This window comes from Cupriavidus sp. GW822-FHT03E04 (assembly GCF_058801495.1).
In genome coordinates, this window is sequence record NZ_JBXANI010000024.1 from 54884 (window position 1) to 148582 (window position 93699).

74 protein-coding genes and 3 tRNA genes (1 of these 77 running past the window's edge) are annotated in these 93699 nt (G+C 65.4%); 39 read left to right on the top strand and 38 right to left on the bottom strand.

The features are described 5' to 3' along the window. The 11 genes from AC1RQC_RS30040 to AC1RQC_RS30090 all read right to left on the bottom strand — a co-directional run. Positions 1 to 218, bottom strand: the 5' portion of a protein-coding gene (locus tag AC1RQC_RS30040; RefSeq protein ID WP_492828575.1) for a type II toxin-antitoxin system RelE/ParE family toxin. It extends 46 nt beyond the left edge of the window; only the first 218 of its 264 coding nucleotides appear in the window; it begins with the start codon at positions 216 to 218; the stop codon falls past the left edge of the window. Continuing rightward, on the bottom strand, positions 218 to 487 hold the full coding sequence (locus AC1RQC_RS30045; protein WP_492885521.1) for a CopG family ribbon-helix-helix protein: 270 nt from the start codon (positions 485 to 487) through the stop codon (positions 218 to 220). Before AC1RQC_RS30045 ends, AC1RQC_RS30040 begins: the two co-directional genes overlap by 1 nt. A 248-nt stretch (positions 488 to 735) precedes the next feature. Further along, positions 736 to 4782 (bottom strand): phosphoribosylformylglycinamidine synthase, encoded by a 4047-nt coding sequence (purL, locus tag AC1RQC_RS30050; protein WP_492807524.1) that lies wholly within the window; start codon positions 4780 to 4782, stop codon positions 736 to 738. A 344-nt stretch (positions 4783 to 5126) separates the two neighbouring features. Beyond that, a complete protein-coding gene (locus AC1RQC_RS30055) occupies positions 5127 to 7103 on the bottom strand; it encodes an alkyl/aryl-sulfatase (RefSeq protein WP_492885523.1) in 1977 nt (658 codons plus the stop codon). Positions 7104 to 7368: 265 nt separating this feature from the next. Next, the gene (locus AC1RQC_RS30060) at positions 7369 to 7827 is read right to left on the bottom strand and encodes a (2Fe-2S)-binding protein (protein ID WP_492885525.1); all 459 of its coding nucleotides are present in this window, start codon (positions 7825 to 7827) and stop codon (positions 7369 to 7371) included. 16 nt (positions 7828 to 7843) lie between these two features. Then, positions 7844 to 10120, bottom strand: a complete 2277-nt coding sequence (locus AC1RQC_RS30065) for a xanthine dehydrogenase family protein molybdopterin-binding subunit (RefSeq protein ID WP_492885526.1) — start codon at positions 10118 to 10120, stop codon at positions 7844 to 7846. Beyond that, on the bottom strand, positions 10120 to 10551 hold the full coding sequence (locus AC1RQC_RS30070) for a hypothetical protein (RefSeq protein WP_492370645.1): 432 nt from the start codon (positions 10549 to 10551) through the stop codon (positions 10120 to 10122). Before AC1RQC_RS30070 ends, AC1RQC_RS30065 begins: the two co-directional genes overlap by 1 nt. Before the next feature lie 26 nt (positions 10552 to 10577). Beyond that, on the bottom strand, positions 10578 to 12455 hold the full coding sequence (locus tag AC1RQC_RS30075) for a GMC family oxidoreductase (RefSeq protein ID WP_492885528.1): 1878 nt from the start codon (positions 12453 to 12455) through the stop codon (positions 10578 to 10580). 21 nt (positions 12456 to 12476) lie between these two features. Further along, positions 12477 to 14978, bottom strand: coding sequence for a hypothetical protein (locus AC1RQC_RS30080; protein ID WP_492885530.1), 2502 nt, complete (start codon positions 14976 to 14978; stop codon positions 12477 to 12479). A gap of 342 nt (positions 14979 to 15320) precedes the next feature. Continuing rightward, positions 15321 to 18971, bottom strand: coding sequence for a hydantoinase B/oxoprolinase family protein (locus AC1RQC_RS30085; protein ID WP_492370648.1), 3651 nt, complete (start codon positions 18969 to 18971; stop codon positions 15321 to 15323). 104 nt (positions 18972 to 19075) lie between these two features. Continuing rightward, positions 19076 to 19696, bottom strand: a complete 621-nt coding sequence (locus AC1RQC_RS30090) for a winged helix DNA-binding protein (protein WP_492370649.1) — start codon at positions 19694 to 19696, stop codon at positions 19076 to 19078. 306 nt (positions 19697 to 20002) lie between these two features. On the opposite strand from AC1RQC_RS30090, the gene AC1RQC_RS30095 reads away from it, so the two are divergent. The 8 genes from AC1RQC_RS30095 (at position 20003) to pgi (ending at position 30252) form a co-directional block, all read left to right on the top strand. Beyond that, complete coding sequence (locus AC1RQC_RS30095) at positions 20003 to 21346, top strand: amidase (RefSeq protein WP_492370650.1); 1344 nt, start codon at positions 20003 to 20005, stop codon at positions 21344 to 21346. Positions 21347 to 21492: 146 nt separating this feature from the next. Then, positions 21493 to 22455 (top strand): TRAP transporter substrate-binding protein, encoded by a 963-nt coding sequence (locus tag AC1RQC_RS30100; RefSeq protein ID WP_174424553.1) that lies wholly within the window; start codon positions 21493 to 21495, stop codon positions 22453 to 22455. A gap of 169 nt (positions 22456 to 22624) precedes the next feature. Next, positions 22625 to 23176, top strand: a complete 552-nt coding sequence (locus tag AC1RQC_RS30105; protein ID WP_309405805.1) for a TRAP transporter small permease subunit — start codon at positions 22625 to 22627, stop codon at positions 23174 to 23176. Next, positions 23176 to 24486, top strand: a complete 1311-nt coding sequence (locus tag AC1RQC_RS30110) for a TRAP transporter large permease (RefSeq protein ID WP_253927291.1) — start codon at positions 23176 to 23178, stop codon at positions 24484 to 24486. Before AC1RQC_RS30105 ends, AC1RQC_RS30110 begins: the two co-directional genes overlap by 1 nt. A 22-nt stretch (positions 24487 to 24508) precedes the next feature. Further along, a complete protein-coding gene (locus AC1RQC_RS30115) occupies positions 24509 to 25798 on the top strand; it encodes a D-amino acid dehydrogenase (RefSeq protein WP_492807540.1) in 1290 nt (429 codons plus the stop codon). A gap of 2 nt (positions 25799 to 25800) precedes the next feature. After that, positions 25801 to 27420, top strand: a complete 1620-nt coding sequence (locus AC1RQC_RS30120; RefSeq protein WP_492885531.1) for an NAD(P)H-hydrate dehydratase — start codon at positions 25801 to 25803, stop codon at positions 27418 to 27420. Then, entirely contained in the window at positions 27417 to 28379 is a 963-nt protein-coding gene (locus AC1RQC_RS30125; RefSeq protein WP_492885532.1) for a DMT family transporter, read from the top strand. The genes AC1RQC_RS30120 and AC1RQC_RS30125 overlap by 4 nt, the downstream gene beginning before the upstream one ends. A gap of 238 nt (positions 28380 to 28617) precedes the next feature. After that, positions 28618 to 30252: a glucose-6-phosphate isomerase gene (gene pgi / locus AC1RQC_RS30130; RefSeq protein ID WP_492885533.1), complete on the top strand. Its 1635-nt coding sequence runs from the start codon at positions 28618 to 28620 to the stop codon at positions 30250 to 30252. A gap of 12 nt (positions 30253 to 30264) precedes the next feature. On the opposite strand, the gene AC1RQC_RS30135 is transcribed toward pgi, so the two are convergent. Then, on the bottom strand, positions 30265 to 30963 hold the full coding sequence (locus tag AC1RQC_RS30135) for an ABC transporter ATP-binding protein (RefSeq protein WP_492370655.1): 699 nt from the start codon (positions 30961 to 30963) through the stop codon (positions 30265 to 30267). Between AC1RQC_RS30135 and AC1RQC_RS30140 the strand changes: the two genes are divergently transcribed. Continuing rightward, positions 30962 to 31645: an arylesterase gene (locus AC1RQC_RS30140; RefSeq protein WP_492885534.1), complete on the top strand. Its 684-nt coding sequence runs from the start codon at positions 30962 to 30964 to the stop codon at positions 31643 to 31645. The two genes, AC1RQC_RS30135 and AC1RQC_RS30140, sit on opposite strands and share 2 nt — an antisense overlap. A 72-nt stretch (positions 31646 to 31717) precedes the next feature. Here AC1RQC_RS30140 and AC1RQC_RS30145 read toward each other — a convergent pair whose 3' ends face one another. From AC1RQC_RS30145 to mnmC, 8 genes are all read right to left on the bottom strand, one after another. Continuing rightward, positions 31718 to 33667: a SurA N-terminal domain-containing protein gene (locus AC1RQC_RS30145; protein WP_492885535.1), complete on the bottom strand. Its 1950-nt coding sequence runs from the start codon at positions 33665 to 33667 to the stop codon at positions 31718 to 31720. A 247-nt stretch (positions 33668 to 33914) separates the two neighbouring features. Continuing rightward, a tRNA-Asp gene (locus AC1RQC_RS30150) sits at positions 33915 to 33991 on the bottom strand. 56 nt (positions 33992 to 34047) lie between these two features. Next, positions 34048 to 34123: transfer RNA gene (locus tag AC1RQC_RS30155), tRNA-Val, on the bottom strand. 282 nt (positions 34124 to 34405) lie between these two features. Then, a complete protein-coding gene (gene lon, locus AC1RQC_RS30160) occupies positions 34406 to 36817 on the bottom strand; it encodes an endopeptidase La (protein WP_043351692.1) in 2412 nt (803 codons plus the stop codon). 249 nt (positions 36818 to 37066) lie between these two features. Further along, positions 37067 to 38341, bottom strand: a complete 1275-nt coding sequence (gene clpX / locus AC1RQC_RS30165) for an ATP-dependent Clp protease ATP-binding subunit ClpX (RefSeq protein ID WP_043345921.1) — start codon at positions 38339 to 38341, stop codon at positions 37067 to 37069. 246 nt (positions 38342 to 38587) lie between these two features. After that, positions 38588 to 39238 (bottom strand): ATP-dependent Clp endopeptidase proteolytic subunit ClpP, encoded by a 651-nt coding sequence (gene clpP / locus AC1RQC_RS30170; RefSeq protein WP_043345919.1) that lies wholly within the window; start codon positions 39236 to 39238, stop codon positions 38588 to 38590. A gap of 73 nt (positions 39239 to 39311) precedes the next feature. Next, a complete protein-coding gene (tig, locus tag AC1RQC_RS30175; protein WP_441630808.1) occupies positions 39312 to 40673 on the bottom strand; it encodes a trigger factor in 1362 nt (453 codons plus the stop codon). A 223-nt stretch (positions 40674 to 40896) separates the two neighbouring features. Beyond that, complete coding sequence (gene mnmC, locus AC1RQC_RS30180; protein WP_492885536.1) at positions 40897 to 42921, bottom strand: bifunctional tRNA (5-methylaminomethyl-2-thiouridine)(34)-methyltransferase MnmC2/FAD-dependent 5-carboxymethylaminomethyl-2-thiouridine(34) oxidoreductase MnmC1; 2025 nt, start codon at positions 42919 to 42921, stop codon at positions 40897 to 40899. Positions 42922 to 43187: 266 nt separating this feature from the next. Here mnmC and AC1RQC_RS30185 point away from each other — a divergent pair, with 266 nt between their 5' ends. Both AC1RQC_RS30185 and AC1RQC_RS30190 read left to right on the top strand, forming a co-directional pair. After that, positions 43188 to 44045, top strand: a complete 858-nt coding sequence (locus AC1RQC_RS30185; RefSeq protein WP_043345913.1) for a 23S rRNA (adenine(2030)-N(6))-methyltransferase RlmJ — start codon at positions 43188 to 43190, stop codon at positions 44043 to 44045. Positions 44046 to 44202: 157 nt separating this feature from the next. Beyond that, positions 44203 to 44859: an SOS response-associated peptidase gene (locus AC1RQC_RS30190; RefSeq protein WP_492885537.1), complete on the top strand. Its 657-nt coding sequence runs from the start codon at positions 44203 to 44205 to the stop codon at positions 44857 to 44859. A 47-nt stretch (positions 44860 to 44906) separates the two neighbouring features. Here the strand turns inward: AC1RQC_RS30190 and AC1RQC_RS30195 are convergent, their stop codons facing one another. Continuing rightward, positions 44907 to 45158 carry a DUF1488 family protein gene (locus AC1RQC_RS30195; protein WP_043345911.1) on the bottom strand — a complete coding sequence of 84 codons (252 nt, stop codon included), beginning with the start codon at positions 45156 to 45158 and terminating at the stop codon, positions 44907 to 44909. 333 nt (positions 45159 to 45491) lie between these two features. Between AC1RQC_RS30195 and AC1RQC_RS30200 the strand changes: the two genes are divergently transcribed. The 10 genes from AC1RQC_RS30200 (at position 45492) to AC1RQC_RS30245 (ending at position 55895) form a co-directional block, all read left to right on the top strand. Further along, positions 45492 to 45983, top strand: coding sequence for a hypothetical protein (locus AC1RQC_RS30200; protein ID WP_492370660.1), 492 nt, complete (start codon positions 45492 to 45494; stop codon positions 45981 to 45983). Between the two features lie 253 nt (positions 45984 to 46236). After that, on the top strand, positions 46237 to 46740 hold the full coding sequence (locus AC1RQC_RS30205) for a sigma-70 family RNA polymerase sigma factor (protein WP_492807556.1): 504 nt from the start codon (positions 46237 to 46239) through the stop codon (positions 46738 to 46740). Positions 46741 to 46818: 78 nt separating this feature from the next. Continuing rightward, positions 46819 to 47829, top strand: coding sequence for a FecR family protein (locus AC1RQC_RS30210; protein ID WP_492885538.1), 1011 nt, complete (start codon positions 46819 to 46821; stop codon positions 47827 to 47829). A gap of 171 nt (positions 47830 to 48000) precedes the next feature. Continuing rightward, entirely contained in the window at positions 48001 to 50466 is a 2466-nt protein-coding gene (locus AC1RQC_RS30215; protein ID WP_492885554.1) for a TonB-dependent receptor, read from the top strand. A 73-nt stretch (positions 50467 to 50539) separates the two neighbouring features. Next, positions 50540 to 51703: a DNA polymerase IV gene (gene dinB, locus AC1RQC_RS30220; protein ID WP_492885539.1), complete on the top strand. Its 1164-nt coding sequence runs from the start codon at positions 50540 to 50542 to the stop codon at positions 51701 to 51703. A gap of 115 nt (positions 51704 to 51818) precedes the next feature. After that, positions 51819 to 53510 carry a sensor domain-containing diguanylate cyclase gene (locus tag AC1RQC_RS30225; protein WP_492885541.1) on the top strand — a complete coding sequence of 564 codons (1692 nt, stop codon included), beginning with the start codon at positions 51819 to 51821 and terminating at the stop codon, positions 53508 to 53510. A 212-nt stretch (positions 53511 to 53722) separates the two neighbouring features. Further along, positions 53723 to 54244: a hypothetical protein gene (locus AC1RQC_RS30230; protein WP_492807564.1), complete on the top strand. Its 522-nt coding sequence runs from the start codon at positions 53723 to 53725 to the stop codon at positions 54242 to 54244. Between the two features lie 112 nt (positions 54245 to 54356). Beyond that, positions 54357 to 54920: a hypothetical protein gene (locus AC1RQC_RS30235; protein ID WP_492370666.1), complete on the top strand. Its 564-nt coding sequence runs from the start codon at positions 54357 to 54359 to the stop codon at positions 54918 to 54920. A 259-nt stretch (positions 54921 to 55179) separates the two neighbouring features. Then, a complete protein-coding gene (locus AC1RQC_RS30240) occupies positions 55180 to 55560 on the top strand; it encodes a helix-turn-helix domain-containing protein (RefSeq protein ID WP_492370667.1) in 381 nt (126 codons plus the stop codon). Between the two features lie 101 nt (positions 55561 to 55661). Continuing rightward, a complete protein-coding gene (locus tag AC1RQC_RS30245) occupies positions 55662 to 55895 on the top strand; it encodes a DUF2188 domain-containing protein (protein ID WP_492370668.1) in 234 nt (77 codons plus the stop codon). Positions 55896 to 55956: 61 nt separating this feature from the next. Here AC1RQC_RS30245 and AC1RQC_RS30250 read toward each other — a convergent pair whose 3' ends face one another. Next, positions 55957 to 56397, bottom strand: a complete 441-nt coding sequence (locus AC1RQC_RS30250; RefSeq protein WP_492370669.1) for a GNAT family N-acetyltransferase — start codon at positions 56395 to 56397, stop codon at positions 55957 to 55959. A 333-nt stretch (positions 56398 to 56730) separates the two neighbouring features. Between AC1RQC_RS30250 and AC1RQC_RS30255 the strand changes: the two genes are divergently transcribed. Together AC1RQC_RS30255 and AC1RQC_RS30260 are read left to right on the top strand one after the other, a co-directional pair. Then, on the top strand, positions 56731 to 57066 hold the full coding sequence (locus AC1RQC_RS30255) for a hypothetical protein (protein ID WP_492370670.1): 336 nt from the start codon (positions 56731 to 56733) through the stop codon (positions 57064 to 57066). A gap of 406 nt (positions 57067 to 57472) precedes the next feature. Beyond that, positions 57473 to 58225: a carbonic anhydrase family protein gene (locus AC1RQC_RS30260; protein ID WP_492370807.1), complete on the top strand. Its 753-nt coding sequence runs from the start codon at positions 57473 to 57475 to the stop codon at positions 58223 to 58225. Positions 58226 to 58375: 150 nt separating this feature from the next. Here the strand turns inward: AC1RQC_RS30260 and AC1RQC_RS30265 are convergent, their stop codons facing one another. From AC1RQC_RS30265 to AC1RQC_RS30285, 5 genes are all read right to left on the bottom strand, one after another. Continuing rightward, positions 58376 to 58843, bottom strand: a complete 468-nt coding sequence (locus tag AC1RQC_RS30265) for a MarR family winged helix-turn-helix transcriptional regulator (RefSeq protein ID WP_492370671.1) — start codon at positions 58841 to 58843, stop codon at positions 58376 to 58378. Positions 58844 to 58857: 14 nt separating this feature from the next. Further along, the gene (locus AC1RQC_RS30270) at positions 58858 to 59631 is read right to left on the bottom strand and encodes an alpha/beta fold hydrolase (RefSeq protein WP_492370672.1); all 774 of its coding nucleotides are present in this window, start codon (positions 59629 to 59631) and stop codon (positions 58858 to 58860) included. Positions 59632 to 60402: 771 nt separating this feature from the next. After that, positions 60403 to 60822 carry a hypothetical protein gene (locus tag AC1RQC_RS30275; protein WP_492370673.1) on the bottom strand — a complete coding sequence of 140 codons (420 nt, stop codon included), beginning with the start codon at positions 60820 to 60822 and terminating at the stop codon, positions 60403 to 60405. A 445-nt stretch (positions 60823 to 61267) separates the two neighbouring features. Beyond that, positions 61268 to 61507 carry a hypothetical protein gene (locus AC1RQC_RS30280; RefSeq protein WP_416048280.1) on the bottom strand — a complete coding sequence of 80 codons (240 nt, stop codon included), beginning with the start codon at positions 61505 to 61507 and terminating at the stop codon, positions 61268 to 61270. Positions 61508 to 62607: 1100 nt separating this feature from the next. Then, on the bottom strand, positions 62608 to 63075 hold the full coding sequence (locus tag AC1RQC_RS30285; protein ID WP_492370674.1) for an RcnB family protein: 468 nt from the start codon (positions 63073 to 63075) through the stop codon (positions 62608 to 62610). A 1351-nt stretch (positions 63076 to 64426) separates the two neighbouring features. Here AC1RQC_RS30285 and AC1RQC_RS30290 point away from each other — a divergent pair. Further along, positions 64427 to 64783: a hypothetical protein gene (locus AC1RQC_RS30290; protein WP_492370675.1), complete on the top strand. Its 357-nt coding sequence runs from the start codon at positions 64427 to 64429 to the stop codon at positions 64781 to 64783. Positions 64784 to 64831: 48 nt separating this feature from the next. Here AC1RQC_RS30290 and AC1RQC_RS30295 read toward each other — a convergent pair whose 3' ends face one another. Further along, positions 64832 to 65089: a hypothetical protein gene (locus AC1RQC_RS30295; protein WP_492370676.1), complete on the bottom strand. Its 258-nt coding sequence runs from the start codon at positions 65087 to 65089 to the stop codon at positions 64832 to 64834. A gap of 218 nt (positions 65090 to 65307) precedes the next feature. On the opposite strand from AC1RQC_RS30295, the gene AC1RQC_RS30300 reads away from it, so the two are divergent. After that, a complete protein-coding gene (locus tag AC1RQC_RS30300) occupies positions 65308 to 65511 on the top strand; it encodes a hypothetical protein (protein WP_416048276.1) in 204 nt (67 codons plus the stop codon). A gap of 104 nt (positions 65512 to 65615) precedes the next feature. Here the strand turns inward: AC1RQC_RS30300 and AC1RQC_RS30305 are convergent, their stop codons facing one another. Then, positions 65616 to 66092 carry a hypothetical protein gene (locus AC1RQC_RS30305; RefSeq protein ID WP_492370677.1) on the bottom strand — a complete coding sequence of 159 codons (477 nt, stop codon included), beginning with the start codon at positions 66090 to 66092 and terminating at the stop codon, positions 65616 to 65618. 477 nt (positions 66093 to 66569) lie between these two features. On the opposite strand from AC1RQC_RS30305, the gene AC1RQC_RS30310 reads away from it, so the two are divergent. Continuing rightward, positions 66570 to 66980, top strand: coding sequence for a hypothetical protein (locus AC1RQC_RS30310; protein ID WP_492370678.1), 411 nt, complete (start codon positions 66570 to 66572; stop codon positions 66978 to 66980). Between the two features lie 919 nt (positions 66981 to 67899). Here the strand turns inward: AC1RQC_RS30310 and AC1RQC_RS30315 are convergent. From AC1RQC_RS30315 to AC1RQC_RS30335, 5 genes are all read right to left on the bottom strand, one after another. Beyond that, positions 67900 to 67986 (bottom strand) — tRNA-Leu (locus AC1RQC_RS30315). Between the two features lie 240 nt (positions 67987 to 68226). After that, a complete protein-coding gene (locus AC1RQC_RS30320; protein ID WP_492370786.1) occupies positions 68227 to 69558 on the bottom strand; it encodes an MFS transporter in 1332 nt (443 codons plus the stop codon). 81 nt (positions 69559 to 69639) lie between these two features. Further along, on the bottom strand, positions 69640 to 70974 hold the full coding sequence (locus AC1RQC_RS30325) for an amidase (protein WP_492370787.1): 1335 nt from the start codon (positions 70972 to 70974) through the stop codon (positions 69640 to 69642). Further along, complete coding sequence (locus AC1RQC_RS30330) at positions 70971 to 71648, bottom strand: DUF2848 domain-containing protein (protein WP_492807581.1); 678 nt, start codon at positions 71646 to 71648, stop codon at positions 70971 to 70973. Before AC1RQC_RS30330 ends, AC1RQC_RS30325 begins: the two co-directional genes overlap by 4 nt. 38 nt (positions 71649 to 71686) lie before the next feature. After that, a complete protein-coding gene (locus tag AC1RQC_RS30335; RefSeq protein WP_150990592.1) occupies positions 71687 to 72385 on the bottom strand; it encodes a GntR family transcriptional regulator in 699 nt (232 codons plus the stop codon). Between the two features lie 398 nt (positions 72386 to 72783). Between AC1RQC_RS30335 and AC1RQC_RS30340 the strand changes: the two genes are divergently transcribed. After that, the gene (locus tag AC1RQC_RS30340; RefSeq protein WP_492370789.1) at positions 72784 to 73623 is read left to right on the top strand and encodes an IclR family transcriptional regulator; all 840 of its coding nucleotides are present in this window, start codon (positions 72784 to 72786) and stop codon (positions 73621 to 73623) included. A gap of 22 nt (positions 73624 to 73645) precedes the next feature. Here AC1RQC_RS30340 and AC1RQC_RS30345 read toward each other — a convergent pair whose 3' ends face one another. Next, the gene (locus AC1RQC_RS30345) at positions 73646 to 74893 is read right to left on the bottom strand and encodes a Zn-dependent hydrolase (protein WP_492885543.1); all 1248 of its coding nucleotides are present in this window, start codon (positions 74891 to 74893) and stop codon (positions 73646 to 73648) included. 277 nt (positions 74894 to 75170) lie between these two features. Between AC1RQC_RS30345 and AC1RQC_RS30350 the strand changes: the two genes are divergently transcribed. The 7 genes from AC1RQC_RS30350 (at position 75171) to AC1RQC_RS30380 (ending at position 82719) form a co-directional block, all read left to right on the top strand. Then, positions 75171 to 76748 carry an ABC transporter substrate-binding protein gene (locus tag AC1RQC_RS30350; RefSeq protein WP_492885556.1) on the top strand — a complete coding sequence of 526 codons (1578 nt, stop codon included), beginning with the start codon at positions 75171 to 75173 and terminating at the stop codon, positions 76746 to 76748. A 171-nt stretch (positions 76749 to 76919) separates the two neighbouring features. After that, positions 76920 to 77870 (top strand): ABC transporter permease, encoded by a 951-nt coding sequence (locus tag AC1RQC_RS30355; protein ID WP_492370791.1) that lies wholly within the window; start codon positions 76920 to 76922, stop codon positions 77868 to 77870. 27 nt (positions 77871 to 77897) lie between these two features. After that, complete coding sequence (locus tag AC1RQC_RS30360) at positions 77898 to 78785, top strand: ABC transporter permease (RefSeq protein ID WP_150990600.1); 888 nt, start codon at positions 77898 to 77900, stop codon at positions 78783 to 78785. Positions 78786 to 78792: 7 nt separating this feature from the next. Then, entirely contained in the window at positions 78793 to 79875 is a 1083-nt protein-coding gene (locus AC1RQC_RS30365) for an ABC transporter ATP-binding protein (protein ID WP_492370810.1), read from the top strand. Between the two features lie 58 nt (positions 79876 to 79933). Then, entirely contained in the window at positions 79934 to 80962 is a 1029-nt protein-coding gene (locus AC1RQC_RS30370; protein WP_492370792.1) for an ABC transporter ATP-binding protein, read from the top strand. A 123-nt stretch (positions 80963 to 81085) separates the two neighbouring features. Beyond that, entirely contained in the window at positions 81086 to 82276 is a 1191-nt protein-coding gene (locus AC1RQC_RS30375; RefSeq protein WP_492807589.1) for an amidase, read from the top strand. Positions 82277 to 82308: 32 nt separating this feature from the next. After that, entirely contained in the window at positions 82309 to 82719 is a 411-nt protein-coding gene (locus tag AC1RQC_RS30380) for a DUF3830 family protein (RefSeq protein WP_416048258.1), read from the top strand. Between the two features lie 52 nt (positions 82720 to 82771). On the opposite strand, the gene AC1RQC_RS30385 is transcribed toward AC1RQC_RS30380, so the two are convergent. Further along, complete coding sequence (locus tag AC1RQC_RS30385; protein WP_492885545.1) at positions 82772 to 85885, bottom strand: efflux RND transporter permease subunit; 3114 nt, start codon at positions 85883 to 85885, stop codon at positions 82772 to 82774. A 9-nt stretch (positions 85886 to 85894) separates the two neighbouring features. Further along, positions 85895 to 87091: an efflux RND transporter periplasmic adaptor subunit gene (locus AC1RQC_RS30390; RefSeq protein WP_492370796.1), complete on the bottom strand. Its 1197-nt coding sequence runs from the start codon at positions 87089 to 87091 to the stop codon at positions 85895 to 85897. Between the two features lie 501 nt (positions 87092 to 87592). Between AC1RQC_RS30390 and hpnD the strand changes: the two genes are divergently transcribed. The 3 genes from hpnD to AC1RQC_RS30405 all read left to right on the top strand — a co-directional run bounded on the left by hpnD (position 87593) and on the right by AC1RQC_RS30405 (position 90764). After that, positions 87593 to 88429: a presqualene diphosphate synthase HpnD gene (hpnD, locus tag AC1RQC_RS30395; protein WP_492370797.1), complete on the top strand. Its 837-nt coding sequence runs from the start codon at positions 87593 to 87595 to the stop codon at positions 88427 to 88429. Positions 88430 to 88499: 70 nt separating this feature from the next. Further along, a complete protein-coding gene (locus AC1RQC_RS30400) occupies positions 88500 to 89774 on the top strand; it encodes a Zn-dependent hydrolase (protein ID WP_492370798.1) in 1275 nt (424 codons plus the stop codon). A gap of 93 nt (positions 89775 to 89867) precedes the next feature. Continuing rightward, on the top strand, positions 89868 to 90764 hold the full coding sequence (locus AC1RQC_RS30405; protein WP_492807593.1) for an SMP-30/gluconolactonase/LRE family protein: 897 nt from the start codon (positions 89868 to 89870) through the stop codon (positions 90762 to 90764). A gap of 109 nt (positions 90765 to 90873) precedes the next feature. Here AC1RQC_RS30405 and AC1RQC_RS30410 read toward each other — a convergent pair whose 3' ends face one another. Continuing rightward, the gene (locus AC1RQC_RS30410; RefSeq protein ID WP_492807594.1) at positions 90874 to 91215 is read right to left on the bottom strand and encodes a KH domain-containing protein; all 342 of its coding nucleotides are present in this window, start codon (positions 91213 to 91215) and stop codon (positions 90874 to 90876) included. A 255-nt stretch (positions 91216 to 91470) separates the two neighbouring features. Here AC1RQC_RS30410 and ompR point away from each other — a divergent pair, with 255 nt between their 5' ends. Together ompR and AC1RQC_RS30420 are read left to right on the top strand one after the other, a co-directional pair. Then, the gene (gene ompR / locus AC1RQC_RS30415) at positions 91471 to 92193 is read left to right on the top strand and encodes an osmolarity response regulator transcription factor OmpR (RefSeq protein WP_006576352.1); all 723 of its coding nucleotides are present in this window, start codon (positions 91471 to 91473) and stop codon (positions 92191 to 92193) included. 13 nt (positions 92194 to 92206) lie between these two features. After that, complete coding sequence (locus AC1RQC_RS30420) at positions 92207 to 93556, top strand: sensor histidine kinase (RefSeq protein WP_150990620.1); 1350 nt, start codon at positions 92207 to 92209, stop codon at positions 93554 to 93556. The last annotated feature ends 143 nt before the right edge of the window (positions 93557 to 93699 follow it).

Consider the following 93699-nt stretch of genomic DNA (forward strand, 5'->3'; position numbering starts at 1 on the left):
GAATCCCGAATCTCATAGCGCATCTCATAATGCCCCACAAGAATCCGCCGCACCTCGCGGGGCTCGAATTCATCAAGCTGCTCACCGATGCGTGGGTTAGCCAGGAAATTTGCAGGTGCCGCCGCGAGCGCCTGGACGGTTCGCGCAGCTGCCAGCTTATTCACGGGGGCCAAAAACTTGGCGAGCGCCTTGCTGGTCCACTTCAGGTCCATCAACATCAGCGCGAGACCGGCGGGGGTGTGTCCGTGCTAAGACCGTCGGCCCAAGCCTGAACGGCCTGATGATCGATAACGCGACCTGCATCCACGTCGGCCAAGGCCTCACGTGTCAGACGGCTGCGCTCTTCCTCCTGATCGATCCAGGCAGATAGGGCCTGCTTCATGATCCAGCCGCGCGAGCGCTCCAGGCGGGCCGCCAACTGATCGACCTTCCCGGCCAGTGGCAACGGCACATGCACGGTCAGCACCCTGGTTTCGGTCTGTGCCATATGTAGTCCTTTTCGATACGGGTTGAATCACAGTGAATCATAGCGATTCATGATAGCGCGTCCAAACCGAAGGTCTTGTTTGGGCATTTTTCAGCACTTATCTGTATCACCCGCTGAGCGCGCACGGAAATGCAGCCTGCCTGAGGCAGCCAACCCGCTCAGTGAATCCCGCATCGACAAAAGGAAAAGCCCGCGCGAAGCGGGCTTTTCCTTTCTACAGCGCGAAAGCGCGAAAAACAGCAGGCCGTTCAACCCACCCACTTGCGCGCGTTGCGGAACATGCGCATCCACGGGCTGCCGCCGTCTTCCACCTGCTTCCAGGCGTCCGGCGCCCAGCTCATGGTGGCGGTGCGGAACACGCGCTCCGGGTGCGGCATCAGCACGGTGAAGCGGCCATCGGTGGTGGTCACCGAGGTAATGCCGTCGGGCGAGCCGTTCGGGTTCAGCGGGTAGGTTTGCGTCGGCGCGCCGTGGTTGTCCACGAAACGCAGCGCCACCTGGGCCTGGCTCTTGTCGCCTTGCTGCGAGAAGTCGGCGAAGCCTTCGCCGTGCGCCACCACGATGGGGATGCGGCTGCCTTCCATGCCGGCGAAGAAGATCGACGGCGAGGATTGCACTTGCACGGTGACGTAGCGCGCTTCGTACTGCTCCGACTGGTTGCGGGTGAACTTGGGCCATGCGCCCGCGCCGGGGATGATCGGGGCGAGGTTGCTCATCATCTGGCAGCCGTTGCACACGCCCAGCGCGAAGGTGTCCTGGCGGTTGAAGAAGGCCGCGAACTGCTCGGCCATCTGCGCGTTGAACAGGATGGTCTTGGCCCAGCCTTCGCCGGCACCCAGCACGTCGCCGTAGCTGAAGCCGCCGCAAGCGACAAAGCCGGAGAAGTCGGCCAGGTTGGCACGCCCGGCAATCAGGTCGCTCATGTGCACGTCGTGCGTGTCGAAGCCGGCGCGGTCCATGCTGTACGCCATTTCGATCTGCGAGTTGACGCCCTGCTCGCGCAGGATCGCCACGCGCGGACGCGCGCCGGTGGCCACGAACGGTGCGGCGATGTCTTGTGCCGGATCGAAGGTCAGCACCGGCGAGATGCCCGGGTCCGCCGCGTCGAGCACGCGATCGTATTCGCTGTCGGCGCAAGCCGGGTTGTCGCGCAGGCGCGCGATGCGCCAGCTGACTTCGCTCCAGGTGCGCTGCAGCTCGCTGCGCGCGGCGCCGAAGACCTTCTTGGCGTCGCGGTAGATCTCGATCTGGTCGGTGGCATTGGGCTTGCCCACCACGTGGCTGCAGGCCGACAGGCCGACTTCGCGCAGCACGGCGAACACGGCATCGCGCTCTTCCTGGCGTACCTGGATCACCGCGCCGAGCTCTTCCGAGAACAGCGCGCGCAGGGTCTGCTCGTCGCGGCGGCCGGAGATTTGCTGCGCCCAGTTCTTGGCGTCGCCGAAGTCCTGCTCCTGGACCGGGTCCAGCGCCAGCATATCGACGTTGAGCGACAGGCCGCAATGGCCGGCAAAGGCCATTTCCGCCAGGGCAGCCATGAAGCCGCCGTCGGAACGGTCGTGATAGGCCAGCAGCTTGCCCTCGCGGTTCAGGCGCTGGATCACGTTGAAGAAGTTCTTCAGGTCTTCGGCGCTGTCCACGTCCGGCGCGGTGTCGCCTACCTGCTGCGTCACCTGGGCCAGGATGCTGCCGCCCAGGCGGTTCTTGCCGCGGCCGAGGTCGATGGCGATCAGCACGCTGTCGCCCGCATCGGTGCGCAGTTGCGGGGTCAGGGTGCGGTCGGTGTCATCCACGGCGGCAAACGCCGAGATGATCAGCGAGACCGGTGCGACCACTTCCTTGTCGACGCCGTCGTCCTGCCACTTGGTGCGCATGGACAGCGAATCCTTGCCCACCGGGATGCTGATGCCCAGCGCCGGGCACAGTTCCATGCCAACCGCATGCACGGTGTCGTACAGCTTGGCGTCTTCGCCGTCCACGCCGCAGGCGGCCATCCAGTTAGCGGACAGCTTGACCTTGGCCAGGTCCTTGACCGGCGCGGCGGCCAGGTTGGTCAGCGCCTCGCCGATGGCCATGCGGCCCGAGGCGGGGGCGTTGATCACGGCTAGCGGAGTGCGCTCGCCCATGGTCATGGCTTCGCCGGCCCGGCCCTTGTAGTCGAGCGTGGTCACCGCCACGTCGGCCACCGGCACCTGCCAGGGGCCGACCATCTGGTCGCGCGCATTCATGCCGCCAACCGTGCGGTCGCCGATGGTGATCAGGAACGACTTGCTGGCCACGGTCGGGTGGCGCAGCACGTCGCGCACGGCCTTGTCCAGCGCGATGCCGGTCACGTCCACCGGGGGCAGGCTTTGCGCCACGTGCTTGACGTCGCGGTGCATGCGCGGCGGCTTGCCCAGCAGCACGTCCATCGGCATGTTCACGGCATAGTGTTCCTTGAGCGCCGCGTCGACATGCGCATCGACCAGTTGCAGCTGCTGCTCTTCGGTGGCGATGCCCACCACGGCAAACGGCGAACGCTCGCGCTGGCACATGGTCTGGAACAGCGGGAAGGACTCCGGCGCCACCGCCATCACATAGCGTTCCTGCGACTCGTTGCACCAGATCTCGGCCGGGCTCATGCCCGACTCTTCCAGGTGCACCTGGCGCAGGTCGAAGCGCGCACCGCGGCCCGCGCCGTCCACCAGCTCGGGGAAGGCATTGGAGATGCCGCCCGCGCCCACGTCGTGGATCGACAGGATGGGGTTGTCGTCGCCGAGCTGCCAGCAGGCGTTGATGACTTCCTGCGCGCGCCGCTCCATTTCCGGGTTGCCGCGCTGGACCGAATCGAAGTCCAGGTCGGCGGTATTGGTGCCGGTCGCCATCGAGCTGGCGGCGCTGCCGCCCATGCCGATGCGCATGCCCGGGCCGCCGAGCTGGATCAGCAGCGAGCCGGCCGGCAGCGCCTTCTTGTGCGTGTGGCCGGCGTCGATGTTACCGATGCCGCCGGCGATCATGATCGGCTTGTGATAGCCGCGCACGGTGCCGCCCACGTTTTGCTCGTAGACGCGGAAGTAACCGCCCAGGATGGCGCGGCCGAATTCATTGTTGAACGCGGCGCCGCCGAGCGGGCCTTCGGTCATGATTTGCAGCGGCGAGGCGATGCGGTCCGGCTTGCCGGTCACGCTCACCTTGTCGTCCGGGTTGCGGTGCGCCACCGGCTGGGCGGCGTCACGCGCGTTTTCCCAGCCTTCCACGGCGTCCGGCAGCATCAGGTTGGAGACCGTGAAGCCGGTCAGGCCAGCCTTGGGCTTGCCGCCACGGCCGGTGGCGCCTTCGTCGCGGATTTCACCGCCGGCGCCGGTGGAGGCCCCGGGGAACGGCGAGATGGCGGTCGGGTGGTTGTGCGTCTCCACCTTCATCAGCGTGTGGGTCAGCGCCTCATGGCGGCCATACTTCTGCTCGGTGCCGCGCGGGAACCAGCGCTCAGCCACATCGCCTTCCATCACCGCGGAGTTGTCCGAGTACGCCACGATCGACCCTTGCGGGTTGAGCTGGTGGGTATTGCGGATCATGGCGAACAGGGATTTGTCCTGCTGCACGCCGTCGATGGTCCAGGTGGCGTTGAAGATCTTGTGGCGGCAGTGCTCGCTGTTGGCCTGCGCGAACATCATCAGCTCGACGTCGGTCGGGTTGCGCTCCAGCTTGGCGTAGGCGTCGACCAGGTAGTCGATCTCGTCTTCCGACAGGGCCAGGCCCATTTCGGTATTGGCTTGCGCCAGCGCGGCGCGGCCACCGGAGATGTCGATGAAGCGCAGCGGCTTGGCCGGCAGTTCCTGGAACAGGCCGGCGGCGTCTTCACGCGAAGCCACCACGCTTTCGGTCATGCGGTCGAACAGGTGGGCAGCCACCGCGGCGCGCGTGCCGGCATCCAGCGTCTTGCGCCCACGCAGCAGGCCCTTCTTGCAGATCACGGTGATCTCGATGCCGCGCTCGATGCGGTGCACGTGCTCGAAGCCGCAGTTGTGCGCGATGTCGGTCGCCTTGCTGGCCCACGGCGAGATGGTGCCGAAGCGCGGAATCACCACAAAGCGATCACCGTCGGTTTGTGCCTCGAAAGGCGCGCCATAGGTCAACAGCGCGGCGATGCGGGCGCTGTCGTCTTGCGATAGCGGCACGTCGGTGTCGACAAAATGCAGGAACTGGCCGTGCACCGACTCGATGTCGGCGTCGATCTGCTTGAGGGCGGTGAGCAGGCGTTGCTGGCGAAAGGCGGAAAGCGCCAATGCACCGGGGAAGCACGAGAAATGCGCCATGGTCTGAGCGGTCGGGAGGGCAGGAGGTAGGGGCTGCTACCGGCCGGCGCCGCTGGTTGGGGCGCCGTGCTGGCGGGAAACCGGGATTATACCTTGTCGAGAGGGGGTTCCCGCGTTGCAGCAGAGGTGGCTTGACGGACAAAAGGTGGTGGTGGCCCGGACAAGCTCCGCAGCCATCACGCGGGCCGGGTGGCATCCGGGCTAATTGCGCCTCATAAACCACTTAAGCAGGCCGAACCCAATCCGCCCCAATCCGCCCACGCCACGGCCTTGCCCTCCAGCGCCACCGTCACCTTGCACAGCCAGAACGGCTGCGATTCGCCGACGACGGGCCGGTGGCCGGCTCAGCGCTCCGGCCAGGGCGCCGCGTCCACCACCGGGAAGCTGCCGCTGAACTGGTCCAGCAGGCCCATGAAGCGCGGCAGCAGCGACACATCGCCGCGCAGCGTGAGCCGGCCTTGCGCCACAGCCTCGGCCGCCGTCAAGCGCCGGGTCAGGACGGCGTCGAGCGTGTCGCGGCTGGTCTCGATGACCACGTCCGCCGTGTTCGCCACATCAGCCGCCACATCAGCCGCCACATCAGCCGCCACATCGGCCACCACATCGGCCGCCTCCACCAGCAGGCTGCTCAGCGCGCAGTTGGACAGCGTGCTCATCCAATGCTCGCCGCTGTCGGTGAACAGCCAGCCGATCTGGCACGCCATGCCCTGCGCGCGCTGCCCGTGGATGCGCACCGCCAGCGCGTCGAACAGCAGCTCGTTGCTCATCGCGCCCATCAGCGCGTTGGCCGGCGGCCCCTGCGGATTGGCCTGCGGCGGCCCTTCGCGATACTCGCGCGCGGCCAGCAGGTAGGCATTGCGCCACGTCGCCGACTCGGCCTGGAAGCCCATCTGCTCCAGCGCGCGGGCCGCCAGCTCGCGCGCCTCGGCATGCGCCGGATGCGCGTAGACCGCGTGCTTGAGCACCTCGGCCACCCAGCGGAACTCGCCGCGCTCGTAGTCGGCGCGGGCCTTGGCCATCACGGCGTCGATGCCGCCCATGTATTCCAGGTGCTTGCGCGCGGCGGCCACCGGCGGCAGCGCATGCAGGTTGGCCGGATGCGCGTCGTACCAGCTCAGGTAGTGCTGCACGATCGCCTTGACGTTGTGCGACACGGTGCCGTAGTAGCCGCGCGTGTGCCAGCGCCTGGCCAGCGACTCCGGCAGTTGCAGCCCTTCGGCGATCTCGCCGGCCTTCAGGCCATGGCTCATCAGCCGCACGGTCTGGTCGTGCAGCACGCGGTACAGGTCGCGCTGCTCGGACAGGAAGCGCCGGGCGCGCTCCGCGCCCCAGGTCGGCCAGTGGTGCTGGGCCAGCACCACCACGGTACGCGGGCCATAGCGGTGCAGCGCGCGGTGCAGGTACTTGGACCATGCCAGTGCGTCGCGCACCTTGGCGCCGCGCAATGGGCAAAGATTGTGCAGGTTGTGGGTGGCGTTTTCGGCCAGGTTGAGCGCGCCCTCGGACGGGATGAAGAGGTGCATCTCGGAGGGCGCCTCGGTCTCTGGCGTGAGCTGGAACTCGATCTCCAGCCCGTCGATCACGTGGATCTCGTGCTCGGCCTCGATCGACCGCGTTGGCGCGATCAGCGTCGAGCGGCCCATCGGCAGCGTCTTGCCCAGGCCGGCATCCACCTGCGCTGCCGGCCCTTTGGCCAACGTGTGGCCAAACTGGAACTGCGCGCGGCGCGCCATGGCCACGCCGCCGATCACGTTCTCAGCGATGGCGTGGTGCATGAAGCCGGAGGGCGCAATCACCTGGACCCGCCCGGCGCGCACGTCGGCCTCGTCAACCAGCCCCGCCACGCCGCCAAAGTGGTCGGCATGGCTGTGGCTGTAGATCACGGTGTGCAACGTGCGGTTGCCGCGATGCGCCCGGTACAGCGCGAGCGCGGCTGCGGCGGTCTCCGGGCAGGTCAGCGCGTCCAGCGCGATCACGCCGGTGTCGCCTTCGATAAAGGTGATATTGGCGATATCGAACCCGCGCACCTGGAAGATGCGCGGCGTGACCTGGAACAGGCCGTGGATGCGGTTAAGGCGCGCCTGCCGCCACAGGCTGGGGTTGACGGTATCCGGCGCCTCGGCGGCATCCAGGAAGCCATAGGCTTCCATGTTCCACACGCCGTGCCCGTTGGCGCGTGCCACCTTGGCATTGGGGATGGTGCCGACGAAGCCGCGCTGCGCGTCTTCCCAGTCCTGCTCGTCGTGCTCCGGCAGCTCGCGCGCCAGCAGGCGATGAAAATCAGCCGTGGCCGCGTGGGCACAGCTTGCGTTGTCCGGCATGGGGTCTCCTTGGTGGCGCGTTGACGATGCTCAGGTAAGCCAACCGCGCCGCCAATAGCGGCATCAACAGCGCCGGGATCGGTCAGCACAGCGTGAATCGGCACGCCATGCCATGGATGATCGAACGCAACCCGCTTGTGAGCGCAAAGGGCGGTTTCGCCGCGATGGGCATGGCGCGAATAACCTGAACAGGAATTGGGGTTTCATTCTTTGTCGCCCCCTGCGTTCACGTTATCGGTAAAAACCCTCGCCGGGCGGGGCTGCCTCAGGTGCGTGGCTGCCCGGCGGCCTGGTGGATAGCAGCGCGGATCCGCGGGTAGGTGCCGCAGCGGCAGACAATGTGCTCCATCGCCTTATCGATGTCGGCATCACTGGGCTTTGGGTTGCTTCTCAGGAGCGCGCTGGCGGTCATGAGCTGCGCGCTCTGGCAGTAGCCGCACTGCACCACGTCCAGATCGAGCCAGGCGGCCCTCAAGGCTTGCGCCTGCGGGCCGCGCAAGCCCTCGATGGTCACGATCCGGATATTGGCCAGCGCGGAGACCGGGCTCATGCAGGCGACCTGCGGCGCGCCGTTCAACTGCACCGTACAGGCCCGGCAAACGCCGATGCCGCAACCATACTTGGTGCCGGTCAACCCCAGCTCGCACCGAAGCACCCACAGCAGAGGGGTGTCCGGATCGGACTGCACGGACACTGTCTTACCGTTGATGTTCAGGGGCAGCATGGCTTTCTCCCGGGACTCAGGCCAGTTTCAAAGGCAACGCGCGCAGGCGCTGTCCCGTCAGCGCAAACAGGGCATTGGCCACCGCCGGCGCAATGGGGGGCGTGCCCGGTTCACCTACACCCTGGGGATGGTCCTGGCTTGGCATGATGTGGGTTTCGATGGCCGGGCAGTTGTTCATGAAGATGACGGGGAAGTCACCAAACGTTTTCTGGTGCACCTGGCCGTCGACGATCGTGATCTCCTCGAACAGCGCGGCCGACAAGCCAAAGATGATCGCGCTCTCCATCTGCTGGCGAATCAGGTTCGGGTTCACCGGCAGCCCGCAATCGATCGCGCAGACCACCCGGTGCACGCGCACGGTCTTGTCCGGCGCCACGGATACTTCCGCCACCTGCGCGACGATGCTGCCGTATGCCTCGTGCAGCGCCACCCCGCGTGCGCGTGCGGCGCCGTCGGCTGTCTTCCCTAACGGCGTTCCCCAGCCGGCCTTGTCCGCGGCCATGTGCAACACGGCCAGATGACGCGGATGCCTGACCAGCAGGCTGGCACGAAAGGCAACGGGATCCTTGCCGGCGGCCGCCGCCAGTTCGTCGATAAAGCTCTCGGTAAAAAATGCCTGGTGCGAGTGGCCCACCGAGCGCCAGAAACCCACCGGCACCGGCAGGTCGACAATCGCGTGCCCGACGCGCGCGTTCGGCCATTCGTAGGGCCGGTCGAACGCGCCTTCCGTCGTGGTCTTGTCGATGCCCAGGCCCGGCAGGCCAAGCAAGCGCGCCAGCATGGCCGGCACGATCGCCTGGCTGGCCGACGTGTTGTGCCAGGCCACCAGGTTGCCCGCGCCGTCGAGCCCGGCCTTGAAGCGCGAGAGGCAGGCAGGCCGGTAGAAGTCGTGCGTGGTGTCCTGGACGCGCGACCAGATCGTCTGCACCGGCCGCCCACCGCCCGCGCGCGCGATTGCCGCGGCCTGGGAGATAAAATCCACCTCCAGCCGCCGCCCGAACGCGCCACCGATCAGTTGCGGCTGCACATCGACCTTGTCGGCATCGATGCCGAGGACCTTCGACACCGCCCGGCGCGCCAGGCCAGGCAACTGCGTCGAGACCCAGACCCTGGCCGCGCCGTCGCGCACCTGCGCCGTGCAGTTGATGGGCTCCACCGCGCCATGCGCGAGGTAGGGCGCGCTGTACTCGGCGCTGACGGGCTTGGCGGCTGACTTCAATGCCGCTTCGACATCGCCGTGCCGGTAATAGGCGTGGCCGTCGGAGGCATCCAGCGCCTGCGCGAGACGCCGGCTCACCTCCGGGCTGGACAGCGAGGCGGCGGGGCCAGGGTTCCACACGATCTTGACCGCATCCAGCGCCTTCATGGCCCGGTACGCGTTGTCGGCGATCACCGCCACCCCGCCGGTGCCGCCGTTGTAGGCATCCACCGCGAGCACCTTGACGATGCCCGGCATCGCGGCGGCAACCGCGCCGTCGAAGCTCGCCACCGTGCCGCCCAGCGTCGGGCACATCGTCACGCTGGCGTACAGCAGGCCCTCGGGCAGCACGTCGATGCCAAAGCGCGCCGTGCCATCGATCTTGGATGCGGCCTCCAGGCGGCGTATGTCCTTGCCGATCAGCTTGAATTCGGATGGCGTCTTCAGCGCCACCTTTGCCGGCAGCGGGAGCTTCCCGGCCTGGGCCGCCAGTTCACCGAAGGTGGCTGTTTTCCCGGACGGATGCAGTACCTTGCCGTCCTGCGCGCGGCACTCGCCCGCTGGCACGTTCCACCGCGCGGCTGCCGCGCCGATCAACATCGCGCGGGCGGATGCGCCGGCCTCGCGCATCGGGTCCCACAAGTCATTGAGGCTCGACGAGCCGCCTGTCACCATCTCGCCGATCTCGCGCATGAGCTTGGCGGTCAGCCAGGCGGCCAGATGCCTGGCCACGCTGTCGTCGTCCGCGCGGAACGGGAGATCCTCGACGACGACTTCCAGGTTGTTGTAGATCTTGTCCACGGGCGCGTGCTCAACCTTCACGTGCGCCCAGCTGGCATCCAGCTCGTCGGCCAGCACCATGGCCAGGCCGGTGTGCACGCCCTGCCCCATCTCGGAGCGGCACATCATGATGGTGACGGTGTTGTCCGCTGCGATCTTGACCCAGCCATTGAGCCCCACCTGCGTGCCAACCGCCGGCAACGGCTGCGACGTGGCCAGCCGCTGCCGAGGCGGCAGCACCGACCAGCCGATCAGCAACGCACCGACTGCCCCGATGCCGCCGATGCCACCGACCAGGAACGCTCTGCGCTTCATCAGAACTCGAGGCAGAAATCGATCAGGCGATGCTTGTCCCAGTACACCTTGCCAAGATACACGCCAGGCGCGATGCAGCGAATCTCGTCGCGGATCCAATGCGCGACCAGCGATGTGGCGGAATAGTCCAGGACAATGCACTCCTTCTGGTCAAGCCAGCTCTCGCCCTTGTACACCTTCGCCAGGATCGCCTCGAGCCCGAAGATGGAGACGCGGTTCTTGAGAACGCCGCGCTTGGCGTCGAAGACCTTTCCCTGCCAGGCAAAGAGGTTGATCATCTTGGCGATGCTCTCGGTGAATACCGTGCCGGGCGAGATGATCGCGGTGCCGGCGGCCTCGCCATCCGGAATATCGCCGGCCGGGCTGTTGCGAAACAGATCGTCAAGCTGGTCCTGGCTCATTTCCAGCAGCATGCGTACGTCGTATGCCATGTTTGCACCTCCAATGTCGCGCCTGCCTACACCGTCGCCGCCGCCGTCGCCTTCGCCTTCGCCGCGGCGTTCGCTTCGTGCAAGAGCACGTCGGCAGCCTTCTCGGCGATCATGTAGACCGCGCTGGCCAGGAAGAAGCCGGGAATCCTCGGGAAGACGGACGCGTCGACAACCCGCAGCCCGCGCGTGCCATGCACGGAAAAATCGCTGCCCAGCACGCCGCCCGCCGCACGCGCGCCGATGGCGCAACTGCACGAGGCGTGATGCCCCCAGGCGTTGTCGCGCACATAGCCGCCCAGTTCATCGTCGCTGCGCAGGTGCGCGCCAGGAAGCTGCTCCTGCGCGATCACGCCGCGCTCTGCCAGCGGCGCTGCCAGCTTGCGCACAAAGCGGATGGCGTCGATCACCGCGCGCAGATCCTCGTCCGCCCCCGCCCCGCCTTCTTCGAAATAATGGAAATTGATCAAGGGCGGCTCGAGCGGATTCGCGGAGCGCAACCGCACCGTGCCCGCGCGGTTGCGCGTGTGTGCCTTGAGAATGGCCCAGGTAAGCGCATCGTCGCTCTGGGCGAATAGCTTGGAGTAACCCGGGAAGTAGCCGGTGAAATGCTCAACCAGCGCCATGCAGAACACATCCGGTGCGGGCGCGGATTTGCGCGAGCGCCGTGCGACCCCGATCGCCACGCCGTTGGAGGTGTAGACCCCATGCCGGCGGTCGCGCCAGCTGCAATAGGCCGGATCATCCTTCTGGAAGCGGGCGCCATCGAGGATGCGCCACGGCTGCGCCATCCGGCTTACCACGCCCACCTCATAGCGATCCTGGAGATTGCGCCCGACGCCCGGCAAATCCACCTTCACGGCAATGCCGTGCGCCCGAAGGTGCTCGGCAGGGCCGATGCCTGACAGCATCAGCAGTTGCGGCGTATTGAACGCCCCGCCCGCCAGGATCACCTCACGGCGCGCGTGCACTTCATGGCGTACGCCCGGCGCCGTGCTTGGCGAGACGTGGGCCTGGTAGAGGCGCTTGCCCTTCAGGTATTCGACACCGGTCGCCGTGCCGTGCGCGTCCAGCAGCACGCGCGTGGCCAGCGCGTCCATCTCGATATGCAAGCACGACGGCAGGCGGGTCGCCACATCCAGCACCCGTTCGCGCGCGCCGTGGCGCGCATGCCCGCGCGTGGAAAGCGGCGTATAGCAAACGCCTTTGAAACATCGCCTTGCCCAGATCCTGGCGTTCGGATCGCCCTGCCAGCGCAAGAAGCTCAGGACCGCATGCAGGCGCCGCGGCACGCTGCGCGCCGCCAGTTCCATGGAGCCCAGGATCAGGCGCGTGAGCGCATTGTCGGCCAGCGCTTCGAGCGGGAACGCGCGCTCGGTGCTGAGCCATCCGTCCCAGCCGTGCGCCGTGGGATCGAAGCCAAGGCGGCGCGCGAGCGCCCACAGCGGACGGTGCCGGCATTGCTCCAGCGTCTTGGCATACCGGCGCATGCGAGCGGCTTTCCACGAGTGGTCGCCGGTCAGCTCGGCAATGCCGTCCCAGTCCGAGTCGTGCGGGTAGAGGAAGATCATCGCGTTGTGCGCGGTGCAGCCGCCGAGCGTCGCCGCCCGGGGATAGAGCACGCCTTCGCTGCCGTACTTCGGGTCCCTGCGCTGCTGCGCATCGTCCGCGTAGTGGCGCACGAAAAAATTCCAGCTCATGGCCGGATTCTCAGAGGCGCAGGCATGAAACGCCGGCACCTCGTAATCCTCCGGCATGCAAGCCGTGCCAGGCTCGCGCGCATCGTTGCCGGCCTCGAGCAGGAATACGCGCATGCCGGCCTCCGCCAGCCGCGCGGCGAGCGTGCCGCCCCCCGCGCCGGAACCGACGATCACGTAATCCCATGCTTGTTCGCCTGGAGCAGACATATCCCCGCCGCGCCGCCTACGTCAAAACGTCTTGAGAAAGGCAATCAAGGCCCGTTTTTCGTCATCGCTCAATACCGGCTCCTGCCCGAACGATTGCTCATCGGCGCTCAGGCCGGCCTGGTTGTTGAACTCCGCCGTGCCGAAGTAATGGCCGCGGTTCACGACAAAATCCGGGCACTTGCTGAGTGCCAGCATCGGCTTGACCAGATCGGCGTAGGTCTTGCCCAGATCCGCGTCGGTCGCACCCTCCGGCACGGAGGCCAGGTCCGATCTCAGCTTGAGCGCAAGGCCCACCACCTTGGCCGCATGCTCGGCCTTGGCCCCGACGTCGGTGGTCTCCGATAGCGGCTGGATATTGGCCAGCAGGTTGACCGGCATCTGCCTGGGCGCCGGCCCGATCGTCACATCGCCGCTCGCCCCCACCAGCCACGGCGCATAGCGGTGCATGAAGCCCTGCAATGGCTGGAGCGCGTCCGGCACGAAGCCCTCCGGCACCGTAATCTGGCTGCGCTCGGTAGTGCGATCGATGGTGCCCGGCACCTTGGCGCCCAGGATGTCGTCATGCACGCGCTTCTCGGGCCAGAGCAGCTGCTCGATGGACGCATCGAAGACCTGGATACGGCTGGCGACCGACGGATCCTCGCTGAAGGGTCCAAGCGCGTTGTTAAGCAGGAACGGCGCCGTCGACCAAATGCTGATCAGCGAGGGCACGCGGGTATAGCCACGGCCGCCCGCCGGCATCCGGTATTGCCAGCGCTCGCCGGTGAAGGGGTCGTTGAGGGTAACGCTACCCACCGAGGGCAGCGTCTTGTACGACTCCGACGAGAAGTTGTCCCAGATATTTCCGCGCAGTGCATTGGTCGCGAGCGGGCTGCACACGTTGGTCCGCAGCAGCGTGGCGGGAATGCGCGCATCGGACGACAGATAGTTGCCCGCCAGGAAGTCCGGCGCCTTGACCACGTCGCGCATCTGCGTTTTGAATTCGTCCGTCTGCGTCCATTTCCAGTACCGCATGAAGCAGGCGAGATAGTTCGGGCCCGCGCAGTTCTGCAGGTTCAGGCTGGCCGGCGGCGGCGGCGCCTTGCTGGAATGACAACGCGCGCAAGTGTCGGCGAACACGACCTTGCCCCGGTCGAGCATCTGCGCGCCGGCCGGCGTGGAAGTATCCGCCAGGAAGCCAGCGCCGCCCGGGGCATCGCTCAAGTGGTCCGGCGGGGTCGCCTTCAGCAGGAACAGCGCCATATTGATCGTGCCGGCTTCCGTCGCCTTCCAGTAGCTCGAGTTCTTCTGCGCCACGGCGAGCTCGATGGGCGAGATCGCCTTGCCGCCGAGGATGGGATTGAAGTGCAGCAGCCATTCCTCGCTGAACAGGCCGATATTCAGGTACACCCGGTTCAATGCGCCCAGCACGCCGACCGAATCGGCGCCGTCCTTGAGGACATGCGGCGTCCATACCGTGTCGGGCGGCGTGTAGAACTGCGTCAACGCGCCGGTCTTGACGAAGTCGTTGAGCTGCCGGTTGTTCAGCTCGCCCCCGGCCAGTTTTTCTTCGCCGATGCGCCTGGCCACGCCCATGCGCGACATCAGGTCGTAGAGCGCGTTCATGGTGCGGGGGTTGTTGATGTTGTCCGTGGACACCAGCGAAGTATCCATGGTGCCCGGGCGGAAGGTATGCACGAGCTGGAACATGAAGTTCTGCCGGCCTTCGGGCGTCGATGCGTTATGGATGAACAGCCGGTCCACCCACATGTACTGCGCACCCACCGTGGAACTCAGCTCGGGCCATTGCGGGTGCGCGGGATCCCCGGGGGGATGGATCGGGCTCGGGCCCACGTGGCAAAAACCGCAGGCCATGCCAACGCGGTAGGGCCGCACGAGATCCGCGCGATTGTAGTACTTGGGATCGGTGTAATAGCGCTGCGGATCCCATGCCTTCGCAGCCTTCTCGTCAAAGGCCGGGTTGGGGAACAGCCGCAAGCCGACGATGCCCGTGGGGTAGCCGTAGTAAGAGCCCACCGGCAGCTTCGCGCCATTGGCGAACGTGGTGCCGCGCGCGCCAATCTTGACGCCCGGATAGGCTTGCTCGTTCTCGAAGGGATCGGCCGGGCAATCCTTGACCCGTTGGTCCAGCCACAGCCCGAAGCGCTGCGGATCGGGCCCTGCGGGTTTTTCGAAGCAGGGCTCGTTGAGCAGGCCCAGATAGCGCCAGCGGGTGTCGCGGGAATAGCCCTGGCTCGGATGCGAGCTGATGGACTTGAGCAGGTCGAACGCACCGAACGTGAAGTTCGTCATGTCGTCCCAGAACCGGTCGTTGCCGCCGCTCCACACCAGCCACATATTGCGGCCGGCGATTTCTTCCTGGGTCAGCGCAACGCCACGATCCATGTCGTGGAAATAGTCTTCCGATGCGTGCCGGAACGTTTCCGGGCCCCGGCCGGCCTGCTTCGCCTCGTCAAGGACGCGGCCCGGCTCCGGCTTGGTACACCCGCCCGCGGCGAGCGCGCCAATCAATGCGCCAATCAATGCGATACCAAGAACGATTGATCTGCTGCGTGGCGTCACTGCGGTCCCTCCCTTGCCCCCCCGGGAAGGACCACTTGCTGCACGATGGCCTCGCCCCCCAGGGTCTTCATAAACCTAGGAATCACCTGAGGATAAGTCAAGGAGTTTGCTGCAACGCGATGTGTCCGGCAGCGACGCCCGGCGCGCCAAACCTGGCAAAAACGATGGATCGAAAATTCAGGAAGTGACGAAAGACTGATCTGTGGGAAATGAATGGAAATGAATGCGAGTGTAAATTCGCCGCGCCCGCGAAGCCCGTGCGACGAGCCGGCGCATTGCACCCCGGCTCGCCCCGCCACGCCCTTACACCTTGCCGTAGCCCCCGCCTCCCGGCGTTTCCACCACGAAGACATCGCCCGCTTGCATCTCGCAACGCCCGACATGGCCCAGCGCTTGCTCGCTCCCGTCACCCCGCACCACGTAGTTGCGGCCCATCGCGCCGGGCTCGCCGCCGGCCATGCCGAACGGCGCATGCAAGCGGTTGTTGGACAGGATCGACGCCGTCATCGGCTCCAGGAAGCGCACCTTGCGGATGCCGCCGTTGCCGCCGTGCCACTGCCCCGCGCCACCCGAGCCGGGCCGGATCTCATAGCTCTCCAGCCGCACCGGGAAGCGCCATTCCAGCACCTCGGGGTCGGTCAGGCGCGAGTTGGTCATATTGGTCTGCACCACGTCGCAGCCGTTGAAACCCTGCCCCGCGCCGCTGCCGCCGGAGATGGTCTCGTAGTACTGGTAGCGCGCGTTGCCGAAAGTGAAATTGTTCATGGTGCCCTGGCTGGCCGCCACCACGCCCAGCGCGCCATAAAGCGCGTTGGTGATGCACGATGACGTTTCCACATTGCCCGACACCACCGAGGCCGGATAGCGCGGATTGAGCATGGAGCCTTCGGGGATGATCACGTTGATCGGCTTGAGGCAGCCGGCATTGAGCGGAATGTCCTCGTTGACCAGCGTGCGGAACACGTAGAGCACGGCCGCCATGCAGACCGCGCGCGGCGCGTTGAAGTTGTTGGGCAATTGCGCCGAAGTACCGGTGAAGTCCACCACGGCTTCGCGTCTGGCCTGATCCACGGTCACGCGTACCTGGATTTGCGCGCCATTATCCAGCGGGTAGCGGTAGGCGCCGTCCTTCAGCGCGGTGATGACCCGGCGCACGGCTTCCTCGGCGTTGTCCTGCACATGGCCCATATAGGCGCGCACCACCGGCAGGCCGAACTGCACCACCATCTTGCGCAGCTCTTCCACGCCCTTGGCGTTGGCCGCCACCTGGGCGCGCAGGTCGGCCATGTTCTGGTCGATATTGCGGGCCGGGTAGCGCGCGCCCGCCAGCAGTGCGCGCATGCCGGCATCGTCGAGCACACCGGCCTTCACCAGCGGAAAGTTGTCGATCATCACGCCCTCTTCCTCCACCACCGTGGAGTCCGGCGGCATCGAGCCCGGCGTGATGCCGCCGATATCCGCATGGTGGCCGCGCGAGCCAACGTAGAAGAGGATCTCCGCGCCAGCCTCGTCGAAGACCGGCGTGATCACCGTCACGTCCGGCAGATGCGTGCCGCCGTTGTACGGGTCGTTGAGCACGTAGACATCGCCATCGGCCATGTGCCCGGCATTGCGCGTGATCACGGTCTTGATGCTCTCGCCCATCGAGCCCAGGTGCACCGGCATGTGCGGGGCATTGGCGATCAGGTTGCCGCCGGCATCGAAGATGGCGCAGGAGAAGTCGAGCCGTTCCTTGATGTTGACCGAGTACGCCGTGTTTTGCAGCCGCTGGCCCATCTGCTCGGCGATCGACATGAACAGGTTGTTGAACACTTCCAGCATGACCGGATCGGCGTCGGTGCCCATGGCGCGCCGCTGGGGACGCGGCACGGCGCGGGTCAGCACCAGGTGGTCGCGCGCGGTCAGCTCAGCCTGCCAGCCGGGCTCGACCACCGTGGTGGCGTTGCGCTCGGCAATGATGGCGGGGCCCGGCAGCACGTCGCCGGGGCGCAGCGTATCGCGCGGGAACAGGCCGGTGTCGTGCCAGGCGCCGCCGCTGAACACGCGCACCAGTTCCGCCGGCACGGGCCCGCCGGTGCGCGGCTGCGCGTCGGGCAGTTTCTCCTCGGGCGGCTCGCTGCTGCCGATGGCTTCCACCGACAGGGCTTCCACGACCAGGGGCTTGCCTTGCATCAGGAAGGCATAGCGCTGGCGGTACGCGGCATCGAACGCCGCCTGCATGGCAGGCAAGGTGCCGAACGGCACCACCAGCGCCGAATCCGTGCCCTCATAGCGCAGGTGCGCACGGCGCACCACATCGATCTGCGCCTCGGCGACTTCCTGCTCCAGCAGTTCCTGCCGCGCTTCGCTTGCCAGCGCATCGAGCGTGGCTTGCAACGCGGGCAATGCGCTGTCGTCCAGGCGCGTCTCCACGGCGCGCTCGCGCATGGCGGTTCGGTCGGCCAGGCCCATGCCGTAGGCCGACAATACGCCCGCCAGCGGATGCACGAACACGGTCTGCATGCCGAGGGCGTCCGCCACCAGGCAGGCATGCTGCCCGCCGGCGCCGCCGAAGGTGGTCAGTGTGTAGCCGGTCACGTCGTGGCCGCGCTGCACGGAGATCTGTTTGATGGCATTGGCCATATTACCGACCGCGATCTCGATGAAGCCTTCGGCCACCTGCTCGGCGCTGCGTTGATCGCCAGTCGCTTCCGTTACCGCTTGCGCCAGCGCCGCGAACCTGGCCACCACCGTGTCGCGGTCCAGCGCGGCATCGGCGCGCGGGCCGAACACCGCGGGGAAATGCCGCGGCTGGATCTTGCCGAGCATGACATTGCAGTCGGTCACGGCCAGCGGGCCGCCGCGCCGGTAGCTCGCCGGCCCCGGGTTGGCGCCGGCCGAATCGGGGCCGACGCGGAAACGGCTGCCGTCAAAATGCAGGATGGAGCCGCCGCCGGCGGCCACCGTGTGGATGCTCATCATGGGCGCGCGCATGCGCACGCCCGCCACGCTGGTCTCGAACACGCGCTCGAAATCGTTGGGATGATCGCCGTTGAAGTGCGAGACATCGGTCGACGTGCCACCCATGTCGAAGCCGATGATGCGCCCAAAGCCCGCGCTCTGCGACGAGCGCACCATGCCGACGATGCCACCGGCCGGGCCGGACAGGATGGCGTCCTTGCCCTGGAAGCGGTGCGCATCGGTCAGCCCGCCGCTGCTCTGCATGAACTGCAGGCGCACACCCGGCATCTGCTGCTCCACTTGCCCGACATAGCGGCGCAGGATCGGCGACAGGTAGGCGTCCACCACCGTGGTATCGCCACGCGAGACCAGCTTCATCAGTGGCGACACCTGGTGCGAGACGGAAATCTGCGTAAAGCCGGTCTCCCGGGCGATCCGCGCGGCGGCCTGCTCGTGCGCCGCCTGGCGGTAGCCGTGCAGGAACACGATGGCGATGGCGCGGATGCCGCTGTCGAATACACGCAGCATATCGGCGCGCAGCGCGGCTTCGTCGAGCGGCGTCACCGTTTCGCCCTGCGCATCCAGGCGCTCGCCCACCTCCACGACTTCGCGGTAGAGCAGCTCCGGCAGCACGATGTTCAGGTCAAACAGGCGCGGCCTGTTCTGGTAGGCGATGCGCAGCGCATCGCGAAAGCCGCGCGTGATGAACAGCGCCACCGGCTCGCCCTTGCGCTCCAGCAAGGCATTGGTCGCAACGGTGGTGCCCATCTTCACCACTTCCACCTGCGCCGGCGTGACCGGCTCGCCCGGCGCCAGCCCCAGCAAGTGGCGGATGCCGGCCACGGCGGCATCGCTGTACTGCTCCGGGTTCTCGGATAACAGCTTGTGCGTGACCACCGTGCCGTCCGGCTGGAGTCCCACCACATCGGTGAAGGTGCCGCCGCGATCTATCCAGAATTGCCAGCGGCGACGGTCCGAAACAACGGCGGCGGAGGATGGCAGCGACTTCGGCATACGGGGGCTTCCTTCTAGGGCGTGATGGAGATGTCGGGAAAAAACGGGCGGCCATGCGGCGGCGCGGCCGGGGCGCAGGCCGGTCGCGCGCGATGTGCTTGCTGCTACAGGGACGTTGCCGAGCGTGCGGCCTGCTCGTACAGGCCGGTCAGCACACGCAGCAGCCGTGCCAGCTCGCCGATCTCCACGTTCTCGGCACTGCCGGCGGAGAAATTGCTGGTCAGGCATTGCTCGCGGATCTCGCGGTAGCGTGCGCAGGCCTGGGTGCCGGCGGGGGTGGTGATGTAGGTGGCTTCCTTGCCGATGCGCTCGCCCTCCACCAGTGCCAGGCCCTGCAGCTTCTTGAGCGCGTAGGTGACCAGGTGGGTGTCCTCGACGTTGAGCACGAAGCAGATATCGGCGAGCCGCTTGGGGCGCGCCCGGTGGTTGACGTGATGCAGCACCAGCACGTCCAGGAAGGTCAGGTCGCGCACGCCGGAGGCGCCCATGCAGCGTACCACCCAGCGGCTGTAGGCGTTGTAGGCCGTGTTCAGGCCGAACTCGAACTCCGACAGCTCCGGGCTGCGCTCCGACACCAGGTGCGAAGACGAAACGATATTGGGGCCCGACGGATGCGCCAGCGCGCTGGCCGCAGATCTGGCGGGCGCTTGGCCACCCTCGGCTTGATCGGCTACTGGCTCGGTTGCTGGCTCGGTTGCTGGCTGAGTTGCTGGCTTACGCGCCATGTCTTCACTCCTTTCAGGGGTCGGTGTACGCACGGAACGACAAGAATGACTAGGTGTAACCCCGATGTCCCGGCCACCATATTTGGCTTGACAGTTTATTAACAAATTATGAGGATAAACACAAAATAAATCCAAGCAAAACATCGGGGATGTCACCGTGGATTCTGCACGAAAAAAGGGCGGGGAACGCGGGTTGCGCACTATCGCGGGGACGCAGGCGTGCCCCGCCATGGGCTGGTTGCGCAGCGCGGACGCACTCGATAGACTCGATCGGACCCCTCCTGAGCGCGACTGATCGCGAGCCCCATGCCCACGGATATCCAAACATTACAGACAAAACTTCGCGATGGCGCGATCTCCCGCGCCGACGTGATCGCCCAGGCTGCGCAGCACGCGCAACAGCCGGACGCGCACGCCGTGTTCCTGCATACCACCTTCGACACCGCCGCGCAGGTCGCCAAGGCCGCCGATGCGGCCTGCCGGGCGGGCAAGCCGCTGCATCCGCTGGCCGGCCTGCCGGTCTCGGTCAAGGACCTGTTCAACATCGCCGGCGAAACCTCGCGCGCAGGCTCGCCGGTGCGCAGCGACGCGCTGGCGGCCACGGCCGACGCCACGGTGGTGCGCCGGCTGCGCGAGAGCGGCGCGGCGCTGGTCGGGCGCACCAACATGACCGAGTTCGCCTTCTCGGGCGTGGGCATCAACCCGCATTTCGGCACGCCGGTGAACCCCGCGGACAAGCAGGTCGCGCGCATTCCCGGCGGCTCGTCGTCGGGCGCCGCGGTGTCCGTGGCGCTGGGCCTGGCCGCGGCGGGTCTGGGCAGCGACACCGGCGGCTCCATCCGCATCCCGGCTGCCCTGTGCGGGCTGACCGGCTTCAAGCCGACCGCCCGGCGCGTGCCGCTGGATGGCGCCTTCCCGCTCTCCTATACGCTGGACACCGCCTGCGCCATGGCGCGCACGGTGCAGGATTGCGTGCTGGTGGACAGCGTGATCGCCGACCAGGCGGTGCTCCCCGTCATCAAGGCCGCGGCGGGTATCCGCCTGGCCATCCCGCGCCAGGTCCTGCTCGACGGACTCGATGACACGGTGGCGCGCGCGTTCGACCGCGCCCTCGGCCGGCTGTCCGCGGCCGGCGTGCAGATCGAGCACATCGACCTGCCGGAGCTGGCCGAGCTGGCCAGCATCAACGCCGGCGGCGGCTTCACCGCCGCCGAGGCGCATGCCATCCACCGCCACGTGCTGGCCACGCGGCGCGAGCAATACGATCCGCGCGTCGCCTCGCGCATCGACCGCGGCGCGGCCATGAGCGCGGCCGACTACGTGGACCTGATGCGCGCCCGCCTTGACTGGATCGCGCGGGTAGCAGTTCGCATCGAAGGCTTCGACGCCGTGGCCTGCCCCACCGTGCCGATGGTGGCGCCGCCGATCGCCCCCCTGGTGGCGGACGACGATTTGTTCTTCCGCACCAACGCCCTGCTGCTGCGCAATACGTCGGCGTTCAACTTCCTCGATGGCTGCTCCATCTCGCTGCCCTGCCACCAGCCGGACGAGCTGCCCGTGGGCCTGATGCTCTCGCACGGTGCGTTGCGCGACGCGCAACTGCTGGGCACGGCAATTGCATTGGAATCCATCATCAAGCCGGCGGCCTGAGGCGCCGCGGCAAGGACAGAGGTAACCCGCGCCACCCCTGAGCCAGGTGGCGCGGGCAAGACGACTTCAGAACAAAATCCAAGACAAACGTAGCCGCAACGACAAACCAGGAGAGATCGATGCAAGGGAAGGCCACACTGAAGTGCATGTTGCTGGGCGGGGTGCTTGCCACCGCTGCCGTGATGACGTCGGCCGCGCGGGCGGATACCAAATGGGACCTGCCAACCGGCTACCCGGTGAGCAACCTCCACACCGAAAACCTGCAGCAGATGGCCACCGACGTGGAGAAGGCCACCGGCGGCAAGCTCAAGATCGTGATCCATCCCAACGGCTCACTGCTCAAGGCCAACGAGATCAAGCGCGGCGTGCAGACCGGCCAGGTGCAGATGGGCGAGATCCTGATGTCGCTGCTGGCCAACGAGAACCCGGTGTTCGGCGTGGACGCGGTGCCCTTCCTCGCGACCAGCTACCAGGACTCCTACAAGCTGTGGCAGGCCTCGCGCGCGGTCACTGACAAGGTGCTGGACAAGCAAGGCATGAAGCTGCTGTACGCGGTGGCCTGGCCGCCGCAAGGCATCTACGCCAACAAGCCGATCAACACCGCGGCCGACATGAAAGGCCTGAAGTGGCGCGCGTATAACCCCGCCACCTCCAAGATCGCCGAACTGGTGGGCGCACAGCCGGTGACCATCCAGGCAGCCGACCTGGCGCAGGCGCTCGCCACCGGCACCGTCAATTCATTCATGTCCTCGGGCGCCACGGGCGTGGACACCAAGGTCTGGGAGAGCGTGAAGTACTTCTACACCGTCGATGCCTGGCTGCCCAAGAACATGCTGGTGGTCAGCAAGAAGTCCTTCGCGGCGCTGGACAAGCCAACCCAGGATGCCCTGCTCAAGACGGTGGCCGAAGCCGAGAAGCGCGGCTGGCAGATCTCGGAGCAAAAGACGCGTGAATACCTGGCCGTGCTTGGCAAGAACGGCATGACGGTGCAGCCGCCCTCGCCCCAGTTGAAGCAAGACATGCAGAAGCTTGGCCAGGTGATGGTGGAAGATTGGGCCAAGGGCGCCGGCGACGACGGCAAGGCCATCCTGGACGCATACAAGAAGTAGGCGTTTCCGTCATTGCCATAGTTGGCGCTGTAGTTGGCGCCGTAGTCAGTGCTCTAGCGAGAATCAAGCGATCCGTATCCGGCCACGGCGGCGTTGCACGCCGGCGTGGCCCTGCTGCCGCAAGCCTCCCGCGCCCTCTTTTTCACCGCATCAACCCTCCCCACTCGCCATGGAAGCCACTTCCGTCAACAAGCGCTGGCTGGACCGGCTGCTTGACCTGTTCGCCGTGCTCGGCGCGCTGTGCATCCTCGGGGTCTGCCTCATCATGATCCTGATGTCGTTCTCGCGCGAGACCACGTTTATCTTCAAGGGCGGCGACGACATCGTTGCGTGGCTGTGCGCCGCCTCCGCCTTTCTCGTACTTGGCCAGACCTTCCAGCACGGCGGCATCGTGCGCGTGGAAATGCTGCTGGAGGCCGTCAAGCCGCGCGTGCGCTGGTGGCTGGAGCTGATCTCGCTGACCATCTGCGCGGTGTTCGCTGCCTACGCGACCTGGGCCTTGTTCAGCTTCGCCTGGGCGAGCTGGGAGATCGGCGATGTGTCGCAGGGCCAGATCGTGGTGCCGCTGTGGATTCCGCAGAGCTTTGCGGTGCTGGGCTGCGCCGGCTTCATGCTGGCGGTGCTGGACGAACTGTTGCGCGTGGCGCGCAAGCAAAAGCCGCGCTACCAGCTGGCGCAGGAAGCCAAGCTGGCCGCCGGCGACTTCGGGGAGACCGTCTGATGAGCACCGTCCTGATTTCCCTGATCCTGCTGGTGGTGATGATCGGCTTCCTGGTCATCGGCGCGTGGATTCCCGTGGCCATTGCCGTCACCTCCTGGGTGGGGCTGGTGGTGTTTGCCGATCGCGATGCGCTGGTCAACCTGGCCAATGCGTGGTGGTCGTCCAGCGCGTCGTATACGCTGGCCTCGCTGCCGCTCTTTGTGTGGATGGGCGAGATACTGTTTCGCACCAAGCTGTCCGAGCAGATGTTCAACGGGCTCTCGCCGTGGTTGAACTGGCTCCCCGGGCGCCTGATGCACGTCAACATCCTGGGCTGCGGCATCTTCGGCTCGGTGTCGGGCTCGTCTGCCGCCACCTGCGCCACCATCGCCAAGTCGGCGTTGCCCGAGCTGACCCGGCGCGGCTACGATGAGCGCGTGACGCTGGGCTCGCTGTCGTGCGCTGGCACGCTCGGCATCCTGATCCCGCCTTCGATCACCATGGTGGTCTATGCGGTCTCGGCCGATGTGTCGATCATCCGCGTGTTCCTGGCCGGTTTCCTGCCCGGCCTGCTGCTGATGCTGCTGTTCTCCGGCTACATCGTGGTGTGGGCGCTGTCGAACCCGGACAAGACGCCGAAGGCGGAAGTCTTCAACTGGCGCTCGCGGCTCGCCTCGATCCGCCAGTTGATGCCGTGCATCGTGCTGATCGCCTTTATCACGTGGATCATGATCACCGGCTACTCCACCGCCACGGAAGCGGCCGCCTACGGCGTGGTGGCGTCGCTGGCGCTGGCGTGGGTGGGCGGCTCGCTCACGCGCAAGGCGTTCTGGGAAAGCCTGATGTCGGCCACCCGGCTGACCGCCATGATCATGTTCGTGCTGGGCGCAACCTCGTTCCTGTCGGTGACCATGAGCTTTACGGGCATCCCGCGCGCGCTGGCGGAATGGGTGGCCTCGATGCACCTGTCGCCCTGGGCGCTGATCGCCGTGCTGACCGTGATCTACATCCTGCTGGGCACCGCGCTCGATGGCATTTCCATGATCGCGCTGACCACCGCCACGGTGCTGCCGATGGTGCAGGCCGCGGGCTTCGATCTGGTATGGTTCGGGATATTCATCGTGCTGCTGGTGGAGATCGCCGAGGTGACGCCACCCGTGGGGTTCAACCTGTTCGTGCTGCAGAGCATGACAGGCAAGGACAGTAACTACATAGCGCGGGTCTCGCTGCCGTTCTTCATGATGATGGTGGTGGCCATCGGCATCGTCACCGTGTGGCCGGAGATCGTCACCTGGCTGCCCGATGTGGTGATGCAAAAAGAGCTGAAGTAACTGAAGTAACCTACGGAGCGCCATGCATGTGATCGTCATCGGCGCCGGTGTCATCGGCGTGTGCTCCGCGTGGTACCTGCGCGAGGCTGGCTTCGACGTAACCGTGGTCGAGCGGCGCGCCGCGCCGGCGCAAGAGTCGAGCTTCGGCAACGCTGGCGTGATCGCACCGGGCTATGTCACACCCTGGGCGGCGCCCGGCATGCCGGGCAAGGTGCTGCGCAACCTCTTCGCCAGCACCTCGCCCGTGCTGTTCCGGCCCAGCGCCGATCCGGCCATGTGGCGCTGGATCGCGCGCTGGCTGGGCGAATGCACGCTGGAGCGCTACCGTCTCAACAAGCTGCGCATGCAGCGCCTGGCCTTCTACAGCCGCGAATGCCTGCATGCGCTGCGCGGCCAGCTCCAGATCGACTACGAGCAATCTCAAGGCTACCTGCAGCTGTTCCGTACCCAGCGCGACCGGGATCTCGCCGAGCCGGCGCTGGCCCTGCTGCGCGAGCACAAGGTGCCGCACCGGCTGGTCGACGCCGACGGCTGCCGGCGCATCGAGCCTGGCCTGACCACCGACACGCCGCTGGCCGGCGGGTTGCATCTTCCCGAGGACGAATCCGGCAATTGCCCGATGTTCGTGCGCCGGCTGCGCGTGCTGGCCGAGGCCGCGGGCGTGCGCTTTGTCATGGACTGCGACGCCAGCGCGCTGCGGCCGTTGCCGGGCGGCAAGCTCTCGCTTGACCTGCGCAGCACCGGTGCCGGCGATGCCCGCGGCGCGCGCGAAACGCTCACCGCCGATCGCGTGCTGGTCAGTGCAGGCATAGCCAGCGCCGCGCTGTTGCGCCCGCTGGGCCTGCGCATCCCCCTCTACCCCGTCAAAGGCTATTCCGCCACCGTGCAGGTCAGCGACGAGCTGCAGGCGCCGCTGGGCGCGCTGATGGACGAGTCGTACAAGGTCGCCATCACCCGCATGGGCAACCGACTGCGCATTGCCGGCACCGCCGAGCTCGGCTCGCGCAAGCTCGACTTGCGCCCCGCGGCCATCAACACCTTGCTCAAGGTGGCGCGCGACTGGTTCCCGGTTGCAGGCCACTATGGCACGGCCACGCTGTGGGCCGGCGCCCGCCCGATGCTGCCCGATGGCCCGCCGCTGATCGGCGCCACGGCCGTGCCCGGGCTCTACCTCAACCTGGGCCACGGCTCCACCGGCTGGGCGATGGCATGCGGCTCCGGGCGCATTGCCGCCGACCTGATCGCAGGCAATCGCCCCGGCATCGACCTGGATGGCCTGACCCCCGACCGCTACGGCTTAGGCCCACGCTGACCATGCAAAGCTCTGCCCCGACTTCTCCCACGCTGGCCGCTGCGCTGCCCGACGATGCCTGGCTGCCCCTGGACGCGGCAAGCGCCAGCGTGATCCCGCTGTACGACGTGGCGACCATCCGCCACATTGAAGCGGCCGCCATGGCCAGCCTGCCCGCCTTCGCGCTGATGTCCCGGGCCGGCGCTGCCGCGGCGGCCTGGCTGGCGCACCATGCGCCAGCGGGCCCGCTGCTGCTGCTGGCCGGCCCGGGCAACAACGGCGGCGACGCGCTGGTGGCCGCCACCCGCCTGCACCAGGCCGGGCGGCAGGTGCAGGTGTGGCTGACGGCCGAGCCCGATCGCCTGCCCGCCGACGCCGGGCGTGCCTGGCTGGAGGCGCGCGCGGCCGGCGTGATACTGCACGCCATGCCGGAGTCCGCCTGCCATGGCACCCTGCCGCCGTTTCCCCCGGACACCTGCGCGCTGGTCGACGGCTTGTTCGGCATTGGCCTGAACCGCGCCGCCGATGGCTTCACGGCGCAGTGGATCGCGCACCTTGCCGAATCCCGGCTGCCAGTGTTCTCGCTCGACATCCCGAGCGGGCTGTTCGCCGATACCGGCGCCGGCACGCCGGCGGTACGCGCGCGCCGCACCCTCACCTTCATCGGTGCCAAGCCGGGCCTGCTCACGCTCGACGGGCGCGATTGCGCGGGCGAGGTCGATATCGCCCCGCTCGGCCTGCGCTACCCGCCGGCCCAGTCTGCCTGCGCCACGGTCAACGTGCCGGCGTCGTTTGCATCGGCGCTGCCCACGCGGCGCCATGCCACCAACAAGGGCACGTTCGGCTCGCTCGCCGTGATCGGCGGCGGCATCGGCATGACCGGCGCACCGCTGCTTGGCGCGCGTGCCGCGCAGCACCTTGGCGCCGGGCGCGTGCACATCGCTTTCCTGGCGCAGCCCGCGCCGCTGATCGACCTTGTGCACCCGGAGCTGATGCTGCACCCGATCGCGGAGATCGAGCTGACCTACATGTCCGCGCTGGTGATCGGCCCGGGCATGGGCACGGCGGCGCGCAAGCAGCTGGCGCAGTTGCTGCAAGCCAGCGTGGCCGCCACCGAGCCGCCCGCGCTGGTGCTGGATGCCGATGCGCTGAACCTGCTGGCCGCGGACCCCGCGCTTGCCGCCATGCTTGGCGGCGGCCCGCCGGTGCGCGTGATGACGCCGCACCCGCTCGAAGCCGCGCGCCTGTCCGGCATCAGCGTGGCCGAGATCCAGCGCGACCGCCTGGCGGCGGCGCGCTCGCTGGCGGCCCAATGGCAGGCCGTGGTCGTGCTCAAGGGCTCGGGCACGGTGATCGCGTCGCCACCGGATGCGCTTGGCAGCATGTCGCTATCGATCAACCCGACCGGCAATGCCGGCCTGGCCACCGCCGGCACCGGCGACGTGCTCGCCGGCATGATTGGCGCCCTGCTGGCCCAAGGCATGCCAGCGCTGCAGGCCGCGCAGGCCGCGGTCTGGCTGCACGGGCGCGCCGCCGACCACCTGGTGGCGCAGGGCACCGGCCCCGCCGGCCTGACCGCGAGCGAGCTCTACCTGCCGGTGCGCGACCTGTTCAATGCCCTGTTGCGGGCGCAGCAGGCATGAGCAAGGCGACGGATGGCGGCGCCCGCCTGCGGGCCGCCAGCGGCTCGCAGGCCCGGCGCCAGCTGCTGACCGGCGTGGCCCTGCTGGTGCTCGGCCAATGGATCCTCAGCCTGCTGGATGCCAGCAGCAAGACGCTGACCCAGCAGGGCCTGCCGGTGGTGGGCGTGGCGTGGGTACGCTACGTGGGCCATGTGGCCGCCATCTTCCTGCTGCTCGGGCCGGTGCGTTTCCGCCAGCAATGGCGCCCCGTGAAACCGGGCCTGCAATGGCTGCGCGGGGGGATGATGCTGGTCTCCACGCTGGTGTTCTTCAGCGTGCTCAAGCTGATGCCGCTGGCCGAGGCCACGGCGCTGAATTTCTGCGCGCCGCTGTTCGTGGTGGCGTTGTCGCCCTGGCTGCTCGGCGAGCGCCCGAGCGCGCATGCGCGCGTCAGCCGCTGGAGCGGCGTGGCGATCGGCTTCATTGGCATGCTGATCGTGGTGCGCCCCGGCGGCGAGCTGAGCGGGGCCGGCATTACGCTGGGCTTGTTGTCGGCGCTGGTGTTCGCGTTGATGCAGATGCTGACGCGGCGCATCGCCGCGCATGACGCGCCCATGACCACCTTGATCCAGAGCGGCGTGACCGGCGCCGCCCTGACCACCCTGCTGGTGCCTTTCTTCTGGTTCGAAGCGGCACCCACGCCGCTGCAAGCCGTGCTCCTGCTGAGCACCGGCATCACCGGCTCGATTGGCCACTATTTTGTGATTCGCGCGTTCCAGTACGCGGATGCGTCATTCCTCAGTCCCTTCCTCTACCTGCAGATCCTGTCGGCGACGACCATCGGCTACCTGGCGTTCGGCCAGTTGCCGGACTGGATCACCGCGCTCGGCGTGGCGGTGATCTGCGTGGGCGGGGTGTGCGTGGCGGGGGGCGAGTCAGCGCTGCGGGCGGTTGCGCGCCGGCTCGGGCGCCCCGGCTGACGGGAGAACGGCGCCAGCGCGCGAAGGAATGCGCCCGGCGATCGATCCCCTCGGAAGCACTAATGCCGTCTTTTGCCGCCAAAACGCCGAGTCGTGCCAGATGGGCGCGTTATACTTGAGAGGCTCCTGACCGTTGCGCAAGGCCAGCCGGGCTGGCTGCCGGGGAGCAATGATATCTAGCCGAAAAACCAAGCTTGAAACGGTACTTCCGCGCTGTCCTTCAAAGATTTCCGCACGCATGCCCACAGACCTCCACGCCTGGCACTCACTTCTGCAACACCACGACGCCATTCGCGAAACGCCGATGCGCGAGTGGTTTGCCGCCGGCTCCGCGGAACAACGCGTCGAGCAGTTCTCGCTGGAAGCCGCAGGCCTGTATCTCGATTACTCCAAGAACCGCATCACGCCGCAGACCATGGCATTGCTGATGCAACTGGCGGATGAAGCCGGCGTGCCGAAACGCCGCGATGCCATGTTTGCCGGCGACCACATCAACGCCACCGAGGACCGCGCGGTCCTGCACATCGCGCTGCGCGCCGGCGCCGGCGCAGCGTTCAAGGTCGACGGCAAGCCCGTCATGCCCGCCATCCACGCCGTACTGGAACGCATGCGCGTGTTCTCGCAGCGCGTGCGCAGCGGCGACTGGACCGGCTTCACCGGCAAGCGCATCACCGACGTCATCAACATCGGCATCGGCGGCTCGGACCTGGGTCCGCGCATGGTGTGCCGCGCGCTCTCGCACCTGGCCGGCAACGGCCCGCGCATGCATTTCGTCTCCAACGTGGACGGCACCGAACTGGCCGAATGCCTGGACCGTCTCGACCCCGAGCAAACCCTGGTGATCGTCTGCTCCAAGACCTTCACCACGCTCGAGACCATGGCCAACGCCTGCAGCGCGCGCCAGTGGTTCCTCGACCAAGGCGTGGCCCAGGAGCAGCTGGCCAGCCATTTTGCCGCGGTGTCGACCAATGTGGAGGCGGTGCGCGCCTTCGGCATCGATCCGGCGCACATGTTCGAATTCTGGGACTGGATCGGCGGGCGTTTCTCGCTGTGGTCCTCGGTCGGCCTGTCGATTGCGCTGGCGGTGGGCTTCGATGCATTCGAAGACCTGCTGATCGGTGGCCGCGCCATGGATGCGCATTTCAGCAGTGCGCCGCTGGCGCAGAACATGCCCGTGGTGCTGGGCATGCTCGGCATCTGGTACCGCAACTTCTTCGGCATGCCGACCAGCTGCATGGCGCCGTACTCCACCTCGCTCGAATTGTTCCCTGCCTTCCTGCAGCAGCTGGAAATGGAGAGCAACGGCAAATCGGTGCAGCTTGACGGCCGCCACGTGCGCGCCCATACCGCGCCGGTGGTCTGGGGCTCCGCTGGCACCAACGGCCAGCACGCCTATTTCCAGTTGATCCACCAGGGCTCGCAGATCGTGCCGGTGGATTTCGTGGCGCCGCTGCGGCCGCCGCGCCTGCTGCCCGGCCATCACGCCAAGCTGCTGGCCAACTGCTTTGCCCAGGCCGAGGCGCTGATGCTCGGGCGCACGGCCGAGGAACTGCGCGCCACGGGCCTCACCGACGAGATCCGTATCGCCCACATGGTGTTCGAGGGCAACCGGCCGAGCAACACGCTGCTGATGGAAGACATCACGCCGCATACCCTCGGCGCGCTGATCGCGCTCTACGAACACCGCACCTTCGTGCAAGGCGTGGTCTGGAACATCAACTCGTTCGACCAGTGGGGCGTGGAACTCGGCAAGATCCTGGCCAAGCCGATCGAGGGCGAGCTTAACCATGCGGCAAGTGCCGCCGCCGGGCAGCACGACGCATCGACCGGCAGCCTGATTGCGCGCGCGCGCGCGGCGCTCGGCAACGCCTGACGCAGCGTTTTATCAAACCGGCGCGGTCATCCACTCGTCGCTGGCAACCCGGCCGGCTTCGATGGTCAGGATGCGCCCACAGCGGGCCGCCACGGAGCGATCGTGCGTGACCAGCACCAGGGTGGAACCGGCATCGCGGTTCAGCTCGAACATCAGCGCAATGACGGCCTCCCCGGTGGCCGTATCCAGGCTCCCGGTAGGCTCGTCGGCAAAGAGAATGTCGGGACGGGCCACAAACGCCCGCGCCAGCGCCACGCGCTGCTGCTCGCCGCCGGAGAGCGTGCGCGGATAGTGGGAAAGGCGCCCGCTCAGCCCCACGCGGGCCAGCATGTCGGCGGCGCGCTCGCTCACGCCTGCGGTCTCTCCGCGCAACTCCAGCGGCAGCATGACGTTTTCCAGGGCGCTCAGGTGCCCGACCAGCTGGAACGACTGGAACACAAAGCCCACATGGCGTCCGCGCTGCGCTGCCCGCTGGTCTTCGTCAAGCTGGAACAGGTCCTGCCCGTTGAGCTTGACGGTGCCTGTCGTGGGCAGGTCCAGGCCCGCCAGCAAGCCCAGCAGGGTGGATTTGCCCGAGCCGGATGCGCCCACAATGGCCAGCGTTTCGCCGGGCGTGACGGAAAACGACACGTCGTGCAAAATCGTCAGCGAACCTGTCGTGTCGGCTACGGTCTTTCCTAATGACTCGACTGCAAGAATGGATGAAGACATGAGCAAGAAGTTCTGGTGCGGTTGGCGAAAGCTGGCGCTGGCGGTGTGCGTGACCACGCTGCTGCCCGCGATGGTGCCGGCCACGGCGTCGATGGCGCGTGCGGCAACGCCCGCCATCCTGGTGCTGGGCGACAGCCTGTCCGCTGAGTATGGCCTGGCCCGCGATACAGGCTGGGTCAAGCTGATGGAGGCGCGTCTGCGGGCGGAACGTTTCGATTATAACGTCGTGAATGCCAGCATCAGCGGCGAGACCACGGTAGGCGGCAAGACGCGCTTGCCCGACCTGCTGGCAAGGCACCATCCGGCCGTGGTCATCGTGGAGCTTGGCGCCAACGATGCCTTGCGCGGCCTGCCGTTGCAGACCACCGAGGCCAACCTGCGCAGCATCGTCACCAGCGCACAGCAGGCCAAGGCCAGCGTGCTGCTGGTGGGCATGCGCATCCCGCCCAACTACGGGCCGGACTACACCGAACGGTTCTTCTCGCTTTACCCCAAGCTGGCCGGCGAGTACAAGGTCCGGCTCGTGCCCTTCCTGCTGGAGCAAGTCATCGCCAAGCCAGAGTGGTTCCAGGCGGACCGCCTCCATCCCACGGCGCAGGCGCAGGGCACGCTGCTCGATACCGTCTGGCCGCAGCTCAAGCCCTTGCTGAAGGCGCTGGCGGCCGAGACAGCTACCCGCTAGTTGTCCGCGGCTTTGCCATAAAGAGAAAGGCGCCCGAAGGCGCCTTTCTCTTTATGGCTGCGAGCGGCAGTATTACTGCGCGCCAGCGCCGCTGGCCGGACCCGCTTCCGTGGTGGTAGCGGGCTTGAGCAACTTCACCTTGGCCCGGTCCTTCAGGCCTTCGTAGAAGGCTTCCAGCTGGCTCTGGCCCAGCATCTGGCCCAGTTGCTGCGCCTCACCCTGGCGCTGCGCGGCATCCGCCTGCGCCGGCTGGCTGACCTTGCCGATGCGATAGATCGCGTAGCCGTCGGCGCCCAGGTCCACGCCGACATACGCGGGCAGCTTGGCGGTATCGGCACGCATCACGGCTTCCACCGCCTTCGGTGCCAGGCCGTCGGCCTTGGCGCGCGAGACCGTTACCGGCGCGCCGAAACCGTCGGCGCCGCCACTCTTCTTCAGTGCTTCGAGACGTTCCGCGCCCGCCTTGGCGGCAAGCTCGGCTGCCTGCTGCGCGATATAGCCTTCGCGCACCTTGGCCTGCACGTCTTCGAACTTGCGCACCGTGGCCGGGCGGTAGTCGACGATGCGCGCCGCCACCAGCGTGGTGGGGCCAACCTGCACGGCCTCGGTGTTGCGCTTGTTCTTGACGGACTCATCGCTGAACAGCGCCTTGAGCAGCTTCTCGTTATTGAGCGGGTTTTGCGCGCCCAGGGCCGGGTTCGGCTGGCGGGTCACGTTGTCGGCGCTCTGGATCGTCAGCTTGAACTTGTCGGCGGCCGGCTTGAGGCTGTCGGACTGCTCATAGACCGTATTGCCAAACGTGTCAGCCAGTTCGGTGTACTTCTTGGCGGCGAGTTGCTTGCGCAGCTCCACTTCCAGCTCGGTACGGACCTGGTCAAGCGGCTTGGTCTCGGCCGGCTTGATGCCGGTGAGCTTGATGATGTGATAGCCATAGTCGGTCTCGACCACGTCGCTGATCTGGCCATCCTTGAGCGCGTACATCGCGTCTTCGAACGGCTTGACCAGCGCGCCACGGCCCATGAAGCCGAGGTCGCCGCCCTTCTCCGCCGAGCCCGGGTCCTGCGACTGCTTGCGGGCCACGTCGGCAAACGTCTCGGGATGCTTGCGCAGGTCCTCGAGCAGCTTGGTGGCTTTTTCCTTGGCCGCCTGGCGCTCTGCGGCCGGGGCTTCCTTGGGCGAGCCGATCAGGATGTGGCTGGCGCGGCGCTGCTCGTCGGTGCGAAAGCGCGCGATGTTGCTGTCGTAGTAGGACTTGAGCTCTTCGGGCGTGACCGGCGTCGACGCGGCCAGCGCGTCGGCCGACAGCACCAGGTATTCGACCTTGGCTTGCTCGGGCACCGAGAACGCTGCCTTGTGGCCTTCGTAGTAGGCCTTCAGCGCGGCGTCATCCGGATTGACCTTGGCGGTGAAATCGGCCGCCTTGATTTGCAGCGCCTGCACGTCGCGCTGCTGGTCGCGAATGGCGATCAGGCGGTCCAGCAAGGACTTCGGCACGAAGGCGGTAGCGCCAACCGAGCTACTGAGCTGCTGGGTGGCCAGGTCAAAACGCATGCGGGCGTCGAACTGCTCCGGCGTCATGCCCTGCTGGGCCAGCAGGCCGACATAGGCCTTGTCGTCGATCGTGCCGTCTTTCTTCTTCGGCAACTGAGCGATGGCGGGAATGCTGCTGATCGTCTCGAGCAGGCGTTCGTTGGAAACGGTCAGGTGCTTCTTGGCCACCTCATCCGCTACCACGCGCTGCAGGATCAGCTGGTCGAGCACCTGCTGGCGTGCCTGCGCGCCTTCGAACTGGCGCGGGTCGTAGTTCGTGCCAAGCATCTGGCGCATGCGCTCGCTCTGGTCACGTACCACGTTATCCACTTCTTGCGCGGTGATAGCGCGGCCGTCGACCTTGGCGAGGTCGTGCGAGCTGTCCATGAAACGCGAGTAGCTCTCCACGCCGAAGAACACAAACGACGGGAAGACAAGCACCAGCAGCAGCAAAAGCATCAAGCGCCGGTTGTTGCGTACGAAATCAAGCATGCTGACTCAGGAAAAGGGTTGTACGAACGGCAAACTCCGGGATTCTATCAGGAGCGGCAGGCTTCACGCGATTTGCAGCCCTGTGGCTGCAATTGGCGAGCCGTATCTGCCCATGCCGTGGCGTGTGCTCCGGGACACTGCAAGCCGGAGCCGGCTTGATCAAGAACGGAGCGCGGAATGTGTGAAGCGATGTGATGCGCAAAAAGCAAAACGGGCCACTAAGGGCCCGTTTTGCTGACTGCTTGTTTGGCGGAGTGGACGGGACTCGAACCCGCGACCCCCGGCGTGACAGGCCGGTATTCTAACCAACTGAACTACCACTCCTGAATCGGTGTTGCAGTATGCCTCTGTGTGTCGGGCTTGTCTTGCGGCAGGAGCGATGGTGGGTGCTGAGGGGCTCGAACCCCCGACCTACGCCTTGTAAGGGCGCCGCTCTACCAACTGAGCTAAGCACCCGCTCTTACCGCAGCCGCACTGCATGCTGCAAGCATCGCCGCGCACATATCAGAGTAATTACTGCTGTTTGCGTTGCGAGGGCGCAAGTGTAATACAGCCTTTAGCGTTTTGCCAAGTATTCTTCGCAGGCATTTTTACAGGCCGGAAAATGCACCTGCACGTTGTGCAAGGTGGCACGGATAGAAGGCGGAACAGGAGCCAGAATAGAAAAACGCCGCGGGGGATACCCGCGGCGTTTCTCGTGTGCTACCAGCAAGCTACGGCAGCATCAGCGAGACATCATCAGTGATGAATCATCTCGACCTTGGCAGCGCCCTTGTCCGCCACATCGGCAGGCTTGGCCACTTCTTCAGGCAAAGGCTCGGGCTTGCGCTCGAGCGCGAGTTCCAGGACCTTGTCGATCCAGCGCACCGGGACGATCTCGATGGCGTTCTTGACGTTGTCCGGAATCTCCGCGAGATCCTTCACGTTCTCTTCGGGGATCAGCACCAACTTGATACCGCCGCGATGCGCCGCGAGCAGTTTCTCCTTGAGGCCACCGATCGGCAGGACTTCGCCGCGCAGCGTGATCTCACCGGTCATGGCCACGTCAGCACGCACCGGAATGCCCGTGAGCACCGACACCAGCGCCGTGGTCATCGCACCGCCTGCCGAAGGGCCATCCTTGGGGGTGGCGCCTTCAGGCACGTGGATGTGGATGTCGCGCTTCTCGAACATCTCGTCCGTAATGCCCAGACGACGTGCCCGCGAGCGCACCACCGAACGTGCCGCCTCGACCGACTCCTTCATCACGTCGCCCAGCGAACCGGTGCGGGTGATGTTGCCCTTGCCCGGCATGATCGCGGCTTCGATGGTCAGCAGATCGCCGCCCACTTCCGTCCACGCCAGACCGGTCACCTGGCCTACCTGGTTTTCCTTGCCGGCCAGGCCGAAGTCGTACTTGCGCACGCCAAGGAACTTGTCCAGGTTCTCGGACGCGACCTTGACCGTGCCCGTTTCCTTCTTGAGCAGCAGCAACTTCACCACCTTGCGGGCGATCTTCGACACTTCACGCTCGAGCGAACGCACACCCGCTTCCCGCGTGTAGTAGCGAATGATGTCGCGCAGGGCGTCTTCGTTCACTTCCATCTCGCCGGGCTTCAGACCATTGTTCTTGATCTGCTTGGGCAGCAGGTAGCGCTGGGCGATGTTGACCTTTTCTTCCTCGGTGTAACCCGACAGGCGGATCACTTCCATCCGGTCCAGCAACGGAGGCGGAATGTTGAGCGAATTGGAGGTCGCCACGAACATCACATCGGACAGGTCGAAATCGACCTCGATGTAATGGTCCTGGAACGTGTGGTTCTGTTCCGGGTCCAGCACTTCGAGCAATGCAGACGACGGGTCGCCGCGGAAATCCATGCCCATCTTGTCGATTTCATCGAGCAGGAAGAGCGGATTGCGCACGCCGACCTTGGCCAGGCTTTGCAGGATCTTGCCGGGCATCGAACCGATGTACGTGCGACGGTGGCCACGGATCTCGGCCTCGTCGCGCACGCCGCCCAGTGCCATGCGTACGAACTTGCGGTTCGTGGCACGCGCAACAGACTGCCCGAGCGAGGTCTTGCCCACGCCAGGGGGCCCAACCAGGCACAGGATCGGTGCCTTTACCTTGTCCACGCGCTGTTGCACTGCAAGATACTCAAGGATGCGTTCCTTGACCTTCTCGAGACCGTAGTGGTCTTCATCCAGCACGCGCTCTGCATTGGCGAGGTCGTTGTTGACCTTGCTCTTCTTGCGCCACGGCAGGTTGACCAGCGTGTCGATGTAGTTGCGCACGACCGTGGCTTCCGCCGACATCGGCGACATCAGCTTGAGCTTCTTGAATTCGGCGTCGGCCTTTTTCTTGGCTTCCTTCGGCATGCGCGCAGCCTTGATGCGCTTGTCGAGTTCTTCCAGGTCAGCGCCTTCTTCGCCCTCGCCCAGTTCCTTCTGGATGGCCTTGACCTGCTCGTTGAGGTAGTACTCGCGCTGGCTCTTCTCCATCTGGCGCTTGACGCGGCCACGGATGCGCTTTTCCACCTGCAGGATGTCGATCTCGCCTTCGAGCTGCGACAGCAGGCTCTCCAGGCGCTCGGTGACATTCACCATCTCCAGGATCTTCTGCTTCTGCTCGAGCTTGATCGGCAGATGCGCGGCGATGGTGTCGGCCAGGCGACCCGGCTCGTCGATACCCGACAGCGACGTCAGGATCTCGGGCGGGATCTTCTTGTTCAGCTTTACGTACTGGTCGAACTGCGACACGATGGCGCGGCGCAGCGCCTCCGTCTCGGCGGTCTCGACCGGACCCGGCGGCACGGGCACGGCTTCGCACATGAAGTGCGATTCGTCTTCGCTCACTTCGCGGATATTCGCGCGCTGCGTGCCTTCCACCAGCACCTTGACGGTGCCGTCGGGCAGCTTGAGCATTTGCAGGATGTTGGCGATGCAGCCCACCTCATAGAGGTCGTCAGCGGTCGGCTCATCCTTGGCCGCCGTTTTCTGGGCCACAAGCATGATGCTTTTGCCCGCCTCCATCGCAGTTTCCAGCGCCTTGATGGACTTCGGACGTCCCACGAACAGTGGGATCACCATGTGCGGAAACACCACCACGTCGCGCAGCGGCAACAGTGGCAAGCGGATCGGCTCAGCCGGGAGGAGTTGTGTTCCGGACATCATTTTCCCCAGTCAGTCATTTAGGCGTAAATTGGGTCTCATGAATCGATTGCAAGACATCCTTTGCACGCGATTCGATGCTAGTTGCAAAATGCTGCTCCCCGCACTTGCAAGACCCGTCCAAACAGCATACCCCCGTTTCCTCCCCTTCGTTTTACGAAAATGAAGAAAAAAAGCCGCTCGCTTTTCGCGAACGGCCTCTCAGGACTCGCTGCCGGCCTGGCATCGTCATAAGCGCCGGCGTTCGCGTCAGTTCGAACCAGCCACCTTAGGCTGTTCCTCGTACATCAGCAACGGCGGAGCGTCCCCGGTGATGGTGTTCTCATCGATCACCACCTTTTGCACGCCCTTGTAGTTAGGCAGGTCGTACATCACATCCATCAGCGATTGTTCGAGAATCGAACGCAGGCCACGTGCACCGGTCTTGCGGCGGATTGCCTTGCGCGCAATCGCGGAGAGCGCGGCCGGGCGGATTTCCAGCTCAACGCCTTCCATCGCCAGCAGCTTCTGGTACTGCTTGATCAGCGCGTTCTTCGGCTCGACCAGGATCTGCATCAGCGCGGCTTCGTCCAGCTTGGCCAGCGTAGCCACCACCGGGAGGCGGCCGATCAGTTCCGGGATCAACCCGAACTTGATCAGGTCTTCCGGCTCGACCTGCGGCAGCACTTCGCTGGCCTCGCGCTCTTCCTTGCTTTGCACCTGCGCGGCAAAACCGATACCGGTCTTGTCCGAACGCTGCATGATGACCTTTTCGAGGCCGTCGAACGCACCGCCGCAGATGAACAGGATGTTGGTGGTATCCACCTGCAGGAAGTCCTGGTTCGGGTGCTTGCGGCCGCCTTGCGGGGGCACCGAAGCCATGGTGCCTTCGACCAGCTTCAGCAGCGCCTGCTGCACGCCTTCACCGGAGACATCGCGGGTGATGGAGGGGTTGTCGGATTTGCGCGAGATCTTGTCGATCTCATCAATGTAGACAATGCCGCGCTGTGCCTTTTCCACCTCGTAGTTGCAGTTCTGCAGCAACTTCTGGATGATGTTTTCCACGTCCTCGCCGACATAGCCGGCTTCGGTCAGCGTGGTGGCATCAGCGATCACGAACGGCACATTGAGCAGGCGCGCCAGCGTTTGCGCCAGCAGCGTCTTGCCCGAACCGGTGGGACCGATCAGCAGGATGTTGCTCTTGGACAACTCGACGTCGTCCTTCTTGCCGAGGTGCTTCAGGCGCTTGTAGTGGTTGTACACCGCTACGGCCAGGATCTTCTTGGCCTGCTCCTGCCCGATCACGTATTGATCCAGGCTTTCGCGGATCTCGTGCGGGGTGGGGAGATCGGATTTGGCCGTGGCCCCCGCGTCCTTGTCGGATGCAGCAGCCTCGTCGCGGATGATCTCGTTGCACAGGTCGATGCATTCGTCGCAAATGAACACCGACGGGCCCGCGATGAGCTTCTTTACCTCGTGCTGGCTCTTGCCGCAGAACGAGCAGTAAAGGAGCTTCTCGCTGGATGAACCTTTTTTATCCGCCATAGGAATCAGTCACATTAGCAGTGTGCGTGCCGCAGTGCCGGAGCGCTGCGGGGATACGCTTCAAACGCATCATACGCCAAAAAAAATGGCGCGGCGGGTAGACCCCCAAGCTGTGGGGCAAAAGCAAAAAACGAGGCACAAGGCCTCGTTTCTGTATAGCCTTCTTCGTTGCGGCCGGGCGGCGATACCCTGAGGATCGCCACCCGACCCCGGCCCGGCCCGCCTTGCGGCAGCCGGGCCGGTCTGTCAGGCACGGCGGGCGAGCACCTTGTCGATCAGGCCGTAGTCCACTGCCTGCTCGCCGCTCATGAAATTGTCGCGATCGGTGTCACGGGCAATCTTGTCGACCGGCTGGCCGGTGACTTCCGACAGGATCGTGTTGAGCCGCTCGCGCAGGTACAGGATCTCGCGGGCCTGGATCTCGATGTCCGAGGCCTGGCCGCGCGCGCCGCCCAGCGGCTGGTGGATCATGATGCGCGAGTTGGGCAGCGCCGAACGCTTGCCCTTGGCGCCAGCCGACAGCAGGAAGGCACCCATGCTGGCTGCCATGCCCATGCACAGCGTGGCCACGTCCGGCTTGACGAACTGCATGGTGTCGTAGATGGCGAGGCCAGCCGACACCGAGCCACCCGGCGAGTTGATGTAGAGCGAAATATCCTTGTCGGGATTTTCGCTTTCCAGGAACAGCAACTGGGCGACCACCAGGTTAGCGGTCTGGTCGTTGACTTCGCCGACCATGAAAATCAGACGCTCCTTCAACAGGCGCGAATAGATGTCATAGGCGCGCTCGCCCCGACCGGACTGCTCAACCACCATCGGCACCAGCCCCAGTCCCTGCGTTTCCAGGGCGGAGGCCTGCGTGGTGGCCAGACGGTCAAGCAAATCATTGCGGGTCATGCAAGTTCTCCTGGAGTTCGGTAAGAGACAAGGCTGCGGCCAACGCGCCACGCGCGCCGGCCACGGGCCAGGCTCAGGCCTGCTGAGGCTGGTTGTTGCCTTCGGCAGTCAGTTCCTCGAAGGACACCGTCTTGTCGGTGACCTTGGCCTTGTCGCACACGAAATTTACCACGTTGTTTTCGAGCACGTAGGCCTCCATCTCGGCCAGGCGCTGCTGGTCACCGTAGTACCAGCGCATGACTTCCTTCGGGTCTTCGTAGCTCTTGGCGAAGTCTTCGATCTCGGCCTTGATCTGGTCTGCCTTGGCGTCCAGGCCGTGAGCCTTGACGATCTCGGCCAGGATCAGGCCCAGCTTGACGCGGCGCTCAGCTTGCTGCGTGAACATTTCGGCCGGGATGGGCATGTCCTTGGCGTTGGGCATGCCACGTTGCTCCAGGTCGCGACGCGCCATTTCCACCAGGCGCTCCTGGTCTTGCTCGATCAGGGCCTTCGGCACTTCCAGCTCGCTCGCCTTCAGCAGCGCGTCCATGACCTGGTCCTTCAGCATGGCGTGCGTGCGGCGCTTGACTTCGCGCTCCAGGTTTTCGCGGATGTCGGCGCGCATCTTCTCGACGCTGCCGTCGGCGATGCCCAGCGACTTGGCGAACTCGTCGTTAACTTCCGGCAGGTGCGCCCACTCGATCTTCTTGAGCGTGACGGTGAACTCGGCAGTCTTGCCGGCCACGTCCTTGCCGTGATAGTCCTCGGGGAACGCCAGCGGGAAGGTCTTGCTCTCGCCAACCTTCAGGCCCAGTGCGGCTTGCTCGAACTCGGGCAGCATGCGGCCTTCGCCCAGCACGAAGGCGAAGTCGTCAGCCTTGCCACCGGGGAATTCCACGCCGTCGATCTTGCCGACGAAGTCCAGGGTCACGCGGTCGCCGTTCTGGGCGGCCACTTCCGCACCGCCGTCGCCGTGCTCGCCGGCTTCGCCACGGGTGTGGTAGTGCACGCGCTGCTTGCGCAGGATGTCGATGGTCTTGTCGACTTCGGCATCGCTGATTTCGGTCTTGGTGCGGGTCACTTCGGCGCCAGCCAGGTCACCCAGCTTGACTTCCGGATAGACCTCGAAAGTCGCGTCGAAGGCCACTTCGTCTTCGCTCACGCCGTCGGTCTTGACTTCGAACTTCGGCTGGCCGGCAACCTTGACGTCTTGTTCCTTGGTGATGTCGAAGAACTTGCGGGCAGCCTTGTCGAAGCGCACTTCGAACTCGACTTGCTGGCCGTATTGCTTCTCGACCATCTTCATCGGTACCTTGCCGGGACGGAAACCGGACATCTTCACCGTCTTCGACAGGCGAACCAGACGTTCCAGCTTTTCCTTTTCGACTTCGGCCTTGGGAATGGCCAGGGTCACCTTGCGGTCCAGTTTGCCAAGGTTTTCAATGACATTCGACATGGTCGTTGATCCAATCCAGAGTGTTGTTGTGTTCGTAAGCGCACCCCGCTCGCGTGCCCGAGAAGACACAGGCAAAGCGACGGCTAATGCCGATACCCGGCACGCAAACCGCGTCGCACGCAGGACACGCGCAAAAATTGGCGTTTCCAGAGCATCCGGGCGCAGGTCCACGCAAACGGAAAACGGGCATTATCGCACGGTTTTCATTCGGTTCCGGCAGTTTTTACCCGGGAACCGGCTCGGCGGGCACATCACCGCTTGCCACGGTCCCCTGGCGCAAGGCGCGCACCAGCAGGCGCGCCGGATCGATGGCCTCGGCCAGTTCGAGCTCGAGCGGCAATGGCTCCCCTTCGATCTGGCTGGCCAGCAATTCCGCCCCCAATGCGGCCCATGTGAGGCCGCGCGAGCCATATGCAAGTGCCGCGTAAAGCCCCGGCAGCCGAGGGATATCCCTTAGGCGTGCCCCGCTGAGTGCCGCGGCGTCCCGCGCCGCCTGGGCCTCGTCGGCCACGCGGCCGATCAGCGGCAGGCGGTTGTGCGAGACGCTGCGCACGCCCACATACCCCTTGAGCGTTGCCGGATCCAGGCTGGCGGCCGTGCCGGCAAGCGCCGGCAGCAACGCGGCGAGCCGGGCGAGGTTCTCGGCGTGCACCGCGGGGCGCTCGTCCAGCGCGCCGGATTCCTGTGCATCCGGCTCGTAGCTGGAACCGATGCGCGCGGTGCCATCCGCGGCGCGCGGCAGCAGGTAGCCGGTGCCGGTGACCACGCAATCGGGCCATTGCCCAAGGCGCGCCAGCTCTGCCGGCTCCAGTGTGGTGAGCTGGCCGCGCACCCGGTCGATCGTCATATGGCGCAGCGCGAGCAAGCGCAGCGCCTCGTACGCGTTGGCCACGACCACCACCGGCGCCGCGGCCATGACCATGCCCGCCGCATCCCGCGCCTGCCAGCCATCCGCCACACGCGCCAGCCGCGCAACGCGGCTGCCATAGCGCGCCGTTACCGCCGTCCCGGCCCGCGCCAACTGCGCGCGGCAGATCTCGGGCGGCGGCGCCCAGCCGCCCTGCCCGAACCACAGCCCGCCATGGGGCACCGGCGCGCCATGCCGGCTGGCCGCCTCCTCGGCGCTCATCCACCGCGCGAACGCTTCCGGAAAACCCAGGGCGGCCAGAGCCGCCTGCTGGATAGCTGCGTCCTCCACGCCCGCACCGGTCTGCAGCACGCCGCAGCCCTGCCAGCCGGGCGCATGTCCCGCCGCCGCCAGCCCCGCCCAGGTCCGCAGGGCCTGCAGGTTGCCGGCGCGCGACAGGCGCGACAGGACGCTGTCATCCGAGGACAAGTGCGGATGCATGGCGGCGGCACGGTGGGACGAAGTCAGCTGCGCCGGGCCGTCATGGGCATCGAACAGGGTCACGCGCCAGCCACGCGCGGCCAGCCGCTCCGTGACCGCGCAGCCGGCCAGGCCCGCGCCGATGACGATTGCATGCCGCTCGGGCCACGCGGCGGCGGATGGCGGCGGCTGCCGCCGCGTGCCGCGCATGACAGGGAAGCGCGCCACGGTCATCGGTGGCTCTGAGCCATATCCGGGTGCAGAACTGACCGCGAAGCCGGCGGCTTGCAAACCCCGCTGGAAGACGATGTCCGCCACGTGGGTGGCGAGCGTGGCCTCCGGGCGAGCCAGCCGGGCCAGCCGCTTCATCAATGGCGGCTGCCACATATCGGGATTGCGCGCAGGCGAAAAACCGTCCAGGTAAAACGCATCCGCGCCCAGCGCCAGCCGCGGCAGCACGGCGTCGACATCGCCAAACGCCAGCGTCAGCACGACCGCCCCGCCCTCGAATTCCAGCCGGTGCAGGCCGGGCAGCGCCAGCGGCCACGCGGCCCTCAGCTCGGCGGCCAACGGCACGAGCGCCGCCTGCGCGCCAAGGCTGACATGCATCGCGGCAAGCCCCTCGCTCGTCAACGGATGCTTCTCGATCGACACAAAGTGGAGCCGCCGGCAACGCTTGGGATCGTCTCGCCATGCCTGCCAGGTTGCCAGGAAGTTCAGCCCCAACCCGAAGCCGGCCTCCACAATCACGAACTGGCCGCGCCCACCCCAGGCCTGCGGCAAACCGTTGCCGGCAAGGAAGACGTGACGGGCCCGCTCCAGGCTATCCTCGTTACCGTGATAGGCCTCGTCGTAGCGCGCCGAGTATGGCAAGCCTGAGGCGGAAAATGCGGGCTCGGCGAGATCTAGGCTGCGGGACATGGACAAGGTAACAAGGTGACAAGGGTCGGGAGAATGGGAAATGCGCAGGACCGTCAGACGCGCAATGCACTGGAAGTGCATTGGGACCGGAGGATGGCGAAGGAGCCGGCAATCGGCAATCGGCAATCGGCAATCGCCCGCCAGGCGCGCCCTCCGGCATGCCGCCGGCCCGCCCCAAAGCCCGGCGATGGTAGCATAGCGCCCTGTGCCGCCGGCCCCTCCAGGCCGGCACCTGCACGCCCCGCACGCCCTTTTCCCGCCTCGCCATGCTCAGCTACCGTCACGCCTTCCACGCCGGCAACCACGCCGATGTTCTCAAACACGCCATCGTGGTCCAGTTGCTGGAGCAGTTGAGCCAGAAAGACAAGCCCTTCTGGTACATCGACACGCACGCTGGCGCCGGGCTGTACGCGCTCGATCACGCCTACGCGCAGAAAAAGGGCGAGTTCGAGACCGGCATTGCCCGGCTGTGGCAGGCCGCCGCCGCCAAGCGGCCCATGCCGACGCTGGTCGAGGATTACCTGGAACAGGTACGCACGCTGAACCCGGACGGCAACCTGAAGCACTATCCCGGCTCGCCCTGGCTCGCCTGGCAGATGCTGCGCGACGCGGACCGCCTGCGCCTGTTCGAGATGCACAGCACCGAAATCCAGGTGCTGCGCGACAACTTCCGTGGCGCCGGCCGCCGCGTCATGCTGTACGACGGCGACGGTTTCACCGGCATCAACGCCATCCTGCCCCCGCCGCCGCGCCGTGCGCTGGTGCTGATCGACCCCTCATACGAGGACAAGCAGGACTACGGCCGCGTGGTGCGCAGCCTGCAGGATTGCCTGCAGCGCTTTGCCACCGGCATGTACGCGATCTGGTATCCCGAAGTGCAGCGCCGCGAATCCGTGCAATTGCCGGTGCAGTTGAAAAAGCTGCCGCTCAAGAGCTGGCTGCACGTCACCCTGCGCGTCAAGCACCCGGTCGCTGGCGGGCTGGGCCTGCACGGCAGCGGCATGTTCATCGTCAACCCGCCGTGGCGCCTGAAAGAAACCCTGGAGGCAGCCATGCCCGCCCTGGTGACGATGCTGCGCCAGGACGACGGCGCCGGCTTCACGCTGGAAGCGCAGGAAAGCTGACCTTCGCGCCGGCCGGGCCGCGCCCGGTTGCGTGCCTCGCGCAACCGCATCGGCTCGGCAATCAGCGGGCGTTCGCCCGTACCGGGCTTTGGCCTTCCCCACCCATCCTCCATACTGGCAAATCCCATTAGCAAGAGGCGCCCGCTGGAGGCAGCCCATGTGCATCAACTACGCACCCGCGCAGGCTGGCCTGCTCCGCGACGTATTTGGCGTCACCCGCCCGGCGCAGGAATGGCCGCCGGAAACATGGCCCGACTATGCGGCGCCGCTGCTCGTCTCGGACCATGATGGCCAGCGGCAATGCCTGGTCGCTACCTTCGGCATGGTCCCCAGGAAACGCATTCCACCGGGCGTGGCGAAGTTCGACACTACGAACGCGCGCTCGGAATCGGTGGCCGAAAAACGAACCTTCTCCGCCGCCTGGAAGAACGGCCAGTTCTGCCTGGTGCCAGCAGATTGCTTCTACGAGCCCAACTACGAAACCGGCAAGGCTGTGCGCTGGCGCATCCGGCTCAAGGACGCCGCGCCCATGGCGATCGCGGGGCTCTGGCGCGCGTGGCCAGGCGCGGATGGCCAGCAGGCCGTCAGCTTCACCATGCTGACCATCAACTCGGATCGCCACCCGTTGATGCGCCGCTTCCATGCGCCGGGCAAGGAAAAAAGGATGATCGTGATCGTGCCGCCCACCGATTGGGACGATTGGCTGAACTGCCGGGATACGGAACTGGCGCGTAGTTTCCTGCGCCCCTATGCGGCGGACAAGATGGTGGCGGAACCCGCATCGCTGCCGCCTCGCACGGCAAAGGCATCGTGACGGGCGAGCGCCCCTCACGATCGGAATCGCCAGCGATCGTGCCGCCGTCAGGAGATGGTGTACCTGTTCTGCCGGCTGCGGGAATAAAGCCCGCGTGCTAGTTCCAGGATGTGGTCGCGGTGGCGGTCGAATGCCTCCAGCACGGCAGGCTCGTCCGGGCGCAGTTCGGGGCTGAGGTTGGAGAGTACCGCTCGGTCGACCTCGAAGGAGATCTCACGCGAACTGTCGTAGCCCCAAAAACATACGCAATGCCTGGATGGGTCGTAACTCCGGCTGGGATTGGGAAAATTAAGTGCCATCTCTGTATCCTAGTCCGATTCGCCGCCCTCTGTACGGTATAGAAGGCGGGACTGCCGTATTTGCGCCGGATTGGGCAACTATCCCATCAGCAAGTCTGGAGAAGACCGCTTCTCATTGCCATATCGCTTACCGATGACCTGGTGTCGAGCCGCACAGACATGACGCGACATAGGTGTTGGGAAAACCAGATCTAAGCATCTTCTACTTCGCCCGCGCACGGCCAGACCGTACGATTCGCATCACAACCACGGTGGCACGATCTCCGTGGTCCAGGACAGGACGGCAACCATAAAGCTGTCCGCCTGACATCAACACTAGGGTCAAGGGGTCTTATGAAAAGCTTGCGCGGAGCCAGCAACGGGTGGGCGCCGGACGTCGAGGTGACAGACAGGGGCATCTGGAAAAACACGATCGCCGCAGCCAGCCACGCGCTGGAAACCGTCGCCCTCATCGAGCACGGCGTTGGCATGACATTAAAGCTGCAGCGCAAGGTCCGCGCGCTGCGCGAGCGTTTGCACGCCACGCAAACCGAACTGGACCGCTACCGCGACATGCACGCCGCCGCCATGGAGGCGTTGCGCCGGGCCGAGGTGACGCCGCCCGAAGACACCGGCCGGCTGCGCGCCGAGGGCGAAGCCCTGCAGATGCGCCACCGTGCCTACAAGCTGCTGGTCGAGCATTACGCCCGGGCCGGCATTACCATCGACCTGGCCGTCTTCGCCAGGCAGCGCCGCCAGGTCCTCCAGCACATCCTTTTCCAGCAGCGCCGCGGCGTCGCGCCGGGGCAGATCAGCGTCGACGATATCGCCTTCCTGCTCCGCTGATCCCATCGCCAGAGGGGAAAGAGATTCCGACGGCCATTGCGACAATCGCGAGCCAGCCGGATCCGCTTACACCGGCTGCGCTTTCAAAGGCCCGCGCAGTTCGCGGGCTTTTTTTTTCGCGCCGGCGGGCGGGCGCCATGTTGCTGCTCCGTATTGCTGCTCTGTCGCGCCACTCAATGTAGCTATTGACGAACATTGCCCGCGCAAATGATAATACGTCGCATTTGCAACCACCCGCAACCGCGCGCACGCCATGCCGTCACATCCCTCGCGCGCGTTCGGCTTGTTCGCCTACTACGAAGAGCTGGTTGGCACCTGGACTCGCAAGCTCGCCAATCGCTTTGATGCCGAGGACCTGACTCAGGACGCGCTGCTCAAGGTGCTGGAGCGCAAGGACAGCCCGCCCGAGCATCCCCGCGCCTACCTGCACCAGACCGCCCGCCACCTTGCCATTGACGCCTTCCGGCGCGAGGGAGGCCGGCAGACGCTCCCGCTTGACAGCATCGACACGCATCACGCAAGCTCCGGCGATCCCGAAGCCGCGCTCCACGCTATCCAGCTCGCCGCCGCGCTCGAGCAGGCGCTGGCGGAGCTGCCGCTGGCATGCCGTCAGGTCTTTGTCTGGCAACGCCTTGAAGGGCTCTCCCAGCAAGAGATCGCCGAGCGCCTTCAGGTCTCCAGGAACATGGTCGAAAAACACATGATCCGCACGATGCGCCATCTGCGCGACCGGCTCGGCCCGCAAGCACCCCATTGAGTACCACGCCTTGATCCAGGCTCCTGCCCCCTCCTCCTTGCCCGCGCCCCTCCCTGGGGCCGCACGCCGATGACGCCAATGACGCCGACGCCGCCGCCGGACGCTCCCCGTGAAGCCGCGGCACGCTGGTTTGCGCGCGTCCGCGCTGGCTCACTCAGCGAGCAAGAACGCATTGAGATGGCGGCCTGGCTTGGCGCCAGCCCCATGCACCGGGCCGAATACACCGCGCTGGAGCGCATCTGGCAAGTGGCAGGCGTGCTCGACCCGGAGCGCCTGCGCGCCCTGGCGCAAGACCCAGCACCGGCCGCCGCCGCCCGGAGATCGGGACCTGCCTTGCGCGCCGCCATACTGGCCAGCCTCTGCGCGGTGGCCGTTGGCGCCGCCTGGCTCATGCGCCAGCAGGTCGCGCCCGGCCCGGCTACCTATGTGGCCAGCGATGCGAGCCACTACACAGCCAGCTTCAGCACCGCGCCTGGCGAGCGGCAACGCGTGACGCTACCCGACGGCTCCGTCGTCGAGCTCAACACGCGCACGCGGCTATCGGTACGATTCGAGCCAGGCCAGCGCACTGTGACGCTGGCAGACGGCGAGGCTATGTTCGAGGTCGCCCACGCCAACGAGCGGCCCTTCGTGGTCGATGCCGGCAGTGGCAGCGTCACGGTCACCGGCACCCGCTTCGACGTGCGCCGGGACGGCGCCGAGGTCACGGTCGCGGTCGAATCCGGGTCGGTGAGCGTACAAGGGCGCAGTGCAGCTGCGTCTGCGGCGCGCCTGTCGGCCGGCCTTGGCACGCGCATTGCCGGCGACGGCCGGGTCGCGCCCGCGGCAACGGTCGATCTCGGCGCCGCCGTGGCGTGGCGCGAAGGCAAGCTGCTGTTCAAGGACCAGCCGCTGTCGCTGGTAGCCGCCGAGGTCTCCCGCTATCGGCGCAGCCCGGTCAGGATCCGCGACGCCGGCACCGGCGCACTGCGGCTGAGCAGCGTGTTCCGCGCCGACGATACCGATGCCCTGCTCGCCGCCCTGCCGCAGTTCCTGCCGGTGGGCGTGCGCACCCTGCCCGACGGCAGCACGGAAATATTTTCACGCTAGATTCAGGTTTTTGCTCCGCGTTTCGTCTTCTCCCGGAACGTGCCCGCGCGCCGCGGGCCTGCGTGCCTTTGTGCCAATCCGGCCTCTCCGAGAAGACCCGACGTGAACCAGCAACATCCTGAGAAGCAGCAACAGATCCCGGCCCGCCACGCACGCGCCAGGCCCCTCCTGATGGCCACCGTGGCCGCCGCGCTGATCGGCGCCGTTGCCACGCCGGCAACTGCCCAGCCAGCCTTGCCATCGCCGGTGGCGATCGACATCCGTGCCCAGCCCCTGGCCGACGCGCTCACGCAGCTCGGCCGGCAAACATCGCTCCAGCTGTTCTTCACGCCCGCATTGGTGGCAGGCAAGCAAGCCCCGGCCGTGCATGGCAGCATGCCCGCCGAAGCCGCGCTCGATATGCTGCTCAAGGGCAGCGGCATCCGCTACCAGCGCAATGGCAGCGGCATCGTGCTGCAGCCCGTGGGCCAGGCCGGTGCCGCCGCACCGGTCGCCGCCACCACAACGTTGACCACCCCGGCAACGACGACCGCGCCCGCCCCGGAGGCCGCCAGGATGCTCGAAGCCGTGGAAGTCACCGCCTCGCGAACCTCCAGCGACCTGATGCGCCCCACGCGGCAAGTCACGGTCATCGACCGCGAGGAGCTCGATGCGCTGAAGACCGGCTCCGACAGCGTCGCCACCCTGCTCTCCAAGGTCGTTCCCGGCATGGCCGACTCCAGCCATACCGTGACCGATTTCGGCCAGACCCTGCGGGGCCGCGGCATGCTGGTCCTCGTCGATGGCATTCCGTTGAACACCAACCGGGACTCGGCGCGCAACCTCGCCAACGTGGACCCCGCATTGATCGAGCGCATCGAAGTCCTGCGCGGCAGCAGCGCCATCTACGGCGGCGGGGCCACCGGAGGCATCGTCTCCATCAACACGCGCCCCGCCGGCGGCCCGCCGCTGTCGGAGACCACGTTTTCACTCACCTCGCCGCTGTCCCGGCTGCGCGCGGATGGATTGTCCGGCCAGCTGCAGCAGCATGTTTCCGGCAGCGAGGGGATGGTCGACTATGCTTTCGACGTCGGTGCCCGCCGCATCGGCAGCGCCTACGATGCGCGCGGCCAGCGCGTCGCTCCGGAGCCCAGCCAGGGCGACCTGTTCCAGTCGGACAACTACAACATCGGCGGCAAGCTCGGCCTGCGCCTGACGCCCGAGCAGCGCGTGCAGCTTGCGGTGAGCCATTTCAACGCCAAACAGGACACCGACTACGCCTCCGACCCATCGGTAGCCCGCCTGACGCCGGGCAGCGTGCCCGCACGCGCCATCAGCGGCCTGCAGCTCGCCGACCAGAACCAGATCCGCAACACGCTGGTCAATCTCGAATATGAGCACAAGGACCTGGCAGGCAGCGCGGTCTGCGCGCAGCTCTACTACCGCGACTACTTCACGCGCTTCACGCCCTTCGACGCGCGCGCGGTCGTCACGCGCGGCGGCAATGTCGACCAGTCCATGCAAAACTCCCACGTGTTCGGCAGCCGCCTCACCATCAAGACGCCGCTGGACAGCGCCAAGCGCACCCGCCTGGTATGGGGCCTGGACTTCGAGCAGGAACGCAGCGACATGCCGATCGACATCTTCGATCCCAAGGCCTATGACGCCAGCGGCGGCCGCGTCTTCAACAAGACCGGCACGCTCACCTACATGCCGCAGATCACCACGCGCAGCCTGGGCGGCTTTGGCCAGTTGCAGCACAAGTTCAACGCGCAGTGGTCGGCCGAGGGCGGCCTGCGCTATCAGTACGCCAACGCCCGCTTCAACGACTTCGTGCCGCTGTCGCAATCGCGCCTGGCACAGCCGGCTACGGTAAAGGGCGGCTCGGTCGACTACACCGCGCTGCTGGGCAATGTCGGCGTGGTGTACAAGCCGGTCAAGGGGCACGAGCTCTATGCCGCGTTCAGCCAGGGCTTCAACCTGCCCGACATCGGCCTGCAGGTACGCAATGCGCGCGCCGGCTTCGATCTCGGCGCCTCCGACCTGCAGCCGGTCAAGACCAACAACTACGAGCTCGGCTGGCGCGGCGCCTTCGGCAACACCCTGACCTCGCTGGCGGTGTTCTACACCACCTCCAACCTGGGCGACGTGCAGAGCTTCAACAACGGCCTGATCCTGACGCGCACCGCCGAGCGCATCTATGGCGTGGAAGCCTCCGCCGACTACCTGTCCGACAACGAGCAATGGGGCACCGGCGGCACCTTCACCTTGATGCGCGGCCGCGAAACCCCGCAAGGCAGCCCGAGCCAGCAGATGAGCGGCTACCGCATCCCGCCCCTCAAGCTCACCGGGTACGTGCAGTACCGGCCTACGCCCGCCTGGAGCCACCGCCTGCAAGCCACCTTCTTCGCCGGACACGACTACCGGCTCAACGGCGCCGACAGCTTTGGGCGGCGCTATGTGGCCAGCTACACCACGCTGGACCTCATCAGCCGCTACCAGGTCAGCAAGAAGGACACCATCACAGTGGGCATTCAGAATCTGCTCAACCGCTACTACTACCCGCTCTACAGCCAGTTGCTGCGCAACAGCAACAACACCTCCCACCTGCCCGCGGCGGGCATCGTCATGACGGCCACCTACGTGCATCGCTGGTAGCGCGACCGGGGCGCAGCGGTATTGTCGGCAGAATTCGATATACTGTATATGCATACAGTAACCCGCCGACGCCATGTCATCTGCACCCCGCCGCATCGCCCACCTGGATATGGACGCGTTCTACGCGTCCGTCGAGCTATTGCGATACCCGGAGTTGCGCGGCAAGCCAGTGGTGATCGGTGGTGGACGAAATGCGGTACCCGAGATACTTCCCGACGGCAGCCGGCGCTTTGCCCGCCTGCGCGACTACGCCGGGCGCGGCGTCGTCACCACGTCCACCTACGAAGCCCGCGCGCTGGGCGTGTTCTCCGCCATGGGCATGATGAAGGCCGCGCAACTCGCCCCCGACGCCATCCTGCTGCCCACGGATTTCGACTCGTACCGGCACTACTCCCGCCTGTTCAAGGCTGCCGTCGCCACCTTCACCAGCGACATCGAAGACCGCGGCATCGACGAGATCTACATCGACCTGAGCGACGTGCCCGGCGAGCCCGCCGACATCGGCACCCGCATCAAGCAAGCGGTGCGCGAAGCCACGGGACTGAGCTGCTCCATCTGCATCGCCCCCAACAAGCTCCTCGCCAAGATCGGCTCCGAACTCGACAAACCCGACGGGCTCACCCTGCTGGCAGCCAGCGATATGCCACTGCGCATCTGGCCGCTGCCCGTGCGCAAGGTCAACGGAATTGGCCCGAAGGCCACCGAGAAACTCGCAACGCTGGGCATCGCCACGGTCGGCGACCTCGCCAGCGCGGACCTGGGCATGCTGCAGAGCCATTTCGGCCGCAGCTACGCCGCCTGGCTAGCCGAGATCGCGCAAGGCCATGACGAACGCCCGGTGGTCACCAGCTCGGAGCCCAAATCCATGAGCCGGGAAACCACGTTCGAGCGCGATCTGCACCCCAAGCAAGACCGCCAGACCCTTTCCGAAGTCTTCACCGGCCTGTGCCAGCGCCTGGCGGAAGACCTTCGCCGCAAGGGCTATGTGGGCCGCACCATCGGCGTCAAGCTGCGCTACGACGACTTTCACACCGTCACCCGCGACCTCAGCATGCTGGCCCCGACGGCGGACGCCGCACAGTTGCGGCGCGCCGCCACCGAATGCGTCAAACGCGTTCCGCTGGACCGGAAGATCCGATTGCTGGGCGTGAGGGTCAGCGCGCTGACACCCGCGGGCGGACTGGCGCCAGCTGCGCTGCCGGCACAGGGAGAGTTGCCTTTCGCCGACAACCCTTAGCAGACCCCGCCGCGGGCCGATCCGTCTGATAGTATTGGCGCAGCCGTGCATAACTGCAGCGCTGGCTGCACGATCAACACCTTCGGGCTAACGTCAATTGTCATTTGACCTGGATATGCGGGCCTCTACCGAAGCTGAAACCAGACATGACCGCATCGACACCTCGAAGCCGCTGAACCTGAAAGCCGCATTGCAGCAAGAGCGGTTTGACGCGCTGACACGCCTCGCACAGCATCTCTTCAAGGTCCCGGTTGCGCTGGTTACGCTGCATGATGTGCCCCATGATGCGCATCCTGGCGACGCTCCCATCCTCGTCGACGGCCTATGCATGGGCTTTCATGCGGCGTGCGCCTTGACCACATCGAGCGGCGGCCAGCTTGGCGCCTTCTGGCTGTTCGACGCCGGATCACGCGAACTGGACCAGGCGGAGCGTGGCCTCCTGCAAGACTTTGCCGACATGGCGGTCGCCATCATCGAGCGCGACCTGGCCCAAGGCAAACTGAACGACGACACCGGCAGGCTAGCGGAAAACGAAAAGCGGCTCGAGCTGGCCATCGCAGGAAGCGGCACGGGCGTCTGGGACCGGGATGTCCAGGCGGGCAGCATCCACTACTCGGCTGGCTGGAAGGCCATCATCGGCTATGAAGCGTCCGAGATCACCAACCGGATCGAAGACAGCTATACCCGCGTCCATCCCGACGACCTCGCCTACGTCCAGGCCGCCATGCAAGCCCACTTCAACCAAGAGACGGAAAGCTATGCAGTGGATCACCGGATCCGCTGCAAGGATGGCAGCTATAAATGGATATCCAGCCGCGGCAAGGTAGTCAGCCGCGGCAGCAACGGCGAGCCGCTGCGCATGATCGGCACCACCACCGATATCACGGCCATCCAGGCACTCTCCGAAGAACTGCAGCAAACCGTCGACCTGATCACCAGCCTGACCAACGAAGTCCCGGGACTGGTATTCCAGCATCGCCTGCTGCCAACGGGGGAATCCTTCCTCCCCTACGCCAGCGCCGGCATCGCCGATATCTACGAACTCACGCCGCAACAGGTAGCCGCCAGCACAGCCCCCATCCATGCCGTCATCCACCCCGACGATCTGGAAGCCTACGGCGCCTCGCTTCACGCATCCGCGGCGAGCCTGAAGCCGTGGCACCTCGAGTACCGCGTCGAACTGCCCAGGCAAGGGCTGCGCTGGCGGCAAGGCGACGCGCGCCCCCGGCGGCTCGAGGACGGCAGCACGCTATGGCACGGATTTATCACAGACGTGACCGAGCGCAAGCGCATCGAGGGAGAACTGCAGGAATTTGCAACTATCGATTTCCTGACGCAACTACCCAATCGCCGTCACTTCGTCGTGCGGATCGAACAGGAACTCGCCCGGATCCAGCGCACCGACGGCCGCCCTGCCGCCGTCCTGACGTTTGACCTCGACCACTTCAAAGCCATCAACGACACCTGGGGCCACGCCATGGGCGACCACGCCCTGCGGTGTTTCGCGACGCTGCTGCGCAATGCGCTGCAAAAGCACGATTTCGCCGGCCGCATCGGCGGCGAAGAATTTGCCGTGGTGCTCCCCGATGCGAGCCTTGATGCGGCGACACGATTCGCCAGGCGTGTACAGCATCAGATCGCGGAAACTCCACTGCTTGACGGCAGCCAGATCGTCACGCTGACCGTCAGCGTCGGCATTGCCCTCATGCATGCCGCCGATCCCAGCGCGGACCTATCGCTGTTACGCAGCGATGGGGCGCTCTACCGCGCCAAGGAACGCGGCCGCAATCGTATCGAGTGTTACTGATCCACGCCAGGCCGGTGGCTGGCGAAGCGATACCTCAGGGCAATGACACACCGGCAGAATCCCCAGCACCCCGGCCAGCCTCTCACGCCATTCATCAATGGCCGGAAAGCGCCTCCTGATGCATAAACCACCCATTAAATTACCCATTAGTCATTGAATTTGAAGTACCCACAGAAAATTTACCTTCAGGTAATGCACAGGTTTAATGGGCCATGGATATTCAAGATACGCGTCAACAGCGCCTAGCCCAGATCATGGCCGAACAGTTTGGCGGCTCCATAGCGCGCCTGTCAGACCGGCTAGACCGCGACCCCTCATACTTCTCCCGCATATTCTCGGACACAGGCAAAGCCGGAAAAAAACGCATCGGCGAACATCTCGCACGCGACATCGAAGCCAAGCTCGGCCTGCCTCGCCTATGGCTGGACGGCGACGCGCACGACGCCGCCGCACCCCCAAAAGAAGAATCCCTGCCGCCCGAGATAGCCGCCCGATTCGCCCGCCTGATCAATGGCTTGCGCAACGAAGACATCGACAGGATGCTCGCGGCCATCGAATTGATCACGCAGGTCGAAGCCGTGCAATCGGTGCGTAAATACAAGAAAAGCACCAAAACTGCCCGCGTGCTGAAGACCGACGGGAGAAGCACGGCATTCAAGCAAGCCAGCAACGCCGTTCACGAAAGCGGCACACAAACACCCGCCAAGCCACGCAAGAAAACGTCCGCAAGCTGAGATCAGCGCGACTTCCGGCTTGCAGGATGTATCACCCCGCGCTCCGCACGATCCTCTTGGGGCATCTCGATTACCCGTCGAGCTTGCCTTTTTAATTACCCATAGGTAATCTTTGGCATCGACTTCCCTGAAGCTGCACGACCAAGGAAACTTCATGCTCATAGGACTCTGCGGCCGCCCGGGCTCCGGCCAGGACCTCATCACGAACTACCTGGCTTGCGGGAACCACGCCTTCCACGTCATCACCTTCGACGCCCCGCTGCGCCACATGATCCAGGCCTGTGCGGGCATCCATGAGACATACTTCGGCCTGGCCAAACTCCATGACGTCATCCCGGCGCTGGGCAAGTCACCTGCCCAACTGCTGCGCACGCTTCGGGAATCATGGAACCGTGCGCCGATGGATCCGGATGTATTGGTCAGGTACTTCGCGCAAACGCTGGCCCGGCTCGATGGCCGCGATGTTGTGGTCCCCGATGTGTCCACGCAAGCAGAGGCTGAGTTCATACAAGCGCGCGGCGGACGGTTGATCCGGGTCGTTTCGCGACGCGGGCTGGGGGCTGAGCCGTTGATCAAGCGCGCATGGATTGATCTGGAGCTGGCGGTGGGTGAGGAGTCGGACTGGTCGTATGCGGAGATTGATGCGATCGTGGGCGAGGACGTTTTGGTGGGTTGACGGGTTGACGGGTTGACGGGTTGACGGGTTGACGGGTTGACGGGTTGACGGGTTGACGGGTTGACGGGTTGCGACGCCGGCCAAAGATCAAGGTTCCGCGCATCGGGTGCGACGGCAACCAGCAAACAATATTTGCACAATTGTTAGCAGCAATGGCTAACATGAAGATGCACACGATCGCGTTCACCAGGCAATCGGCCCGGCCGCCCAAGCCATGCCCGCAAATGCCGCGGAACGCCCATCGAGGAGGTGCCTTTCCATGATCAATATTCAGTTCATCGAACGTGACGGCCACCCCGAGTTCGCGGTAGTGCCTATTGAGGTGTGGGAGCGGATCAAGCACCGGGTCGAGGATCCGGGCGATGTCACGCTGCCAGACCACGCCAAGGCCCAAGACAACACCTTTCGGATCCCCGCCGCCATCCTGGACGCCGAACTCGCCGGGGATAACCCGGTCAAGGCATGGCGGGAATATCGCCGCATGACCCAGGATGCGCTGGCGACAGCGGCAGGCCTTAGCAAGCCCTACCTTAGCCAGATAGAAAACCGCAAACGCGATGGCAGCCCGGAGGTTTTCCAGAGCTTGGCGGCGGCGCTGCGCGTCCCGCTCGACGTATTGGTCGGACAGCCGGAAAAATAGCGCGACATCCGATGTCCAGACGAAATATCGGATACCTCCCGCCATCCCGCGGACAGAACATCCCCTAAAACAGCAGTAGCGCACTGCTCAGAGAGACAACCATGGATTCGATACCGCAACGCAACGTACACGTCGTGCCTCATGGCGACGGGTGGGACATCATCCACGAGGGGGCAAAGGGCGAAAGAGCACACTTCCTCACTCAGGAAGAAGCGGTGGAAGCCGCGACGGCGATTGCACAGCGCGAGAAGGTGGAACTCCTGGTGCACGGCCAGGATGGCCAGATCCGCACGCGGAATAGCTACGGGCGGGACCCCAGGAGCATAAGAGGCTGATCATGCTCTGGCGGCTGGCGTCGAGGACCCGACACGCCTGCCTACCTCCATGGAATGGCCACTAGGAGGATCGGAGCACTTTCTTCATCGAGGGAGCAGGATGGAGGACATAGCTCTCGCGCTCATAGAAGGGAATGGCCTCCGGCCGTGCGTCGAGAAACACAGCAGTCATATCGCGCGCACGCGCGTCGGCTTCCGCATATGCCATCAGGGCGTGACCGGCACCACTTCCCCGCGCTTGCGCATCGACCACAAGGTCATCGACGTGCAGGTGTGCCCCGCGCGCCAACGTATGGACGGGCCGCATCCCCATCACGCCGATAAGCTTGCTGCCTTGAAAAGCGCCAACAAGCTCGTAGCCAGAATGCGATTGCCGGCGGGCTCGGCGCAGGAACTCGGCTTCATCCAGCGAGCGCAATTGCGTGATGACAGGAAAAGCTTGCCGCCATTCCGCCGGGGAAAGCCTTCGGATATCCAGACTGGTGCTGCGATTTGCAGTCATCGTTTCATTCCTTCCTCATCGCCGAAATCCCGATTTTGGCACAGGCTTTAGCAGCCAGCATCCAACGTGCACGGCGAAGTCACCCGCTATCACGTAATGCCCCAGCACTCTCCTGCTTGGGGCGATTCTTTCCGGATGCCCAGCCGGCGCTATCTCCCTCGTCGCCATATAGCCCACGCCGCAACGCGCTCAGCCCTCCCCTCTACGGCGGGGTACTGAAACTGGTGCGACGCACCACAATCAATAGCGGCGACGGATTGCCCCTTTGCCCTCTCTCGAGGGTGTAGCAACCACCTTGCCGCCCCCCCCCCTTTCACCCAACCGGAATGCAGCATGAGAATTACTCCGATTCTTGCTCTAATGTTGGTGCCGGGCGCAGTTCACGCCCAACTCGCGGCCTACAAATCTTCCGGATCGGCTGGCTACGGTGGCTATGCCGCCGCCTCGCAGCAGCACGGCAGCACGGCCTACGGCTCAGCACAAGGTCAGGGCAATTCGCTCTCTGGCGTAAACGGCGCCATTACGCAGCGCTATAGCAATGCCACTTCAGGGCATCAGCGAGAAGAGTTGACCGCTGCGCAGACTGCGGGAGCTTCGCGGGACTACGGCGGCGGTGGAAGCAAAACCTCGTTGAATCCGTCGACAGCCCGGGCTCAGCCGGGCAAATGAATAGGAGCGACGCCGCCGTGCCGAGGCCATGAGCGTCCCCGTTCTCTTGCGTGCCCAAAACGATACGCGGCGCCGGCAAACTCGAGCGGCATGCCTGCCTGGCGCTCAGGCACATAGATCTGAGTTGCCGCCTCATCCCCGAACTTTCCGCGCGAGTCCGGCTTCCGCTTCTGTATAAACGAAGCGATATCGTCCGCGCTGACCTGCCCCCCCCCCCAATGGACCAAAGTCCTATAGCCTGGGAACCTCACTTCAAATACCATGTGTTTGGGGCTAGCTGCGAAGCAGGTGGCTTGGCGATCTGCTGCTGCCTATCCGGGAGCCGGCGCCAAGAGAATCGCCCATGCACGACAGCACCGCGATGCTGGCAACAACGATCGCCTTGCGGTTGTTTGCGGAGGATGAAATGCACAAGAAGACTGACTGTTGTCCAGCGACGTCCTCCAACAGCGTTGGAAGACGTACCGTACTGAAGACTGCGCTTGGCGTCGCAGCCATTGGGCTGGCGGGAACCATGGGGGGCGTTGAATCGGCTTACGCGGCGGCGCTATCGAAGTCCGAGCGGGACAAATTGACACCGGACCAGATTATCGAGAGCCTTAAGCAAGGAAATAGACGTTTCCGTTCGGGGAAGATGCTACCCCACGATTATCTGGCACAAAAAAGAGTGACTGCCGGCGGGCAGTATCCAGCGGCGGTGATCTTGAGTTGCATTGACTCCCGGGCTCCGGCCGAGATCATCCTTGACACGAGAATTGGCGATACTTTTAACGCGCGTGTCGCGGGCAATATTGTCAATGACGATCTCATTGGAAGCCTGGAGTTCGCCTGTGCAGCGGCCGGCGCTAAAGTTATCTTGGTGCTGGGGCACACAGGATGCGGGGCAATCAAGGGCGCGATTGATCACGTTGAACTGGGAAACCTGACCGGTCTCTTGGCCAAGATCAGACCGGCTGTGGATGAAACGCAGTACTCTGGTGACAGAAGCAGCAAGAATGATGAATTTGTCGATGCGGTGGCACAAACCAATGTTCGGCGCACGATCGACGCAATACGAAACGGGAGTAGCGTGCTGGCGCCGATGGAGAAAGATGGAAAATTAAAAATTGTCGGAGCGATGTACCACTTAAACGGTGGGGTTGTCGAATTCCTCGCCTGAAAATGAGACGCGGCACGGAGAAATCTGACAAGCAGTCGGGGCGTTGAATCGAGAAGCGCGATTCAATGCGGGACAAGCTTCTCCTTGGCAGGTTCAAGCGTATAGAGGAAGTTGCGCATGGGCGTTCTACCGTAGCACCAGCGCCCTCGCTTATCGCTTGCCGGGGCTAATTGGCGTCGCCTCGACACAAGAGATGATTTCTTCGATCGTTGTTTTGCACTGGATGAGCTGTTCAGCGCTGAATTTCTGACTGACTGCATTCGCCCAGGCCGCTTGACGCGTTGCCAATAGCGCCACAGCGGAATGGCCTGCGGCGGTTGGGGCGAGCAATTTGGCGGATTTATGTGATGGATTGTCGATAAACATCGCTAGACCCTCGCCTACCAGGACATCGGCTAGACGCTGCACACTTTGCCGGGTTAGCCCCATGAAGCGCCCAATCTCCGCGACAGTGCGGTGTTCATGGAGCACGGCTCCAAGAACGCGCCAACGGGCCGCCGTCAATCCCGCTGGCGCAGCGATCTGTTCGGCTGCTTCCATGAAACCGCCCTCGAGACGGAACACCATCAGCACAATATCCGTCAGAATCATGCCCGCTTTGGTCTTATTGACAGTCATTCCCGAACTCCTTCCTATTGGACGCTAGCGATGAAACGCAGGATTTCTCGCTCGACGCGATCGGGCTGGTCGAGCTGTATCCAGTGCCCGGTATCGGCCACCACGGCATGCGGCAACGCCGGGCGCAGCGCATGGAGCGCACTTGGCTTGTCGTTTGCGCTGCTGACCAGGAGAAAAATGGGGCCTTTCCATGCATCGAGCGCAGCTTCGGGATTCCAGCTTGCGAACGCGGCCGCAAATCCCAGCCGGGCTGCCGGGTCAACCGCAGCACAGTCTTCCAACACTCTGGCCTTTACCTGTGGGTTGTTGCCCGCAATCGAAGCATAAAACCCCCGCTGCACATCAAGGCTCGCAGGCCCATTCAGGGCCTCAAGAAACCCGGCGCGAACATCAGCAGGAAGCGCCCGTGGATCCGTCGCAGGATCAAGCAGGAACAGTCCCGCCACCCGGCCCGCGTGCCTGGCAGCATATTCCAGCGCAGCCGCACCACTGCCGCTGTGTGCCACGACAATGAACCGATCAAGTTTCAAGGACGCGGCTGTATCGCCAATGTCCTGTGCTCGCCCCGCATAGGAATAATCACCATCCGCAGCAGGGGCACTATCTCCGCTTCCCCGTGAGTCAACCGCATACACCCGCCTGCGTCGCCCGATGCGTTTGAGCATCTCCGACCACTGGCTTGCTCTGCCCGAGTCCGCATGCAGGAACAGCACGGGCAGATCGGTGCCGTCACCCGCTTCAAGCAGCGCAAGATTGCCCTGCGTTGCAGCGACTGTTGTCTGCTTCATCGTGATCTCCTGTATCGATTCCGCGGCTGTCGCGGGGAAATTGGTGAACCCTCGGCAACTGGGATCAGCAGTGCAATAGACAGCATCAATAGCTTGCCCGGGCGCATCACCAAAGCGCCGAGCCACCCATCAATTTGACAGGATACTGTCATTTTTACCTAATTGACAGCATCCTGTCAAATTGGGGTCGCGTTGGAAAACGGCTCTCCCGTCGTCTATGCCCGTAGCCCGCAGGCGGTTGCCTGCGTCCGCCAGCGCGCGGAGAGCGCCGGCGACAGGCCAGTGGCGGCCCGGAAGGCTGTTTCGGCCGCCAAGGCCCCAAAAAATGGAGAAGCCGGCACATGGCGAGCTTTGACTGAATTTAGGGACATCTTGTCATCTCGCTCTTACAAATTAAATTTGTTGCATACCAGATCTTAATTTGATTTAATTCGCGCCGCACGGCATCTGCTGTGCCCCTTTGCGCTCCTGCTTCTGCGCAAGACCGGCAAGGATCTCCCGTCTCGGCCGGTCTTTTTTTATGCCCACACCCGATACGGCGTGCCCGGCGCTGGCGTGACAACGGTGCTGGCAAGCCGCTGATTGCCCTTGGCGCTCACTTTGGCCACCCAGCCCTGCCTATGACCAGGCGCAGCCCAACCCGCCCTGGGAGCCGGGCGGCTCAGCGAAATAGCGCTTACTGCGAGCGCCGACAACGGGCCGGCAGCCATAAAAAAAGCCACCATCGCGGGTGGCTTGCGTTTGCGGCCCTGGAGGCGGCGCAATGCGTCATTAATATTGGCAGCGAGTAACCGGCCCAGTGTTGATGCACCGGATCTGATTGCCGTCTTGTGGTGTCAGAGGCGCAGCTTGCGGCGCCACGTATTGCGGCATTTGACGCCATGCGTTCTGCTGTTGCTGCAGTTGCTGGTTTTGCTGCTGCAATTGCGCGTTGAGCTGCTGCATTTGCTGGACAGTCATCTGCTGATTGAACTGATACATCTGCAACTGCTGATCGGTCATGGCGTCTCTGTATCCGGTTGCCTGACCGTCCGAGTTAAAGCACATGATTCGACTTGGCGAAAGAACCCTGTATCGCTCACATGTCGAATCGCCTGCCATGTAATATCTTCCGTTCACGAAGTTCGGCGCCGCCGAGCTTGCGCAGCCGGCGACCGTTAACGCTAGAAAAAGCGTTGTCATTTTTTTCATGGGTTGTTTCTTGAGCCCTTGTTGCGACGCGCGTTCGTCAGCATCGTCCAAAACCGCTCGCGATTTTCGCAATCGTTGACTCGTCATGCAAGCGGCATTGCGGCAGCCAACTGTCGGCGGCCCCCCCTCGGACAACATGATCTGCCCCATGAGCGGCGTACAGGCATTCGCTCATGAACCGCCTCCACGCCCCAGGCAAGGAAAAACGGATGACGGTGATTGTGCCGCGGGCGGAATAGGATGACTGGCTGGCCTGCCGGGATCCGGAGCGGGCGCGCGAGTTCGACGGCTCCAAGCCGCGGCAGGCTGACCGTGGTACCCGCCGGAGCATCCTGTTCGGCATGCGGTCAGGTTCGGCAGTACCCGCCACTGCCGGCAAAGATGCTGGGAATTGCTGCGTGACAGCCACACAGCGCGTTCGTGGATGTCTGCGAAAGCCGGAGGCCTACTCGGCAGTCACATAGACCAAGACCGCCAGGTCCGCGCCGACCACGTTCGCCTGGATCGTCGGGCTCAGGCTCAGTTCCTTTACCAGCCAAGGCTTGCCGCCAGCGTCCGGCAGACGAATGACCGCACCAATAGCGAGATGCGCGATGGGCGCGTCTGCGGTCAGTTCAGCCACGAGAACGGGGGCGCCGGCGGGCGTGGCGTTGGTTACATCAATGAAGGTGTATTTGAAAGCCATAGCATCTCCTAGGAAGGATCCGCGACCGCGCGCTGAGACTGGCCACTCCGACTTCATCTTGAAGCAGCTTCTCTCAACGAATGGCTGCATTGAGCGACACGTCAAATTAACCGCCGTCGCTGGAAACCAAGACTGCAGATGTGGGACTCCCCGCTGTAGTAGGAGTCGACCCGCGTACCGGCCGTTGGCGCGATGCTCGCCGACCTGGCGCCCCCGTTAGCCTCGTCTGGTCTTCGGGGAACTGGATCGGAGCATTGACACTATTTCATCAGGGAAATCACAATGGCGATCACCCCAATTGCCGCAAGGGTAACGATCACAAAGAGCAGCATGGGCTTGTCCGAGCTGGGTAGTTCAGCATCCTTCAAGCCATACGCAAATGCTATCGGGTGCGCACTGATTTCATGCCGGATTTCGTCCTACAGGCGGTTCGTCGTTGCGAGATACCATGACAGCAAGTCGGGGATGCGCCTGCCGCCTCGGGATTTGCGCGTAGGCCGCATGCGGCCAGCCTGAGACCTTTTATTGAGCAGAAGGCACCCGCAACGCGGCCGCCTACATCGCAGCTGCGCGTGGCGCGTTCCCTTGCTTGACTCTCCACAAAACGGAGGAGCGGGCATTCCACCGGGCCGGTTTGAGCCAATCTAATCAAGGCCAGCAGCCTGCGTCGTGCCAACGAGTACTGCCAGGGGCAAGGCAAGGAAATGGAGGCGGTTGACATGAAGACCCACGGCGCTCGCGGGTGGACCCCACTTGAGTCAGAACTGACGTTCTAATGCGTCGCCCCGCCTAAGGCGCAGGCTCTTGTCCGTGTCAACCTATGTCAGGACTTGACACGCTCGGGCACGGCGGGAATGGCCTACACTGGTTGTATAGTCACCCAATAGGAGGCGCCATGGTTGCCTCGCTAGTCGTCCTGCTCGTCGGATTAGCGCTATGCGCGATCGTTGTCTGGGTGCTCCGCGAACATGATCCGACCCTGCTATCGGCACAACAGCGTGCCGTCCAGACATGGTTTGACCGCCTGATCCATCGACACTAAGGGCTTATCGTCAAATCATCGCAGCCCGCCACCCGGCGGGCTTTTTGCTGTGCGCAACCTAGCGCCCGATGACCACCTGGAAGACCACGCCGGTCGGAACGGCGACGAGAAAGTAATCCCCGCCAACGCCCACCCACTGGTATCCGCGCGGCGGAGGCGACAGCCGATAGGCGCGCCAGTCATCGATCACGTACTGACGCTGACGGTATTCCGGGGGGACCCTTTCACCCTTGTGCCAGCTGCCAGGGCCCGGACGATCGGCGCGACGATCAGGGCCATACCTTTCGTCCATCTGTTCCCTGCCCCTGTCACCTTCCCAGCCTCTGTCACCTTGCTGATGGTGGTCACCATGCCGGCCGCGGTCGCTGTAGCCGTGCTGGCTATCGTGATCTTGTCCCTGATCATGACCCATGGGTGGCCTTCCGCGATCATCGCCGCCAGGCCCCCTATCTTGGGCATAGCCCGCAATCGAAGTGAGAGTACACGCCGCCAGCGCCAAGCTGGCGAACACCTTGATCTTCCGCATCTCGATCTCCTATAGCCCACGTATGAGGACCTATGCGATTCAGTCTATCCCGCCCCCCCGCGCCGACACGTTACGAAATCGTAACGTGTGCATCACAAGACCATTGGCGCCCTCACCCGCGCATCTTAGGCGCAACGCACGGACAGCAAGAACGCCGGCGAACTGAGCTCTCGCCTGACAAGGTAGAGAATCACCCCCCTGCGGGTGCTTGCGCGGCCAGAGAATCCAACAAGTCATTGATTTTAAATAGATTAGCAATGCCATGAGCAACCAGCCTCCCTTACCCACCTCAAGAGCGCAAGGCGAGAAGTGATCCTGCGCTCACCAACGTGGGAACGGACCCAAGAGAAGCATCGCCTCACAGCCGCGCGTGCCAGAGAAGTGCTGCCGAAGGTACCCGGCCGATCTATTCGACCGCTGGGAGAGCGTTTGGCATGAGGGCCGGTTTGATCTCGTCCCCGACTGCGTAGGAACGCACCACATTCGACACGATGAACAAGGCAATCGGACGGTAACGCGGGAGGACTACGCAGAGATTGCTAAGGTCCAACAAGAACGCCCCGGCATATATGTCGTCGTCCATGACCACTCATTCGAAGATAATCGAGCCTGGTTTCGCTTCGCGTTTAAGTGGACTGATACCGGCACGGGTGAGCCGCGCAGTCGAGCAGGCATGCAGTCTTACAGGATCGAATCGGGCAAGCTCTCCGCAGGTCAAATAAGGCTTCCGATGGCCCGGCGGTGTCGCCTCTGAAGCGGCGTCCGCCAGGGCTTGCTACGGACGGATGCGCAGGCGCCATGGTCTCGTTATCTGCGCCGGCCGTCCAGCCGAGCATCGGTGGAAAACCGGGCAACTACCCAATCGAATCCGGAAGCGTAAGCGGTGAGCGCATCTCCATCGAAGCGAGCCACTGGCTCGGAAATCAGGTGCGTATGGAGGGTCGCATTCATAGCCCAACCAGGATGTCCGGCACCTATACGCAAACAGCGGCCGCTGGCGCTTGCCAATGGGACGCCACGAAGAAGTCATCAGGAACGATCCTAAACCGAGACGACAGGCACGCCCACCGGCAACTCGGCGCCCCCCTTCCCCGATCAGCCGCAGTGCCGCGACTCGCCTCCCAGGTCGCGGCAATTTTTGTGCGGTACAACCTGTCCTGGAAGGCCTGTGGGACCCCGCCCTCTGGCGGCCGGCGGCGGCCGCGCCTACAACGGATGCAGAAACCCCACCGGAGCTCAGTATGCCGCCGCGCGCTCGTCACGCCAGGGGCCCCTCAGATTTGAGGCTGCCGTTTCCTGCGCATATGATGGAAACTGAGGCGGCGCCACTCGCGCCACGAAGGAAGGCGCCATGACCGCATCCCCCGGTGGAATCAACTGCGACTTCACAATGAAAGCCCTCCGTATCGCTTCCTTTTTCCTCGCTACAGCCGCGCTATCCGCTCAAGCAGTTGAAGCGCCTGACAGCCAATGGCAGCGCGTTGGGTTGTCGCTATCCGAGCTTGTTGCACGTGGTTACGGCATTGCCGCGGTTACGAACGACTCGACTCCAATCGGGGTAGCAACCGAAACGTTCTTCCTCCAAAGGGGCGAAAGCGCGTACAAATGCATCGAGGTTCATGCCTATGATTCCAAGGCGAAAAAATCTGCAGTGCTTTTTGATTGCTTTGAACTCGTTACGCCCTACGTAACGCCTCGCACCAAGTGAGGCAAGTATGCGGGACAGGGCACGCCGTCATGCGTCACCCTACACAGCCTATCTGCACACCCCTGCCGCCGCCTTCAGCCTGACCTCGTAGCCGGCACGCAGCGCCAGCTCGCCCAGGTCCTTGTCGCGCCGGCGCTCGATGAAGTTGAACAGCCAGCGCACGATGGCCCAGTCGGGCAGGCCGCAGGCGAACACAACGCCGAACAGCGCCACCAGGCCGATGTAGTCGTGCATCCGGGCCTGCAGCCCGAACTTCTGCACGACCGCCGCGCCGGCTACGGCAGCGCCGCCAATTGGTTCGGGCATTTGTGACCCCGGCAAAGAAGAAGCCAGCTCGGGGCGAGCCATGGCTTTGCGTCATTGCTGCCTATCCGGACAGCGCGGAAACTGGCTTTGTGTGGAGAAAATGCTGAGGGGTGGGGAGTCATTCGAGGAACCCAAACGATCCCCCAATATTGGGGAATCAAAGAACGCAGACCGGCCGTACACTGCTTCCAACGTGTGCACCGCACCATGAGGCCGCTATGAGCATCTTCCTGCTGGGCTTTCTCGTCTTCGAGGCGCTCTGGTTCTTCCCATTCCGGAAGGTTTTCCGGACGGCTCGCTTCGAGTCGGGCTACGAGTATCTAGCCCTGATACCTGTATTTGGGCCTCTGGCCTGCGTCTGGATTCTCGCATTTAGGCCTTGGCCGCTGAAGTCGAGACTGGTGCGCACGCTGGCGCCCTAGACGAAAAAGCCACCCGGAGGTGGCCAAGAGCAGCAGCCGGTCAGGGCTGCGGAAAAGAGAAAGCCACCCGAAGGTGGCTGCGTTCCGGCAAATCGGTTCTGGTTCTACTGTGGTCGCTTTATCTGTGGAAGCGACTCCTGGAATCCGTGGAGCAAACAGCCGACGAGCGCCGGACCGTAGTTGCTATCCGGACTATCTGGGATCTTCCATTCGAAGAAGCCATCCTCGGCAAAGGTTGCGTTCCCCTGATCCTCGATCAGAATCACGTGGAATGGGACCAGCCGGATCATCTCATCCGCGCCTAGAATGAAGCGCGAGAATTGGTACCGCCCCACGAGGCGTCCATCCCACTTCGCAAAGCCGAACTGGGCATAAACGCGGCCGAAGCTAGTATTGAGCTCGAAACTCTCTCTCTCGTCACCCGGCAAAGCTGGGCCTTCCACCGCGGCGCGGGCCATGAATCCCTCCTGAGCAAGACATTCGCCCACGAACTTCATGAACCGCCTCGCCTGCGCGCGAAGCATCTCGGCGCGCATGGCGTTTTTCTTGGCGGCGTCGCCCTGCACTTTTGTGGCTTCCATGTCAGCTTCATGAGAGTGAAGTGATGCTCAGTCTCCGACGCGCTGGCGGTGTCTGCAATAGCCCTTTATGGGGGAATGTAGATCGCTGGATCGGGGTGGTGTGGCGAAACGACAAATACGGAAATCCCACAAGAGGAAATGCGCCATAGGACTGGCGACAATGGTTTCCAGCAGCAGGCACACGGGCCCGGGGAGACTCCGAAAGCACCGATCCAATCGTTGCTGCTACCCACGCCCCTTTGATGGTGCGCGTCTCGCCGGCATCCTGATACGTAAACCTCCCAAATGCAGTGCCGCGAGCATATTGGAATGCAAATGACTGCCATACCAATTGAGCGTGAGGCCGCGAGATGGTTGCCGACGCCAAGCGCGTTCGCGTCGCCGCAGAGGCCCGCGCCGCCGGTATGCAGCATGTGCAATGGCCGAGGCGAGATCAGCGGCTTCGTCGGCGCCGATTGCGGGCTACCAGACTGATCCGTGCCCGGACTGCGCCGCTCGCCGGCGCCGTGCGAACACCCCAATAGGATAGCCAACTACGACGATATCTCCTGCGAGACATGCGGCCACGTGCTGACGGATGAACAGACCCGCGTTATCGAGTTTGTCTGCGGTCAATATGAGCACCGCGGACTAACTGGCGGCCCCAATGCCTTGCGGCCCCTCTTGGCCGGCCATTCTCGTGACGTGACGAAAATGGCCGCCGACCATATCGGTGATGCCACCGAAAAGGCCGCAGAGCAGCCCAGCGAGGACAAGCGCGATGCCGAGCGGTATCGGTGGTTGCGTCGGGCCGGAAACACCAAGGCTATAGCGATAGTTGACGCGGCTTGCCTTGTGGAGATGGACGCCGCCATGCGCGCCGCAATCGCCAAGGGAGAGACGAAGTGATCGCCGCGCGCAATTCAGCAGCGGCCCTTCTTCGCTTGCCCAGGCGGGCAAAAGGACTCATTCCCGCCTTGGTCAACTCGACAATTCCCCTTCTTGGCTTGCCCGGGAGGGCAGCCGTTGCCTTGGCCACCGCCGTAGCCATCGTCATAAGGAAGCACTGCACAGCCGCTGAGCAGTGCGCCACAGGTGATCAGCAGCAAAAGAATGGGTTTCATGGCTCGTTTCGCAGGGGAGCTATTGATTTCGAGACAGCATACCAGTCGCAATCCACCTCATCGCGAACACGGGATGCGAAGCAATTCAATGATCCGCCGCCATGCCTCGAGTGCTCGGCCACTGACCGTTACCGTCACTATCGTGACTCTGCGCCACACCCTCACTGAGGCCGCCCACATCGCACTTCCCCAGCCCGAATGCATCTTCATACGGGGACGCGACGCAAAGCCTGAGAAATGCGCCGCAGGCAACGGCGATGGCGAGAACGGTGATCATTGGTCGGCAATCGAATTTGGGCGTCGGGGGCAAACAGGCTACCAGCATCAACCAATTTCGATTGCAAAGAATAGTCAACAAAAGCCGAGGTGTTCGCAAGATCCGCCGCAAATACAAGACGCTCGGCTTCTGCTGCGGCGCCATGGGCTTCAGAAGGCTGCTTCCCAGGTGGGCAACATGGTGGCCACCTTCCCCTGCGCGCGCCAGCCTGTTGCGGACTCCGCAAAGTGCGCCATTTCGTGGGGGCCGAACGTGGGGCTGCTATGGGGCCGGAGCGCCGATGATAAGTGAAATGGGAGTAGCAGAGTGCAACGAGGCGATTGCCACAAATCACCTGCTAAGCCTTGTGGGGCCTAGCTTTGCAGGCTGAAGTGATGCGGAAATGCGGGAGTTGAAACGAGGCGAATAAGTGACGTAAAAAAGACTTTGGTGCGAGGGAGGGGACTCGAACCCCTACACCATTGCTGGCGTCAGGACCTAAACCTGGTGCGTCTACCAATTTCGCCACCCTCGCAGTCCCTGCGGCGTGCATCCCTGACGGGAGGCCGCTGTGCTCGTTGTATTACAGGCGTGCCGGGCAGCGTGAGAAATATCACAAGAGCACAAAAGCAAACAGGCGGCTGAAACTGCCCGCCTGGCTGGTGTTACCTGTGCTGCCGGCGCACTTTGCGCATGCAGCGCAACGAGGCAGCGGATTCTAGCGCAAAGCGCCGCTGGAATCCAGTCCCTCGTGCTGCCCGGGGCATCTCGCCGGTTAGGCCTTGGCGGCGACCTTGGTTTTGATGAATGCCAGCACCAGGACGGTGGCGCAGGCTTCCAGCGCGGCGACGAAGTACAGGCCGGACGAGAGCTGGCCGGTGCTGGTTTTGAACCAACCGATCATGTAGGGCGCGACGAAGCCGGCAAGGTTGCCGATGGAGTTGATGAGGGCGATGCCGCCGGCGGCAGCGGTGCCGGCGAGGAAGGCGGAGGGCAGCGACCAGAAGACCGGGAAGGCGGCGAGGATGCCGACGGAGGCGATGGTGAGCGCCACCATGGCGAGCACAGCGCTGTGCAGCCACATGCCGGTGAGCACAAGGCCGGCGGCGGCCATCAGGGTGGCTAGCGCGCAGTGCAGGCGGCGTTCGCCGGTGCGGTCGGAGTGGATGCCGTTCCAGACCATGGCGAGGGTGCCTGCGATGAAGGGGATGGCGGAGACGAGGCCGATCTGCAGGTTGCCCTTGACGCCGAGCTCTTTGATGATGGATGGCGACCAGAAGGCGATGGTGGCGTTGCCGCTGACCACGCAGAAGTAGATGGCGGCGCAGATCCAGACGCGCGAGTTGGTGAAGGCGGCGCGCAGCGAGGAGTGCTTGGCGGGGTCGCGGTTTTCGGCTTCGATCTCGCGGGTGACGAGGTCGCGCTCGCTGGGGGAGAGCCATTTGGCGCTGATGGGCTTTTCAGGCAGGAACATCAGCACCGCGATGCCGGCAAGCACGGAGGGGATGCCTTCGATGACGAACAGCCATTGCCAGTTGGCGAGGCCGTCGACGCCTTCCATGCTGCTCATGATGAAGCCGGCGAGCGGGCCGCCGATGACGCCGGCGATGGCGAACGAGGTCATGAACAGGCCGTTGATGCGGGCGCGGCGCTGAGCGGGGAACCAGTAGGTGAGGTAGAGCACGACGCCGGGAAAGAAGCCGGCTTCGAACACGCCGAGCAGGAATCGCAGGGCGTAGAACTGCATGGGGGTCTTGACGAAGATCATCGCCATGGAGGCAAAGCCCCACAGGATGGTGATGCGGGCGAGCGTGCGGCGCGCGCCGATTTTTTCCAGCAAGAGATTGCTGGGCACTTCGAACAGGAAGTAGCCGATGAAGAAGATGCCGGCGCCGAAACCGTACACGGCTTCGCTGAATTGCAGGTCTTGCAGCATCTGCAGCTTGGCAAAGCCGACATTGACGCGGTCTATCCAGGCGAGCACGAACAGGAACACCAGGAAGGGGATCAGCCGCACCGCGATCTTGCGGTAGGCCTCGTTGCGCTCTGCCGGGGTGTGGGCCGGGCTTTCCAGGGCGCCAGGGGCGCCGGTCATCACGGAAGACATCGGTGGTACTCCTTGGGTGTTGATTGACGGGGCCGCGCTGCCTGGTCGCGGCCCTCGGTCTTTTCTGCTGGCTACTACGTGTTACTGCAGCGCGGCTTCGATGGCGCCGGCCACCTGCAGCACGCGCGCGTCGCGCCCGTTCAGGCCGCCGACGCTCAGCCCCATGCCCTGCTCCGCCGCCGGCATCGGCAGCGATACGGCGCAGCCGTCGAGGAAGTTGAGCACGCTGGGGTTGCGCAGCACGAGGCCGTTGGTGGCGAAGAAGGCTTCGTCGCTTTGCAGGGCATCGAGCCGTGGCGGGCGCACGGCAACCGTGGGCATCAGCCAGGCGTCGGCTTCGCGCAGCAGGTCGGCGGCGCGCACCTGCATGGCGCGGCGCTCGGCCAGCAGTTCGATGTAGTCGGCGGCGCCGAGTTGCTCGCCGCGGCGGATGCGCATGGCAACGCGCTGGTCGTAGGCATCGCCGCGTTCGGCCAGCAACTGCTTGTGCCAGTGCCAGGCTTCGGCTGCCGTGAGGCCGCCGGCGGCGTTGATCTGCGGCAGCCGCTTGAGCTCGGGGAATTCGAACGGGATGATCTGCGCACCGAGCCGGGAGAGCGTGGCGAGCGTGGCGTCGAAGGCCTGGGCGACTTCGGCGTCGAGGCCGTCGCACACGAAATCGCGGGTCACCAGCAGACGCAGCCCGCCCAGCGGCGCGGGGCGGCTGTCCAGCGTTTCGCCGCTGACGATGGCGTCGAACGCGGCGCAGCAGGCAACCGAGCGCGCCAGCGGGCCGGCGGAGTCGAGCGAGGTCGACAGTGGCACGGCGCCGGCCAGCGGCACGCGGCTTGCGGTGGGCTTGAAGCCGGTCAGGCCGCAGAACGCGCTGGGGATGCGGATGGAGCCGCCGGTGTCGGTGCCGAGCGCCGCAACGGCCATATCGAGCGCCACGCTGAGCGCGCCACCGGACGTGGAGCCACCCGCGATGCGTGCTTCGTCGAAGGGCGTGCGGGGCGTGCCATAGTGCGGGTTCAGGCCGAGGCCGGAGAACGCGAACTCGCTCATGTTGGTGCGCCCGATCAGCACGGCGCCGGCGGCGCGCAGGCGCGCCACCACGGGCGCGTCGGCGCCGGCGGGCTCGCGCGTGAGCGCCTTCGACCCGGCCCGGGTCACCTGCCCTTTTACGTCGAACAGGTCCTTGATGGAGACCGGCAGCCCCGCCAGCGGCGATGCCACCAGCCCTGCGGCCCGCGCCTGGTCGGCGGCGCGGGCAGCGGCCAGCGCGCCGGCGCCGTCGACTTCCAGGAAGGCGGTGCCGCCAGTGTTACGGTGGCCGTCGATGCGAGCCAGTGCTTGCTCGGTCAGCGCAACGCTGGTGGTGCGCCCGGCGGCCAGGTCGGCGGCGAGCGCGGCGATGGTTGGCAGCGTGGTGCTCATGGTGCGACCGCCAGGCATGCCACGCGATAAGCATGGCGCAGCGTGCGCTTGCGCACCGGATCGTGGAGCTCGACCTCAAAGGCTTCGCCGCTGCCCAGTTCGCCAATCACGGCTTGCGTGCCGCAGAACATGGCGGTGCCCACCGGCAGCTTGTCTTCGCCGGTGAGGCGCTGGATCAGGTCGCGCGGGTCCAGCAGGCGCGTGACCAGCCCTTCCTGATAGAGCTCGCGCAGGCCGTTGCGGGTGCGCCAGCAGCGCATCTGCAACTGGTCCCAGTGCGCGGCCACGTCGTCAAAGCGCCAGACTTCGCTGCCCAGGGGCTTGGCGCACATCTGCTTGGAGACGGTGACGTCATAGGCTTCGACCTTGCGGTCGGTGTGGTCGGAGCCCACGCCGATGTACATCGCGTCCTTGGCCGCCAGCAGCACGAACTCGATTTCGCCGGAGGAGTCTTCGCGCGGCACCTCGAGCAGCGCGTCGGTGGTCAGCAGCGAGGCGGCCAGCGGGTAGAAACACGGCACGGTGGTCGGCGGCTTGACGCCGATCTCTTCGAGCTCGCGGATGTGGTGGTTGACGGCGTCGGCGTCGCGGCCGGTCCAGCCGGCGATGATGAGGCGCTGGATATCGAGGACGAGTTCACCCTCGCCGGCTACGTGGAATTGAAGTGTCGGCATTGCTCACTACCTGTTGCGGATGTTGCGGAGAAAAACGGTCAGATGGTCCGGATGATGTTCTTCCGGAATTCGTCAATGTGTTCGCGGATGGCCTCGCGCACCGCCGGCACGTCGCGCCGCTCCAGGGCATCGATGATCACCCTGTGCTCCTGGTAGACGTTCTCCAGGTGCTGCGGGTCGGACAGCGAGAGGAACCAGAAGCGCGCCTGCTTCTCGTGCAGGCCGCGCAGCAGGTCGGCCAGCACGCGATTGCGCGAGGCGGCCGACATGGCGGTATGGAATTTGAGGTCGAGCGCGGCCAGGCCGGTGATGTCGCGCCGCGCGATCAGGTCGGGCGAGCGGTCGACGATCTCGCGCATGGCCTTGAGATCGCTCTCGTGGGCGCGCTCGCAGGCCAGCGTGGCGCACAGCACTTCGTTGGTGGCGCGCACTTCGATCATGTCGAGCACTTCGTTGAGCGACAGCGGCGAGACCAGCACGCCCTTGCGCGGCAGGATCGACACCAGCCCTTCCACTTCCAGCCGGTGCAGCGCCTGGTGCACGGGGGTGCGGCCAATGCCGAGCAAGGCCGCGACCTGGGCTTCGTTGAGCGGCTCGCCAGGACGGAATTCGCAGGAAATGATGCGCCGCTTGATCTCGGCATAGGCCTGCTCGCGCAGCGCGGCGCCGGTGGCGGCGCGCGAGGCTGGCTCAGGGGTGTGATCGGCGCCGCCGACCAGCCGGATCGGGTTCGACATGGTAATTCCCGCAATGTTGAAGTTGTTGTGATACTAGTCTGATATTTCACTGATCGTCAACAAATCAGGAATGCGGGTAAACACTGAAAGAGAACGACTCGGCTGCATTTCACTGTCGCGCATGCGCCGCATGTCTCACCCACCCACAAACAGGCAAGCTCCCTGGAAGCCTTATAAAACAAGGCACTCGACCGAAGTGAGAGAACTCGCGCTCCCAAATCGGAGGGCCGGCGCATCGCCGCTATTCCCAAAGAAAGACGACCTGAATATCATGGACGGAAACCATATAAATCGATAATCGATTCGGTCGTATATTGGTGCAATATGCATTCATCGTGGTGCAGGTCTTCCCAGCGATGGTGCCCGTCACCGATACGAGGACTCGGCGGAACGCGAACATGAACCGGCAAGACCATCAGGAAAACGGCGGCGAAGCGCCGGCCAGCGGCACGGAAAGCGACGAAAAAAAAGCTCGTCCAGACCCGCTTTTCAATCAATCGTTGGAGAAGGGGCTGGAAGTGCTGCGGGCTTTCAGCGCAGTCCATCGCACCCTCACGCTGGCCGAACTGGCCAGCCTGACCAGCATGACCAAAAGCTCCGCGCAACGCACCGTGCATACGCTGGAAACGCTGGGCTATGTGGCCAAGCACCCGCAGACGCGGCGCTTCCGGCTGACGCCCAAGGTGATGGAGATCGGCTACAACTACCTGTCCGCCGACGCGCTGATCCAGGCCGCCAGCCCTTACCTGTCGCAGCTCGCCAATGCCAGCGGCGAGACCGCCAACCTGACCGAGCCGGTGGGGCTGGAAATGGTCTACGTGGCGCAGTTGATGACGTCGAAGTACATCCCGGTGCTGACGCCCGTTGGCATGCGCATCCCGATGTACTGCACCAGCAGCGGCCGCGCGTACCTGAGCACATTGCCCGACGATCAGGTGATGGCCATGCTCGAGGACTCGGCCCGGGTGGCGCGCACGCCGGCCACGCTGACCGATGTGGCGGCGATCTTCGAGACGGTGGTGGCTTGCCGGAAGGTGGGCTACGCCTGCAACAACGAGGAGTTGTTCCTGGGCGATATGGGCGTGGGCGCGGCCATCGTCAACAGCCAGGGGCAGGCGGTGGGCGCGGTGCATGTGTCGCCACCGGCCAGCCGCTGGAGCATGGCCGAGGCGCAGAAAAAGCTGGCGCCGATGGTGATCGAATGCGCCTGGGCGATCTCGCGTTCGATCGCCCATTGAGAAGCTAGGGCGCTAAGTCGCCTTAGCGCGCGTGCTCCAGCATCGCTTGCAGCAGCACATTGGCGCCGGCCTCGATATGCTCGGGCAGCGCGTCTTCCAGCTCGTTGTGGCTGATGCCGTCCTTGCACGGCACGAAGATCATGCCGGTGGGCGCGCGCTGCGCCACGTACACGGCGTCGTGCCCGGCGCCGCTGACCACGTCCATGTGCGGCAGCCCCAGCGCGGCCGCGGCGCGGCGTACGCTGTCCACGCATGCCGGCGCGAACACGCAGGGCTCGAACTTCACCACCTGGCTGATCGACACGTCCACCGCGCCACGCTGCGCAATCTGCGCGAACGACGCGCGCATGGCGGCGTCCATGCGGTCCAGCCCGGCCTGCGAGAGATTGCGCAGGTCCACGGAAAAGTCCACGCGGCCCGGAATCACGTTGCGTGAGTTGGGCGTGACCTGCACGTAGCCTACCGTGCCGCGCCCGTGCGGGGCCTCATCCACGGCGATGCGATTGACTTCATCGATCATGCGGGCGGCCGCCAGCATGGCGTCGTGGCGCAGCGCCAGCGGCGTGGGGCCGGCGTGGGCGTCCATGCCGGTCACGGTCACGTCGTACCATTGCTGGCCGAGCGCGCCGGAAACCACGCCGATCGGCAGCCCGGCGGCTTCCAGCACCGGCCCCTGCTCGATATGCGCCTCGAAATAGGCCGCGAACATGCCGCCCGGCACTTCGCCCACGGGCTGCTCGCCGCGGTAGCCGATCTGCTCCAGCGCCTCGCCCACGCTAATGCCGTCAAGGTCGCGCTGGGCGCGGATGAACGCCGCCTCGAACACGCCGGCGAAGGCACCCGAGCCCATCATCACGGGCGTAAAGCGGGTGCCCTCCTCGTTGGTCCAGAACGCTAGCTCCAGCGGCGCGCGGGTGACGATGCCCAGGTCGTTGAGCGTGCGCATCACCTCAAGGCCAGCCAGCACGCCGAAATTGCCGTCGAACTTGCCGCCCGAGGGCTGGGTGTCGATGTGGCTGCCGGTGGCCACCGCGACCGCATGGGGATCGCTCCCGGCACGGCGCGCGAACACGTTGCCTACCTCGTCGGTGCGCACATCGAGCCCGGCCGCGCGGCACCAGCCGACCACCAGGTCGCGGCCCTGGCGGTCCAGCTCGGTCAGCGCGATGCGGCACACGCCGCCCTTGGGCGTGGCGCCGATCTGCGCGAGGTCCATCAACGATTGCCACAGGCGTGCTGCGTTGATGCGGGGAGGGTGTTGCTGATCCATGTTGGGAAGCCGGTTGGTTGGGAGTCAGACGGGGAAGTCAGCAAAAAACAGGCCATGGCCGGAACGCCAGCGGGACAAGGCTGGGGCACTGGCAGTGGCATAGGCACTGGCATATGACTTGCTTAACTGGTCCCGTCTCCCCTTCCCCCACCCAGGAGCTTTGCCCGTGACCGTTTTCTCTTCCGACTCCGCAAGAAGCGTAAAACCCGGCCTGAAGTCCATCGCCGCCGCTGCCGCGATCACCGCCGTCTCGATCCTCGCCTTGCCGGGCACCGCGATGGCCGAGAAGGTACTGCGCATCGGCATGACCGCCGCCGACATCCCGCGCACGCTGGGCCAGCCCGACCAGGGTTTCGAAGGCAACCGCTTCACCGGCATCCCGATGTACGACGGGCTGACCCAGTGGGACCTGTCCAAGGCCAACGGCCCCAGCCTGCTGATTGCCGACCTGGCCACGGAATGGAAGGTCGATGCCAAGGACAAGACCAAGTGGATTTTCAAGCTGCGCCCCGGCGTGAAATTCCACGACGGCTCGCCGTTCAACGCCGACGCCGTGGTGTGGAACGTGGGCAAGGTGCTCGACAAGACCGCCAAGCAGTTCGATCCCAGCCAGGTTGGCGTGACCGCCTCGCGCATGCCGACGCTGCGCTCGGCCAGGAAGATCGACGACCTCACGGTGGAGCTGGCTACGTCGGAGCCAGACTCCTTCCTGCCCTATAACCTGAGCAACCTGTTCATGGCCTCGCCCACGCAGTGGGACAAGAAGCTGGCTGCCGTGCCGGCCTCGGTGACCGATCCGGCCGAGCGCTCCAAGCAAGCCTGGGTGGCCTTTGCCGCCGATGCTTCCGGCACCGGCCCCTTCAAGATGAGCCGCTTCGTGCCGCGCGAGCGTCTGGAGATGGTGAAGAACGCGCAGTACTGGGACGCGAAGCGCCTGCCCAAGATCGACAAGGTGGTGATGCAGCCGATGCCCGAGGCCAACGCCCGCACCGCCGCGCTGCTGTCGGGCCAGGTCGACTGGATCGAGGCGCCGGCACCGGATGCCGTGGCGCAGATCAAGAGCCGTGGCTTTGAGGTCTACGCCAATGCCCAGCCGCATATGTGGCCGTGGCAGCTGTCGTTCGCGCCCGGATCTCCCTGGCTCGACAAGCGCGTGCGCCAGGCGGCCAACCTGTGCGTGAACCGCGAGGGCCTGAAGACCTTGCTGGGCGGCTACATGGCCGAATCCAAGGGCATCGTCGAAAAGGGCAACCCGTGGTGGGGCAACCCCACGTTCGATATCAAGTACGACGCCAACGCCGCGCGCAAGCTGATGCAGGAGGCCGGCTACTCGGCCGCCAAGCCGATGAAGGTAAAGGTGCAGGTGTCGGCCTCGGGCTCCGGCCAGATGCAGCCGCTGCCGATGAACGAGTACGTGCAGCAGAACCTGAAGGCGTGCTTCATCGACGTCGACTTTGACGTGGTCGAGTGGAACACGCTGTTTACCAACTGGCGCATCGGCGCCAAGGACCCGAGCGCGCATGGCGCCAACGCCATCAACGTGAGCTTCGCGGCGATGGACCCGTTCTTCGCCATGGTCCGTTTTGTCAGCACCAAGACGCAGCCGCCGGTCTCGAACAACTGGGGCTACTTCGGCAACGCGGAGTTCGACAAGCTGATCGAGACGGCGCGCACGTCGTTCGACGAGAAGGCGCGCGACACGGCGCTGGCCAAGCTGCATGCCCGCATCGTGGAAGAAGCGCCTTTCGTGCTGATCGCGCATGACGTAGGCCCGCGCGCGATCTCCAGGAAGGTCAAGGGCGTGGTGCAGCCGCAGAGCTGGTTTATCGACATCGCCACCATGTCGATGGACTGAGCCGTGCTGCACGCCGAGCACCAAGCCGTGCACTAAGCGAACTGCGCGCGTGGCCGGTCCCGGGCCGGCCACGCGCAGCGCAATCCAGAAGATGCCCGGCCGGCATGCATCGGCCGGGCTCCCCCGAGAAACCACGGCAGGCAACGCTCGCCTTCCTTCCCGGCCACGAACATGCTCTACCTGCTCCGCCGCATCGTCTACGCGATCCCCATCCTGCTCGGGGTCGCCCTGCTCTGCTTCTCGCTGGTCCATATCGCGCCAGGCGACCCGCTGGTGTCGGTGCTGCCGCCCGACGCCTCCGAGGACCTGCGCCGCCAGCTTACCGCGCTCTACGGCTTCGATAAGCCCTTCCTCGAGCAATTCCTGCACTGGCTCACCCGCGCGCTGCACGGCGACCTGGGCACCTCCATCGCCACCAACCGCCCGGTGATGAGCGAGGTGCTGACGGCGGTGATCAACTCGGTCCGGCTGGCCGCGGTGGCTACGCTGATCGGCTTTACCTTCGGCTGCCTGTTCGGCTTCGTGGCGGGCTACTTCCGCGATTCCGCGGCGGACCGCACGGCCTCCTTCCTGTCGGTCTTCGGCGTGAGCATGCCGCACTACTGGCTGGGCATGGTGCTGGTGATCGTGTTCTCCGTGTTCCTCGGCTGGCTGCCCGCCACCGGCGCCGGCCCTGGTGGCTCCAGCGACTGGGCATGGAACTGGGAGCATATCCAGTACATGGTGCTGCCGGCGGTGACGATGTCGGTGATCCCGATGGGCATCGTGGCGCGCACCATCCGCGCGCTCGTGGCTGAAATCCTCTCGAACGAATTCATCGTCGGCCTCAAGGCACGCGGCTTGTCGGAGGTGGCGGTGTTCCGCCATGTGCTGAAGAACGTGGCGCCCACCGCGCTGTCGGTGATGGGCCTGCAGCTCGGCTACCTGCTGGGCGGCTCGATCCTGATCGAGACGGTGTTCTCCTGGCCTGGCACGGGCTTCTTGCTCAACTCGGCGATCTTCCAGCGCGATTTTCCACTGCTGCAAGGGACCATCCTTGTGCTCGCCGTGTTCTTCGTGTTGCTGAACCTGCTGGTCGATGCGCTGCAGACCTTGTTCGACCCGCGCATCCAGCGCAACTGACGCCATCAAGGAAACCCGGGAGCCCCCATGGAAATGACTCTGAAAAAGCCCGCCCTTGTGCCCGTCGTGCAGCGCTCGCCCGGCTACTGGGCCACGGTGGGCAAACGCCTGCTGCGCAACAAGCTGGCCATGCTGGCCGCGCTGATCCTGCTGGCGCTGGTGCTGATGGCGATCTTCGCGCCCGTGCTGATGCCGGCCGATCCGTACGCCGCCTCGATCATGAAGCGCCTCAAGCCGATCGGCACTGAGCACTACCTGCTTGGCACCGACGAGTTGGGGCGCGACTTGCTGTCCCGCCTGATGCTGGGCGCGCGGCTGTCGCTGTTCATGGGCATCACGCCGGTGCTGATCGCCTTTGTGATCGGCAGCGCGCTGGGCATCGTCGCGGGCTACGCCGGCGGCTGGACCAATACCGTGATCATGCGGCTGGTCGACATCCTGTACGCCTTCCCCTCGGTGCTGCTGGCCATCGCGCTGTCGGGCACGCTGGGCGCGGGCGTGGGCAATGCGCTGTTGTCGCTCACCATCGTGTTCGTGCCGCAGATCGTGCGCGTGGCGGAGAGCGTGACCACGCAAGTGCGCAATCGCGAGTTCGTCGATGCGGCGCGCGCCTCGGGCGCGTCGTCGCTGACCATCGTGCGTGCCCACGTGCTCAACAATGTGCTGGGGCCGATCTTTGTCTACGCCACCAGCCTGATCTCGGTGTCGATGATCCTGGCCTCTGGCCTGTCCTTCCTCGGCCTCGGCGTCAAGCCGCCCGAGCCGGAATGGGGCCTGATGCTCAACACGCTGCGCACAGCGATCTATACGCAGCCGCTGGTTGCCGCCCTGCCCGGCGCCATGATCTTCCTGACCTCGATCTCCTTCAACCTGCTCGCCGATGGCATTCGCTCGGCGATGGAAATCAAGGACTGATGCCATGATGGAAACCTTGCAAGACACGATACCCGATGCATTGGCCAACACCGACGTCGGCGGCCCCGCGCAACCGCTGGTGATCGCGCGCGACCTGATCAAGCACTTCCCGCTCAAGTCGAAGCTACCCTGGCGCAGCGGTGGCGAAGTCCGCGCCGTCGACGGCGTCAGCTTCGAAGTGAGAAAGGGCGAAACGCTGGGCGTGGTCGGCGAATCCGGCTGCGGCAAGTCCACCACCGCGCGGCTGCTGATGCAGTTGATCGAGCAAAACAGCGGCGAGCTGATTTTCGATGCGCTGGGCGTGGGATCGGCGCAGTTGCCGATGAAGCGCTACCGCAGCCAGGTGCAGATGGTGTTCCAGGACAGCTACTCCTCGCTCAATCCGCGCCTGACCATCGAGGAATCCATCGCCTTTACGGCGCGCGTGCACGGCATCGACGCGGCCGAAGCCAGCGCGCGCGCGCGTGCCCTGCTGGATCGCGTGGGCCTGGAGCCGGCGCGCTTTGCCGGGCGCTATCCACACGAGCTCTCCGGCGGACAGCGCCAGCGGGTGAATATCGCGCGGGCGCTGGTGCTGCGCCCGCGCCTGGTGATCCTCGATGAAGCCGTGTCGGCGCTGGACAAATCGGTGGAGGCGCAGGTGCTGAACCTGCTGCTCGACCTCAAGGCCGAGTTCGACCTTACCTACGTCTTCATCAGCCACGACCTGAACGTGATCCGCTACCTATGCGACCGCGTGATGGTGATGTACCTGGGCAAGGTCGTGGAGGTGGGCGACACCGAAACGCTCTACGCCAACCCCGCGCACCCCTACACGCGTGCGCTGCTGGCCTCGATGCCGGCGATGGACCCGGATCACCGCACCCAGGTTGCGCCGCTGGCGGGAGACCCGCCCAACCCGATCAACCCGCCATCCGGCTGCAGCTTCCATCCGCGCTGCGCCATGGCACAGGACGTTTGCTCGCGCCGCGCGCCGCAGTTGTCCGACGCGCTCGCGGGACATCCGGTGGCCTGCCTGATGGCGAACGCGGACGGCGGCCACAGCCGGCAGATGCCCGCGGCCGCCAGCCCGCTCGTTGCAGCACCCTGAGGGCCAAATCGTGAATGCACCCGTGAATGCACCCGTGACCGTACCCTCGAACGTACCCATGACCGCACCCAACCACAGCCCCGAACCCCATGCAGCCGCCCCCATGGTGTCGGTGCGCGACCTGCGCGTGACCTTCTCCGGCGGCGGCAAGACCATTCGCGCCGTCAGCGGCGTGTCGCTTGCGGTGGCGCCTGGCGAGACGCTCGCCCTGATCGGCGAATCCGGCTCCGGCAAAAGCGTGACGCTGCGCGCGCTGATGCGCCTGCACCCGCCGCGCCGCACCCGCATGGAAGGCGAGATCCGCATCGACGGCACCGACGTCACCGCCCTCGATGGCCGTGGCCTCGCCCGGCTGCGCGGCGGCAAGGTAGCGATGGTGTTCCAGGAACCATTGCTGGCGCTGGACCCGGTCTACACGATCGGCCAGCAGATCATCGAATGCATCCGCACCCACGCCAGCGTGTCCGCGGCCGAAGCGCGCCAGCGCGCGCTGAGCGCGCTGGCGTCCGTGCGCATTCCCAGCCCGGAGCGGCGCCTGGCAGCCTATCCGCACGAGATGTCCGGCGGCATGCGCCAGCGCGCCATGATCGCGCTGGCGCTGTCGGCCAACCCCAAGGTCCTGCTGGCCGACGAGCCGACCACCGCGCTGGACGCCACCGTGCAGATCCAGGTGCTAATCCTGCTGCGCGAGCTGCAACGCGAGCTTGGCCTGTCGATCGTGTTCGTCACCCATGACATCGGCGCGGCCGTGGAAATCGCCGACCGCGTCGCCGTGATGTACGGCGGGCGCATCGTCGAGGAAGGCCCGATCCGCACCATCCTGCGCGCCGCGCGCCATCCCTATACGATGGCGCTGCTGCAAAGCCGCCAGCACGGCATGGACCGCGGCCAGCGGCTGCAGACCATCGCCGGCTCGCCGCCCGATCTGTCGGCCCTGCCGCCGGGCTGCAGCTTTGCCCCACGCTGCCCGCACGCGCGCGCGCAATGCCTGGAGGCGGTGCCGCGGGCGACCGCGCTGGGTGGCGGGCATAGCGTGAGCTGCGTGCTGGCCAGTGAGCCTGTCGCCCGTGCCGAGGCCCTGGCGTAAGCTCTGTCAACCCGCCGCAACGGTACGGCATGCCGGCGCATGCCGTGTATGCCGTGCGTTCCGTGCCAATATCGCCTTTACTGATTGCTACCCTAGCCCTCACTTTCACCGCTACCCGCATCCATGACCCTGGCCAGCCATCCCTCCCACGCCTTCCTCCCCTACCCTGACGCACCCGTCGCCAATGCGGCCAGCGGCCCCCTCGCCGGCCTGACCTTCGCCGCCAAGGACCTGTTCGACGTAGCCGGCTACCCAACTGGCGGCGGCAATCCCCATGTGCTGGCCATGTCGGGCATCAAGTCCACCACCGCGCCCACCGTGCAGCGGCTGCTGGATGCCGGCGCGGCCTTCGTCGGCAAGACCCATACGGATGAGCTGGCGTTCTCGATGAACGGCAAGAATGCCCACTATGGCGCGCCGGTGAACGGCGCGGCGCCGGGGCGCATCACGGGCGGCTCGTCCTCCGGCTCGGCCTCGGCGGTGTCCAACAAGCTCTGCGACTTTGCGCTCGGCACCGACACCGGCGGCTCGGTGCGCGCGCCGGCCAGCCACTGCGGGCTGTTCGGCATCCGCCCCACCTTTGGCCGGATCTCGCTGGCGCAAACCCTGGCGCTGTGCGACAGCTTTGATACCTGCGGCTTCTTCGCGCGCGACATCGGCACCTTCGCCCGCGTGGCCGACGTGCTGCTCGGCAGCGACCCCCGGCCCCTGCCCGCCAGAGCGCGCCTGCTGCTGGCCGAAGACCTGTTCCGCATGCCCACCGCCCCCGCGCTGGACGCGCTGCTGCCGGTGGTCGGCGGCATCGAGGCCGCCTTCGGCAAGGCCTCGCCCGTCACGGTGGCGGACCGCCCGCTGGAAGACATCTGGTGGGCCTTCCGCTATGTGCAGGGCTGGGAAGCCTGGCAGACCGACGGCGCCATGATCGAGCAATACGGCCTGCAACTCGGCCCCGACGTGGCCGCGCGCTTTGCATTCTCCAAGGGCGTCACCGAAGCCCGCCTCGAAGCCTCCAGCGCGATTCGCCGCGCCTTTACCGCGCATCTGGCGGCGCTGCTTGGCAACGACGCCGTCCTGATCCTGCCGACCATGCCCGACATCGCCCCGCTGTCCGACGCCGCCGGCGAGGAACTTGAGACCTACCGCAACCTGTCGGCGCAAACGCTGTGCCTGGCGCCGCTGTCCGGCTTCCCGCAGTTGAGCCTGCCACTGGCCGGCCGCGCTGGCGCACCGCTAGGCATCTCGCTGATGGGCCCGGCCGGCAGCGACCGCAGCCTGATTGCATTTGCCGAAAAGCTGGTCGCCGCGCTAAGCTGAACGATCACCCCGATTTCCCCAGGAGAGCCTGAATGGCCCAGATCCGCATTACCGCCGGCGGCTACCAGTTCGTCGCCGAAACCCATCCCGACGCCCCCCTGACCGTGGCGGCCTTCACCAAGCTGCTGCCCTACCGCCAAAAGCTGATCCATGTGCGCTGGAGCGGCGAAGGCTGCTGGATCCCGCTGGGCGAGTTCAAGCTGGGCGTGGATTTCGAGAACCACACCAGCCACCCCTCGGTCGGCGACATCCTGTTCTACCCCGGCGGCTACAGCGAGACCGAGATCATCCTGGCGTATGGCAGCTGCTGCTTTGCCAGCAAGATGGGCCAGCTGGCGGGCAACCATTTCCTGACGATCGTGCAAGGCAAGGAGAACCTGCGCGCGCTGGGCACCAAGGTGCTGTGGGAAGGCGCCCAGGACGTCAGCTTCGAGTTGATGTGAGATAGGGAGCGTGCTCGGCGGTTCTGCCGCCAGAGCACGCCCGGGCGCGCGCTCAGCGTGCCAGCACCGCCCCGCCCGGCTCCGGCGCCTTGACCCGGAACCAGGCCGCATACAGCGCCGGCAGGAACAGCAGCGTCAACGCCGTCGCAATCACCAGCCCGCCCATGATGGCGACCGCCATCGGCCCCCAGAACACGGAGCGCGACAGCGGGATCATGGCCAGCACGGCCGCTGCCGCGGTCAGGATGATAGGTCGGCAGCGCCGCACGGCGGATTCGACGATGGCATCCCACACCGGCTCGCCGGCACGGATGTCCTGCTCGATCTGGTCGACCAGGATCACCGAGTTGCGGATGATCATGCCGAGCAGCGCGGTGATGCCAAGCTGCGCGACAAAGCCCATCGGTGCGTTGAGCAGCAGCAGCGTGGCGGCGGCGCCGATCAGGCCAAGCGGCCCGGTCAGGAACACCATCAGCGAGCGCGAGAAGCTGTGCAGCTGCAGCATCAGCAGCGTGAAGATCAGGAAGATGCACAGCGGCAGCTGCGCGGCGATCGACGCGCCGGCCTTGCCGCTTTCTTCTTCCGCCCCGGCCACCGTAATGCGGTAGCCCGCCGGCAGCTGCGCGCGCAGCTTGTCCAGCTTGGGATTGATCTGCGCCGTCACGGTGGGGCCCTGGATGCCTTCGACCACGTCGGCCTGCACGGTCACGCCAAAGTCGCGGTTCTCGCGCCAGATCACGCCCGGCTCGGAGCGAAAAGCGATGCGCGCGACCTGGGTCAGCGGCACCACGCGGCCGCTGGCGGTGGGCACTTGCACGTTCTGCAGGTCGGACATGGCGTCGCGCTCGTTGCGTGGCGCGCGCATCAGGATATCGATCAGCTTGTCGCCGTCGCGGTATTGGCCCACCGCCACGCCGGTCAGCACCGTCTGGGTCACCCGCGCAATCGCGGTGGTGCTGACGCCGAGCGCGCGCGCGCGGTCCTGGTCGATGTCCAGGCGCAGCACCTTGACGCTCTCGTTCCAGTTGTCGTTGACCCCCACGGTGTTGGGGTTGGCGCTCATCACCGCCCGGACCTCATCAGCCAGCTTGCGCACGCCAGCGGCCTGCGGCCCGATCACGCGGAACTGCACCGGATAGGGCACTGGCGGGCCATTCGGCAGCAGCTTGACGCGGCCGCGCAATTGCGGGAAATCGCGCGCCAGCAGGTCCACCACGCGTTGGCGCACCCGGTCGCGCAGCGCGACTTCGGCCGGCATCACGATCACCTGCGCCACATTGGTCTGCGGGAAGATCTGGTCCAGCGGCAGGTAGAAGCGCGGCGCGCCGCTGCCGACGAACGTAGTCAGGCTGGCAATCTCGCGGTCCCCGCGCAGCGCGGCCTCGAAGCGCTTGGCCTCGGCCTCGGTCTGCGCAAAGCTGGTGCCCTCCGGCAGCCACAGCTCCACCATCAGCTCCGGCCGGCTCGAGTCCGGGAAAAACTGCTTCTCCACAAACTTGAAGGCGTAGAGGCCGAGGCCAAAGGCCACCAGCGTGATGACGATCACCGTCTTGCGCCACGTCACGCACCAGTGCACCAGGCGGCGAAATCGGTTGTAGAACGGCGTATCGAACACCTCGTGCTGCTCGCCCTCGCCGGCGGGCCGTGCCTTGAGCAGCAGGTAGCCCAGGTAGGGCGTGAAGTAGACCGCGGCCAGCCACGACAGCACCAGCGCCATCGCGGTCACGGCGAAAATGGCGAAGGTGTACTCGCCCACGGTGGAGCGCGCCAGCCCCACCGGCAGGAAGCCGGCGGCGGTGATCAGCGTGCCGGTCAGCATCGGCATGGCGGTGGAGGTGTAGGCGAAGGTGGCGGCTTCCATCTTGGAGAAGCCCTCCTCCAGCTTGCGCACCATCATCTCCACGGCGATGATGGCGTCGTCGACCAGCAGCCCCAGCGCCACGATCAGCGCCCCGAGCGATATCTTGTGCAGGCCGATGCCGAAGATATTCATGAACAGGAACGTGACGGCGAGCACCAGCGGAATGGTCAGCGCCACCACCAGGCCCGGGCGCACGTCGATGCGCAGCGGCTTGGTATGCAACCCGAGCGAGACAAAGCTCACGCCCAGCACGATCACCACGGCCTCGATCAGCACGTGCACGAACTCGCCCACCGACCGCTCCACGGCCTCCGGCTGGTTTTGCACCTGATCCAGCTCGATGCCGACGGGCAGTTGCCCGCGCAAGCCGTCCATCGCAGCACGCAGGTTCTTGCCCATGGCGATGATGTCGCCGCCGCGCTCCATCGAGATGCCCAGCCCGATCACCTCCTTGCCCTGGAAACGCATCTTGCTGGCCGGCGGATCGACATAGCCGCGGTACACATGGGCGATATCGCCCAGGCGGATATTGGCGATGCCGTTCGGGCCGCGCAGCACCAGGTTCTCCAGGTCGGCCACGTTGGCGAACTGGCCCGACAAGCGCACCTGCAGGTTGTCGCCCGGCGTCACCAGCACGCCGCTGGCGGTCATGCTGTTTTGCTGCGATATCTGGTCGGCGATCGCGTTGATGTCCAGCCCGAGCTGGGCAAAGCGCGCCTGGTTGAATTCGATGTAGACCTTCTCGTCCTGCAACCCGATCAGCGCCACCTTGGCGACGGACGGCACGCGCAGCAGCTGCTGGCGCACCAGGTCGGCGTACTCGCGCAACTCTTTGTAGTTGAAGCCGTCGGCCGAGAGCGCGTAGATGGAGCCATACACGTCGCCGAATTCGTCATTGAAGAACGGCCCGCGCACGCCCGGCGGCAGCGTCTGCGCGATGTCGCCGACCTTCTTGCGCACGGTGTACCAGATCTGCGCGGTGTCCTTGGCCGGCGCGGTGTCCTTGAGCTGGAAGATCACCGTGGTCTCGCCGGGCTTGGAGAAGCTGCGGATCTTGTCGGCGTAGGGCACTTCCTGCAGCTGGCGCTCGATCTTGTCGGTGACCTGCACCGCGATCTGCTCGGCGGTGGCGCCGGGCCAGAATGCCTGCACCACCATCACACGGAAGGTAAAGGGCGGGTCTTCGTCCTGACCGAGCTGGAAGAAGGCAAAAAGCCCGCCCAGCAACAGCACCACCAGCAGGTAACGGGTCAGCGGCTGGTGCTCCAGGGCCCAGCGGGACAGGTTGAAACGGGAATGATCCATGCCGGCGCCTTAGTTGCGCACGGCCGGCGTGGGCGCCACCGCCTGCAGCGGCTTGACCTTCTGGCCGGGCTTGAGCAGGTGCACGCCCGCGGTGACGATGGTCTGGCCGGGCGACAACCCTTGCCTGACCTGGATCTCGTTACCCTGGAGCTCGCCCAGCGTGACGTTGACCGGCTGCACGGTGCCGGCTGCCGCGTCATACACCCAGACCTGGTTGCTGCCCTGCTTTTGCAGCAGCGCGGAGAGCGGCACACGCAGCGTGGCATCGTCGCCGGTACGGGTGAAGGTGACCACGGCGGTCATGCCAAACTTGAAGTCGGCCGGTGGATTGGGCACGCTGATGCGCGCCGCGTAAGTGCGCGTTACCGGGTCGGCCATTGGCGAAATCTCGCGCACGCGGCCCGGCAGCGGCCGGCCGGGCTCGGCCCAGGTGCGCACGGTGACGTCGGAGATGCCGCGCAGGCGCTCGACCTGATCCTCCGGCAGGCCAACCGCGACCTCCTTCTCCGCGGTTTGCGCCACCCGCACGACCGACTGGCCGGCCGCCACGACCTGGCCGACTTCGGCTTCGATCAGGGTCACCACGCCATCGGCGTCGGCGGTCAGCACGCCGTAGCCGGTCTGGTTGGATTGGTTGCGCAGCCCCGCCTCGGCCTGGCGCAGGCGGGAGGCGGCGGAGTCAAAGGTGGCCTGGCGGCGTTGCTGCTCGGCCGCGCTGATGAACTTCTTGGCGAACAGCTCGTTGTAGCGCTTCAGATCGGCCTCGGCGAGGTCTCGGTCGGTCTTGGCCGCGTCGTACTGGGCCCGCGAACCGGCTTCCGCCAGGCCGAGGTCGGTGGGGTCGAGGCGGGCAAGCGGCTGGCCCTTGCGCACGGTGGCGCCCACGTCGACCAGGCGCGCGGCGATCTTGCCGCCCACGCGAAAGCCTAGCCGCGACTCGATCCGGGGCCGCACATCGCCCGAGAACTCGAACTCCGTCTTGCCTGCGCCCGGTTGTAACTGCATCAGGCGCACCGGGCGGATCTCTGGCGCCTTTTCTGCCTGACGGCTGCAACCCGCCAGCGCCACCCCGGCGAGCAGCAGCAGGGTCACCAACGCGCCGCGACCGCGCATGCGCAAGCCGGCCGCGAACGCGTTCGCGCTGAAAAGCGTTGAAAAAGGCACTTCTATGGCCACAACTTCCGGCCCGGGATGAGGCACTGGCATGAGTTAAGCGTTAGATCGGTGGCACGGTTTGCACTGCGGCAGGCACGGCGCGGCGTGGCGGCGATTAATAACTCGCCGGTCAGTAATGTAACGGCGTGAAGCCGAAAGCGTCAAATGGCGCGCGGAGGGGGATACCGGAAACGCACTTTTCAAACAAGCCGCCCACCCTGGGTCCCAAGTCGGACGCAGGAATCGCGCCGGGCGCGGCCAAATGCCGCAGCGCTGGATATCCGCGCAGGCCGAAGTGCACGGCGGCGCTCTCGCCCGCGGCCGTTGCGGCCGGGAGCGCGATGTTACAATCCCGCGCGTCGCCCGCGCTGCCTTGCCACCCGCCGTGGAATGGCTTGACGACTGGAAATCGCGGCTCTTGGCGCAGGCCCCCTGGCCAGCGCATCGCGCCATCTCGCCACACCGGCCACCGCGCGCCGGCCAGGTTGCCGCGGCGACAGCGCAGGCATAAAGCCCCCCATAGCCCCCCCATTTCACCGACCCGAGCCTGGCGTGACGCCCGATCAGTATTGCCAAGAGAAAGCCGCGCAGAGCGGCTCCAGCTTCTATTACAGCTTCCTGTTCCTGGCGCCCGAGCGGCGGCAGGCCATTACCGCCCTCTATGCCTGGTGCCGGGAGGTCGACGATGTCGTGGACGACACGCAAGACGCCAGCGTGGCCTATCAAAAGCTGGCCTGGTGGCGCAACGAGCTCGCCCAGATGTTCAACGGCGCGCCGACCCATCCCGTGACCAAGGCGCTGCAGCCGCACATGCAAGCCTATGGGCTGACCCAGCCGATGTTCAACGAAGTGCTCGAAGGCATGGAAATGGACCTCAACCAGTCGCGCTACCTGGATGACATCGCGCTCACGCGCTATTGCCATTGCGTGGCCGGCGTGGTCGGCACCATGAGCGCCCGCATCCTCGGCCACACGGATCCGCGCACGCTCGAGTACGCCGAAAAGATGGGCTTGTCGCTGCAAATGGTCAATATCCTGCGCGATGTGGGCGAGGATGCCCGGCGCGGCAGGATCTACCTGCCGGTCAACACGCTGCAGCGCTTCCAGGTGCCGGTCTCCGAGATCAATCAGGCCACGCACTCCGATCGCTTCGTCACGCTGATGCGCTACCAGGCCGAGCAGGCCCGCACGCTGTACCGCGAGGCGCTGGCGCTGCTGCCCGCTGCCGATCGGCGCGCCCAGCGCGCCGGACTGGTCATGGGCGCGATCTACCAGACGCTGCTAGACGAGCTGGAGGCGAGTGAGTTCCAGGTACTGAACCAGCGCATCTCGCTCACGCCCATGCGCAAGCTGTGGATCGCGTGGAAAACGTGGATGCGCAACCGCTGAACGCCACGTCCTGCCTTTTGCACCGCTACCTGCCTTCACGGCCTTCACTGCCTGAGCCACCCGAGCTGCCATGACCCAAATCGCCTCCCCCCTCCTCCCGTTAGGCCAGACCATTCTCGACCAGGCCGCGGCGCTGGCCCGCTTTTCGGATATGGAAGGCGGCCTGACCTGCGCCTACCTGACCCCGGCCCACCGCGCCGCGCAAGCCCAGTTGGCGGCGTGGATGGAGGCGGCGGGCATGCAAGTCCGCATCGACGCCATCGGCAACGTGATCGGCCGCTACGCCGCCGATCCTGCCGCGGGCGACGGCGCGCGCGTGCTGATGACCGGCTCGCACTTCGACACCGTGCGCAACGGCGGGCGCTATGACGGCCGGCTTGGCATCCTGCTGCCCGTGGCGGTGGTTGGGGCGCTCAACGCGGCCGGCATCCGCCTGCCCTATCACTTCGAGGTCGTGGGCTTTGCCGAGGAAGAAGGCCTGCGCTTCAAGACCAGCTTCCTGGCCAGCAGCGTGCTGGCCGGCCGCTTCGACCCGGCCCTGCTGGATCGTGCGGACACCGACGGCGTGACGCTGCGCGAAGCCCTGGCCGCCTCTGGCCTGCCGGGCGCGGGCGGCGTCGATGCACTGCGCGCCGCGGCGGTGGACCCCGCCACCCTGCATGGCTTTGTCGAAGTCCATATCGAGCAAGGCCCGGTCCTGCTGCACCACGGCCTGCCGCTCGGCGTGGTCACCCAGATTGCCGGCAGCAGCCGCTTCCAGGTGCGCGTCGAGGGCCTGGCCAGCCACGCTGGCACCACGCCCATGACCCTGCGCAAGGACGCCGCCGCGGCGGCGGCCGAGATGGTGCTGCTGGTGGAGCGGCGCTGCGGGCAGGTGCCTACGCTGGTTGGCACGGTGGGCCAGTTGCAGGTACCCAACGGGTCGAGCAACGTCATCCCCGCCGAATGCGTGTTCTCGATGGACATCCGTGCCGGCGAAGACAGCATCCGCGAAGCCGCCATTGCCGACATCGTGACCGGCATCCAGGCCATCGCCGAGCGTCGCGGCCTCAGCGCCGGCGTGGAACGGGTGACGCCGGTCAACAACGCGCCCTGCGCGCGCTGGCTGATGGACCAGTTCGGCGCGGTGCTCAAGAAGCGCGGGCTGGACGCGTTCGAGCTGCCCTCGGGCGCCGGCCACGACGCCATGATGATGCAGCGCATGACCGACGTGGCGATGCTGTTCGTGCGCTGCGGCAACGGCGGCATCAGCCACAACCCGCTGGAAACCATCACGGCCGACGACGCCCAGCTCGCGGCCGAGGTCTTCGTCGACTTCCTGCGGCATTTCCAGCCCCGCGCCTGACCCCCACCGCGGCGCGCTTGCGGTCCCGGCACAAATCGTATTGGATGTAGGCACACCAATCACAAGATCGAAAGATCACAACGGAGACACTGCATGGCGCACCGCGAACTATCGGTCCTGACCGAGGGGCACACCTTTCTGGAAGGACTGCGCTGGCACGACGGCCGGCTCTGGCTGTCGGATTTCTATACCCATCGCGTGATGGCGGTGAGCCTGGATGGCGCCGTCGAACAGATCGCCGAAGTGCCGCAGCAGCCATCCGGCATGGGATGGCTGCCGGACGGGCGCCTGCTGATCGTCTCCATGCGCGACCGCAAGCTGCTGCGCCGCGAGCCGGACGGCAGCCTCGTGGTACATGCCGACCTGTCCGGCGTGGCTAGCGGGCACGTCAACGACATGGTGGTGGACCAGCACGGCCGCGCCTATGTGGGCAATTTCGGTTTCGACCTGATGGCCGGCGCCCCGCTGCGCACCGCGAACCTGGCGCGGGTCGACCCGGACGGCTCGGTGACCGTGGTGGCCGATGGCCTGTTCTTCCCCAACGGCTCGGTCATCACGCCGGACGGCAAGTCCCTGGTGGTGGGCGAGACCCTGGGCAATCGCATCTCGGCCTTCGATCTGCACGTGGATGGCTCGCTGGGCCCGCGCCGTGACTGGGCCCTCTTCGGCAGCCAGCCCACTGGATCGGATCTCGGCCAGGTGCTGGGCGGCGCGAAGGTGGCGCCGGACGGGTGCGCCCAAGATGCGCAAGGTGCGCTCTGGGTGGCTGACGCCATCGGCAATCGCGTATTGCGGGTAATGCCGGGCGGGCGCATCGATGAGGAGATTGCCTGCGGGACGGGCATCTTCGCCGCCGCGCTGGGTGGCCCGCGCGGCACCACGTTGTTCCTGGCCGCCGCGCCGAACTTCGACGAGGCGCAGCGGCGCGCTTCGCGCCTGGGCCATATCCTGATGACGGAAGTCGAAGTGCCGCACGCCGGCCTGCCATGAGGCTATGCGGCTATGCGGCTGTGAGGCTATGGGGCTGAAGTAGGACGGACGCCGATACGCGCTTGCCGCGCATCGTGTCAAGCTGCACGCATGTGTGCGTGCCTGGCCCCTAGCCGCCCTGGTACATTTCCCGCCCGAGCTCGTACAGGTTCTGGCGCAGCTTGCGCCGCTCGTCTGGCGAGAGCTTGTCGTTCGGGAATGCGTGGGGCAGGCGCTCGTTCATGTCGCGCTCGGCGCGGTACTTTCCGGCGCGCGCTCGCGCCTCGTCCTTGCTGTAGTGCTCGCGCTCGTTGCGCGGGGCGGCCTCGCGAGCTGCTGGCTTGCCAGCGCCCGGAAACAAATGCGCCATGCCGGGCGATTGCGGGTATCCCGCACTAGCGGCAAGCAACAGCGCAACAGTCGCGCCGGCGCGGGAAAGGGTATGCCCGGCGCGCTTGCAGGTGACTTTCATTGATAATGGCGGTTTGGGCTTCGGAAACGGTGGTTACAGGACCGCCGGAAGCCGGACATCCAGTAGCCCCGCCTCGCCACGTCATGGCAGTGAACTACACGGCGGACGCCCACGAAATCCCCGCGGGACTGGCTACGGAAACGGTATGCGGCAGTTTAAACGCAGGGTGGATGCGCGCCTTCATACCTCGGGGTAAAGTATGTAACCTTTTGTTAAGCCATTTTGACCGAAAGCGTTTGTCGCTAAGATACCGCCATGGAAAATACCAGTCACAAGATTCTCGTCGTAGACGACGACCCCCGTCTGCGCGACCTGCTGCGCCGCTACCTTGGCGAACAGGGCTTCACCGTACTGGTAGCTGAGAACGCCACCGCGATGAACAAGCTCTGGTTGCGCGAGCGTTTCGACCTGCTAGTGCTCGACCTGATGATGCCCGGTGAAGACGGCCTGTCGATCTGCCGGCGCCTGCGCGGCGCCAACGACCAGACGCCCATCATCATGCTCACCGCCAAGGGCGAGGACGTCGACCGCATCGTCGGCCTCGAAATGGGCGCCGACGACTACCTGCCGAAGCCCTTCAACCCGCGCGAACTGATCGCGCGGATCCACGCCGTGCTGCGCCGCAAGGGCCCCGCCGAAGTCCCCGGCGCGCCCTCCGAAACCCCGGAAACCTTCGCCTTCGGCGATTTCGTGCTGAATCTCGCTACACGCACGCTGACCAAAAATGATGAGGAGATCACCCTGACCACCGGCGAATTCTCGGTGCTCAAGGTCTTCGCCCGGCATCCGCGCCAGCCGCTGTCGCGCGAGAAGCTCATGGAAATGGCGCGCGGCCGCGAGTACGAGGTATTCGACCGCAGCCTGGACGTGCAGATCTCACGCCTGCGCAAGCTGATCGAGCCTGATCCGGGCAACCCACGTTTCATTCAGACGGTCTGGGGTCTGGGCTACGTCTTCATCCCCGATGGCGTGAAGTAAGGCGCCGCGCATCGTGGCGACTGTCATCAGCCGCACGGCTACGCGCCTGTTCGGTTCGCTGTTCTGGCGAACCTTCATGCTGATCGCCCTATTGCTGGCGATCTCGCTGGGTATCTGGTTCCAGAGCTATCGGCTCTTCGAACGCGCACCGCGCGCCCAGCAGATCGCCATGCAAGTGGTCAGCGTGGTCAAGCTCACGCGCGCCGCCCTGCTCTATTCCGATCCCGCGCGGCGGCGTTTCCTGCTGCTCGACCTGGTGCAAAACGAGGGCATCAAGGTCTACCCGCGCGAGAAAGACGACGATTTCTCCGTGCCCACCACGAACCCCTTCCTGACCCAGCTGGTGCAGCAGGAGATTCGCAGCCGGCTCGGCGAAGGGACCGTGATCGCCACCACCGTGAACGACATTCCCGGCGTATGGGTGAGTTTCGAGATCGAGGGCGACGATTACTGGGTAGCGATCAGCCCCGAACGGTTCGAGCGCGTGCCCGGCATCCAGTGGCTCTGGTGGAGCATCGCAGCGCTATTGCTGTCGATCATCGGCGCAGCCTTTATCACGTCGCTGGTCAACCACCCGCTCAAGCGGCTGGCCAACGCGGCACGCGCCATCGGCGGCGGCGGCGACCCGCCCACCCTGCCTGAGCACGGCGCCAGCGAAGTGGCGCAGGCCAACCACAGCTTCAACCAGATGGTGCGCGACCTGCGCCAGCTCGACGACGACCGCGTCGTCATGCTGGCCGGCATCTCGCACGACCTGCGCACGCCGCTGACGCGCCTGCGGCTGGAAACCGAGATGTCCCCCGTGGATAACACCACGCGCGAAGCCATGATCGCCGACATCGAACAGATGGACGCCATCATCGGCCAGTTCCTCAACTACGCCCGCCCCGCACTGGAAACGGTCGAACCCGTCGACCTGTCCGCACTTGTGCAAGACGCTGTCGGCGTCTATGGCGCGCACGACGACGTACGCGTCCATGTCCGCGCCGGCGACCCCGTAATGGCCGTCGCCAACCGCATGGAAGTCCAGCGGATCCTGGACAACCTAGTCGAAAACGCCCGCCGCTACGCCAAGGACGAAGACAACGGCGTAGCCGTGGTCGAGATCAGCACCCGCATCGAAGACAAGGAAGCCGTGCTGACCGTGGCCGACCATGGCAGCGGCGTGCCGGAAGCGCAATTGCCCTTGCTGACCCGGCCCTTCTACCGGCTCGATGGCGCACGCAGCGAAGCCAAGGGCGCCGGGCTGGGGATGTCGATCGTTAATCGGATCTTGCAGCGAAATGGCGGTAGGTTGATGTTGGCGAATCGGCCGCCGCCGGCGACGGGGTTGGTGGTTAGTGCGTTTTTCAGGCGGGCGTAGGTTGATATGCTGGCTGCAACTGCAAAATCAGCTTTAACTGCTTAACTTCAAGGTCAAAAACTGAAAGGCAACTGCAGTTTCACCTCCCCTGCGGGGAGGCGACCTACTTTCTTGTCTCGCCAAGAAAGTAGGCAAAGAAGCGA

Excerpts from the sequence above, each read along its gene's own strand:
- AC1RQC_RS30045 (WP_492885521.1), bottom strand. The coding sequence starts at position 487 with ATGGCACAGACCGAAACCAGGGTGCTGACCGTGCATGTGCCGTTGCCA.
- purL (WP_492807524.1), bottom strand. The coding sequence starts at position 4,782 with ATGGCGCATTTCTCGTGCTTCCCCGGTGCATTGGCGCTTTCCGCCTTT.
- AC1RQC_RS30055 (WP_492885523.1), bottom strand. The coding sequence starts at position 7,103 with ATGCCGGACAACGCAAGCTGTGCCCACGCGGCCACGGCTGATTTTCAT.
- AC1RQC_RS30060 (WP_492885525.1), bottom strand. The coding sequence starts at position 7,827 with ATGCTGCCCCTGAACATCAACGGTAAGACAGTGTCCGTGCAGTCCGAT.
- AC1RQC_RS30065 (WP_492885526.1), bottom strand. The coding sequence starts at position 10,120 with ATGAAGCGCAGAGCGTTCCTGGTCGGTGGCATCGGCGGCATCGGGGCA.
- AC1RQC_RS30070 (WP_492370645.1), bottom strand. The coding sequence starts at position 10,551 with ATGGCATACGACGTACGCATGCTGCTGGAAATGAGCCAGGACCAGCTT.
- AC1RQC_RS30075 (WP_492885528.1), bottom strand. The coding sequence starts at position 12,455 with ATGTCTGCTCCAGGCGAACAAGCATGGGATTACGTGATCGTCGGTTCC.
- AC1RQC_RS30085 (WP_492370648.1), bottom strand. The coding sequence starts at position 18,971 with ATGCCGAAGTCGCTGCCATCCTCCGCCGCCGTTGTTTCGGACCGTCGC.
- AC1RQC_RS30090 (WP_492370649.1), bottom strand. The coding sequence starts at position 19,696 with ATGGCGCGTAAGCCAGCAACTCAGCCAGCAACCGAGCCAGCAACCGAG.
- AC1RQC_RS30095 (WP_492370650.1), top strand. The coding sequence starts at position 20,003 with ATGCCCACGGATATCCAAACATTACAGACAAAACTTCGCGATGGCGCG.
- AC1RQC_RS30100 (WP_174424553.1), top strand. The coding sequence starts at position 21,493 with ATGTTGCTGGGCGGGGTGCTTGCCACCGCTGCCGTGATGACGTCGGCC.
- AC1RQC_RS30105 (WP_309405805.1), top strand. The coding sequence starts at position 22,625 with ATGGAAGCCACTTCCGTCAACAAGCGCTGGCTGGACCGGCTGCTTGAC.
- AC1RQC_RS30110 (WP_253927291.1), top strand. The coding sequence starts at position 23,176 with ATGAGCACCGTCCTGATTTCCCTGATCCTGCTGGTGGTGATGATCGGC.
- AC1RQC_RS30115 (WP_492807540.1), top strand. The coding sequence starts at position 24,509 with ATGCATGTGATCGTCATCGGCGCCGGTGTCATCGGCGTGTGCTCCGCG.
- AC1RQC_RS30120 (WP_492885531.1), top strand. The coding sequence starts at position 25,801 with ATGCAAAGCTCTGCCCCGACTTCTCCCACGCTGGCCGCTGCGCTGCCC.
- AC1RQC_RS30125 (WP_492885532.1), top strand. The coding sequence starts at position 27,417 with ATGAGCAAGGCGACGGATGGCGGCGCCCGCCTGCGGGCCGCCAGCGGC.
- pgi (WP_492885533.1), top strand. The coding sequence starts at position 28,618 with ATGCCCACAGACCTCCACGCCTGGCACTCACTTCTGCAACACCACGAC.
- AC1RQC_RS30140 (WP_492885534.1), top strand. The coding sequence starts at position 30,962 with ATGAGCAAGAAGTTCTGGTGCGGTTGGCGAAAGCTGGCGCTGGCGGTG.
- AC1RQC_RS30135 (WP_492370655.1), bottom strand. The coding sequence starts at position 30,963 with ATGTCTTCATCCATTCTTGCAGTCGAGTCATTAGGAAAGACCGTAGCC.
- AC1RQC_RS30145 (WP_492885535.1), bottom strand. The coding sequence starts at position 33,667 with ATGCTTGATTTCGTACGCAACAACCGGCGCTTGATGCTTTTGCTGCTG.
- lon (WP_043351692.1), bottom strand. The coding sequence starts at position 36,817 with ATGTCCGGAACACAACTCCTCCCGGCTGAGCCGATCCGCTTGCCACTG.
- clpX (WP_043345921.1), bottom strand. The coding sequence starts at position 38,341 with ATGGCGGATAAAAAAGGTTCATCCAGCGAGAAGCTCCTTTACTGCTCG.
- clpP (WP_043345919.1), bottom strand. The coding sequence starts at position 39,238 with ATGACCCGCAATGATTTGCTTGACCGTCTGGCCACCACGCAGGCCTCC.
- tig (WP_441630808.1), bottom strand. The coding sequence starts at position 40,673 with ATGTCGAATGTCATTGAAAACCTTGGCAAACTGGACCGCAAGGTGACC.
- mnmC (WP_492885536.1), bottom strand. The coding sequence starts at position 42,921 with ATGTCCCGCAGCCTAGATCTCGCCGAGCCCGCATTTTCCGCCTCAGGC.
- AC1RQC_RS30185 (WP_043345913.1), top strand. The coding sequence starts at position 43,188 with ATGCTCAGCTACCGTCACGCCTTCCACGCCGGCAACCACGCCGATGTT.
- AC1RQC_RS30190 (WP_492885537.1), top strand. The coding sequence starts at position 44,203 with ATGTGCATCAACTACGCACCCGCGCAGGCTGGCCTGCTCCGCGACGTA.
- AC1RQC_RS30195 (WP_043345911.1), bottom strand. The coding sequence starts at position 45,158 with ATGGCACTTAATTTTCCCAATCCCAGCCGGAGTTACGACCCATCCAGG.
- AC1RQC_RS30200 (WP_492370660.1), top strand. The coding sequence starts at position 45,492 with ATGAAAAGCTTGCGCGGAGCCAGCAACGGGTGGGCGCCGGACGTCGAG.
- AC1RQC_RS30205 (WP_492807556.1), top strand. The coding sequence starts at position 46,237 with ATGCCGTCACATCCCTCGCGCGCGTTCGGCTTGTTCGCCTACTACGAA.
- AC1RQC_RS30210 (WP_492885538.1), top strand. The coding sequence starts at position 46,819 with ATGACGCCGACGCCGCCGCCGGACGCTCCCCGTGAAGCCGCGGCACGC.
- AC1RQC_RS30215 (WP_492885554.1), top strand. The coding sequence starts at position 48,001 with ATGGCCACCGTGGCCGCCGCGCTGATCGGCGCCGTTGCCACGCCGGCA.
- dinB (WP_492885539.1), top strand. The coding sequence starts at position 50,540 with ATGTCATCTGCACCCCGCCGCATCGCCCACCTGGATATGGACGCGTTC.
- AC1RQC_RS30225 (WP_492885541.1), top strand. The coding sequence starts at position 51,819 with ATGCGGGCCTCTACCGAAGCTGAAACCAGACATGACCGCATCGACACC.
- AC1RQC_RS30230 (WP_492807564.1), top strand. The coding sequence starts at position 53,723 with ATGGATATTCAAGATACGCGTCAACAGCGCCTAGCCCAGATCATGGCC.
- AC1RQC_RS30240 (WP_492370667.1), top strand. The coding sequence starts at position 55,180 with ATGATCAATATTCAGTTCATCGAACGTGACGGCCACCCCGAGTTCGCG.
- AC1RQC_RS30245 (WP_492370668.1), top strand. The coding sequence starts at position 55,662 with ATGGATTCGATACCGCAACGCAACGTACACGTCGTGCCTCATGGCGAC.
- AC1RQC_RS30250 (WP_492370669.1), bottom strand. The coding sequence starts at position 56,397 with ATGACTGCAAATCGCAGCACCAGTCTGGATATCCGAAGGCTTTCCCCG.
- AC1RQC_RS30255 (WP_492370670.1), top strand. The coding sequence starts at position 56,731 with ATGAGAATTACTCCGATTCTTGCTCTAATGTTGGTGCCGGGCGCAGTT.
- AC1RQC_RS30260 (WP_492370807.1), top strand. The coding sequence starts at position 57,473 with ATGCACAAGAAGACTGACTGTTGTCCAGCGACGTCCTCCAACAGCGTT.
- AC1RQC_RS30265 (WP_492370671.1), bottom strand. The coding sequence starts at position 58,843 with ATGACTGTCAATAAGACCAAAGCGGGCATGATTCTGACGGATATTGTG.
- AC1RQC_RS30270 (WP_492370672.1), bottom strand. The coding sequence starts at position 59,631 with ATGAAGCAGACAACAGTCGCTGCAACGCAGGGCAATCTTGCGCTGCTT.
- AC1RQC_RS30275 (WP_492370673.1), bottom strand. The coding sequence starts at position 60,822 with ATGAAAAAAATGACAACGCTTTTTCTAGCGTTAACGGTCGCCGGCTGC.
- AC1RQC_RS30280 (WP_416048280.1), bottom strand. The coding sequence starts at position 61,507 with ATGGCTTTCAAATACACCTTCATTGATGTAACCAACGCCACGCCCGCC.
- AC1RQC_RS30285 (WP_492370674.1), bottom strand. The coding sequence starts at position 63,075 with ATGCGGAAGATCAAGGTGTTCGCCAGCTTGGCGCTGGCGGCGTGTACT.
- AC1RQC_RS30290 (WP_492370675.1), top strand. The coding sequence starts at position 64,427 with ATGACCGCATCCCCCGGTGGAATCAACTGCGACTTCACAATGAAAGCC.
- AC1RQC_RS30295 (WP_492370676.1), bottom strand. The coding sequence starts at position 65,089 with ATGCCCGAACCAATTGGCGGCGCTGCCGTAGCCGGCGCGGCGGTCGTG.
- AC1RQC_RS30300 (WP_416048276.1), top strand. The coding sequence starts at position 65,308 with ATGAGCATCTTCCTGCTGGGCTTTCTCGTCTTCGAGGCGCTCTGGTTC.
- AC1RQC_RS30305 (WP_492370677.1), bottom strand. The coding sequence starts at position 66,092 with ATGGAAGCCACAAAAGTGCAGGGCGACGCCGCCAAGAAAAACGCCATG.
- AC1RQC_RS30320 (WP_492370786.1), bottom strand. The coding sequence starts at position 69,558 with ATGTCTTCCGTGATGACCGGCGCCCCTGGCGCCCTGGAAAGCCCGGCC.
- AC1RQC_RS30325 (WP_492370787.1), bottom strand. The coding sequence starts at position 70,974 with ATGAGCACCACGCTGCCAACCATCGCCGCGCTCGCCGCCGACCTGGCC.
- AC1RQC_RS30330 (WP_492807581.1), bottom strand. The coding sequence starts at position 71,648 with ATGCCGACACTTCAATTCCACGTAGCCGGCGAGGGTGAACTCGTCCTC.
- AC1RQC_RS30335 (WP_150990592.1), bottom strand. The coding sequence starts at position 72,385 with ATGTCGAACCCGATCCGGCTGGTCGGCGGCGCCGATCACACCCCTGAG.
- AC1RQC_RS30340 (WP_492370789.1), top strand. The coding sequence starts at position 72,784 with ATGAACCGGCAAGACCATCAGGAAAACGGCGGCGAAGCGCCGGCCAGC.
- AC1RQC_RS30345 (WP_492885543.1), bottom strand. The coding sequence starts at position 74,893 with ATGGATCAGCAACACCCTCCCCGCATCAACGCAGCACGCCTGTGGCAA.
- AC1RQC_RS30350 (WP_492885556.1), top strand. The coding sequence starts at position 75,171 with ATGGCCGAGAAGGTACTGCGCATCGGCATGACCGCCGCCGACATCCCG.
- AC1RQC_RS30355 (WP_492370791.1), top strand. The coding sequence starts at position 76,920 with ATGCTCTACCTGCTCCGCCGCATCGTCTACGCGATCCCCATCCTGCTC.
- AC1RQC_RS30360 (WP_150990600.1), top strand. The coding sequence starts at position 77,898 with ATGGAAATGACTCTGAAAAAGCCCGCCCTTGTGCCCGTCGTGCAGCGC.
- AC1RQC_RS30365 (WP_492370810.1), top strand. The coding sequence starts at position 78,793 with ATGGAAACCTTGCAAGACACGATACCCGATGCATTGGCCAACACCGAC.
- AC1RQC_RS30370 (WP_492370792.1), top strand. The coding sequence starts at position 79,934 with ATGACCGCACCCAACCACAGCCCCGAACCCCATGCAGCCGCCCCCATG.
- AC1RQC_RS30375 (WP_492807589.1), top strand. The coding sequence starts at position 81,086 with ATGACCCTGGCCAGCCATCCCTCCCACGCCTTCCTCCCCTACCCTGAC.
- AC1RQC_RS30380 (WP_416048258.1), top strand. The coding sequence starts at position 82,309 with ATGGCCCAGATCCGCATTACCGCCGGCGGCTACCAGTTCGTCGCCGAA.
- AC1RQC_RS30385 (WP_492885545.1), bottom strand. The coding sequence starts at position 85,885 with ATGGATCATTCCCGTTTCAACCTGTCCCGCTGGGCCCTGGAGCACCAG.
- AC1RQC_RS30390 (WP_492370796.1), bottom strand. The coding sequence starts at position 87,091 with ATGCCAGTGCCTCATCCCGGGCCGGAAGTTGTGGCCATAGAAGTGCCT.
- AC1RQC_RS30400 (WP_492370798.1), top strand. The coding sequence starts at position 88,500 with ATGACCCAAATCGCCTCCCCCCTCCTCCCGTTAGGCCAGACCATTCTC.
- AC1RQC_RS30405 (WP_492807593.1), top strand. The coding sequence starts at position 89,868 with ATGGCGCACCGCGAACTATCGGTCCTGACCGAGGGGCACACCTTTCTG.
- AC1RQC_RS30410 (WP_492807594.1), bottom strand. The coding sequence starts at position 91,215 with ATGAAAGTCACCTGCAAGCGCGCCGGGCATACCCTTTCCCGCGCCGGC.
- ompR (WP_006576352.1), top strand. The coding sequence starts at position 91,471 with ATGGAAAATACCAGTCACAAGATTCTCGTCGTAGACGACGACCCCCGT.